Below are 115,343 nucleotides of genomic sequence, written 5' to 3'. Positions count from 1 at the left end.
GACGCCGAGTAAATCCAGTGGTTCATTCATTTTTTCTTATCTCTTTGACGGAAATCGCTGAGATAAGCTTAGGTGAATTTTTGCAAGAAGGAGGAGAAAGCAGGCGTTTGTCGGGGGTTCTTCCTGCCAGATTCTGTGGCAGGAAGCGAAAACCAGCTGGCTTGTTAACGTCTTATTCCAGCACGAAAGTGTCTCCGGTCGCGGGTGACATCACCTCCGGTAGCCACAGGCGTCCCCAGGTTCCGGTGCAATGGCACCCCATTAATTTCTCTGGTTTTTGCTGATAAAGAAAATGTCTTACCCGCCATAGCGTGCGCGGCGACGCGCAGCGCAGATGAAAACCGCCGATCAAAGCGTGGATCCGATCGATCCCAGTGATTTTCTGGCAGTGACGCACGATGTGAATGATCCCGCGATGCCCGCAACCGGTAATAATCACCAGCCCGCGATCGGATTTATAAATCAGCACGCCTTCGTCGATGACATAGTCCACTCCTGCATTTTCCCCGACAATCACGCCATAGGCGCGCGGTGCGGGTACTGCGATTTCGCCTGACCACATAAAACGATCGCTGATAGACAGTGGTTTGCGGCTGTACTCCATGCGGTGGCGTGAGTAATCGATATCCAAAGAGAGCTTTTTGATTTTGCGGGTGTGGCCCAGTACCTTCAGCGCCGCATAGCGTTCGTCGCCGATCTGCGGATGGCAGATAATGCGGCTGCCGTCAGGCAGCCAGGTGACGCCGCCGCAGTGGTCATAGTGGCCATGAGAGAGCACGGTTGCGGTTATTGTGGAGAGATCTACGCCCATCAGCCGCGCATTGTGCAGGAAACTGCCGTCAGGGCCGGTATCAAATAAAACGCTGGCAGTTTCATCCTGAAGCAGCAGGCTTAAGCCTGCCTTGGCCAGCAGTGACGGATTGGCGCTGGCGGCGCGGCGGTTTTCCAGCAGCACCTTGAAGGTTAATGCCATCTTTGCTCGTTCCTGAGAAGGATCCCTGACCCACCAGTATATCTAGGGAGTTATGACGGCTCTGTGAGCCAAGGCGCAGAGCGGGGCAAAGAAAAACGGCCAGAACAAAGGTTTGTCCTGGCCGTGAATAGGTCGCTTGTTACGTTACCGCCGCTTATTTACCGATGCAGAAGCTGGAGAAAATGCGTCCCAGCAGGTCATCTGAGGTAAATTCGCCGGTGATTTCACTCAGCGCTTGCTGCGCCAGTCGCAATTCTTCGGCCAGCAGCTCCCCCGCGTAAGCGCTCACTAACTGTTCTTTGCCCTCGACCAGATGCTGGGCTGCTTGCTCAAGCGCCTGCAGGTGGCGGCGACGTGCCAGGAAACCGCCTTCCATATTGCTGGTGAAGCCCATACTCTGCTTCAGGTGGTCCCGCAGCAGGTCGATACCTTCACCGGTGCGCGCCGACAGGCGAATAAGTGAGTGACCATTTACTTCTGTCATGCCCAAGGGTTCACCGGTGATGTCGGCTTTGTTACGTACTACGGTGATCGGCAGACGATGCGGCAGACGTGCCATAAACTCCGGCCAAATCTCTGCCGGTTCGGTTGCCGCGGTGGTGGTGCCATCGACCATAAACAGCACGCGGTCGGCCTGTTCGATCTCGTTCCACGCACGTTCGATACCGATACGCTCCACTTCGTCGCTGGCTTCGCGCAGGCCGGCGGTGTCGATGATGTGTAAAGGCATGCCGTCGATGTGAATATGCTCGCGCAGCACGTCGCGAGTGGTGCCGGCGATATCGGTGACGATAGCCGCTTCGCGACCGGCCAGTTCGTTCAACAGGCTGGATTTACCGGCGTTAGGACGCCCGGCGATCACCACTTTCATCCCTTCGCGCAGCAGGCTGCCCTGACGCGCTTCTGCGCGTACGTTGGAAAGAGAGGCCATGACTCCGTTGAGCTGCGCCTCGATTTTACCGTCAGACAGGAAGTCGATTTCCTCATCCGGGAAGTCTATCGCTGCTTCTACATAGATTCGCAGGTGAGTAAGTGCTTCCACAAGCTGGTTGATGCGGGTGGAGAACGCCCCCTGCAGCGAGTTCATGGCAGAACGTGCCGCCTGCTCGGAACTGGCGTCGATCAGGTCGGCAATCGCTTCGGCCTGCGCCAGATCCAGCTTGTCATTAAGGAAGGCACGCTCGGAAAATTCGCCGGGACGGGCGATACGCACGCCGGGCAGCGCCAGTACGCGTTTGAGCAGCAAATCGAGGATAACCGGCCCGCCGTGGCCTTGCAGTTCCAGCACGTCTTCGCCGGTAAACGAGTTCGGGCCAGGAAACCACAGCGCGATGCCCTGGTCCAGAGTGGCGCCTTCGGCATCACGGAACGGCAGGTAATCGGCGTAACGCGGCTTCGGCAGTTTGCCGAGCAGGGCCTGGGCTACGTCTTTGGCGCCACGGCCGGAAATACGCAAAATGCCGACGCCGCCGCGTCCCGGCGGGGTGGCTTGGGCTACGATGGTATCGGTGGTGCTCATAGTGATTCTCTCTGACGATTCAATATGCAAAAAGGCGGTCTTAATGACCGCCTCTTATCTTTTGCTGCAAGGGTTCAGCGCGCCGAACCCCTACAATACGCTTAGGTCTTTTTCTTGTCGCGGCTGTGCAGGCCACGTTTTTCCAGGCCGCGGTAAATCAGCTGCTGCTGGAGGATGGTCACCAGGTTACTGACGATGTAGTACAGCACCAGACCTGACGGGAACCACAGGAAGAACACTGTGAAGATCACCGGCATAAAGGTCATGATTTTCTGCTGCATCGGGTCAGTGACGGTGGTTGGCGACATCTTCTGGATGAAGAACATCGTCACGCCCATCAGGATTGGCAAGATGTAGTACGGGTCTTGCGCCGACAGGTCATGGATCCACAGGGCGAACGGCGCATGGCGCAGCTCAACCGAGCCCATCAACATGTAGTACAGCGCCAGGAAGATTGGCATCTGGATAACCAGCGGCAAACACCCACCCAACGGGTTCACTTTCTCAGACTTGTACAGCGCCATCATTTCCTGGCTCATGCGCTGTTTGTCATCACCGATACGCTCACGCATCGCCTGCAGTTTTGGCTGCAGCATGCGCATTTTGGCCATCGAGGTGTACTGCGCTTTGGTCAGCGGGTACATGATGCCACGCACGATGAAGGTGATGATGATAATTGAGAAGCCCCAGTTACCGATAAAGCCGTGGATAAACTTCAGCAATTTGAACAGCGGCTGAGAGATGAACCACAACCAACCGTAATCCACGGTCAGATCCAGGTGCGGCGCCAGTTGGGCCATCTGGTCTTGCAGTTCCGGACCCACCCACAGGGTGGCATTCAGCTGCTGCTGCGCACCAGGCTGCACCACTACCGGAGTAGATTTGAAGCCAATGGTGGACAGGTTATCGCCAGGCTTGGCGGTATAGAAGGTGTTGCTGCCTTGAGTTGCCGGCACCCATGCGGTGGCGAAGTACTGTTGCAGCATGGCAACCCAACCGCCCTGCGTGGTGACACTCAGGTTTTCGTCCTTATCGAACGCATACTTCTGGTATTTGTCTTCGCTGGAAGAGTACGCCGCGCCACGGAAGGTGTGCAGAGCGAAGTTGTTGCTGCCGGTGTCACGGTGCTTAGGCAGCTCGGTCGTCTGCTTCAGTTGGCCGAACAGGGTCAGTTCCAGCGGGGTGGTGCCTTTGTTGTCGACGTTGTAGTCAACAGCAACCGCGTAATGATTACGCTTGAGCACGAAAGTCTTGGTGTAGATAGCGCCGTCTTTACCGGTAAAGGTCAGCGGAATGCGCAGCTCTTCCTGGCCTTCCGGCAGGGTGTAGCTGTCCTGCGCCGCCTGGAACAGAGGACGTTCGCCGTTTGCCGGGTTATCCGGGCCGTTTCTGCCGGTCAGGCCGCTTTGCGCCTGATAAACAAATGACGGTGTGGTTTCCAGCAGTTGGAATGGCGTCGATGAACCCAGAGTGTCCGGGTAAGCCAACAGTTTAGCCTGCTCGATATCACCACCACGGGTGTTGATGGTCAGCGACAGCACGTCAGTATTAACGGTAATCAGTTTACCCTGACCACTGGCTGGAACTGCTGAGCTTGCGGCATCACCGGTAGCAGTGTTCGAAGTCTGTTGCGTGGTCTGGGCGACTGGTTGCGGAGCATTGTCCGTTTGCCAGGCTTGCCAGATCATGAAAGACACGAACAGCAGAGCGATGAGGAGAAGATTGCGTTGCGAATCCATCGTTAGTGTTCTCTGTTATCGTCGGGTTTCGGCGGCACGGGATCATCGCCACCTGGGTTCAAGGGGTGGCATTTTAATACGCGTTTCAATGCTAACCAACTGCCTTTTATCATGCCAAACCTGCTTAATGCCTCAATTGCGTAATGAGAGCATGTCGGCTGGAAGCGACAACGAGGCCCAAGCAGCGGACTGATGACGAGCTGGTAAGCCCGCACCAGCCCGATCAGGATGCGGGAGCCTGGCGACAGTGGCGACGCCATAATTTTTCCAAAGCTTCCGTCAGCGCGCGGTTATCCAAATCCGCTATCCCTTTTTTGGCCACCACGACAAAATCCATCGCCGGTAACTCGTGCTGACGTAAACGGAAGCTTTCGCGGGTTAGGCGTTTGATCCGATTGCGTTCATGCGCGCGTTTGACGTGTTTTTTGGCGACGGTAAGACCGATGCGGGGATGCCCCAGCTGGTTCAGGCGGCCGAGGATGGTGATTTGCGGCGTGCCAGCCCGTTGTGGCTGCTGGAAGACGAAAGTGAAATGAGTGGGAGTTAACAAACGTAACTCCCTGGGAAAAGCTAGCTTAACCACTCAGCGGGTTAGCTTTTATTACTTAGAAACAGTCAGACGAGAACGGCCTTTCGCACGACGGCGGGCCAGAACTTGACGACCATTTTTGGTGGCCATACGAGCACGGAAACCGTGGCTACGGTTGCGCTTCAATACGGACGGTTGGAAAGTGCGTTTCATGGCGATTTCTACCTAAACTTAAATAATTACTGATCAGTAAACGCGTTTGGCTATTCGGCGTGAAGACGACCGACGCCTCAATCGCAATATATAAAGAAGCGGGATTGTAATAATTGTACAGTCCTGAGTCAATTCACATCGCGCTAGCCTACCTGGTTGTCTGCCAATACGGAGTAAAATCCGGTCTTGGCCCGTGGTCACCGCAGAATCCTGTCTGGTTAATGACACACCATTAAGGAACCAGGTACACACGTAGGGCGAAGATTATACGGACTCGGGGGTAAATCGCAAGGATCCCGACGCGATCCTTGTGGTTAAAGCCAAGGATCCGACGTGGATAACAGGGTATAACCGGTTGACAATGTAAAAAATACCGTTCATCAGGCGGGATTTCGCCTGCAATTTGGCGTGGCTGGCGAAAAGATCGCCGCAGGCCGGGGCCTGTGGATAAAATGGATCTAATCTGTGATGAAGGGGAGGATCTCTTGCGCGGATTGCGCTATGATCCGTCATTCCGATCGCGATCTCTCAAGCGGGGATCGTGAGGGACATAAACCGTGAAAGGCGGTTCGCATCCCCCACAGGCAAACAGCCGATGCCGGGTATGTGTCAAAAATCATGAGTTATAAAAAATTAGCCTGATTCTTTTCTTTTATTGATCTTGTTCGAGTGGAGTCCGCCGTGTCACTTTCGCTTTGGCAGCAGTGTCTTGCCCGATTGCAGGATGAGTTACCTGCCACAGAATTTAGTATGTGGATACGCCCATTGCAGGCGGAACTGAGTGACAACACCCTGGCGCTTTATGCGCCCAATCGTTTTGTGCTGGATTGGGTTCGCGATAAGTACTTAAACAATATCAATGGCCTGTTGAATGATTTCTGCGGTACGGATGCCCCTTTGCTGCGTTTTGAAGTGGGCAGCAAACCGATCTCCCAAATCATCAGCCAGACCGTTACCGCCAGCGTGAGTGCAAGCGCACCCAGCGCACCGGTAGCGCGCGCCGTGGCGCCGTCCCGCCCCAGTTGGGACAACGCGGCTCCTCAGCCTGAACTTTCCTACCGCTCCAACGTTAACCCAAAGCATACCTTTGATAACTTTGTTGAGGGTAAATCCAACCAGTTGGCGCGCGCGGCGGCCCGCCAGGTGGCGGATAACCCGGGCGGCGCCTATAACCCGCTGTTCCTGTATGGCGGCACCGGCCTGGGTAAAACTCACCTGTTGCACGCGGTAGGCAACGGCATCATGGCCCGCAAGGCCAACGCCAAAGTGGTCTATATGCACTCTGAACGCTTCGTTCAGGACATGGTCAAAGCCTTGCAGAACAATGCCATTGAAGAATTTAAGCGTTATTACCGCTCGGTCGATGCGCTGCTGATCGATGACATCCAATTTTTTGCCAATAAAGAGCGTTCGCAGGAAGAGTTCTTCCATACCTTTAACGCCCTGTTGGAAGGCAATCAGCAGATTATCCTGACCTCAGACCGCTACCCGAAAGAGATTAACGGCGTGGAAGATCGCCTGAAGTCGCGCTTCGGTTGGGGGCTGACGGTGGCGATCGAGCCGCCTGAGCTGGAAACCCGCGTGGCGATCCTGATGAAAAAGGCCGACGAGAACGATATCCGTCTGCCGGGCGAAGTGGCGTTCTTTATCGCCAAGCGCCTGCGTTCCAACGTGCGTGAGCTCGAAGGGGCGCTGAACCGCGTGATTGCCAACGCAAACTTTACCGGCCGTGCCATTACCATTGATTTCGTGCGTGAAGCGCTGCGCGATCTGCTGGCTCTGCAGGAAAAGCTGGTCACCATCGATAATATTCAAAAGACGGTGGCGGAATACTATAAAATTAAAGTCGCGGATTTGTTGTCCAAGCGGCGTTCGCGTTCCGTTGCCCGCCCGCGCCAAATGGCGATGGCATTGGCAAAAGAACTCACCAACCACAGCCTGCCAGAAATCGGCGATGCGTTTGGTGGCCGCGACCATACCACGGTGTTGCACGCCTGCCGGAAGATTGAGCAGCTGCGTGAGGAAAGTCACGACATCAAAGAAGATTTCTCCAATTTAATCAGAACATTATCTTCCTAGCGCTATGAAATTTATCGTTGAACGTGAGCATCTGCTAAAACCGCTGCAACAGGTGAGCAGCCCGCTGGGCGGCCGCCCAACCTTGCCAATTCTGGGTAACCTGCTGTTGCAGGTGACGGAAGGCTCCCTGCTGCTGACCGGCACCGATCTGGAGATGGAGATGGTGGCGCGCGTTGCCCTGTCCCAGCCCCATGAAGCGGGCGCGACTACCGTCCCCGCGCGTAAATTCTTTGATATCTGCCGTGGTCTGCCTGAAGGGGCCGAGATCACCGTAACGCTTGAAAGCGAGCGCATGCTGGTGCGTTCCGGCCGCAGCCGCTTCTCACTTTCTACGTTGCCGGCGGCGGATTTCCCGAACCTGGACGACTGGCAGAGCGAAGTTGAATTTTCGCTGCCACAGGCAACGCTGAAGCGCCTGATTGAAGCTACGCAGTTCTCGATGGCTCATCAGGACGTGCGTTACTACTTAAACGGTATGCTGTTCGAAACCGAAGGGGAAGAGCTGCGTACCGTGGCGACCGACGGTCACCGCCTGGCGGTATGTTCGATGCCGATCGGCCAGGAATTGCCGTCGCATTCGGTGATTGTGCCGCGTAAAGGCGTGATGGAGCTGGTGCGTCTGCTGGACGGTGGCGAGACCTTGTTGCAACTGCAGATCGGCAGCAACAACATTCGCGCTCACGTTGGTGACTTTATCTTCACCTCCAAGCTGGTTGACGGCCGTTTCCCTGATTATCGCCGCGTATTGCCGAAGAACCCGGACAAAACGCTGGAAGCCGGCTGCGACTTGCTCAAGCAGGCGTTTGCCCGCGCGGCCATTTTGTCGAACGAAAAGTTCCGCGGCGTGCGCCTGTACGTTAGCCAGAACCAGCTCAAGATCACCGCCAACAATCCGGAACAGGAAGAAGCGGAAGAGATCCTCGATGTCAGCTACGACGGCACCGAGATGGAAATTGGTTTTAACGTCAGTTACGTGCTGGATGTTTTGAACGCGCTCAAGTGTGAAGATGTGCGTCTGCTGCTGACCGACTCGGTTTCCAGCGTGCAGATCGAAGACGGCGCCAGTAAGTCTGCTGCTTACGTCGTCATGCCAATGCGGCTGTAGAATTTATCGGGCTATCTTACTTGCCCCTTTGCGATTGGGCAGTGCTCGCAATCCTCACGTACTCTGTGTACGCTCCGGTTGCTGTGCGCTGGCCGCACGCAAAGGGTCTGCGACAATAACGCCCTGGGCTGTTCGATGATTAAGATAACTGCAGCATGGCATTAACGCGTTTACTGATTAAAGACTTCCGCAATATAGAAGCGGCGGATTTGGCGCTGGCGCCGGGATTCAACTTCCTGGTTGGCGCTAACGGCAGCGGGAAAACCAGCGTGCTTGAGGCGGTGTATACCCTTGGGCACGGGCGTGCGTTTCGCAGCCTGCAGGCCGGCCGGGTGATCCGCCACGACCAGCCGGAGTTCATTTTGCACGGCCGTATTGACGGTGCAGAACGTGAAATATCCGTAGGATTAAGCAAGAGCCGTCAGGGTGACAGCAAGGTACGCATCGATGGCAGCGACGGCCACAAAGTGGCTGAACTGGCGCAGTTATTGCCGATGCAACTGATCACCCCCGAAGGTTTTACCCTGCTAAACGGCGGGCCGAAATTCCGGCGCGCCTTCCTGGACTGGGGCTGTTTTCATAACGAACCCGGTTTTTTCACCGCCTGGAGCAACCTGAAACGGTTACTGAAGCAGCGCAATGCCGCGCTGCGCCAGGTCAGTCGCTATGCGCAAATCCGCGCCTGGGATCAGGAACTGATCCCGTTGGCAGAGCGCATCAGCGAGTGGCGGGCAGCTTACAGCGACGCGATTGCCGCGGATATTACCGCGACGTGCGCGCAGTTTTTGCCCGAATTTGCCCTGAGTTTCTCTTTCCAGCGCGGCTGGGACAAAGAGAGCGACTACGGAGAGCTGCTGGAGCGCCAGTTTGAGCGCGACAGGGCGTTAACCTATACCGCGGTGGGGCCGCATAAGGCGGACTTCCGCATTCGTGCCGACGGCACGCCGGTAGAGGATTTGTTATCGCGCGGTCAGCTTAAATTGCTGATGTGCGCATTGCGCTTAGCGCAGGGTGAGTTTCTCACCCGGCAGAGCGGGCGGCGTTGCCTGTATCTGATTGATGATTTTGCCTCCGAGCTGGACACCGGCCGTCGCCGGTTGCTGGCCGATCGCCTGAAAGCCACCCAGGCCCAGGTCTTTGTCAGTGCCGTGAGCGCTGAACAAGTGACCGATATGGCCGGTGAAAAGGGCAAGATGTTCCGCGTGGAACAAGGTAAAATAGAGGTTCAACCACAGGACTAAAATGAGCGAGAAACGTTGATGTCGAATTCTTATGACTCCTCAAGTATCAAGGTATTAAAAGGGCTGGACGCGGTGCGTAAGCGCCCGGGCATGTATATCGGCGACACCGATGATGGCACCGGTCTGCACCACATGGTATTCGAGGTTGTGGACAACGCTATCGACGAAGCACTCGCTGGCCACTGTAGTGACATTCAGGTGACCATCCATGCCGACAATTCCGTTTCGGTACAGGATGATGGCCGCGGTATCCCGACCGGTATTCACGAAGAGGAAGGGGTTTCCGCAGCACAGGTGATCATGACCGTGCTGCATGCCGGCGGCAAATTTGATGACAACTCCTACAAGGTCTCCGGCGGTCTGCACGGCGTGGGCGTCTCCGTTGTTAACGCCCTGTCTGAGAAGCTGGAACTGGTGATCCGTCGTGAAGGCAAGGTGCATGAGCAAACCTATGCCATGGGCGAGCCATTGTCGCCGCTGAAAGTGGTCGGTGAAACCGATCAGACCGGCACCACGGTCCGTTTCTGGCCGAGCTATGAAACCTTCACCAACAATACCGAATTTGAGTACGACATTCTGGCCAAGCGCCTGCGCGAACTCTCTTTCCTGAACTCCGGCGTGTCTATCCGCCTGAAAGACAAACGTACCGACAAAGAAGACCACTTCCACTACGAAGGCGGTATCAAGGCGTTTGTTGAATATCTGAACAAGAACAAAACCCCGATCCACCCGAACGTGTTCTACTTCTCGACCGTCAAAGACGACATCGGTGTGGAAGTGGCGCTGCAGTGGAACGACGGTTTCCAGGAAAACATCTACTGCTTCACCAACAACATCCCGCAGCGTGACGGCGGTACCCATCTGGTCGGTTTCCGTACCGCGATGACCCGTACCCTGAACAGCTACATGGATAAAGAAGGCTACAGCAAAAAGGCCAAAATCAGCGCCACCGGCGACGATGCGCGTGAAGGTCTGATTGCCGTGGTTTCGGTGAAGGTGCCTGATCCGAAGTTCTCTTCTCAGACCAAAGACAAGCTGGTGTCTTCCGAGGTGAAAACCGCGGTTGAAACGCTGATGAACGAGAAGCTGGTCGATTATCTGATGGAAAACCCGGGCGATGCGAAAATCGTCGTCGGTAAAATCATCGACGCAGCGCGTGCTCGTGAAGCGGCGCGTAAAGCGCGTGAAATGACCCGCCGTAAGGGCGCGCTGGATCTGGCCGGCCTGCCGGGCAAACTGGCGGACTGCCAGGAACGTGATCCTGCGCTGTCTGAACTGTACCTGGTGGAAGGGGACTCAGCGGGCGGCTCTGCCAAGCAGGGACGTAACCGTAAGAACCAGGCAATCCTGCCGTTGAAAGGTAAAATCCTCAACGTAGAGAAGGCGCGCTTCGACAAGATGCTGTCTTCGCAGGAAGTGGCGACGTTGATCACCGCGCTGGGCTGCGGCATTGGCCGTGACGAGTACAACCCGGACAAACTGCGCTATCACAGCATCATCATCATGACCGATGCCGACGTCGACGGCTCGCACATCCGTACGCTGCTGTTGACCTTCTTCTACCGTCAGATGCCGGAAATCATTGAGCGCGGCCACGTGTTCATTGCTCAGCCGCCTTTGTACAAGGTGAAAAAAGGCAAGCAGGAACAGTACATCAAAGATGACGAGGCGATGGATCAATACCAAATCGCCATCGCGATGGACGGCGCAACCCTGCACACCAACGCCAGCGCCCCGGCACTGGGCGGTGAGCAACTGGAAAAACTGGTTGCCGAACACTACAGCGTGCAGAAGCTGATCGGTCGTATGGAGCGTCGCTACCCGCGCGCGCTGCTGAACAACCTGATCTACCAGCCGACTCTGCAGGAAGAAGACCTGAGCGATCAGTCCAAGGTTAAGACCTGGATTGATTCTCTGGTGAAACTGCTGAACGACAAAGAGCAGCACGGCAGCAGCTATGACTCGGTGATCTTCGAGAACCGCGAGCGCCAGATGTTTGAGCCGGTGCTGCGCATTCGTACCCACGGTGTGGATACCGATTACGCGCTGGACTTCGACTTCATCCACGGTGGCGAGTACCGCAAAATCTGCGTGCTGGGCGAGAAACTGCGCGGCCTGATCGAAGAGGGTGCCTTCATCGAACGTGGTGAGCGCCGTCAGCCGATTGAAAGTTTCGAGCAGGCATTGGAGTGGCTGGTGAAAGAGTCACGTCGCGGCCTGGCGGTACAACGCTATAAAGGTCTGGGCGAGATGAACCCAGAGCAGCTGTGGGAAACCACCATGGATCCGGAAAGCCGCCGTATGCTGCGCGTGACCGTGAAGGACGCCATTGCTGCAGACCAATTGTTCACCACCCTGATGGGTGATGCGGTCGAACCTCGTCGTGCCTTTATCGAAGAAAATGCCCTGAAAGCGGCAAATATCGATATCTAACGCATTGATGACTGTGAAAATCCGCGCCGGGCAACCCGCGCGGATTTTTTTACGCCGTTTTTGACGCTGACACGGCGGGCTGAAACGCGTTAGCATGGAAAAAAACCACTGGGAGAGGATCGAATGGCTATTGAACTGATTGCGATTGATATGGACGGCACGCTGCTCAACCCGCAGCACCAAATTACGCCGGCGGTAAAGCAGGCAATCACCGAGGCGCGCCGCAAAGGGGTGCATGTGGTGCTGGCCACCGGGCGGCCTTACGTCGGCGTGCAAGACTATCTGCGTCAGTTGGACATTCAGGGACCTGGTGATTTTTGTATTACCTATAACGGTGCGCTGGTTTTGAAGGCGGTAGATGGTGCCTGCATCCTGCAGGAAACGCTGGGCTTTGAGGATTATCTCTACTTCGAGCAGATGGCGCGCGAACTCGGCGTTCACTATCAGGCGTTTGATTTCGATACGTTGTATACACCGAACAAAGATATCGGCAAATACACCGTGCACGAATCGGAGATGACCGGCATTCCGCTCAAGTACCGCAGCGTGGAAGAGATGGATCCGGCGATCCGTTTCCCTAAGTTGATGATGGTTGACGAGCCTGAGCTGTTGGATCGTGCCATCGCCCGCATCCCGGCTGAAACGCGGGAGCGTTATACCATCCTGAAAAGCGCGCCGTATTTCCTGGAGATCCTGCATAAGAATGTGGATAAAGGGACCGGCGTGAAAATGCTGGCCGATCATCTTGGTATTGCACAGCAAAACGTGATGACGTTGGGCGATCAAGCCAACGACACCGCAATGATCGAGTATGCCGGCGTTGGCGTGGCCATGGGCAATGCCATTGAGGAACTGAAGGCGGTGGCGCAGTTTGTGACCACCACCAATACCGAAGACGGCGTGGCACGCGCCATCGAGAAATTTGTGCTGAATGCCTAACGTTGTTTTGCATCAGGGGGCGCAGTTGCGCCCCTTAATCCCGTTATAACCGCGCTAAAATTCCCTTCACAATCTGCACATCCTGAATCGCCAAGCCGGTCAGATCGGCCAGGGTGATTTGCTCCGGATCGCTGCGCACCTTCTTTCCTTGCGCCAGAACGGTACCTAATTCGACGAGGGGTATCGAAGCCAACAATCCCTGCCGATAAGCCATGGCGATTTCGCCGTATTCTGTACATTGAGATACAGAGTCTGCCAGCAACACATCCGCCCTGGCCACCAGACCGCTCTCCAGTTCCTGCTTGCCATGGGAATCGGCGCCTACCGCGGTGATGTGGGTGCCGGGCCGAATATCCGTCGCCCGCAGAATCGGCTCTCGGCTGGGCGTGGTGGTGATAATCAACCGGCAGTGTGCCGCCAGTTCTGCCGCATCCTGGGTTGTATGCACCCGAAATCCTTCGGCCTCGGCACTGTGGCGGTAGGCTTGCAGCGCCGACTCGTTGCGGCCCCATACCCAGACTTCACGGCAGGCGGTCAGAGGTTTTAGCTGTTGCAACTGCAGCAGGGCCTGCATGCCGCAGCCGACGATACCTATGGCCGGGATCTCCGTCGGTGCGCACAGTTCGGCGACGATGCGCCCGGCCAGAGCGGTGCGTAATGCGGTTAACCAGCCTTCGTCCAGCAACAACGCCTGCGGTTCACCGGTTTGTGCTGAGAAAGCCATCATCAGCCCTTGATTGCTGGCCAACCCCTGCGCTGGATTACGGTAAAAACCGGAGGAAACCTTGAGGACAAACTGCTCGTCTCCTTCCAGCCACGCCGATTTAATACAGCAGTCGCCGGCTGCCTGCTCAAACAGAAAATGTTGTACCGGCGGTTGCTGTACCTGCCGTTTTGAATAGGCAATAAACCCTTCTTTTAGCAGTAACGTGGTGGCATCTGCGTCGAAAGCTTCAAGTATCTGCCTTTTGTTAAGGATTTTCATCGGCGATCGCCTTGAGGTATTTCTCCAGCACGATGTTTTTTCCGCACAGGACGACGGCCACTTTTTTCCCCTGAAATTCCGGTGCCAGCTTAATGGCGGCGGCTAAGGCTACCCCGGCCGCCCCTTCGATAATCCAGCGATCGCTGACGGCAATTTGGCGCATAGCCTGCTTGATTTCAGTTTCACTGACCAAGACTTTTCGGTCGATCAACTGCTGACACAGAGGGAAGGTAATAGCACCGGGCTCCACGCCCCCGGCAGTGCCGTCGGACAGGGTATCTTGCTCTTCCACCGGGAAAATGTGGCCGGCTTCCAATGCGCAGTACATGCTGGTGGCGTTTTCCGGCCAACAGGCAATTAGCTGCGTTTTAGGCGATAGTTGCTGCAAAACGCTGCCAATGCCCGAAATATAGCCGCCACCCCCCACCGCGACAAACACCGCATCCAAATCCGGCTGTTGTTCGACCAGCTCCATGCCGCAGGTCCCCTGACCGGCGATGACCTGCTCGTCATTATAGGGAGAGACATAAACCTTCCCTTGTTCCTGCGCCGCCTTTTCCCCCGCCTGCTCGGCATTTAGCGCATCGCCCGCCACCAGCTCTACCTGGGCGCCCAGAGCGCGAATGGTGTCGAGTTTTATCGCCGCTGCCGTCTCCGGGGCATAAACCTTGACCTCAACGCCCATCAACTTTCCCGCCAGCGCCATCGCCTGGCCATGATTGCCGCTGGAGGCGGCGATCACTCCGCGTTGGCGTTGCTCTTCACTCAGTAGCCGCAGTTTATTACTGGCGCCGCGAAACTTAAAAGAGCCGGTAGGCTGCAGGTGGTCGCATTTCAGGAACAGTTCGCAACCCAAGCGTTGCGACAACAGTACGCTGCGTTCCAGTGGGGTGACGCGAACCTGTGGGCGCAATTGTTGGTGGGCGGAAACAATTGCATCGAATAAGTGGCTCATGACGGCTCCAGTAAAGAAGATGATGTAGACTTTAAAATCCAGTTTGTACTTTTTAGTCTTTTATGTAAACCCCTATCTGTCTATGGGAGAGTATGTCGATGGGTGATGTGAAACGCGTCGGGTGATCCGGTAAGATGGCGGCTCAGTGCCAGCATGCGCAGGAGAGCCGCCATGAGCCATCGGGAAAAACAGCTGACTTTTGACCCACGTGGGCATCAGTTAACCAATATTAATGTCTGGACGCCGGACAGCCAGTGGCTGGCTTACGACGTACGCCCGAACGGTGCCTCCTTCACCGGTCTGAGCATCGAGCGGGTGAATGTCGATACCGGCGTAGTCGAAGTCGTGTATCGCGCCCAACAGGGCGCCCACGTTGGTGTAGTGACCGTCAGCCCGGATGAACCCGCCCGCTATGCTTTCATTCATGGGCCTGAACACCCGGACAGCGTCTGGCATTACGATTTTCACCATCGCCGCGGGGTGATCGTCAGCGAACCCGACCGTGAGCTGGCCATTACCCTTGATGCGATGGACATCACTCCCCCTTATACGCCGGGTGCACTGCGTGGCGGCACTCACGTACACGTGTTCAGCCCGGACGGCAGCCGCCTGAGCTTTACCTATAACGACCACGTCATGCACGAACTGGATCGGGCGCAGGACCTGCGTAACGTTGGCGTGGCCGTACCGTTACAGGGAGTGAACCCGCCGAAGCAGCATCCTCGTGAATATGACGGCAGCCATTACTGCGTGCTGGTGAGCGAGACTACGCCACAACCCCAACCCGGCAGCGATCAGATTAACCGCGCCTATGAAGAGGGCTGGGTCGGGCAAAGGGGCTATGTACGGCCCGATGGGCGTCAGCAGCGCTGGGCGCTGGCATTTATCGGCGACACTCTTTCTCATCACGGTGAAAAGTTGCCGGAAGTATTCATTGTGGATTTGCCGCAGGATGACGCGGATTACGCCAGGGCAGGTTCCCGGCCGCTGCAGGGGACCGCAAACAGCTTGCCTGCGCCACCGCGGGGCGTGCACCAACGGCGGTTGACCTTTACCGGCGAGCGTCGTTATCCAGGCGTGGTAACCGCCCCACGTCACTGGCTGCGCAGCTCGCCCGATGGCAGCATGATTGCCTGTTTAATGAAGGATGATGCGGGTGTGGTACAGCTGTGGACGGTTTCGCCAAACGGCGGTGAACCGCGGCAGGTCACTCGTGGTGAACAGGGGATCCAATCGGCGTTCAGTTGGCACCCACAGGGTGGGCGAATTGCGCTGGTGTGTGACAACAGCCTGATGCTGTGCGAGGTGGCCAGCGGCCGCATGCAGCGCCTGACTCAGCGGACGGCGCTACCCCCATCGGGCGATGCTATCGTATTTTCACCGGATGGAAACAAAGTGGCCTTTATGCGCGAGGTCGACGGATTCAGCCAGATTTTTGTGGTTGAAGCCTGATCGAGGGTGCGGGCGAGAAGCCCGCATCAGAATATTTTACTGGGGTGTGGTCGTAGCGGCATGGGCCGGATCGCCGCTGGCGGCCAGGTTCTGCTCTTCGCCGCGCAAAATACGCGCTTTAGGTGAGTCTGCGGTGCTGTCGCTGCCGGAGCGCATGTAGTCGTAAGGCAGTAATACGGTATCCATCACCGCCGAGAATGGCAGGTCCAACGCCACCAGCGGCATCATTGCCCAGCTGGTATTGTCGTCCTTCAGCATATCCACGCTGGCACGGGTGCCAGGATAGTAACCCTGATTAGGGCCGGTATGGCTCATTACGCTGGAGCAGCCGTTGGTCGCTAACAGCATGCAACTGGTTGCTATGACTCTTATCGTTTTCATTTTCCATCCTGCAGGGTGCTGTTCCCCAAAATCTGCTGATCTATAACATCCTCTGGATGTTTTAAAAGGAGCAAGGACCCGCTCTGTGGCGGTTGTCTCACTTTATTGTAAGGGATAAAAAAACTTTCGCCGAACTGATTGTCATTTTTTTGATCGTGGGCGGTTGAAATGGTGAAAGCGACCCCCATTTTCTTATCAAGGCCAAATTAAGAATTTGCCGTAAGGGAATTCTGGCTATTTAGTCTGTCCATGATGGAAGGCTTAATTATTCAACCTCGCTGAAGTGCCTTAGGAGGCTGTTTTATGCGTAACTTTGATCTTTCACCGCTTTACCGTTCCGCTATTGGGTTTGACCGTTTGTTTAACGCGTTGGAGGCAGGTCAGAGCCAAAGCAATGGCGGTTATCCACCCTATAACGTTGAGCTGGTCGATGAAAATCATTACCGCATTGCGATCGCGGTGGCCGGATTTGCCGAACAGGAGCTGGAAATCACTACCCAGGACAATCTGCTGATAATCCGAGGCGCTCATAATAACGATCCAGCGGAAAGAACCTACTTATATCAAGGTATTGCCGAGCGAAACTTTGAACGTAAATTCCAGTTGGCCGAGCATATCCAAATTAAAGGCGCCAAACTGGAAAACGGGTTGCTGTATATCGATATGGAACGCCTGGTACCGGAAACATTAAAACCGCGTCGTATAGAAATTAAATAATTCATATTTCATCGGCGAAACGTCTCGCTGGTGAAATGTTAATGCCTGCCGACAGGGGGCATACCTTAATTTACCCTATAAATTTCAAGCTACGGGTAAAATCTCGCTTCATAGAAGGAGTTTACATCATGCGTAATTACGATCTTTCACCTTTGCTTCGTCAGTGGATTGGTTTCGACAAATTGGCCAGTTCAATGGGCGGCCAGGAGCCACAGGGGTTCCCGCCTTACAACATAGAGAAAAGCGACGACAACCATTACCGCATTTCTCTGGCGTTAGCCGGGTTTAAACAAAGTGAACTGGATATTGAAGTAGAAGGCCCACGCCTGACCGTACGTGGCAAGCCGACACCGCCAGAAAAACAGGTGGAATATCTGCATCAGGGGCTGGTGTTCAAAGACTTCAACCTGACCTTCACGCTGGCTGAACACCTGCAGGTCTCTGAGGCCAAGTTTGAAAACGGTCTGCTGCATATCGATCTGGTGCGTCATGTCCCAGAAGCTCTGCAGCCACAGCGTATCGCCATCGGTACCACACCGGGGTTGGAATCAAAATAACGCTTTGAAAAATTGATAGTTTTACCTATGCATTTCAGGCCGCAGAGGTTCGTACGGCGGCCTGAAAGAGGAAAGGTATCGACGGGGGAAGTCCAAACGGGCTTCCCCCGTTGCATTATGTGGCTTAACCCACAGTCGCGTTTTCCTACCTATGCCAAAATCCCTGTTAATTGTGTGACTTTGACCGCAAACCGGTTGTTAAACTTCTGGCAAGGATGTGACCTATGAGCGAAATCGCCCTGACCGTCAGTATGTTGGCGTTGGTGGCCGTTCTCGGGCTGTGGATGGGTAACTGGAAGCTGTATGGGGTTGGGTTGGGGATTGGCGGGGTGTTGTTTGGCGGCATTATCGTCGGGCATTTCGCCCAGAGTTGGCAGCTCAGTCTGAATGGCGACATGCTGCACTTCATTCAGGAGTTTGGCCTAATCCTGTTCGTTTACACCATAGGTATTCAGGTCGGGCCCGGTTTCTTCTCTTCTTTGCGGGTGTCCGGGTTGCGGCTCAACGGCTTCGCCATTTTGCTGGTGCTGGTGGGCGGGGTGGTCGCGGCGGTGGTTCACAAGCTGTTTGACGTCCCGCTGCCGATCATTCTTGGCGTGTTCTCCGGTGCCGTCACCAATACTCCCGCACTCGGCGCCGGGCAGCAAATTCTTACCGATTTGGGCTCAGATCCGGCCATGGTCGATCGTATGGGGATGGGCTATGCCATGGCCTATCCGTTCGGTATCTGCGGCATTCTGCTGGTGATGTGGCTGATACGCCTGTTTTTCCGCATCAATATCGAACGGGAGGCTCAGGCTTTTGAAAGCAGCCTGGGCAACCAGCGCGAGCTGCTGCAAACCATGAATATCGCGGTGCGTAACCCGAACCTGCAAGGGATGGCGATCAAGAATGTGCCGCTGCTGAACGGTGAGGATATTATCTGTTCACGCCTGAAACGCGGTGAGTTGCTGATGGTACCGGCGCCGCTCGAGAGGCTGGAGCTGGGCGATTATCTGCATCTGGTGGGCAAACGCGAAAGTCTGGAAAATGCGCGGTTGGTGATTGGTGAAGAGGTCGACGTCTCGCTGTCAACGCGGGGCACGGAACTGCAGGTGGTGAGGGCGGTGGTGACCAATGAGAAAGTTTTGGGCAGCAAAATCCGCGATCTGAACCTGAAGCAAAAGTACGACGTGGTGATCTCGCGCCTCAACCGCGCGGGGGTTGAACTGGTGGCAGGCAGCAATGTAACGCTGCAATTCGGCGACATCCTCAATCTGGTTGGCCGCCCGGAGTCCATCGAGGCGGTGGCGGCCATTGTCGGCAATGCCCAACAGAAGCTGCAGCAGGTGCAAATGCTGCCGGTGTTTATCGGTATCGGTTTGGGGGTACTGTTGGGATCTGTGCCGCTGTTTATTCCGGGTTTTCCCGCTGCGTTGCGCTTGGGCCTGGCCGGTGGGCCGCTGGTTGCGGCCTTGATACTCGGGCGTATCGGTAGCATTGGCAAGCTGTATTGGTTTATGCCGCCCAGCGCTAACCTGGCGTTGCGTGAACTGGGTATCGTGCTATTTCTGGCGGTGGTGGGGCTGAAGTCGGGCGGCAACTTTGTCGATACCCTGATTAATGGCGAAGGGTTGGCGTGGATTGGTTACGGTGCACTGATCACCGCAATTCCGTTGCTCAGCGTTGGCGTATTGGCGCGGATGGTGGGTAAGATGAATTATTTGACGCTGTCCGGCATGCTGGCAGGTTCAATGACCGATCCGCCTGCGCTGGCCTTTGCTAACGGTCTGCACCCGACCAGCGGCGCTGCCGCGCTGTCTTACGCCACGGTATATCCGTTGGCGATGTTCCTGCGCATCATGTCGCCGCAGCTGCTGGCGGTGCTGTTCTGGGCAATGTAAGGCTTTGGGGCGCTGTCTGAGCGCCCCTTATTCAAATCAGCCCGCTTCCTGGTGAGCACGCTCGATCTCTTCCGCCAGTATCGCCACGCCACGTTCAATTTTCTCCGGATCCGGCACGTAGTTCATCCGCATGCACTGATGAGTATGCGGCCATTCATGCTCCAGCCCCGGGAAGAAGTAGTGGCCTGGCACCATCAGCACGCCGCGCTTTTTCAGGCGCTGATACAGCAGCTCGGTGGTGATCGGCAGATCCTTGAACCATAACCACAGGAAAATCGCCCCTTCCGGTTTATGGATCAGGCAGCGTTCCGGCGACAGATAGCGGCGGATAATGCCGATAGTCTGCTCGACGCGCTGCTTGTAGAACGGACGGATCACCTCGTTTGACAGTCGCAACAGGTCGCCACGTTCGATCATTTCCGTTGCCATGGCCGGCCCCATGCTGCCTGGCGACAAGCTGATAATGCCGTTCATGTTGGTCAGGGCGCCGATGGTTTTCTCATCGGCGATCACGATGCCGCAGCGCGAGCCGGGCAGGCCAAGCTTCGACAGGCTCATGCACAGGATAATGTTCGGGTTCCACAGCGGCGTAGCGTCGCTGAAGATAATGCCGGGGAAGGGCACGCCGTAAGCGTTATCGATCACCAGCGGGATATTGCGCTGCTGCGCCAGCCGATCGAGTTTCATCAGCTCTTCGTCGGTGATCACGTTACCGGTCGGGTTGGTTGGGCGCGACACGCAGATCATGCCGATATCGTCGCCAATATTCAGATGTTCGAAGTCAACGTGATACTTGAACTGACCTTCCGGCAGCAGCTCAATGTTGGGCTTGGCCGAAACAAACAGCCCCTCGTCCAACCCGGCATCGGCATAGCCGATATATTCCGGCGCCAACGGAAACAGCACGCGGCGACGGCTGCCGTCGGCATAGCGCCCGGCAAACAGGTTAAACAAGTAGAAAAATGCGCTCTGGCTGCCATTTGTCAGTGCAATGTTCTGTGGCGAGATCTGCCAGCCCAGCTCATCGCGCAGCAAATTAGCCAGCGCTTTCAGCAGGGCGTCTTTGCCCTGCGGGCCGTCATAGTTACACAGCGCCTCGGTCAGTTTGCCCTGATCGAGCATGTCCTGGCACAGTTGTTTGAAGTAGCTTTCCATCTCTGGAATTTGCGCCGGATTACCGCCGCCGAGCATGATGGCACCGGGGGTGCGCAGGCCTTCGTTCAGGTCATCCATTAAACGGGTAATGCCCGCGTAACGGGTAAATTTGTCGCCGAAAAGTGAAAAAGTCATAGGTGCAACTGTATTGTTTTTAGCAGGTAATACCCCACCATACCGCCAGACAATTTCCGGTGCAATGCGGTTCATAAAACAACCACCGGGAGTAAACTTCACCCGATGGTTTTTTAGCAGCATATCTCTCTGAATTATTGTGACCGATCGCCGACCCAGGCCACCATCACTTTATCGTCGCCGAGCCGACGGCTGAAAGCATAGTAGTGTGCCGTTTGCTGCGACTGCTGTGTGCCGGCACCGATCGCCGGGTGACGAGCGCGGAATTGACCCAGCCGCTGCCAGTGTGCCAACAGAGGAGCTTTGCTACCCTGCAACTCGGCCCAGTTCATATCGGAACGGGTACCCTGCAACGGATCTGAGCCGGTAGGGCCTAGATCACGGCCACTTTCATCGCCGTAGTAAATCTGCACCGCACCGGGTGCCAACAGCAACAGATCGGCAGCGCGCTGCTGCTGCGTTAGCGACCCTTTAGCATCGCTGGCAAAGAACAGCCGGGTATCGTGCGAGGAGATGTAGCTCAACACGTTGAAATCCTGCAGCTTGTCGGCCATCTGTCGGTAGGTGGCATCGATGTTGGAGAAGCAAGCCAAGGCCTGGGAAGCCTGATCCTGGAAGTCAAAATTGATCATCGCGTCGAAGCCGTTCTGGTAATAGTCGCTTTTCATCACGCCATGGCCCCAGGCTTCGCCGGTCATCCAGAAAGGAGCATCATCCAGCGCCTGTTGTGGATGGGCGGCTTTCCACTCTGCCAGAGCTGCGGTGGCGCGCTGTTTCAATAGCGCCAGCGTTGGTTTTTCTACGTGCTTGGCGGTGTCGACGCGAAAACCGTCAATGCCATAGTCACGTACCCACTGGCTAAGCCAGGTGGTCAGGTAGTCGCGTGTGGTGGCGCCGGGAATCTCCCGCGCGGCGGTATCGGGTTTATGGCGGTAAAACAGGGGCAGGCCACTGGCACCGGGCGCTTCAGTTTTGATGTCCGGAAGGAAAGCCAGCGACATGGTGAGATCGTTATAGCCGGGTGGATCGTAGTCACCGATATCGGTACGGATCCAGTTTTTGCCCCACCATGAACTCCAGCCCGCTTTATCGCTGAAGTTGATGTAATCGTTGAAGCTGTGCCAGTTTTGACCTGGGCCTGGTCGCCAGTCGCCCCAATGTTTACCCAACGTTTTTTCGATTTCTTCCTCCTTCAGATATAGCGAGCCGAATTGGAAGGTCTGCATATCTGCCAGCGTGGCGTAGCCGACGTGATTCACTACCACGTCAAACAGAATGCGGATACCGCGTTGGTGCGCCTGATCGACCAGCGTGCGCAGGTCTTGCTCGCTGCCCATATTGGCATCGAGTCGGGTCCAGTCCAGCGCGTAATAGCCGTGGTAAGCGTAATGCGGGAAGTCTCCTTTGGTGCCGCCGCCGACCCAACCGTGGATTTGCTCCAGCGGCGAACTGATCCACAGCGCATTGACGCCAAGCTGTTGCAAATAATCCAGTTTGTTCGTCAGGCCAGCCAGATCGCCGCCGTGGAAGGTGCCGATCTCCTGCATGCCGTCGCTGCGGCGTCCGTAGCTGTGGTCGTTGGCCGGGTTGCCGTTCTCAAAGCGATCGGTAAGGGCAAAATACACCGTGGCGTTGTGCCAATTGAAGGGCGCCGGTTTTTCGCTATCGGCAGATTCCAACAACAGCAATCCACCGCTACCGACGGCGGGTTGCAGGGTGATTTTGCCCTGGCTGACCTTTGCCGTTTGGCCTGAATAGAAATCGCGTACCAATTCGCCTTCGTCAAAGGTTGCCGCGACGTCAAGGGTGATCGGTTTACCGTCCCAGCGTTGGCAGGTGCGCGTGGCGGCGGCAGTGGCGATTTCCGCTGCGGTTTTCAGACTGAGTTGTAACGTCGGCGTGCCGCTGCGCGTGTCGATGCGCACCTGATATTCCCCGGTGCGGAACAGCCGCCAGTTAACCGGCGGGTTATCGCCGCAGGGTTGCAGTGACAACGTCTGGTTCAGTTTGACCGGCGCAGTTGGCTGCCAGCATTGCTGGTCTTGGTAAATTTTCAGCGGCAGTTCGCCTTTGGGCAGCGTGGCGTGGCTGGTGAACAAGCCGTCGGCGGAAGTACCGTCAAAGGCTGGGAAGCTTTGCAGCGTCCAGTTTGCCATTGCCGCAGGCGACAGCAGCATCAGCAGGGGAAGGTTCAGGCGTTTCATGGCTCTCCTTACGCGTGGCAGGAAGCGTTTTTATCGTAGGGTAACGCCCAGTGTGACGAACGATGAAAAAATAGCCTCATCCCGGCGCGAGATTTTCAGGGAGGAGAAGGCAGGGGGAGGTGAGGCTGTTATCCGGTGATTTTTTAATCTATATTACAATGTATACATTGTAGTGTGAGGTGATCTATGAGCGTGATGTCCGTTCGACTATCGGAAGATCTCAGTGAGCAGCTCGAAGCTTTGGCCAAAGCGACCGGCAGGACTAAATCGTTTTTGGCCGGGCAGGCCATCCGAGATTTTATTAACCGTGAAGCCTGGCAAATTGCTGAAACTCAGCAGGCAATTATTGAGGCGGATCAGGGAGATTTTGTTTCTGACGATGAAATGGAAGCCCGCTTCAAGAAGATGGGGGTGATTGTTAACGATGAAAATTAAATGGCTAAGGAAAGCCGCAAGCAATTTTGATGACGAATATGATTGGTTTTATCAAGAGAGTCCTCAGGTTGCGACAGAGTTTGCCAGGGAGGTTTTTCGCTTAGTGAATTTGCTGGTTTCAAACCCGGCCCTCGGCAGGGCAGGCAGGGTGATGGGCACCCGGGAAATTGTGATGAAAACCTTCCCGTACCTGATCCCGTACAGAATTAAAAACAATGAAATACATATCCTGAGAATATTTCATATGCGCAGGCGTCCGCCCAAAAGGTGTTGGTGATTTTGCATGGATGCCAGTTTCTTGCTTACTGGCACCCATGAAAGTTACTACTTCAGTAGCTGCGGGTTAACGCAGTTTTTTGTGACCTTGCCGGTCAGCGCGGCGATCAGGTTGTCCACGGCGCAGGCGGCCATGCCATAACGGGTCTCATGGGTCGCAGAACCGATATGCGGCAGCGCTACTACGTTTGGCAACGTCAACAGCGGTGAAGATACCGGCAGCGGTTCCTGTTCGAACACGTCCAGCCCGGCGGCATGAATAGTGCCGTTTTTCAGCGCCTCAACCAGTGCCGCTTCATCCACCACCGGACCACGGCCAGCGTTGATCAGAATACCGCTCTTTTTCATCTTCGCCAGTTGGTCACGGCTGATCATATGGAAAGTTTCGTCGGTCAGCGGCAGCGTAATGCAGATGAAATCGGATTCGGCCAACAGGGTATCCAGGTCACAGCGGCGGGCATTAAAACGCTGCTCTGCTTCTTCATGAGTGCGGCGGGCGTTATACAGCACCGGCATGCCGAAGCCGAAATGAGCGCGTTGCGCCAGCGCCAGACCAATACGACCCATGCCGAGGATGCCGATAGTTTTGTGGTGCACGTCAACGCCAAACCAGTCTGCCCCGATGCTGCCTTGCCATTCGCCGGCCTTCACTCGTTCGGCTACTTCTACCACTCGACGAGCTGTCGCCAAAACCAGGCTCATGATGGTGTCGGCGACGGTTTCAGTCAGCACGGTTGGGGTGTGCATCAGCAGCACGTTATGGGCATTAAGCGCGTCAACGTCGAAATTATCGTAACCGACGGAAATGGTTGAAGCCGCGCGCAGTTTGGGGGCATGCTGCAAGAAAGCCTCATCAATTTTGCCGCCGGAACCGATGATCCCTTCTGCCTGTTGCAGCGCCTGGCGTAACTCATCGCGGTTTTCCGGGTTTAGCCCGTTGAAGGCATGCACGGTGAAGTGCTGTTCCAGTCGTTCACGCAGATCGGTGGGAATGCTTTTGTATAACACGATAGAAGGCTTCATCACTTACTCCAGCAATACCCTTCGTTTTTCAGACTGCAGCGTTGTTAACTGCTCGAACTTCCCCCAGTGACTTACTTAAGTCAGCGCCTGGGGGAAGTTCGTTTGTCGCCTGGCTGCAGCCTGAAATCCATTGGGTATATTCAACAGAAAATAAATTATAACGAGACTAAGCCAGTTGTGGGTGAGCCTCGTTGCGAGCGGGCTTGACGATCAGCGTCACCACCACGGCCACCAGCAGCGCAATGGCCATAAACATATACGAAGCTGCCGGGCTGCCGGTTGCGCCGTTGAGGTAACCGACGAACCAGGAACCGAAGAAGGAACCCAGCGCACCCATGCTGTTGATCAATGCCATGGCACCGCCGGCGACGTTTTTCGGCAGCATCTCGGGAATGATGGCGAAGAACGGCCCGTAAGGGGCGTACATTGCCGCACCGGCAATCACCAGCAGGGCATAAGAGATCCAGAAATGGTTGGCGCCTACGGCATAAGAACCAAAGAACGCCAGCGCGCCAATCAGCAGCAGTGGCCAGACGAACAGCTTACGGTTTTGCATTTTGTCCGAAGCCCAGGACACCAGGATCATGGCGATGGTCGCCGCCAGGTAAGGCACCGCCGACAGCCAGCCGGCCTCCACCATGCCCATTTCCATGCCGCTGCGCAGGATAGAAGGCAACCACAGCACGAAGCCATACACGCCAATGCTCCAGGCGAAGTACTGGACGCAAAGCAGGATCACGTTGCGTGAGCGGAAGGCTTCGCTGTAGTTACGCACCGCCTTGATGCCTTTCTGCTCTTCTTCCAACTGCTGCTGCAGGGCCAGCTTTTCGTCATCGCTTAACCATTTGGCCTGCGCCGGTTTGTCTTTGACCAGCACCCACCAACAGAAGGCCCAGATCACCGCCGGAATGCCTTCAAAGATGAACATTTCACGCCAGCCGTAGGCATGGATCAGGTAGCCGGAAACCACCGACATCCACAGCACGGTGACGGGGTTACCGAGGATCAGGAAGGTATTGGCACGCGAACGTTCGGACTTGGTGAACCAGTTGCTGATGTAAATCAGCATTGCCGGCATCACCGCGGCTTCCACCACGCCGAGGATAAAACGGATGGCCGCCAGCATCGGGATATTGCTGACCATGCCGGTCAGCGAGGCGCAGGCGCCCCACAGGATCAGGCACCAGAAAATCAGTTTTTTAACGCTGCGGCGTTCGGCATAGATCGCCCCCGGGATTTGGAAAAAGAAATAGCCGAGGAAAAACAGCGCGCCCAGCAGCGATGACATGCCTTTGGTGATGCCCAGATCGTCATTGATGCCAGCCGCCGAGGCAAAGCTGAAGTTGGCTCGGTCGAGATAGGCCAGGCTGTAGGTGATAAACACGATGGGCATGATGTACCACCAGCGTTTAGCCGCGATAGTCGCTTTGGTCATGTTCAGATTCCTTCAGTGGTGTCGTGGTGCTCTCCCGGCGGATCTGGTTGTAGGGCCAGAGACATCAGCCGTTCGGAGAAGGCTATTAACTGATATTGTTTTGTTATATTTATTCAGCCAGTGCCGCGCGGGTCGGCAACCCTTCGCTGTCACCGATGGCCTGAATGGCCAGCGAGCCGATTTTATTGCCGCGTTGCACCGCCTGTTTCAGCGTTTTGCCTTCCAGCAGGGCGCTGATGGTCCCAACGGCAAAGCCGTCTCCTGCACCTACGGTATCCACCACATTGCTGACTTTGATTGCGGCTACCGCCGCCTGATCGCCCGCTGCGGTTTTAAACCAGGCGCCGTCCGGGCCGGTTTTAATGATCACCGCCTGTACGCCGCGCTCCAGATAAAAATCGGCAATCCCTTCCGGTGTCGACTGGCCGGTAAGAATTTGCCCTTCTTTCAGCCCCGGCAGCACCCAATCGGCGGCAAACGCCAGCTTGTTCAACTGCTCGATCATCACCTGCTGGCTGGACCACAACACCGGGCGCAGATTGGGGTCAAATGAAATGGTTTTGCCCATCGCCCGCATCTCGCGCGCCGCGTGGTTGCACAGCGCCAGCGATTGACCGGACAGCGCTGCCGCCACGCCGCTCAGGTGCAGGTGGCGTGCGGAACCAAAGTAATCGCGGTTGAAGTCGTCGACCGACAGGTGGCTGGCCGCCGAGCCTTTGCGGAAATACTCCACACTGGGATCGGTACCATCGGAGGTTTTAGATTTGATCTGAAAACCGGTCGGATAATTAGCATCCACCGTCACTTGCTGGGCATTGATGCCTTCTTTTTTCAACTGCTGCAGGGTGAAGCGGCCGAAAGTGTCGTTGCCGACGCGGCTGACCCAGCCGACGTTCAGCCCCAGGCGAGCCAGGCCGATTGCGACGTTCAGCTCGGCGCCGGCAATGCGTTTGGTGAAGTTGTCCACTTCCGCCAGATCGCCGGTTTGGGTTGCCACGAACATCGCCATGGCTTCACCCAGAGTGACGACGTCCAGTTGCGCGCGATGCGCGGTAGTCAGCGTTGTCATGATGTTTACTCCGCGCGCAAAAGGTTAACGTAGTAGCGGGTCACGTCTTCCAGACTGTCACCTTGCAGTGGGAATTCAATGCCGCGTGGTGCGTCCAGCGGCAGGCAAGCCAGCAGATCGCGCCATTTACCGTCGCTGTCATCCAGCGCCACGGCACGCCAGCCTTTCAGGCTATGCGTTGCGGCTTTAACGTGAACGTAGCTGACGTGGCGGGCCAGGCGATCGGCGGCGGCGAAGGCGTCTTGCCCCACCCAGTGCCAGTTGGCCATGTCGAACGTCATGCTGACCGGCAGACGGTTATCTTCTGCGGCGTGGAAAAAGGCGTTGAGCAGCGACAAAATCCCGCAGTCAGGCGTTTGATCGTTCTCGACCACCAGGCTGACCGGATGTTGCTCCAGTGCCACTTTCAGTTCGGTAAAGTCGAAGCCCGGCTGGTAATGCCCAAGCGAGAGTTTCAACTGACGCGCGTTCAGCGTTTGGGCTTCCGCCAGCAGTGCCGGCAGGTTCGGGTTGAGCGTATGTTGTGGAGTGAACAGAGCCTCAGGCGCAGAGTAAACGGCAAACAGCTGCTGTTGTTCGATGGCCTGAGCCAGTGCCGGCAGGTTTTCCAGCTCCTGGGCAGAAAACAGTTCGCGGCGGATCTCTACACCGTCGGCGCCGGCATCGGCAATGATCGGCAATAATGCGGTCTGGCCGCCGAGCTGTTGGACGGTATCGGTGCCGTAGGCACCGGTCACCACGATAATTTCTCTTGTCATTTTTTGCTCCTGAGGTGGCGTTATCCCACCGCTGCTGTTAACCACACGTTAAATGGTACCGGTTCCAGGCGAAAGCGACAGAGTGTAAAAATATGATCGCAATCACGAACATGAGCAAAAAATAGTCTGAGGAGGATGTGGCTGGGGCGCCGTATGTCGCGCCCTGAGCGGGAAAGAAGGGGGGATTATCGGGTGGTGGAACCGCGCACGATCAGTTCACCGGGGAACATCTGCTCGCTGATGGGGGTATCCAGACCCTGAATGCGTTGCACCAGTTGTTCTAGCGCGGCGTGGCCCATCTGATAGGTCGGCTGTTTCAGCGTGGTGATGCCTACGCCGGCCAGTTCGGCCCATTCCAGTTCGTCAAAGCCCAGCAGGCCGATATCGCTGCCCCATTGGATACCCAGTCGACGCATGGCGCGCGCTACCTGCAGGGTCAGGGCACCGTTGGCGGAAATCACCGCTTTGCGCATGCCGCGATGGCGAGTATTGAAGTCGCCGAGCACCCCTTCCAGCAGCTTGACGTCGTTCAGCGGAACTTCGGCCTGTTCTGCCAACAGACCGGCATGTTGCGCCATGGTTTGGTTAAACGCGTGCAGCCGCTCCAGGCGGGTATTGACCGTGCCAATGGGCTCGCTGAGAAACAAAATGGCTTCGAAACCCTGTTGCAGCAGGTGTTCCGTGGCGGTCGTCGCGGCCTCGTGGTTGTTGAGGCCCACCACATCGCAGGCGAAATCATGAATTTTTCGGTCGATCAGTACCATCGGCAGCATGGATTGTTGCAGCGTCGATAACGCCTCTTCGCGCATACCGACGGCGTTGACCACAATGCCCTCTACCCGGTAGCTGCTGAGCAGTTGCAGGTAGTGCTGTTCCTGATTGACTTCGTTGTTGGTGTTACACACCAGCAGGGTAAAGCCGTGCTGACGGCAGGCGGCTTCGATGCCGCGCATCACGTCCACCGAATAGGGGTTGGTTATATCGGCGATGATCAGGCCAATCAGCCGCGTCTGTCCCCCTTTCAGGCTCCGCGCCATCTGGCTTGGACGGTAGTCGAGCTGGAGGATAGCCTGCTCGATGCGCTGTTTGAGATCGTCAGAAAGCAGGTGCTGCTCACCATTCAAGTAGCGCGATACGCTGGTTTTACCGGTCTTGGCGGTTTTCGCCACATCGCTGATGGTGGCCCGCCCCGAGGCGCGTATTGCCTTAACACTGCTCACAACCGATCTCCCCTGAGGTTAATTGCCAAGGAGACTATCACACAGAATGTATAGCCGGGAATGTTGAATGGGATACGGGAAGAGGATCGACAGGATAAAAATGGCGGGGCATTGTGCCCCGCTCGGGATTATTGCAGCGGGCTGAGGGTGATCTCGACGCGACGGTTTTGCGCCTTGCCTTCTGCCGTGCTGTTGGAGGCGATCGGATTATCCGGGCCTGCCCCGCTGGTGCGAATGCGGTTAGCCGCCACGCCCTGGGTGATTAACGCGCTGCCCACGCCGTCGGCACGTTGCTGCGACAGGGTCATGTTCAGTGAACGGGAGCCGGTGCTGTCGGTGTAGCCGACCACGTTAACCGCCGTTTTCGGGTATTCCTTCAGTACCATGGCAACGCCGGTCAGGGTGTTGGCACCCGCCGGTTTCAGGGTGGCGCTGCTGCTGTCAAAGGTGACATTGTTCGGCATGTTCAGCACGATATTGTCGCCCTGACGGGTAACGCTGACGCCGGTGCCTTTCATTTTGTCGCGCAGCTTGGCTTCCTGCACGTCCATGTAATAGCCGGCACCACCGCCCAATGCTGCACCTGCCGCTGCGCCGATCAGTGCGCCTTTGCCGCGGTCTTTTTTCGACGAGGACAGCACGCCAACGCCGGCACCCAGCGCGGCGCCCAGGCCTGCGCCAATACCGGATTTACCGGCTTCGGATTCCCCGGTGTACGGGTTGGTGGTACAGGCTGACAGCGTGAGCGCCACGCTCACCGCGCCGGCAATAATCGCAATGCGTTTTTTCATCTTTTTTCCTTTGTGGCATCAGAATCTGGGTGCGCCAATCCAATTTGGGGGCGCTAAAAAACCGTTGTCGGCATGCCAAGACGTGCCGAGGCGCTACTATGACGCGGATACTTTCCGGCAGTTCCGGAAAAAAACGTGACAAAATATAAGCGGATAACGGGCTTGAGCCTGTTATCCGGCAAAAAGCGAGGGAATACCATGCAGCGGATTCTGAATTGAACGCATCCCGGTGCGGGATGCGCCTTTTTTAGCCGGAAGTGACAAGATTTAAACTGCGGACGGCCAGTTCATGATTAAGGTATAGGCCTGAGTTTCTTCGTTAAACAGACGCTGCGTCACCTGAAACCCCAGCTTGTGGTAGAACGCGCAGGCGCGCAGGTTTTGCTCATACACCTCCAGGCTTAGCTGGGGATAGCGCTGTTGTACGTGCGCCATCAGCGCCTGTCCTATGCCATGGCCGTGAAAGGCCTGTTCAACGAACAGTGCGCCAATAAAGCGTTGATCCAACACGCTGATAAACCCGACGATTTCCCCTTGATGCCAATAGGCCCAGCTTTGCGCTCGCGGCAGATAGTTTTCCCGCACCAGCGTCGCGCTTTCTTGCCAGTAGCTTTCCTTGACGAACGGGTGCGCAGCAATGGTGCTCGGCAACCACAAGGCCATTAACCGCTCCATATCTGCCGGGTGGCAGGGGCGGATCACTGCGGCTTTGGGTAGCAGAGGCATCCTGTGAGATGATCGTTCACCAACCCGCTGGCTTGCATAAAGGCGTAGCAGGTGGTGGAGCCGATAAATTTGAAGCCGCGTTTTTTCAGTGCCTTGGACATCGCGTCCGAGCGTTCGGTTTTCGCCGGCACCTGGTTCAGTTGCTGCCAACTGTTGAGCTGCGGTTCGCCGTCGACAAATGACCAGATGAAAGTGACAAAATCTTCCCCGGCCGCTTCCATGGCCAGATAGGCTTTGGCATTGGCGATGATGGCTTCAATTTTGCCCCGGTGGCGGATAATGCCGCTGTCTTGCAACAGCGCGGCTATCTCTTGTTCATCGATAGCGGCCACGCGCTGCGGATCAAAATTGTGGAAGGCGCGCCGGTAATTCTCACGCTTTTTCAGCACGGTGATCCAGGACAGCCCGGCCTGCTGGCCTTCAAGGCATAGCATTTCAAACAGCTCGCGCGCATCGGTGGTTGGTGCGCCCCATTCCTTGTCGTGATACTCGAGATATAACGGATCCGCCGTCACCCAACCGCAACGTTCATTGGCCATACTGACTGTCCTTGTGCTGTGTTTATTTACAGTAATCATTACCTGAAGTGGTGAACTTGGCAAGCCCCTGATTGTTTTATCATCAGTCGGCTTGACGTGGGGGAAAAGCCAGCAATATTTACTAGATGGCCGGCAGGTAAAAAGGCCAATGATAAAAACGTATTTTCCTTCATTTGCTGGCTCTCAGGAGTCTATTCATGCCTCTTAAAATAACCTGTCTGCCCCGCCCGGCGGTGCTTGCAGTGGCGATATTATGCAGTATGACGACCCCGGTGCTGGCTTATGACCAACTCTACGTCTTCGGCGACAGTCTGAGCGATACCGGTAACAATGGCCGCTTTACCTACGACAGCAATAAACATCTGCTATACGACGAAGTACTGGCGCAACGCATCGGCGCGGCGTTAGTGGCTTCGGACGATGGCGGCAATAACTACGCCGCCGGCGGGGGCGTGGCGGTGCCGGCGCTCAACCCGGCGGACAATACGCAGGATCAGGTGCAGAGCTACCTCGGTCAGGTCAATGGACGGGCTGACGGCGATGGCCTGTATATACACTGGATTGGCGGCAACGACCTGGCGGCGGCGGCATTAAACCCGACGACCGCGCCGGGCGTAGCCTACAACAGCGCAGCGGCGGCGGCCGCGCAGGTTCATTCATTGCTGAATGCCGGTGCCGGTATGGTGATCGTGCCGACGGTGCCGAATATTGGTTCCACGCCGCAGTTGATGGAGCTGATCATCGAGCAGGCGTTGACGCCGGTGCAAAACGCAGCGGTTCAGGCGGCCTACGCCACCCTGAATTCGCTGGCCACGCCGGATAACGCTTCACGTACCGAGGCTATCCACCGGGCCCTGACGGCGGCAGCGGCGCAGGGCAGCGCGATCCCCCAGGTGCAGCAGGCGATTGCCGCACAGCTGATAGCCGCTTATGACAGCCTCAGCGCGCAGGCGGCACAACTGACCGATTTCTATAACCAAAGCGAAGACCACCTGCTGGCGCAGGGGGGCGGGAACATCGTCCGGGTTGACGTGAACAAACTGTTTGGCGAGGCGATTGCCAACCCGGCGCAGTTTGGCTTCACCAATACCGCAGGCATGGCCTGTCCGCCGGGCGTCTCCTCTGCGGTGTGCCGTTCTACCATGCCGGGTTTTGATAGCAGCCAGGCCTACCTGTTCGCCGACCATTTCCACCCCAGCCCGCAGGCGCATCTGTTGATTGCCGATTACATTCAGGCGGTGCTCGACGGTCCTGCGCAGGTGGTGGCGCTGAATCAGGCGACGGCGGCCATGGCGCGTGACAGCCGTGCTACCCTCGACAGCCGTTTGCAACAGCTGCGCAGTGGCGAAAACCCGCAAGGATCGCTGGGCGTGTTCGGAGGCTATGCCGGGCAACACTATGATTATTCTTCCAATCTGGCGGCGGGCGACGGCAATGCCACTACTCATAATCTGACGGTAGGGGTGGATTACCAGTTGACCGACGGCTGGCTGATCGGCGCGCTGATTTCCGGCTCCAATGACGATCAACAGCCCTCCAGCCGCTACGACTACAAAGCGCGTGGCCTGTTATTTTCCGCCTTTACCGCCCTTGATCTGTTTGAAAACGGTTGGGTGAATGCCGATTTGCACTATGCGACGATGAATTACGATGATATTCGCCGCAGCATGCAGCTTGGGGCGTTAACCCGTACCGAAACCGGCAGCACCGACGGCAAGCAATGGGGAGCGCGGATCACCGCCGGTTACGACTTCCCCGTCACCTCTTACCTGACCACCGGACCGATGGCACAGTTTGCCTGGGATTACAGCAACGTTTCCGGTTACAGCGAAGACGGCAATGACAGCACCGCCATGCGCTTTAACGATCAGACCTACCATTCGCAGATCGGTGCGTTAGGTTGGCGGTTGGACAGCAAGTTCGGCCTGTTTAATCCCTATGCCGAGGTGAGCTATCAGCATCAGTTTGGTGATGACGTTTACCGTGCCGGCGGTGGCCTGAAGTCCACGCAGACTTCGTTCACTCGCGACAGCGCCAGCCAGGATAAAAACTGGGTGGATGTGACGCTGGGGGCGAATATGCCGTTGACCGATCAGGTGGCGGCGTTCGCCACCGTTTCTCAGACCGGCGGCCTGAGCAGTGGCGAACAGTTTATGTATAACGTCGGGGTCAGCGCCCGTTTTTGAGTGTCGATGCCCGATCGCTTAGGGGGCCGTTTGCTGCATACCTGGGCGGTTGGGCAGCGTGATATCTGCCATAATCTTTTTTTCCGGTTGTAGTAGCGTCATGCACAGCATGCTGCAGAAAGACACCACGGCGGTGGCGAAGAACATGGCGCCATAGCCGTGATGCTGTGCCAGCCAACCACTCAGCATCGGCGCGGTGATCGAGGCAATATTGGCGATCGCCAGCGTCATGCCGCTGTAAGCCCCCACCGAAGCTTTCGGCGTGACGTCTATCACCACCGACCAATACACGTTATTGACCAGTGCATTCAGCGCATTGCCCAGCGTCATCAACAAAATGATTTCGGTCGGCGTGCTCATAAAGGGGATCAAGACGAAGCAGGTGGCGGTCAGCAACAAGGTGACTGCCGCAAACAGGTTGCGCGCCAGCCGCAGGTTGCCAAAGCGTTTCAACAGCGCATCGGCGATGCGGCCGCCGAGCAGCACGGTGAAGCAGGCACCGCTCCACGGGATCATCGCCACGTACCACAGCGAATGCAGATCGTAGTTAAAAGTATCCTGCAGGTATTTGGGGCCCCAGGTCACCAATACAAAGGTGACGTAAAGGAATGAGAAGTAACCCAGCGCGTTAAATACCAGCGTGCGGTTGGTGAAAAACGCCCACCATGGCAGAGGTGCTTGTGCGTTATCGGCTTCCTGATCGGCGCTGATGATGGCCAATTCGGCGGCGTTGACTTCAGGATGCTCCTGCGGCGTGTCGGTGAAGAAACGGGCAAACAGCAAAATGGCGATCAGCGAAAACAGGCCCAGCAGCATGAACATGCTGCGCCAGTCATCGGTCAATAGCAGTAACCCCACGGCCAGCGGCGCGGTCAGCAGCGAACCCACCTGGGTGCTCAGCAACCCGATACCCAGCGAAAAGCCACGCTCTTTGCGCGGCGCCCAGTTGGCGATGGTTTTATTCATCAGCGCGTAGGCCGGACCTTCGGCAAAGCCGAACATGATCCGCAGTGCGGCAAACCCCATAATGGCGGAACCGCCGAACAGCGCCACGCCCAGTTCGCCAGCCCAGGCGGTCGCAATTTCCAGCAGCGACCACAGCGCCCCGGCGATCAGCCAGACTTTTTTGGTGCCGATACGGTCGGCCAGAAAACCGCCGCACAGCGAACCGAACAAATAGCCAAAGCCAAAATAGCCCAGCACGGCGCCCAGCTGCGCCTTGTTGAAGTTGAATTCATGGGAGATATCGTTGGCGGCGAAGGACAGTGCGCCGCGATCGACGTAGTTGATCAGTGCAATGAAGAACACCATGGCGAAAATGCGGTAACGATAGCGGCTGTCGGTTAAGGCGGTTGTCATCAGCGAATCTCCTGAAAGGGGGATATCAGGACGCTAGCAAGGTTGGTGCCAGCCTGAGTGACGCCTTCTGGCCGGGGAATTGGGGGGATTATGGCGCTGAGACGGCGCTACAGAGGGGCATTTGCCCCGTTTTAGTGCGCGAAAAGACCGCGCTTCTTTGATGATTCACACTTGTTGCGGGATTCTGGCTGTATATCTTACGGTCAACGGGTATACTGGCCCATCCCATTTAAATCCACTTGTATCGCGTGCGAATTCAACATGCAAAAGTTTGATACCAAGACCTTTCAGGGCCTGATCCTGACACTGCAGGACTATTGGGCGCGCCAAGGCTGCACCATCGTTCAACCACTGGACATGGAAGTCGGCGCGGGAACCTCTCACCCGATGACGTGCCTGCGCGCGCTGGGGCCGGAGCCAATGGCTACCGCCTACGTGCAGCCGTCCCGCCGTCCGACTGACGGCCGCTACGGTGAAAACCCGAACCGTTTGCAACACTACTATCAGTTCCAGGTGGTGATTAAGCCATCGCCGGACAACATTCAGGAACTGTACCTGGGCTCGCTGAAAGAGCTGGGTCTGGATCCGACCATTCACGACATCCGCTTCGTGGAAGATAACTGGGAAAACCCGACGCTCGGCGCCTGGGGCCTGGGCTGGGAAGTTTGGCTCAACGGCATGGAAGTGACGCAGTTCACTTACTTCCAGCAGGTTGGCGGCCTGGAGTGCAAACCGGTCACCGGCGAGATCACCTACGGTCTGGAACGTCTGGCGATGTATATCCAGGGCGTGGACAGCGTATACGATCTGGTGTGGAGCAACGGCCCGCTGGGTGTGACCACCTATGGCGACGTGTTCCACCAGAACGAAGTGGAGCAGTCCACTTATAACTTCGAATACGCCGACGTGGACTTCCTGTTCTCCTGCTTTGAGCAGTACGAGAAAGAAGCCCAATCGCTGCTGGCGCTGGAGAAACCGCTGCCGCTGCCGGCTTACGAACGTATTCTGAAGGCCGGCCACACCTTCAACCTGCTGGATGCGCGCAAGGCGATCTCGGTGACCGAGCGTCAGCGTTATATTCTGCGTATCCGCACGCTGACCAAAGCCGTTGCCGAGGCCTACTATGCTTCCCGCGAAGCGCTGGGCTTCCCAATGTGCAAAAAGAACGAGAACTAAGAGGCAGCCATGACTCAACAGACTTTCCTGGTGGAAATCGGCACGGAAGAGCTGCCGCCGAAGGCTCTTCGTTCACTGGCAGAATCCTTTGCCGCGAATTTTACCGCCGAGCTCGACAGTGCCAATCTCGAACATGGCGAAGTGAGCTGGTTTGCCGCACCGCGCCGTCTGGCGCTGAAAGTGGCCGACTTGCGCGCTGCGCAGGCCGATCGCGAAGTCGAAAAGCGCGGCCCGGCCATTGCCCAGGCGTTTGACGCCGAAGGCAAGCCAAGCAAAGCGGCCGAAGGTTGGGCACGCGGTTGTGGCATCACCGTCGATCAGGCCGAACGCCTGGTGACCGATAAAGGTGAATGGCTGCTGTATCGCGCCCATGTTAAAGGCCAGCCTGCGCAAGCGCTGCTGGCGGGCATGGTCAGCAATTCGTTGGCCAAGCTGCCGATCCCGAAACTGATGCGTTGGGGCAATTCTGACGTGCAGTTCGTGCGTCCGGTACACACTGTGACCCTGTTGCTGGGTGAAGAACTGATCCCGGGCACCGTGTTGGGCATCGATTCTGGCCGCACTATTCGCGGTCACCGCTTTATGGGTGAAGCCGAACTCACCCTCGACAACGCTGACCAATATCCGCAGATCCTGCTGGAACGCGGTAAAGTGGTGGCCGATTATGAAACCCGCAAGGCGCTGATCAAGCGCGATGCGGAGCTGGCAGCGCAGCAGCTTGGCGGCAAGGCCGATCTGAGCGAAAGCCTGTTGGAAGAAGTGGCCTCGCTGGTGGAATGGCCGGTGGTGCTGACGGCCAAATTCGAAGAGAAATTCCTGGCGGTGCCGGCGGAAGCGCTGGTCTACACCATGAAGGGCGATCAGAAGTATTTCCCGGTGTATGACGCCGCGGGCAACCTGATGCCGAACTTTATCTTCGTGGCCAATATCGAATCCAAAGATCCGCAGCAAATCATCTCCGGTAACGAGAAGGTGGTGCGCCCGCGTCTGGCCGATGCCGAGTTCTTCTTCAATACCGACCGTAAAAAACGCCTGGAAGACAATCTGCCGCGTCTGGAAACCGTGCTGTTCCAACAGCAACTGGGAACCTTGCGCGACAAGACCGATCGCATCCAGGCGCTGGCGGGCTGGGTTGCCGGCCAAATTGGTGCCGACGTTAACCACGCCACCCGCGCGGGCCTGCTGTCGAAGTGCGATCTGATGACCAATATGGTCTTCGAATTCACCGACACTCAGGGCGTGATGGGCATGCACTATGCGCGTCATGACGGCGAAGCGGAAGACGTTGCCGTTGCGCTGAACGAGCAGTATCAGCCGCGTTTTGCCGGCGATGCGCTGCCGGAATCGCTGGTGGCCTGTTCGCTGGCGATCGCCGACAAGATGGACACCCTGGCCGGTATCTTCGGCATTGGGCAACATCCGAAAGGTGATAAAGACCCGTTTGCACTGCGCCGTGCCGCGCTGGGCGTGCTGCGCATCATCGTTGAGAAAAACCTGCCGCTGGATCTGCAGACCCTGACCGAAGAGGCCGTGCGCCTGTACGGCAGCAAGCTGACCAACGCCAAGGTCGTCGACGAAGTTGTCGAATTCATGCTGGGCCGTTTCCGCGCCTGGTATCAGGAAGAAGGTCACGCCGTCGACACCATTCAAGCGGTGCTGGCACGTCGTCCGACCAAGCCTGCGGACTTCGACGCACGCGTTAAGGCGGTCACTCACTTCCGTACGCTGGAAGCGGCTACGACGCTGGCGGCGGCCAACAAGCGCGTCTCCAACATCCTGGCCAAATCTACCGATACGCTGAACGATCGCGTTCACGCTTCGGTGTTGAAAGAGGCGGCTGAGATCCAACTGGCGACCCACCTGGTGGTGCTGCGCGATAAGCTGGAGCCTTTCTTTGCTGAAGGCCGCTACCAGGATGCGCTGGTGGAATTGGCGGAGCTGCGTGAGCCGGTCGATGCGTTCTTCGACAACGTGATGGTGATGGCCGATGACGAAGCGGTGCGTGTAAACCGTCTGACGTTGCTGAGCAAGCTGCGTGAGCTGTTCCTGCAGGTCGCGGATATCTCCGTACTGCAATAAGCGGTTCTGTCGTGAAAAGGCGCCTTAGGGCGCCTTTTTTATTGCCGTCGGTGCAGCGAAACACCTTGAGCGGTTAGTCGGTATTTTTGCAGGCGACTGTTGGGTTTTTCGGGCAGGGTCATTTCAATTAGCCGCGCGTTTAGCGCAGGACGTAAATAACGCTCACTGAAAGATTTTCGATCCTGCAGTTGCAGCGCATGCTGAATTTCCTCGCGTGACATCTCGCCTTTAAGTATCGCCAATAGTTCGGCGACTTGGGGGGTGACTTGGGGGGTGACTTGGGGGGTGACTTGGGGGGTAAGGCTATGTTCTAACGCTCGCAAGATCATGCCCAGCATAAATTCGACAAAGGGAGCGCAGTCACTCTGTTGGTTACTGGTGTTCAGCGCCTGGTAATAACCGGACTGATTGTCATGTACCAGGCTTTCAACCGGCACGTTGGCAAACAAGGGCTCCCAACGTGACAGGATCAGCGTTTGCCACAGTCTGCCCATTCGTCCGTTACCATCGGCGAAAGGGTGGATAAACTCAAATTCGTAATGAAATACACAGCTTGCGATCAGCGGCGGTAGGTCGGTCTCTTTTAACCAGAGCAGCAGTTGCCGAATTAACGGGCAAACCCTTTCCGCAGGTGGCGCCATATGAATGACGGTTTCACCGTTCATCACCCCGACACCGCCGTGGCGATAATGTCCGGCATCTGGCAATAGGCCAGCCATTAGCAGCCGGTGTGCAGCGAGTAAATCCTCCTCCTGCATGGGACGCCAGTTGTTCAAGTTTCCATAGCAACGAATGGCATTGAGCGCCTCCTGAATATCGCGAGGTGGCGCAATGATACGTTTACCTTCGATGATGGCGTTGATCTGCTCTTCACTTAAAGTATTGCCTTCGATAGCCAAAGAGCCCTGAATGGTACGGATTCGGTTGATGCGGCGTAGCCGTAAGGCATGTTCTTGCTCAGCCTGCATTTTTAAACGCGCAAGCCGATCGCCAACATCGGTTACCAGATGCAGCATGCGTGAGCTGATGGTCAACGGTGGCTGATAGGATGACATGCGCAGCTTGGCCCGGTGATAAATGATACAAAAGTGTATCATGCCCCTGAGTCGGTACAGTAGCCCCTTGCCAGCGCGTATAGCGTCTTGCATGTTGGCCTTTCGCCCAAGAATAACCACCAAAAGGTGAATCGCGTATCGGATCGCATTCAGTTGATCTATTCTTATAGGCGCAAGGAGTGCAGCAAAAGGGACGGAGTCCGATGAAAAAGCAGGTTTATAACAGGAGTTATGTCACATGGCGGTAGGGATCAAGAGCAGAGTTTTCGCGCGTTGGTTGGCCCCGGTATTGGCATTGTTGGTGGTCATGCAATTGACTGCCTGCGGCGATAAAGAGCCGGAACAACGCAAGGCGTTTATTGATTACATCCAGAACACGGTGATGCGCAGCGGCGCGAAAATCCCGACGCTGAGCGAAGATCAGAAACAGAAGTTCGGCAACTATGCCGGTGATTACGCCATCCTGGTCGGTTTTTCTCAGCAACTGTCCAAATCACTGGATGCCAGCCTGACGCCGGCGTTGGATCAGATTAACCAGATCCGCACCGCACAGGACTACATGAGCAAGCGCGATACGCTGCAACAGTCCGTTGGGGCGCTGAACCTGCTGGGGCAGCAAATCCAGTCAGCCAAGTCGCAGGCGGATACTGCCCGGACAGCGCTGAAGCAACCTGACGATCTGAAAGCCGTGTATAACCAGGCGTACGACAAGATTGTTACCGGGCCGGCCAATGCGCTGATGCCGGTGATTCCGACCACGGCCAGCTTCGTTCAGGATCTGGTTCAGGTGGGGGATTTCCTGCGTGCCCAGGGCAATCAGGTGGCCTTTAATAATAACGGCGTGCAGTTCCGTACTTCCCAGCAGGCAACGCAGTACAACACCATGATGTCGAATCTGGTGGCCAAGCAGCAGGATTTACTTAACGCACAGAAAATCGTCTCCAGCGTTACTCAGTAATCTCCAAACGCAGAAGCCGACAGTCCGGCTTCTGCCATTCCCTTCTGACTTTCCAACGGCTTGCTCACTTCTTGCACCACGCATCTGTACTACACTTCAATTAATCATCTATTTCCGACATGTAGTTTTCTTTCATTCATCGCACCGCTATTTCCCGACGGGATGAATGCTCACAGGGAAGACCTTCTTCAAGCCAGGATTCGGTAGCCACTGAAAAATAGATTGTGATCACCATCACAATTTAAAAATAAACGCGCATCAATTAAATGTGACTCAAATCACATTTAATTGGGTTTTAGGCGAATTTTGTTCTCGTTGTGGCTTTTTTACACTGAGTAACTGTGATCATGATCACTATAAGTGCCCCGATAATGGGGGTGTTAGTGTGATGTTTGTCACAAAAATTCCGTGAAGTTCGCACGGTAAAAACTGCGTGATAGAGTCCATTTCGCATACAGCAACAACACGGCTGGATCGTAACAACAATAATCACGCGCTCTTATTGTCAGCGCGTAACAATAGGGGTGTGTTTTATGTTTTCACCAGACATCAAAGTCAAAGTTCAAAACTTTGGCCGCTTCTTAAGCAACATGGTGATGCCTAACATTGGCGCCTTTATCGCCTGGGGTATCATCACCGCATTATTCATTCCTACCGGTTGGCTGCCGAACGAAACCTTAGCCAAACTGGTTGGCCCAATGATCACTTACCTGCTGCCGCTGCTGATCGGTTTTACCGGTGGCCGTCTGGTGGGAGGCGATCGCGGTGGGGTGGTGGGCGCTATCACCACCATGGGCGTGATTGTCGGGGCAGATATGCCGATGTTCCTCGGCGCCATGATTGCCGGTCCGCTGGGCGGCTGGGCCATCAAGCATTTTGACCGCTGGGTAGACGGCAAAATCAAAAGCGGCTTTGAGATGTTGGTGAACAACTTCTCCGCCGGCATTATCGGCATGCTGCTGGCTATTCTGGCATTTTTGGCCATTGGCCCGCTGGTTGAAGGGTTGTCACATATCCTGGCGACCGGCGTGAACATCATGGTGACCAACAACCTGCTGCCGCTGGCGTCAATCTTCGTGGAGCCGGCGAAAATCCTGTTCCTGAACAACGCCATCAACCACGGTATCTTCTCGCCGTTGGGCATTCAGCAGGCGACCGAAACCGGTAAATCCATCTTCTTCCTGATTGAAGCCAACCCAGGCCCGGGTATGGGCGTACTGATGGCCTACATGTTCTTTGGCCGCGGCAGTGCCAAGCAGTCTGCCGGCGGTGCCGCGATCATCCACTTCTTCGGTGGTATCCACGAAATTTACTTCCCGTACGTGCTGATGAATCCACGCCTGCTGCTGGCGGTGATCCTGGGCGGTATGACCGGCGTGTTCACACTGACCCTGCTGAACGGCGGTCTGGTGTCTCCGGCTTCTCCGGGTTCGATTCTGGCGGTATTGGCGATGACCCCTAAGGGCGCTTACTTCGCCAACCTGGCGGCGATCGCCGCAGCGTTCGTGGTGTCCTTTGTGGTTGCCGGGTTCCTGCTGAAAACTTCGAAAGCCAAAGAAGAGGATGACCTGGAAGAGGCCACTCGCCGCGTACAGGCGATGAAATCCCAGTCTAAAGGCGGTGCTGCGGCTCATGCAGCGGTGGATGGTGACCTGACCACGGTGCGTAAAATCATCGTTGCCTGCGATGCGGGCATGGGTTCCAGCGCCATGGGGGCCGGGGTACTGCGCAAAAAAGTGGCGGACGCCGGGCTGAAAAATATCTCCGTGACCAACAGTGCCATCAACAACCTGCCGGATGATGTGGATCTGGTGATCACTCACCGTGACCTGACTGAGCGCGCGATGCGTCATGCGCCGCAGGCACAGCACATCTCGCTGACCAATTTCCTCGACAGCAAGCTGTACAACGATCTGACCGAGCGCCTGGTGGCGGCCAATAAAACCACCGATAACCAGCAGAAAGTCATCAGCACGCTGGACGACAGCTTTGAGGCCACCGAGCAAAACCTGTTCAAACTGAGCGAAAGCAACGTGTTCCTTAACCTGCAGGCCAGCGACAAGGAGCAGGCGATTCGCTTCGCCGGCGAGCAGTTGGTCAAAGGGGGCTACGTTGAGCCGGAATACGTCGCGGCGATGCTGGAGCGTGAAAAACTCACCTCAACCTACCTGGGCGAGTCAATCGCCGTGCCGCACGGCACCATCGAAGCCAAGGACCGGGTGTTGCGCACCGGCGTGGTGTTCTGCCAGTACCCGCAAGGCGTGCGCTTTGGCGATGAAGAGGACGAGGTGGCACGACTGGTTATCGGTATCGCCGCACGCAACAACGAACATATCCAGGTGATCACCAGCCTGACCAATGCCCTGGACGACGACGGCGTCATCGAGCGGCTGGCGAATACCACCAGCGTACAGGAAGTGCTGGACCTGCTTAGCGGCAAGAAAGCCGGATAACAGAATCATTTTAAGGGGTGCAGCTTGCTGCACCCTTCGACATTAGAAAGGTAGGAATATGAAAGCATTACATTTCGGTGCGGGAAATATTGGGCGTGGTTTTATCGGCAAGCTGCTGGCGGACGCGCAGGCCGAACTGACTTTTGCCGATGTTAACCAAACGGTGTTGGATCTGTTGAACAGCCGTAAAAGCTACCAGGTTCACGTGGTCGGCGAGCAGGAGCGGGTCGAGCCGGTCAACAACGTCAGTGCAGTGAACAGCGGCAGTGAAGAGGCGGTAGCGCTGATCGCCGAAGCGGATATCGTGACGACCGCCGTGGGCCCGCAGATCCTGGGTAAAATTGCCGGTACTATTGCCAAAGGGCTGATCAAGCGTCATCAACAGGGCAACAACCAACCGCTGAACATCATTGCCTGCGAAAACATGGTGCGCGGCACCAGCCAGTTAAAACAACATGTGTTCGATGCGTTGCCGCAGGACGAGCAGGCGTGGGTCGAGCAGCATGTCGGCTTTGTTGACTCGGCGGTTGACCGCATTGTGCCGCCGGCGGAAGCGGGCAGCAGCGATCCGCTGGAAGTGACGGTGGAAACCTTCAGCGAGTGGATTGTCGACCAGACCCAGTTCAAGGGCCAGCCACCGGCGATCGCCGGCATGGAGCTGACCGATAACCTGATGGCGTTTGTCGAACGCAAACTGTTCACGCTCAATACCGGTCATGCCATCACCGCTTATCTTGGCCAGCAGGCCGGTCTGCAGACCATTCGCGATGCCATTCTGGACCCGGCGATCCGCCGCGTGGTGAAAGGGGCGATGGAAGAGAGCGGAGCGGTATTGATCAAACGTTATGGCTTTGACGCCGCCAAGCATGCCGCTTATATCGACAAAATCCTCAGTCGCTTTGAGAACCCGTATCTGCACGACGACGTTGAGCGTGTGGGGCGCCAACCGCTGCGCAAGCTGAGCGCGGGCGATCGTCTGATCAAACCCCTGTTGGGCACTTTGGAATACGGCCTGCCGCACGCGAACCTGATTCAGGGCATCGCCGCCGCCATGAGCTACCGCAGCGAGCAGGATCCGCAGGCCAAAGAGCTGGTGGAACTGCTGACTGAACTGGGGCCAAAAGCGGCGCTGGCGCAAATTTCCGGGCTGCCGGCGGAAAGCGAGGTTGTAGAACAGGCCATTGCTGTGTATAACGCCATGCAGCGCCAATAGGCTATTTTACTTGCCATTTTACGGTTGGGCAGTGCTCGAATTCCTCACGTACTACGTGTACGCTCCGGATTCTGCGCGCTGTCCGCCCGCAAACTGGCTGCGACAATAACGCCTATGGTATTAAATTAGTGGCCGATACAGCATACCCCTCCCACGCCATTCGAAAAGCGACGATGGAAGAAGCACAGGCATTTGAAAATAAGGTTCTGGAAAGGCTGAACGCAGGCAAGACGGTGCGCAGTTTCCTGATAGCGGCGGTAGAGCTGCTGGCGGAAGCGCTCAACGTACTGGTGGTGCAGGTGTTTCGCAAGGACGATTATGCGGTGAAGTATGCCGTCGAACCGCTATTGTCCGGTGCCGGTCCGCTGGGGGAGTTGTCGGTGCGCCTGAAGCTGATGTACGGGCTGGGAGTGATCTCCCGCCACGAATACGAAGATGCCGAGTTGCTGATGGCGATGCGCGAAGAGTTGAATCACGACGGGACAGAATACCGCTTTGTCGATGATGAAATCCTCGGGCCGTTCGGCGAGTTGCACTGCGTGACCGCGTTGCCGCCGGTGCCGACTTTCCTGCAGCCCGGCGAAGCGGAAGAGTCGCTGATCGCCATGCAGCGCCAGCGCTATCAACAGGTGTTGCGTTCCACTATGGTGCTTTCCGTCACCGATCTGATAGCCGGTATCGGCGCCAAACAACCGTCCCGGCTCTCTCCTCTCGGCCGCAGTTAGGCAAAGGCGGCGCGCCACTCGTCGAACAGCAGCCACAGTGCCGTGGCTGCCATCAATCCCGCCATCACGCCGTTAAACAACCGCAGTTTCCAGGTCACTCGCAGCGCATCACGCAGGCGATCGCCCAACACCGCCCAGACCAAGACGCAGGGAATGTTCAGCGCGGTAAAGGCAGCGATAATCATCAACGTATGACCGAGGCTGGCGCCTTCCCGCGGGGTGAACAGAATGGCGACGTTAATGGCCATCAGCCAGGCTTTGGGATTGACCGCCTGGAACAACGCCCCGTTGATTAAGCGCATTGGCTGCGCCTGCTGTTTGCCGTCCGGCGATGCCGCTTTGAACAGCTTCCAGGATAGCCATAGCAGATAGGTGCAACCGATCACCGCCAGTGGAAAACGGATCATCCCGGCCCAGCTCAAAATCAACGCCAGCAGGGTGGTGGTCAGGGCCAGCTGCACTGCGCAGCCGACGCTGATGCCAAAAACCATCGGCAGAGTGCGGCGCAGGCCAAAATTTACGCCGGACGACGCCAGCAGCAGGTTGTTGGGGCCTGGGGTGATCGACATGACGGTGACATAACTGATAAAGGCGGAGTCCAGCATAATGGGTTCCTCACAGGGCTGGGGGAGCAAGGGAACCAGCATAAAACCTGCCGATGGATGGTGACAGAACCAAAAACCAGTTATTGTTATGGATACAGTTATACCAATATTAAACTGTACCCATTGCCTGGAGACAAACTGTGACCCTGCTCGATGAAATGCCGGAAACGCGCTACCAACAGCTGGCGGATACGCTGGCGGAAGCCATTCGCCGCGGTACGCTGCTGCCCGGCAGCCGTTTACCCTCGGTGCGTCGCTGCGCGCAAACCCACAGCGTCAGCATCAATACCGTGGTCGCGGCTTACCGCACGCTGGAAGATCGCGGTTTGATAGAGGCGCGGCCACAGTCGGGGTTTTATGTGTGCAACACTCTGCCGGCGTTGAAGGCCGCTTTGCCGACCAGCAGCCGAATAGAGCCACCGGCGGACGATGTGCTGGCCTTGATCGACACCGTGTTTGCCGCCCAGCAGAACCCGGCATTCACCAACCTTTCGCTGGCCTGCCCGCAGACCTCGGATTTTTACCCCGGCGGGAAATTGGGGCGGATGCTTTCATCGCAGCTGCGTCGCCAGCCGAACCTGATCGGTCAGTACGCGCTGCCGCCCGGTAGCCTGCGGCTGCGTCAGCAGATCACGCGTCGTTCGATGACGCTGGGTATGCTGCTGGAACCGGGCGATATCACGCTGACGCACGGCTGCATGGAGGCATTGCAACTGGCGCTGCGGGTAACCACCAAACCGGGCGACTGTATCGGGCTGGAATCGCCGACCTATTTTTACCTGCTGCCGCTGCTGGCCAGTCTGGGGCTGAAAGCGCTGGAAATCCCCACCGATCCGCAACACGGGCTGTCATTGGACGCGTTGGAACTGTTGCTGAACGAGAAACGACTGAACGCGGTGATCGCCATGCCGACGGTGCAAAATCCGTTGGGTTGTACCATGCCGCTGGCGGCGAAAAAACGCCTGGCTCGGCTGATGAACGATCATCAGGTGCCGCTAATTGAGGACGGGCTGTACGCGGAGATCCAGTTCGGTGGCGCACTCTCCCCGGCGGTGAAATCATTCGACCGCGACGGTTGGGTGCTGTTTTGCTCCAGCTTTACCAAGACGCTGGCGCCGGATTTTCGCATCGGTTGGATCAGCGGCGGACGTTTCAACGATGCGTTGCGCAAGCTGAAGGCGGTGTCGTCAATGTCCGAGTCACAGTTGCTGTCGGAAACTCTGGCGATGTTTCTGGAAACCGGTGGCTACGATCACCATCTGCGCAACCTGCGCAAGCGCTATGCCGCCCAGGTGGATGAGGCGCGAGGGTTGATTGCGCGTCACTTTCCACGCGGCACGCGAGCCACGCAACCGGCGGGGGGATTTGTGTTCTGGGTGGAATTTCCGGACGGGGTCGACAGCGTAGCGCTGTTCCACCAGCTGTTGGAGGAGCAGATCTGCCTGACGCCTGGCACGCTGTATTCTCCCAGCGGCCGCTATCGTAATGCGTTGCGGCTCTCCTGTTGTTATCCGTTTAATGCGCGCTACAGCCAGGCGCTGGCACGCGTGGGGGCTAAAGCCTGCGAGATGAGTGGCTTGCCGCCGGGCATTGCGCAAGACGGGTAACGACGCGCGCATTTTGCTACAATGTGGGCATCATTGATTAGCGTGCCGACAGGCACAACAGGCCAGAAACCATGAAAGAGATAGAAAAGGCAGAGATTAAGCGCCTTAGCGACCTGCTGGACGCACTGAACCACAAAGACACCCTGGTGATCCAACAGGGCAATCCCGATCTGATTGCCCAGCACACCAAAGAAAAAGAGAAGCTGGCGGCAGAAATCGAGCGCCTGAAAGGCGTACGTGTTGAAAAGCTGAGCGCAGAAGCGCAAAAGCTGAGCCAACTGCCGTTCAGCCGTGAAATCACCAAGAAAGAACAGGCGGATATGGGCTCGTTGAAGAAAAACGTGCGCGGCCTGATCGTAGTGCACCCAATGACCGCTCTGGGCCGTGAAATGGGCCTGAAAGTGGTTACCGGCTACGCCAGAAAAGCTTTCTGATCGCCAGGGGCGCCGTCGATGGCGCCCCGTTTTCATAGCTTGGTGGTGAAATACGCCTTGGTCTGATAGGGCACGGTCAGGTTTTCTTTGCCCTGCAATTCCTCTTCTTCTGCCACCAGTTGGCGGATCTCATCGATCACTTCTTCCTGCTGCTGGGGCGGCAAGGCAGCGATAAAGCTGGTGGAACGCACCCGGTTATAAATCACATCTTCTGCCGCACCCTGGTGGGCGAGCATAAATACCTGCTCCTGTAGCGCATCCAGCCCTTTGAACGGGAAAAGTTTACGCCATTCTCCGGTGTAAAAACGCGGGGCGTCGCCTTCGTGACGGTCGACAATCTGGTTCAGCTTACGCACCCAACTTACGCGCGCATCGCGCATATTCCATACCAGGCCAAGCTTGCCGCCGGGTTTGAGAATGCGCTTTATCTCGGCCAACGCCTGCGGCGTGGCGAACCAGTGGAAGGACTGTGCGCAGACCACGGCGTCCACTGATTCATCCGGCAGCGGGATCGACTCCGCGGTGCCCGCCAATGTTTTCACCTGCGGCAGCGCAATCGACAGCTTTTCCAACATCTGCGCCACCGGTTCAACGGCGATCACCTGAGCGCCGGTTTCCAGCAGGCGGGGCGTGAATTTGCCGGTGCCGGCCCCGAGATCGATCACCGTCATACCGGCATGCAGGCCGAGGGTGTCGCGCAGCCAAACGGCAATTTCCGGTGGGTAATCCGGTCGCCCTTTAACGTAGCGATCGGAATTGGCCTGATAGCCAGCGGCTGCGGCATGGTGGATCGAATGAGATGGGGAGGTCATAACTTTGCTCCTGCCTGAAAGAGGTTGCCGGTTGGGTTGCATCACAGTATAGGTCGGTAAAAAGGCTTAACGCAGTATTCTGCGCCACGTTTTTCCTTCCCGGCTGCTGTTTCTCAGCGGCCCAGCAAGCGGCGATTAAAGTCTTCAATACGGTGTTCACTGATACGCGTCAGCATGGTTTTACTCCAGCTGGCGGACAACCCGGCCACCGCCAGCAGGCGGCGATATTGCTCTTCATCAAACGGCATATGCCAGGCGATGCCAATCGCCTCGGCGACCGAGATATCGCTGCTGCGTGTTACCAGTTCCAACGGGCGCTCGCCGCTGACTTTACCGGCGGAGATCACGCGGTACAGCCAGCCGCAGCGGCCGCTTTGTTGCATCAGCACCGAGATGTCGTCGATATCAAAATGGTAGTTGAGCTTGAAGCAGGGAGAGCGCGGTTGGGTGACCTGAATCAGCGCGTCGCCCCAACGGAAGATGTCGCCCATAAACACGTTGTGTTCGGTCAGCCCCAGAGTTGAAAGGTTTTCGCCAAAGGCCGGCGCGCTGAACTGTTCCGCCTGCGTCGGGAACTGTTCGCGCCAGTGTTGGTAATGTTCTCGGGGATAGTGACACAGCGCGCGGTCCGGCCCGCCGTGATAGCTTTTCTCCGCCTGCTCATCGCCTTCCAGGCCGAGGGACGTCAGCTTGATGGCACCGTCCACCAGGCGCTTGGCGATACCGCTCGGCCGCCCGCCCTCGTAGGGTTGAACGGTACCGATATAAACCTCAGGGTGATGCATATGCGCCTCCATGTCTCGCTTCGAAGGTTCAGCATAGCCTGAGTTGGCCGGAGGGAACAATAACCGCCCGAAAGGTTCGGGCGGGTAAACGTTAGAAGGTGGTCCAGTTATCTTCCGCTTCGGTGCTGGCTGCGGGCTTTTTCATCGCCGGTGCCTTGACCACCGTCCCTTTCACGGCGGCCGGTGCAGAAAGTTCCGCCAAACGGAATACCGAGACGCTTTGCAGTAGCATTTCCGCCTGTTCTTCCAGCGAGTCGGCTGCGGCGGCAGATTCTTCCACCAACGCGGCGTTCTGCTGAGTGGTGTGATCCATTTCCACAATCGCCTGGCCAATTTGGGCAATACCGCGGGTCTGCTCGTCGGAGGCGGCGGCGATCTCCGCCATGATGTCGCGCACATGGGTGACCGACAGGACGATCTGCTCCATGGTATTGCCGGTGTTTTCCACCAAAGTGGTGCCGGTCTGTACCCGGCTGACCGACTCGGTAATCAACCCTTCGATCTCCTTTGCCGCCTGGGCGCTACGCTGCGCCAGGTTGCGTACTTCGCTGGCCACCACCGAGAAGCCTCGGCCCTGTTCACCGGCACGCGCTGCTTCCACTGCCGCGTTGAGCGCCAAGATATTAGTCTGGAAGGCAATACCGTTGATCAGGGTGGTAATTTCGGCGATTCGCTGTGAACTGCTGGAAATGTCGCGCATGGTGCTGACGACGCTTTCCACCAGTTTGCCCCCCTGCTGGGCGGTTTGTGAGGCGTCCGTGGCCAGCTGATTGGCGTGATGGGCGTTTTCGGCGTTCTGTTTCACCGTGGCGGTGAGCTGTTCCATGCTGGCGGCGGTTTCTTCCACCGCGGCGGCCTGTTGCTCGGTACGGGAGGACAAATCGGTATTGCCTGCGGCAATCTCCGCAGCGGCGGTGGACACCTGGCTGACGCCCATCTGGATTTTCTCAATCATGTCGCGCAGGTTCTGGCTCATCGCCGCCACGGCATTCAGCAATTGCCCCAGTTCATCGCGACGGGTGCTGGTCTGCGCCTGCCGCAGATCGCCACTGGCAATGCGTTCCGCCAGCGCCAGCGTACTTTGCAGCGGTCGGGTGATTTGCAGCGTGATGCGCCAGGCGATCAGCAGCCCGGCAATGATGGCAACCAGCGTGGTGATGCCCATTTGCAGCTGCGCGGCGTTGATATCGTTATGGGTTTGCGTCAGTTCGTCCTGCATAAAGGCGTTGACCAGCGTACCGACTTCCTGCGCGCTGTTGCCCAACTGCTGGCTGATGTTTTGCTCCTGTTGATAAGCCGGCAGGTAGGCCTGGATACGGTTCTTGTAATCATCAAGCGCGGTCAGCAGCGGTTGCAGCAGAGGACGCTGAGCGTCGTTGAGCCGCCGGCTGAGCGCGTTGGCCGCGCTACGGGCATCATCTATCGCCGCGACCAGCGGGGCTTCGGACTCGCTGCTCAGGCTCAACAGCAGGCCGCGCGCGCCGTAGCGCACCAGAGTCAGTTTTTGGTTCAACTGAATGAAGGCCAGCTGCAGGTCGCCATTGGTAAGCTGACGCTCTACCTGATTCAGGCTGTCTTGCACTTCCGACATGTTCCAGCTTTGGCGCACGGCATCCTTTGCCGCTACCGCCTTCTCGAAAGCGTTTTGCTGCTGCTGGTAGTGGCCGATCAGCTCCATCAAACGCTGCAGGTCTTTGCGGCTTTGGGGATCCCAGTCCAGGTCCTGACCCTGGTTAATCATCTTCACCGCGTTCTCGATGCTGGTGCGGTTATTTTTCAGGTATTCAGGCTTATAGGTTTGGCCGAACAGCGCGCGGTTGTATTTGGCTTGATTGATCTCGTCATTCAGCTTGTTGCTGAAGTCGATGCGATCGGCGCGGGACTCGATGGTATGCAGATACTGTGCGCCGGTTCCGGCGATAATGGCCGTCAGTAACAGCATCAGGCCAAAACCGAGACCGAGCTTTTTACCCACGGTGAGATGAACGAACTTTCCTGCCAGTGTTTGCAATGCCGCCATAATGATTTTCCTTTCCGGGCGAACGTCAATTGAACAAATCATCGGCAAAGGGCGGTTAAACTTTAGCGGATTTTAGGCAAAAAAATGCCCGCATTACGCGGGCATCTTCAGTACCGGGGGCGAATTACTTCTTCGCAGCGAAGCGTGCTGCCGCTTCATCCCAGTTAACCACGTTCCAGAATGCCTTGATGTAATCTGGACGTTTGTTTTGATATTTCAGGTAGTAAGCGTGTTCCCACACGTCCAGGCCCACGATTGGGAAACCTGAAGCGCCGGCAACGGCTTCGCCCATCAGCGGGCTGTCTTGGTTAGCGGTAGATACCACGGCCAGTTTGTCGCCTTTCAGCACCAGCCAGGCCCAACCAGAACCGAAGCGGGTCGCTGCGGCTTTCTCGAACTCTTCCTGGAATTTCTCTACGCTGCCGAAATCACGCTCGATAGCGGCTTTCAGATCCCCACCCAGCGTGGTGCCGGTTTTCAGGCCTTTCCAGAACAGGCTGTGGTTAGCGTGACCGCCGGCGTTGTTACGCATGAAGGTGCGCTTGTCAGCAGGCACTTTATCCAGATCCTGGATCAGTTCTTCAACGCTGTATTGCGCCAGCTCTGGGTAGGCTTCCAGTACGGTGTTGGCGTTGTTAACGTAGGTCTGGTGATGTTTGGTGTGATGGATTTCCATCGTCTGCTTGTCGAAATGCGGTTCCAGTGCGTCGTAGGCGTACGGCAGGGATGGCAGTGAATAACTCATAATCATCATCTCCAGTGGTGTATGGGCGGCGCAATGTTGTGAGCACCGCGTAAGCAGTCGGATCATTATAGTTATTTAAATGATATTGAAAATGATTATCAATGCCCTACTTACAGTGTGGGTTTAATCTGATCAACCAGGCGCTGCGGGTGGGTAAACACCGTGGCGCGGCCGGGTTTGCTGAAGCCGACCAGCGTCAGATTACTGCGCTCGGCGATTTCAACGGCCAGCGAGGTTGCCGCAGACACCACGAACAAAATCTCCACGCCACACATCGCGGCCTTCTGCACCATTTCATAACTGGCACGGCTGGAGGTTAATACCGCTCCCTGAGACCAGCCCTGTTTGGCGCGTACGCCAAGCAGCTTGTCCAGGGCGACATGTCGGCCCACGTCTTCGCATCCGCCAAGTACTTCACCCTGTGGGGATAACCAGGCGGCGGCATGGGTGCAACCGGTCAGTTGCCCAACTTCCTGTACTTCTCGCAGCTGTTTCAATGCGGAGTCGAGATTATCCAGGGAAAAAGTCTGGGTGAATGGCAGTGCAGGCAGCGGACGGAAAATGTCTGCCAGCTGTTCAATACCGCATACGCCGCAGCCGGTGCGGCCTGCCATGGCACGACGGCGCTCCTTCAAACCGGCAAACCGACGGCTGGAGAGCTCTATTTGCACCTCCAGTCCGTTACAGGTTTGGTTAATCTCTATACTGTAGATATCGCGTGGCGATTCGATGATGCCTTCCGACAGGGAAAAGCCCAGGGCGAACGCCTCAAGATCTTTGGGCGTGCACATCATCACCACGTGAGAGATGCCGTTATAGACCAGCGCGACCGGAACCTCTTCCGCCAGCCAATCCGGCTGTGCGGTGGCGAGTTGCCCGCGTTGATAAACCTGAGCCTGGGTCACCCCTGTGAGCGAGGTCTCATTTATGTGTTGGTCTGAGTTTATATTGTTCACTTAACTGGCACCTGTTTGTAACAACCACATACACGCTGTGGTAATATTGCCACCGCAAAAACAACAGTAATTTTAGCGCTTCCCGCTTCAAGGGGGAAAGCGCCATTTGAAACAATGTGACAATCGAGAGTGAAAGGAGACCCCCATGCAGGTCAGCAGAAGGCAGTTCTTTAAGATCTGCGCTGGCGGTATGGCAGGAACGACGGTAGCTGCGCTGGGCTTTGCCCCGGAAGTGGCGTTGGCGGAAACCCGGCAGTACAAACTGCTGCGCGCGCGCGAAACCCGTAATACCTGTACGTATTGTTCCGTCGGCTGTGGGCTGTTGATGTACAGCCTTGGTGATGGCGCCAAAAACGCCAAAGAAAGCATTTTCCACATTGAAGGGGATCCGGATCACCCGGTCAACCGCGGTGCGCTTTGCCCGAAAGGCGCCGGCCTGGTCGACTTCATCCACAGCGAAAGTCGCCTCAAGTACCCGGAATACCGGGCGCCAGGTTCGGACAAATGGCAACGCATCAGCTGGGACGACGCCTTCACCCGCATCGCCAAGCTGATGAAAGAAGACCGTGACGCCAATTTCATCAAAACCAACGAACAGGGCGTTACCGTCAACCGTTGGCTGAGCACCGGCATGCTGTGCGCCTCTGCCGCCAGCAACGAAACCGGTTATTTGTCGCAAAAATTTAGTCGCGCTCTCGGCATGCTTGCCGTAGACAACCAGGCGCGTGTCTGACACGGACCAACGGTAGCAAGTCTTGCTCCAACATTTGGTCGCGGTGCGATGACCAACCACTGGGTTGATATCAAGAACGCGAATCTGATTATCGTCATGGGCGGTAATGCGGCGGAAGCGCATCCGGTGGGGTTCCGCTGGGCGATGGAAGCCAAAATTCACAATAAAGCCAAGCTGATCGTTATCGATCCGCGCTTTACCCGTACTGCATCGGTAGCGGATTTCTATACGCCAATCCGTTCCGGGACCGACATTGCTTTCCTGTCGGGCGTGTTGCTGTACCTGATGACCAACAACAAAATTAACCGCGAATACGTTGAGGCCTACACCAACGCCAGCCTGCTGGTGCGGGAAGACTTTGCCTTCGACGACGGCCTGTTCAGCGGCTATGACGCGGAAAACCGCAAATACGACAAAACCACCTGGAACTACCAGTTCGACGAGAACGGCTTCGCCAAGCGCGACGTCACGCTGCAAGATCCACGCTGCGTATGGAACCTGCTCAAGGAACACGTCAGCCGTTATACGCCAGAGGTGGTGACCAACATCTGCGGCACGCCGAAGGAAGACTTCCTCCAGGTGTGTGAATACATCGCCGAAACCTGCGTGGCGGATAAAACCGCATCGTTCCTGTACGCCCTGGGCTGGACTCAGCACTCGGTCGGCGCACAGAACATTCGTACCATGGCGATGATCCAGCTGCTGCTCGGCAACATGGGCATGGCGGGCGGCGGCGTTAACGCGCTGCGCGGCCACTCCAATATTCAGGGCCTGACCGATCTGGGTCTGCTGTCGCAGAGCCTGCCGGGCTACATGACGTTGCCGTCGGATAAGCAACCGGATCTCGAGACTTACCTGAAAGCCAACACGCCGAAGGCGCTGCTGCCGGGCCAGGTGAACTACTGGGGCAACTACCCGAAATTCTTCGTCAGCCTGATGAAGAGCTTCTACGGTGACAAGGCGCAGAAGGACAACAGCTGGGGCTTTGACTGGTTGCCGAAGTGGGACAAAGGCTACGACGTGCTGCAGTACTTCGAAATGATGTCGCAAGGTAAGGTCAACGGCTACTTCTGCCAGGGCTTCAACCCGGTGGCGTCGTTCCCGAACAAGAACAAGGTCGTGGCTTCCCTGTCCAAACTGAAGTTCCTGGTGACCATAGATCCGCTTAACACCGAGACCTCGAACTTCTGGCAGAACCACGGCGAGTTCAACGACGTCGATTCGTCGAAGATTCAGACCGAAGTGTTCCGCCTGCCGTCCACCTGCTTTGCCGAAGAAAACGGCTCTATCGTCAACTCCGGCCGCTGGCTGCAGTGGCACTGGAAGGGCGCCGATGCCCCTGGCGAAGCGCTGAACGACGGCGAAATCCTGGCGGGCATCTTTACCCGTCTGCGTGAGATGTATGCGCGTGACGGCGGTGCGGTGCCGGAACAGGTGTTGAACATGACCTGGGACTACCTGACGCCGGATAATCCTGCGGCCGAAGAAGTGGCGATGGAGAGCAACGGTAAGGCACTGGCGGACATTCTCGACGCCGACGGCAAAGTGTTGGCGAAAAAGGGTGAGCAGCTCAGCACCTTTGCTCACCTGCGCGACGACGGCACCACCGCCAGCGGTTGCTGGATCTTCGCCGGTAGCTGGACGCCGGCCGGCAACCAGATGGCGCGGCGCGATAACGCCGATCCGTCCGGCCTCGGCAATACGTTGGGTTGGGCCTGGGCATGGCCGCTTAACCGCCGCATCCTGTACAACCGTGCTTCGGCGGATCCGCAAGGCAAGCCTTGGGATCCAAAACGTCAGTTGCTGGAGTGGGACGGTGCCAAGTGGGGCGGGGTGGATATCCCGGACTACAGCGCCGCCGCACCCGGCAGTGACGTCGGGCCGTTCATCATGCAGCCGGAAGGCATGGGGCGCCTGTTCGCCACCGATAAAATGGCCGAAGGGCCGTTCCCGGAACACTACGAGCCGTTCGAAACGCCGCTCGGCACCAACCCGTTGCACCCGAACGTGGTGTCCAACCCGGCGGCGCGCGTGTTCAAGGACGACCTGGCAGCGATGGGCAAATCCGACAAGTTCCCTTACGTCGGCACCACCTATCGTCTGACCGAGCACTTCCACTACTGGACCAAGCACGCGTTGCTCAATGCGATCGCGCAGCCGGAGCAGTTCGTGGAAATCGGCGAAAAACTGGCGGAGAAAAAGGGCATCCAGCATGGCGATACCGTCAAGGTCAGCTCCAACCGAGGCTATATCAAGGCCAAGGCGGTGGTGACCAAGCGTATCCGTACCCTGCAGGTGCACGGCCAAGAGGTCGACACTATCGGCATCCCGATCCACTGGGGTTACGAAGGGGTGGCCAAGAAAGGCTTTATCGCCAACACGCTGACGCCGTTTGTCGGCGACGCCAACACGCAAACGCCAGAGTTCAAGGCGTTCCTGGTTAACGTGGAAAAGGTGTAACGGAGACGAATTATGGCAATGCAATCTCAGGACATCATTCGTAAATCCGCCACCAATGGTTTCACGCCGGCGCCGCGCGCCCGTGACCACCAGGAAGAAGTGGCCAAGCTGATCGATGTCACCACCTGTATCGGCTGCAAAGCCTGTCAGGTGGCCTGTTCCGAATGGAACGACATTCGCGACGAAGTCGGGCACAACGTCGGGGTGTATGATAACCCCGCCGATCTGACCGCCAAGTCGTGGACGGTGATGCGCTTCTCCGAAGTGGAGGAAAACGGCAAGCTGGAGTGGCTGATCCGCAAGGACGGCTGCATGCACTGCGCCGACCCGGGCTGCCTGAAGGCCTGCCCATCGGAAGGTGCGATCATCCAGTACGCCAACGGTATCGTCGACTTCCAGTCTGAGCACTGTATCGGCTGCGGTTACTGCATCGCCGGGTGCCCGTTCGACGTGCCGCGCATGAACAAGGACGACAACCGGGTGTACAAATGTACCCTGTGCGTCGACCGCGTTGATGTTGGCCAGGAACCGGCCTGCGTGAAAACCTGCCCGACCGGCGCCATTCACTTCGGTACCAAGGAAGCGATGAAGCAGGTCGCCGCCGATCGCGTCAGCGAGCTGAACACCCGTGGCTATCAGAACGCCGGTCTGTACGATCCGGCGGGCGTGGGCGGCACGCACGTCATGTACGTGTTGCACCATGCGGACAAACCGCAGCTGTATCACGGTCTGCCGGATAACCCGAGCATCAGCCCGGCGGTCACGTTCTGGAAAGGCGTGTGGAAACCCCTGGCGGCCATCGGCTTTGCCGCCACCTTTGCAGCGAGCGTGTTCCACTACGTCGGCGTCGGACCAAACCGCGTCGAAGAGGAAGATAACGACGAGCTGCATGATGAGGAGACGCGCAAATGAAAAAGGAAAAGCGTATTCAGCGCTACAGCGCGCCGGAGCGGATTAACCACTGGATTGTGGCGTTCTGCTTTGTGTTCGCCGCCATCAGCGGGCTGGGGTTCTTTTTCCCCTCCTTCAACTGGTTGATGAACATTTTCGGTACGCCGCAACTGGCGCGCATTCTGCACCCCTTTGTCGGCGTGATTATGTTTGCGGCTTTCCTGCTGATGTTCCTGCGTTATTGGAAGCATAATCTGATCAATCGCGAGGACATCGTCTGGGCCAAAAACATCCATAAAATCGCCATGAACGAGGAAGTGGGTGACACCGGGCGTTATAATTTCGGTCAGAAGTGCGTATTCTGGGCGGCAATCATTAGCCTGGTGTTGCTGTTGGCCAGCGGTGTGGTGATTTGGCGGCCTTACTTTGCGCCGTCGTTCCCGATACCGCTGATCCGCATTGCGCTGCTGGTGCATTCGCTGGCTGCGGTCGGTCTGATTATCGTGATTATGGTGCACATTTACGCCGCGCTGTGGGTAAAAGGCACCATTACCGCGATGGTGGAAGGCTGGGTGCCGGCGGCCTGGGCTAAAAAACATCACCCGCGCTGGTACCGAGAGGTCCGCGAGAAACAACAGGAAGACAAACCCTGATGAGCATCCGCATCGTTCCTAAAGAGCAGTTAGGGGCACAGCGCGAGAAGTCCACAACGGCGGAGACCATCCCGCCGTTACTTTTCGCTAATCTGAAAAGCCTGTACAGCCGCCGCGCTGAACGCCTGCGTAAGCTGGCGACCGACAACCCGCTGGGCGACTACCTGAATTTTGCTGCCCAACTGGCCGAAGCGCAGCACCATGCGTTGCACGACAACCCGCTGACGCTTGATCTTACCGAAGTCCTGCAACAGGGTGCCGACAGTGGCAAGCCGCCGCTGGATCTGAGCGTTTTTCCGCGTAGCCAACACTGGCACCGGTTGCTGACATCGCTGATTGCCGAGCTGCGCCCGCAGGCGCCGGAGCACATTCTGGCGGTGCTGGATAACCTGGAAAAAGCCTCGGCGCACGAGCTGGAATTGTTGGCTGATGCGTTGCTTAACCAGGATTTCGCCAAGATCGGCAGCGAAAAAGCGCCGTTCATCTGGGCCGCGCTGTCGCTCTATTGGGCGCAGATGGCCAGCCTTATCCCCGGCAAGGCGCGCGCCGAATACGGCGAACACCGTCAATTCTGCCCGGTGTGCGGCAGCATCCCGGTTTCCAGCGTGGTGCATATCGGCACCGTCAGCGGCCTGCGCTATTTGCACTGCAACCTGTGCGAAAGCGAGTGGCACGTGGTACGGATCAAATGCAGCAACTGTGAGCAGACCCGCGATCTCAACTATTGGTCGCTGGACACCGAGCTGGCATCGGTTAAAGCGGAGAGCTGCGGTGACTGCGGTACCTACCTGAAGATTTTGTATCAGGAAAAAGACCCGCAGGTTGAGGCCGTCGCTGATGATTTGGCCACGCTGGTGCTCGACGCCAAAATGGAAGACGAAGGCTTTGCCCGCAGCAGCATCAATCCATTCCTGTTCCCGGGGGAATGATGATCGGCTACCGGGCTGCGACATTTTAACCTTGGGCAGTGCTCGGCCTCCTCACGTACTGCGTGTACGCTCCGGGGCCTGCGCGCTGTCCGCACTCAAACTGTCCTTGCCCGCTACGCCTTTAAGGCCGTAAATACCATTAATTTCGGACGGGGATTCTGGCATTCGCCCGGGCGAGTTGCTACGTTTACGCAATGACGCGCGAAGCGAAAGGAAAAGGGACAGACGATGTTGAAGACCATTGCGAAATTCACTGCGGTTGCTGTTTTAGCGGCAGGGCTGGCAGCCTGTGACAACAAGGACGATACCAAGCCGGAGATACCGAAGCCGGATCCCAAACCGACCGTCACGCAGCCTGCACCGCCACCGCCGGCGGTCGAAACTCCGCCAGCGACGCCCCCGGGGCTGAAAGTCTCGATGCAAAAGGGCAAGATCACCTTTGAATTGCCGCCGGGCTTTAGCGATCAGACTGAGAACAGCGGCATCGTCAACGACAGCCAGTCCACCATTCAGCGCTTCCTCGACGGGAAATCACGCCAGAGCACCGTCTCTTCCGAAGTGATCCCGCCTGATGGCATGAAGCTCAACGGCAGCGATAAAATGCTCAAGGACCTGACGCAGAGCATGCTCACCGAACTGGCCGATCGCTATCAAAATATTCGGACCACCAAAGAGGAGAATTTCACCGTCGGCAAGCAGAAGTTCCATCGGCTGGATACCGAGCAGAGCGTCAGCGGGCAGAAGGTAGTGTCTACCATCATGTTGACGGTGTTCAACAAGCGGGTGGTGACGTTGCAAATGCTGTCGCCGGCCAAAACGCCGGAGGCGCACCAGGCGCTGGTCCAGAAGATTATCGACACGCTGGCGGTGCAATAACAACGTTGTGGTTTGCAAGCGAGGGGAAGACTGATGAAGCTTATTGGCAGTTACACCAGCCCTTTTGTCCGCAAGATTTCCGTGATGCTGCTGGAAAAGGGGATGGCGTTCGAATTCGTTAACGATCCGCCGTATGAACCGGGCAGCCGGGTGGTTGAGCTGAACCCCTTGGCCAAAGTGCCGGTGCTGGTGGCCGATGATGGCGCCGTATTTTACGACTCGCGGGTGATTGCCGAATACCTCGAAATGTTGTCCGTGGCCCCGGCGTTTTTGCCTGTCGAACGCGCCGCCGCGTTGCGCATACGCCAGGTGGAAGCCTTGGCCGATGGCGTGACGGAGGCTGCCGCCACGTTGTTTCGCGAGAGCAAACGGGCGTCGGAAAAACAGGACGAAAACTGGATCTTGCGCCAGCGAGACAAGCTGACGCACGGGCTGGATGCGCTGGAAAAACTGGCGCAGGAAAAAACGTTGCTCAATGCCGAAGCGCTGACGCTGGCGGATATTGCTACCGGTTGTGCGCTGGGCTACCTGAATTTCCGCCGCATCATGCCCAACTGGTGCGTCGAGCGACCGGCGCTGATCAAACTGGCCGAGCGGCTGTTTGCCCGTGAAAGCTTTGCCCGCACCTTGCCCCCCTGATTTCCCTCACCCCGCTGCGGCGGGGTTTTATTTGATGCGAGACCTCTACACTGAAACCGAGCGACCATGAGCACTGAATCCCAGCTTCTTTACAGCCAGTTACCCGCCATCGATCGCCTGTTGCGCGATCCCGCTATCGAACCGCTGGTTACGCAGCACGGACAAACGCTGATTGGCGAGTTACTGCGTCAATTGCAACTGCAGGCGCGTGAAACCATTAAACACCACCAAAGGTTACCCGACTGGTGCGGTGACTGGGCACAGGCGCTCAGCGCGGGGCTGGAGCAATGGCAGCGTCCGGCTTTGGCCCCGGTATTCAACCTCAGCGGCACCGTGCTGCACACCAACCTTGGCCGGGCTCTGCTGGCGCAGCCGGTGATAGAGGCGGTGACGAGTTCCATGGGCGCGGCGGTAACGCTGGAATACGATCTGGACGGTGCCGGTCGTGGTCACCGCGATCGTGCGGTGGCGGATTTATTATGCCAATTGACCGGCGCGGAAGACGCCTGCATCGTCAACAACAATGCGGCTGCGGTGCTGCTGATGCTGGCGGCGATCGCCCCCGGCAAGCAGGTGGTGGTATCGCGTGGCGAACTGGTGGAAATTGGCGGTGCGTTCCGCATCCCTGACGTGATGCGCCAGGCCGGTTGCCAACTGGTCGAGGTCGGCACGACCAACCGCACCCACCTGAAAGATTACCGCAGCGCGATTAACGAACAGACCGGGCTGCTGATGAAGGTGCATACCAGCAATTACAGCATCCAGGGCTTTACCGCCGCGGTGGAAGAAGCCGAACTGGCGCAGCTCGGCGCAGAGCATGGCCTGCCGACCGCCACCGATCTGGGCAGCGGCTCATTGATTGATATGGCGCAATACGGTCTGCCGGCGGAACCCATGCCGCAGCGGTTGCTCGCCGCCGGAGTCGATTTGGTGACGTTCTCCGGCGACAAGCTGCTCGGCGGCCCGCAGGCCGGCATCATCGTCGGCAAAAAGGCGCTGATCGCCAAGCTGCAGCAACACCCTCTGAAGCGTGCGCTACGCGTTGGCAAACTGACGCTGGCGGCGCTGGAAGCGACTTTACGACTCTATCAACAGCCCGAACTGTTGGCACAACAGCTGCCGACGCTACGGCTATTGACCCGTCCGCAGCGGGCGATGCAGGGTTCTGCCGAACGTCTGTTGCAGGTGCTGGCGCCGCAGTTTGCCGGGTATTTCCAACTGCGTGCCGAACCCTGCTGGTCGCAGATTGGCAGCGGTTCGTTGCCGGTCGATCGGCTGCCCAGCTATGCGCTGACCTTTGCGCCGCGCGATGGCCGTGGCGCAACGTTGGAAGCGTTGGCAGAACGCTGGCGTCGGCTGCCGCAGCCGGTGATCGGCCGAATTAACGACGGCAGGCTGTGGCTCGATCTGCGCTGTCTGGAGCAGGAAGACGCGCTGATTGAGGCCCTGAGAGAATGATTATTGCTACCGCCGGCCATGTCGATCATGGCAAAACCACCCTGCTGCAAGCGATCTCCGGGATCAATGCGGATCGCCTGCCGGAAGAAAAACGCCGTGGCATGACCATAGATCTGGGTTATGCCTACTGGCCGCAGCCCGATGGCCGGGTGTTGGGCTTTATCGACGTGCCGGGACACGAGAAATTCCTCGCCAATATGCTGGCGGGCGTTGGTGGCATCGACCATGCCTTGCTGGTGGTGGCCTGCGATGATGGCGTGATGGCGCAAACGCGCGAGCACCTGGCGATACTGCGATTGAGCGGGCGTCCGGCGCTGACGGTGGCCTTGACCAAAGCCGATCGGGTGGATGAAGCGCGTGTCGAAGAGGTTCGACAGCAGCTTGACGAGGAGCTGACGCGCCAGGGGTGGCAACAGGCACCGGTGTTTGTCACCGCCGCGCCGCAGTCGCAGGGAATCGACGCACTGCGCGCGCATTTGCTGGCGTTGCGGCCTGACGAACATGCGGTAACGCGCCGCTTCCGCCTGGCGGTGGATCGCGCGTTCAGCGTGAAAGGCGCTGGTTTGGTAGTGACCGGTACCGCACTGGGTGGCCAGGTGGCGGTAGGCGACACGCTGTGGCTGACCGGCGCCGACGCGCCGGTGCGGATTCGCGGTTTGCACGCGCAAAACCAACCGGCTGAGCAGGCGCAGGCTGGACAGCGTATTGCGTTGAATATTAGCGGTGACGTCAGCAAAGATCAGGTCGCACGCGGCGATTGGTTGCTGGCGCAAAAGCCTCCGATCGCCGCCGAACGAATTCTGGTGGCGTTAGATAAGGATTTGCCGATAAAGCACTGGCAGCCGCTGCATTTACATCATGCCGCCAGCCATATTACCGGACGAGTTTCGTTGCTCAGTGATGGGCTGGCGGAACTGATCCTTGACCGTCCGCTATGGCTGGCCGAAAACGATCGGCTGGTGCTGCGCGATATTGGCGCACGCCAAACCCTGGGCGGCGCAAGGGTGCTGAGCTTGACGACGCCCAAACGGGGTAAGCGCCAACCCGAGTATTTGGCCTGGCTGGCGGCGCTGGCACAGGCCGACGATGACTGTCAGGTGCTGGCGCTGCATTTGCCCAAGGGCGCGCTGGATCTGGCGGCCTTTGCCTGGGCACGACAACTGACCGAGAAACCGCTGGCGAAGTTGTTGGCGAGTCATGAATTGCTGATTGCCGGTGATAGGGCGTTGGCGCAGGATAATGCACAGCTGGATCAGCAGCGTCTGCTGCAGGTGTTGGCCGAGTATCACCAGCAGCATGCCGATCAGCTCGGCCTGGGGCGTGCTCGCCTGCGGCGCATGGCCGTGCCGCAACTGTCTGAGGCGCTGGCATTTATGATGATCGATCGGCTGCTGGCTGCCGGTTTGCTTAGCAATACGCGTGGGTGGCTGCACCTGCCGGAGCACGGTTTGGCGTTCAGCGCCGAAGAGCAAATCCTGTGGGCCCGTATTGAACCGCTGTTCGGCGACGAAGCCTGGTGGGTGCGCGATCTGGCTGCCGAATTGGGCGAGGACGAGGCATGGGTGCGGACCACGCTGCGTAAAGCCGCTCAGTTGGGCCATGTCACGGCAGTGGTGGTGGATCGTTACTATCTAAGCCAACGGATAGAACAATTCGCCGCGTTGATCCGTGAACTGGATGAAACGCAGGGCAGTGCCAACGCCGCCGATTTTCGTGACCGGCTCGGCGTGGGGCGTAAACTGGCCATTCAGGTGCTGGAATTTTTCGACCGCAGCGGATTTACCCGCCGCAAGGGTAACCAACACCTGCTGCGCGACAGCGGACTCTATACCCGTCATACCTGAAGCTGCCTCTGCGTTGGCTGCCAGCACTCACCCCAGTCACTTACTTGAGTAAGCTCCTGGGGACTCATGCTCCTGCCGCGTTACTCGACAAAACCTCGCCCCGTTGGGGCCAGCGCAAGCGCTGTTCAACAAAGCCGTGGCTTTGTTGTGATGCAACTCCAATTATTTTGGGTATAGCCGCGTATTCTGATTAAGTCGCGAGGTCATCAGGATGAATACTGAAGGTTTATCACCACTGCCCATAAGAAAGATGATGAAAAGTATGCCGGGTTTGTGCGAGAGAAAGAACAGAGGTGCTTGACGCTAGAGGCACTTAGTGACGTTGAACAGATGAATTTTATCAGCCATGAGGCGGTACTGGCATGGGCTATAAGTTTGAGAACTGATTCATCTGACTGATAGAGTTAAATCCAGTGTAAATCTTGAAACACGGAAAGAGATATCCTCTCTTCCCGTGTCGTTAGCTCGGCGCTTGTTATAACGCAGCGTTAGGCGTCGGCGTTGCATCGCCGCTGCGGCGCTTGCTGAGGAACAGCGCCACCAGTGCCAGCCAGCACAGGCCACTGAGCAGGTTGAACAGATTGAACAGCCCGCTGCCGCCCCACACGTAAGCCACTTTTGCCAGCTCGATACCGACGGTGAACACCATCATGCTCAACATGCCCATGGTGGCGGAGACCGTGCCTTTGCTGACGTTGCTTGAGAACAGCGTCAAACGATACAGCCCGGCGTTGGCCAGCCCGATGCCGAAAGCGTACAGGCTGAGACCCGCAGTCATCCACAGATAGGCATGGCTGGAGAATATCGTCGCCAGCGCCGCGATCAGCAAACCCAGCATCATCGGCCCGGCACCCAGCTTGATCAGGCGCGGTACGCTGTTCTTGCCGGTGAGACGTGCCAGCGTCAGGTTGCCGAGGATCAGCGCACCGAACACCGGAATTTGCAGCAGACCGTAATCCAGCGTCGACAGCGACTCGCCGCTGATCAGGATCACCGGTGATTGGGCAATCCAGGCCAGCAGCGGCAGGCTGGCGAAACCGATGGCCAGCGTGCCGCAGATAAAGCGGCGGTTGGACAATACCTGACGATAGTCGCGCCACAGGTTGGCGGCCGAGAATTTCTCACCCTGCAGCGAAGCCGTCTCAGGCATGGCTTTCCACAGGCCGTAAAAGGCAAACGCAGCCAGTGCGGCGAACAGTACGAACATGCTCTGCCACGGCGCGACGTGGATCAGCGCGGCACCGGCCAACGGCCCCAGCAGCGGGGCAATCAGCGCCACGTTGGCCATCAGCGCGGTGATTTTGATGCACACCGACTCTTCAAACGACTCCTGGATGGTGGCGTAACCCACTGCGCCGATAAAGCACAGGCCAATCCCCTGCAGGAAACGCATAAAGATAAACTGTTCGATGCTGGTCACCAGCAAAATAGCCAGACAGGCGACGATAAAAAACGCCACGCCGGCCAGCATGACCGGGCGACGCCCGCGCCGATCCGACAACGGCCCCAGCAGCCATTGCAGGAAAATACCGCCGGCCAGATAGGCGGTCATTGAGGTTGGCACCCACTCTTCACCAGCGTTGAAATCGGCCACTACCGCCAACATGCCAGGTTGGATCATATCGTTGCCGATATAGGTGGCAAATTCGAACAGCACCAGACAAAGCGGGAATAAAAGCGCCTGTCGACCCAAGCGAGCCGCAGGTGGTAAAGTAGTTTTCATATTTATCGTACTGAAAGTAAAGAAGAAATAAGGAACTGCCAGGGCGGGAAGCGCAATCTGAGCGAGTTGTGGCGGCTATTTTGCCGCCAATTGTTCACCTTAGCAACGATAAGGTGTTGTTTCAGCACATTCTGATATTCGCCGTCAGGGTTGCCACCCACACTTTCGCTCTATAACCTTATTTTAACAAATCAAGATGACAATATTGCGGGCGATGTTTTGAGCAATAAAATTGGCTGGATAGATAACTTGCGCGCCGTAGCGTGCATGATGGTGGTGATGATCCACGCCACCACCTACTACGTCACCAGCGGGGTGGCGGTGGGCGAACATAACTGGGACATCGCTAACGTACTGAACTCACTGTCGCGCGTTTCAGTACCCCTGTTTTTCATGATTTCCGGCTACCTGTTTTTCGGCGAGAAAAGCGCCGGTAAAAAGCATTTCATCCGCATTGGCTGCTGTATTGCGTTTTACAGCGCGGTCGCGCTGATTTATATCGCGGCGTTTACCAAAATCGGTTTCTGGCCGTCGCTGCGCGGCATATTGTTAAAGCCGGTGTTCTACCATCTGTGGTTCTTCTATGCGATCGCGGTGATTTATCTGCTGTCGCCGCTGATCAACGTCAAGCCGGTATCACGCCGCTATCTGGCCAGCGTGTTGGTGATCCTGGCGGTGGTCGCCAATCCCAATACCAGCTCGCTGACCCTAGGTAACGCTCACCTGCTGCCGGTCAATCTGTATATCTATGGGGACACCTTTTACTACCTGCTGTACGCGTTGGCCGGCCGGGCGATTGGCATGATGGACACCCAGGGGCGAGGTATCAGTTGGCTGGCGATATTGGGGTTTGTGGCTAGCGTGGCGTTGATCGTTCAGGGCACCAAAAGCCAGATGTTCATCAACGGTAACTTTGCCGATACTTATTACATCTACTGTGGGCCGTTGGTGTTTATCGCGGCGGTATCCCTGGTGGTATGGTTTAAAAATTGTCTGTCCGAGCCTATTGGCTGGTTGGGCGTTTTTTCCCGACATTCGCTGGCAATCTACGGTTTTCACGCCATTATCGTCAATTTTATGCGCAGCCGTCACCTGACGCTGACCGCCCATCCGTTACTGGATATCTTCTGGGTATTCGGCGTGGCGTTGGCGCTCAGCCTGTTGTTGTCGATGGGATTGCAGAAAATAGACTCTCGGCGGCTGGTGTCATAACGCGGTCGAGCCGCGCTGCTGGGCACGCCGCAGTTGACGACCGGAGGAAAACCCCGCCGCCAGCGCCGCCTTTTCCAGCCCATAGCCCTGTTGCAGCCGCTGCTGCGCCACCGCCAGCCGCAGCTGTTCATGGTATTCGCGCACGCTGATGCCGACATGGCTACGGAACAGCCTGGCCAGATGGCGGCTGCTGACATGGGCCTTTTCCGCCACCTGCGGCACCGACCATTCGGCCTCGGGTTCGGCGGCCATCACGTCTTGGGCACGGTGCACCGCCGGGTGCAGATGGTTGCGGTAACGCAGCCAGGGGGAGAGCTGCGGATCATCGCCGGAACGGCGAAAATACACCACCATTTCGCGGGCAATCTCCATTGCCCGTATTGCACCGCATTGGCGGTTAATCAAATGCAGCGCCAGATCGATACCGGCGGTAATGCCGGCGCTGGTGTACAGGTTGCGGTCTTCAACAAAGATACGGTTCTCTTTCACCTGCGCGGCCGGGGCCTGCTGACGCATGCGTTCGATCACATCATGGTGGGTGGTGCACTGATAGCCGTCGAGTAGCCCGGCCTGCGCCGCCAGCAGGGCGCCGGAGCAGATACAGACCAGCGTGATGCGCTGCTGCTGCAAATCGGGTTGCAGCGCCGCCAGCCAGTGGCGGGCCTGTTCGGCCGCCTGATGGTCAAAATCGCTGCGTGAATCGCGTGCGCCGGGCACCACCACAATAGCGCCGTCTTCCAGTCGGGTGGGCAGCGGCTGCAGCTGGCTCAACGTCATGCCAATCGAGCAGGTGATCTGCGGCAGTGGGCTGATGTAGCGCAGGCTGAATGCCCCGGCCAAACGCAGGGTTTCGGCCGGGCCGCTGACGTCCAGCGACAGCGCGTTGGGCAACATCAAAAAATAGACGGCCTGCGGCATGATTACTCCTGTGAGAGTTGCGCCAGCACTTCATCCACGCTGGCGAGCTGGGCGAAGCGGTCGACCAGCACCGTCTCAGTATGCCGCTTGAGCTGTTCGGTGGTAAAGACTTCTCCACTGGGATGCTGCATCGGGAAAGTCATCGTGGCCTCGGTGACGAAAGTCACCCGATAACCGAGATCGGACGCCACCCGGGTGGTGGTTTCGCAGCACTGTTCGGTGCGGATGCCGGAGATAATCAAGTGATCGATATCCCGTTGGCGCAGCCAGGCGTCCAGACCGGATTCGGTCAGTGCATTGTGCACCTGTTTATGAACGGTGACGTCTGCCTGATGGTTGAGGAACGGCAGCGGTTTTACCCAGCCGGATGCCAGCGAAAACGGCCCCTCCGGTGATACGTGGAAAACATCAACCAGGGCTACGCCCTGCCGGTGACAGCCTTCGATCAGCCATGTCAGTGCCTGCTGGAAAGCGGGCAGATCTTCTTCCTGCCAGAATGGGCGATGCTGGAATGATTGTTGAACATCGATGATCAATAACGCGCTCTGTGACATTTTCGGCCCTCCGCCAATGGGTATGACGCCATACTGCGCCGTTACTTTGTCTGGCAGAAGGCCAAAAACGGCCATCATGGTGACATCAACGGACCAGCATCAGACTTTGCCGACCTGGCCAGCGACCAGCCGCCCCTGATGGAAAGTGGCCGTGCGCGCCGGCAGGCGTGCCACCGCCTCGGCGGAGCAACTGGCGTTGACCAGTACAAACTCTGCGTTGTCCCCGGCCTGCGGCCAGACGCGTTGGCCTTTGTCGTTAAGCGGCAGCACGCCACCGGTCGAGATTGCCATCGCACGGGAGAGGTGGAATTCGTCGGAGCCGCGGTAAAGTTGGGCGTAAAGGTTGGCTTTTTCCAGAATGTCTCCGCTGCCGAACGGTGACCAATGATCTATCACGCTGTCGGTTCCGGTCATCACAAATACCCCTTTTTCACTGAGCTGCGGCAGCGGCATCATCAGCCCGCCAATCGGCACCGTAGAGGCGATGGTGATTTGCTGCGCCGCCAGCCGGCTAGCGGTTTCCTCCAGTTCACTCGGGTTCAGCACGGTTAGGGCAAACGCATGGCTGATGGTGACTTTACCGCGCAGCGCCGGGTTCTTTTCTACGGTGGCGATCATGTAGTTGATTGCCGCTACGCCGGCGGGGCTGGTTTCATGCAGGTGGATATCGACGCCTTTGCCGGTGTCGAGTGCAATCTGGAACATCGCATCCAGCGACTTCTCCATGGCGCCGTCAACGTTGGTCGGATCCAGTCCGCCGACGTATTGCACCCCCATCTGCATGGCCTCGCGCATCAAGCCGTCGACTTTGGAATGCAGCAGGCCATGCTGCGGGAAGGCGACGATTTCACAGCTGAAGTCCGCCCGGTGGTTTTCCAGCGCACGTTGCAGGTGTTCCAGGCTTTTCAGCCCGCTGACCGGATCGATATTGCAGTGGCTGCGTGCCACGGTGCTGCCTTTCGATTGCAGCAAGGCGATCAGGTTTTCCGCACGCTGCTGCGAGGTGGGCAACAGCTTGGGGATCAAGGTCTGTTCGAGCGCGATCATGTCCATGATGGTTTTGCCCTGACGTGGGCGCGGTGCCTGCCATGGGCCGCTGTAGAAGGTTTTATCCAGATGGATATGCATGTCGCGAAACGCCGGCAACAGCAGTTGGCCCTGCGCCTGATAGCGCGCTACGCCGGCGGGAGGCGTTGCCTCTTTCGGGTGAACTGCGGCAATTTTTCCGTCTTTGATTTCAAGCTGATACAGCGCGGTGCGGGTGCCGATCACCGTCTCGCCATCGTACTCAAAACCGTCTTCCAGTCGAACGTCGCTCAGCCAGTAGTGGCTGTCGGTCAGGGTCATAGGTGTGCTCTCTGGTATACATGCGCTGCTCGCTGGCGCGGCGGCTTGCGCCACGCCCCCCGTCAGGCCAATGACTGCGCAGGCAGTGGTGATTTTGCCGGTTTGGCTGAGGAAAGCTCTGCGGCTTTGTTGTTGGTTTTTTTCCACGTTCAATTCCTTAATCCAGAGGTGAGGTGCGTCAAAAGACAGCCACCAATTTAGGAGAGGAGCGCGTGGGTTGGCAGTGACATTTGCCACTGGCGACTATTCGATTTGGCAATAATAAGGGGGCGCTGTTTGGCCCCCTTTCGGTTTTATATCAACGGTAACAGACGGGAATAGAGCTCGCGGAAGGTGCTGCGCAGCGCGGTGTACTGCTGGTGGCGCTCGGCATCCGGTGTATGTACCTGTTCCAGCGGCAATTCAGGCAACAATTCAACCAGTGGGCGCTGCGGGTTCAGGGCAATCTGAGCCAAGCGAGCCGCCCCCAGCGCCGGGCCAACATCGCCGCCGGTGCGGTATTCCAGCCGCTGACCGCTGATATCCGCCAGCATTTGTCGCCAGAAGGGGCTGCGCGCGCCGCCGCCAATCAGGGTGATACTGGACGGCTGCAGACCGCTGGCGTGCAGTACGTCCATGCCATCAGCCAGGGCGAAACCAACCCCTTCCAGCACGGCGCGCGCCAGGTCGGTTGGCCCATGCTGGTGAGTCAGGCCCCAGAATGCGCCTTTGGCGTTAGGATTGTTGTGCGGCGTACGCTCGCCTGAAAGATAGGGCAGGAACCACAGCGGCGCTGCCGCCGGCGGTGCCTGTTCGACATTGCGCAGTAGGGTAGCGACGTCCTCGACGTTGGTCAGTTTGCATACCCAGTCCAGGCAGGATGCGGCACTGAGCGTGACCGACATCAGGTGCCAGGTGTCGGGCAACGCATGGCAGAAACTGTGTACCGCGCTGGTCGGGTTACTGAGAAAACCGTCGCTGACGGCAAAATAAACGCCGGAGGTGCCGAGTGACAACATCGCCTGCCCCGGCTGATACAGGCCTACGCCGATCGCCCCGGCGGCATTATCACCGCCGCCGGCCACCACCGGCACTGGCGACATGCCCCAACGTTTGGCCAGTTCGATATGGGTCTGGCCGGTGATCTGATTGCCTTCGAACAGCTGTGGCATCTGGCGGCGAGTCAGGCTGCATGCCGCCAGCATCTCCTCGCTCCAGTCGCGCCGCGCCACGTTCAGCCAGCCGGTTCCTGCGGCGTCCGACATGTCGCTGGCGAATTCGCCGGTGAGGCACCAGCGCAGGTAATCCTTGGGCAGCAGGACTTTATCTATACGTTTGAACAGCTCGGGCTCATGCTGGCGTACCCACAGCAGTTTGGGGGCGGTAAAGCCCGGCATCATCAGGTTGCCAGTGATTTGCCGCGACTGCGGCACCGCCTGTTCCAGCGCCAGACACTGTGCGGCGCTTCTGCCGTCGTTCCACAAAATCGCCGGGCGCAGCACCTGCTGACGTGCATCCAACAGCGTGGCACCGTGCATCTGACCGCTGAGCCCAATGGCTTTTACCTGCTGCAGGCTGTGTTGTTTGCCCAGCGCCAGCATCGCGCGGTCGGTGGCGTGCCACCAGTCCTGCGGGGCCTGCTCTGACCATAGGGGATGAGGACGGGAAATGGGCAGCGATTCACCGTGGCTGGCGAGCAATTGGCCCTGCTCGCTGAGCAAAATAACTTTTACGCCGGAAGTGCCGAGATCGATGCCGATATACATGGTTGAGGATCCTTAAAGGCGCGGCGTGTGCCGCGCGATCGGTTAGCCGAACAGATAGCGGTTCATCAGGTTTTCGAGCTGTTCCTGACGGCCGCTGACGTGCTGCGGCGCCAGTGCATGGCCTTCAGCGTACTGCGCCAAGGCTTCGAGCGACAGTTTGCCCTGCAAAATTTGCTGGCCCAATTCACCATTCCAGCCGGCATAGCGTTTCGCTACCTGCTGATGCAACTGGCCGTCAGTCACCATTTTTGCCGCGACCTTCAGTGCCAGTGCCATAGTATCCATGGCGCCAATATGGCCATAGAACAGATCGTACTTGTCGGTGCTTTGACGGCGGACTTTGGCATCGAAGTTCAGCCCACCGGTGGTGAATCCCCCGGCGTTGAGAATTTCGAACATCACCAGCGCGTTCTCTTCTACGCTGATCGGGAATTGGTCGGTATCCCAGCCCAGCTGTGGGTCACCCCGGTTGGCATCGACAGAGCCGAAAATGCCCAGCGCAATGGCGGTGGCGATTTCATGGTGGAACGAATGGCCTGCCAGCGTGGCGTGGTTGGCTTCGATATTCACCTTGATCTCTTTTTCCAGGCCGAACTGCTTAAGGAAACCATAGACGGTGGCGACGTCGTAGTCGTACTGATGTTTGGTCGGTTCCTGCGGTTTGGGCTCAATCAGCAGGGTGCCCTGGAAACCGGTTTTGTGTTTATGCTCCACCACCATCTGCATAAAGCGGCCAATTTGCTCACGTTCCTGGCGCAAATCGGTATTGAGCAAGGTCTCATAGCCTTCACGCCCGCCCCACAGCACGTAGTTTTCACCGCCCAGGCGCTGGGTGGCGTTCATGGCGGTGAATACCTGGGTGGCTGCCCAACTGAAGATTTCCGGATCCGGGTTGGTGGCGGCCCCGGCGCCATAACGCGGATGGGTAAAACAGTTGGCGGTGCCCCACAGCAGTTTCACGCCGCTGCTGTGCTGCTTTTCTTCCAGCACGTCGGTCATTACCGCAAAGTTGTGCAGATACTCTTTCAGCGAGGCACCTTCCGGTGAGACGTCTACGTCATGGAAGCAGTAGTAAGGTACGTTCAGCTTGTGGAAGAACTCGAACGCCACGTCGGCTTTGCGTTTGGCCAGCGCCAGCGCGTCGCCCGGCTGCTGCCAGGGACGATCGAAGGCACCGACGCCGAACATGTCCGCGCCGTTCCAACAGAAGGTATGCCAGTAACAGGCGGCGAAACGCAGATGTTCCGCCATGCGCTTGCCAAGCACCAGTTCATCCGGATTGTAGTGATGAAAGGCCAGGGGGTTATTGCTGGTTGGGCCTTCGTAGCGCACTTGCTCAAGCTGATCAAAATAAGGTTGCATTATCGACTCCTGGGTAGCAATGCCCGAGTTACGGGATGGCTTTATCTTCGGAGTTTGCGGCAGACGGCTCAATTACGTTATTTCACACTTAAATTCACAGAATTATTAAATGTGCGGCAGATCCCATAATAAGGGTTTAACCGTGCTTTATTTAAGGCTTCTTTCATTTTTATTTGTCGATGAGCTGTTTTACAGCGTGAAAGCATGACCGCCATCATAAAAATAACATTAAACCAAAAATCGTAATTGGCCGGTAAAAATCAGTAATTGCCGAAGTATAAATAAGCGACAACAATCTGCTCGAAGCTGTGTAATCGGCCTATTTCAATTACCTTCCTTATGCTTTAAATAACAAAGGTATATAAGATGAAATTTAAACCTGTGTTCCTTTCTGTCTGCGCGCTGCTGGCGCTGGCCAGCCAACCGGCGCTCAGCAAAGAAGTCAAAATCGGCATGGCGATCGATGACCTGCGCCTGGAGCGCTGGCAAAAAGACCGCGATATCTTCGTCAGCAAAGCCAAGTCGCTGGGGGCAGACGTGTTTGTCCAATCCGCTAACGGCAATGAAGAAACCCAAATGGCGCAGATCGAAAATATGATCAACCGCGGCGTCGACGTGCTGGTGATTATTCCTTATAACGGCCAGGTGCTGAGCAACGTCATCAGCGAAGCCAAACGGGAAGGTATTAAGGTCCTGGCTTACGACCGCATGATCAATAACGCGGACATCGATTTCTACATCTCCTTTGATAATGAAAAGGTCGGCGAATTGCAGGCGCAAAGCCTGGTGCAGCGGGTACCGCAGGGCAATTATTTCCTGATGGGCGGCTCGCCGGTGGATAACAACGCCAAGCTGTTCCGCCAGGGACAGATGAAGGTGCTGCAACCGCTGATCGACGGCGGGAAAATCAAGGTTGTGGGCGATCAGTGGGTTGATGGATGGCTGCCGGAAAACGCATTGAAAATCATGGAAAATGCGCTGACCGCCAACAATAACAAGATTGACGCGGTGGTGGCTTCTAACGATGCCACCGCCGGTGGCGCAATTCAGGCGCTTGCCGCACAGGGCCTGGCGGGCAAAGTGGCCATTTCCGGCCAGGACGCCGATCTGGCGGCGGTGAAGCGTATCGTCGCTGGCACCCAGACCATGACGGTCTATAAGCCAATCAGCAAACTGGCCGATGAGGCTGCGGGCATTGCCGTGCAGCTGGGCAAGGGCGAACAGCCGAAAACCAACGCCAGCTTAAATAACGGCAGCAAAGAAGTGCCCTCCTGGTTATTAACGCCGATCCCGGTGGATAAAGCGAATATCGACAGCACTATTATTGCCGACGGTTTCCACAAAAAAGCCGACATTCAATAATTCCGAAAGCCGGTAATGTGGAGGGAATAATGCCCAACCTATTAGAAATGAAAAATATCACCATGCAGTTCGGTGCGGTTAAGGCGGTGGATAATGTCAGCCTGAAACTGGAAGCTGGCCAGGTATTATCGCTGTGTGGTGAGAACGGTTCGGGAAAATCCACCCTGATGAAAGTGCTGTGCGGAATATATCCACACGGCAGTTATCAGGGAGATATTTATTTCTCTGACGATTTATTGACGGCGAAAAATATTCGCGACACCGAGCAGAAAGGTATTGCCATCATTCACCAGGAGCTGGCGCTGGTAAAGCAGATGACGGTGCTGGAAAACATGTTTCTCGGCAATGAATGGCGCCGCTACGGGGTGATGGATTATGACGCCATGTACCTGCGCTGCCGACGTATGCTGGCGCAGGTCAAACTGGAGGTGGATCCCAATACGCCGATTGGCGAACTCGGGTTGGGGCAGCAGCAACTGGTGGAGATCGCCAAGGCGCTGAACAAACAGGTTCGGCTACTGGTATTGGATGAACCTACGGCTTCGCTGACGGAAAGTGAAACCGCCACGCTACTGGCGATCATCGGGGATCTGCGCGATCACGGTATTGCCTGTATCTACATTTCGCACAAGTTGAACGAGGTGAAGGCGATCTCGGATCTGATCTGCGTGATCCGCGATGGCAAGCACATCGGCACCGGTCCGGCGGCGGAAATGAGTGAGGACGACATTATCGCCATGATGGTGGGGCGAGAGCTGACCGAGCTGTATCCGCAACAACAGCATGAGATAGGCGAGGTGATCCTGCAGGTGGATAACCTGACCGCCTGGCATTCGGTTAACCGTCAGGTTCGCCGAGTGGACGATGTCTCTTTCAGCCTGCGGCGCGGCGAAATACTCGGCGTTGCCGGGCTGGTCGGCTCAGGGCGTACCGAAACCATGCAGTGCCTGTTCGGCGTCTACCCTGGTCGTTGGCAGGGCAGTATTACCCTCAATGGTCAGCCGGCCACCATCAACAACTGCCGTCAGGCGATGCGCTACGGCATAGCCATGGTACCGGAAGACCGCAAGCGTGATGGCATCGTCCCCGTGATGGGCGTCGGGGCCAATATGACGCTGGCGGCGCTGAGTGATTTCAGCGGCATGCTGACGGTGATCGACGACGCCCATGAACAGGCAACCATCCGCCAGTCGCTGGCGCAGCTGAGGGTGAAAACCTCCTCGCCAGAACTGGCCATCGCCCGCTTGAGCGGGGGTAATCAACAGAAGGCGATTCTGGCCAAGTGTCTGCTGTTGAAGCCGAAAATCCTGATTCTGGATGAGCCGACGCGCGGCATCGACATTGGTGCAAAACAAGAAATCTATAAATTAATCAATCAACTGGTACAGCAGGGGATTGCGGTGATCGTGGTTTCTTCCGAGTTGCCGGAAGTGCTGGGATTAAGCGATCGGGTGTTGGTGATGCACCAGGGGCGCATCAAGGCTTCGTTGATCAACCGCGGTTTGACCCAGGAACAGGTGATGGAAGCCGCTTTGAGGAGTGAAACAGATGTCGAAAAACACGCAGTCTGAAGCGTTGGTAGCGGCAAGGGTGGAGAAAAAAACGACGGTGAAGCTGAAATCCATCAATTTGCAGGTGTTTGTAATGTTGGCGGCGATAGTCGTCATTATGCTGTTCTTTACCTTTACCACCGAAGGGGCCTATCTCAGCGCGCGTAATATCTCCAACCTGCTGCGCCAGACGGCGATCACCGGCATTTTGGCAGTCGGAATGGTGTTCGTGATCGTTTCCGCGGAAATCGATCTGTCGGTCGGTTCGATGATGGGGCTGCTGGGCGGCGCGGCGGCGATTTTTGACGTCTGGTTCGGTTGGCCGTTGCCGCTGACCATCGTGGTGACGCTGGTGGCCGGTCTGCTGTTGGGGGCCTGGAACGGCTGGTGGGTTGCCTATCGCAAAGTCCCTTCGTTTATCGTCACTCTGGCGGGGATGTTGGCCTTTCGCGGCATCCTGATCGGTATCACCAATGGCACCACGGTGGCACCGACCAGCGGCGCCATGTCGCAAATCGGTCAGAGCTATTTACCGGGTGGGCTGGGTTTCGGTATCGGCGCGGTGGGGCTGATGCTGTTTGTGGCCTGGCAATGGCGGCGGCGCAGCCGACGCGTACAGCTGGGGTTGCCGGTAGCCACGCCGACCGGTGACGTAACCCGGCAGAGCATTTTGGCGCTGCTGGTACTCGGCGCAATCTATTTGCTCAACGACTATCGCGGGGTGCCTACGCCGGTGCTGATCCTGACCGCGCTGATGCTGGCGGGGATATTTATGGCCACCCGCACCGCCTTTGGCCGTCGGATTTACGCCATCGGCGGCAATATTGACGCTGCGCGCCTGTCGGGCGTCAACGTCGAGCGCACCAAACTGGCGGTGTTTGCCATCAACGGTCTGATGGTGGCGATTGCCGGTCTGATCCTCAGTTCGCGGCTGGGCGCCGGTTCGCCTTCTGCGGGCAATATTGCCGAGCTGGACGCCATCGCTGCCTGCGTGATTGGCGGCACCAGCCTGGCCGGAGGCATAGGCAGCGTGGCCGGGGCGGTGATGGGGGCGTTTATCATGGCCTCGCTGGATAACGGCATGAGCATGTTGGACGTGCCGACTTTCTGGCAGTACATCGTCAAGGGGGCCATTTTGCTGCTGGCGGTGTGGATGGATTCCGCCACCAAGCGCCGGGCATAAGAATATATCCTTCATACTTGAAGCTGCATCTGTGTTGGCTACACTCACTCACCCGAATCACTTACTTTAGTAAGTTCATCGGAATGAGTCCCTTTGCCGCCTTGATACGACTCCAATTATTTTGGATATAGCGCCCGCGGTCACAGTTATGAGGTGATGCTTGCTGCTCTCGCAGAGAATACCCTGTAGCTTTCAAGTTGCAGCCAGGCCACTCACTCGCCATCCCCAGACAGGGTAGGGGCGCTGCATGCTGCGCCCGCCTTAATCGGGGCGAATTTATTCGCCCCCTACCTTCACTGGGGGTTACTGGGGATACCGCATGTTCGAAAAGCGCTTTCGCATTACGTTGCTGTTCAACGCCAATAAAGTGTATGACCGCCAGGTGGTTGAGGGCGTTGGTGAGTATTTACAGGCTTCACAGTGCGATTGGGACATCTTTATCGAAGAGGATTTTCGTTGCCGCATCGACAACATCAAGGACTGGCTGGGCGATGGGGTGATTGCCGATTTCGACGACCGTGAAATCGAACATTTGCTGCATAACGTCAGGGTGCCGATCGTCGGTGTGGGCGGCTCTTATCATCGTGATGAGGATTACCCGCCGGTGCATTACATCGCCACGGATAATCAGGCGTTGGTTGAGGCGGCGTTCAGCCACCTGAAGGACAAGGGCATTAATCGCTTTGCCTTCTACGGCTTGCCGAGCGAAGGCGGTAAACGTTGGGCGCAAGAGCGTGAACATGCTTTCCGTCAGCGGGTGGCGCTGGAGCAGTATCAGGGCGTGGTCTATCAGGGCATGGCCACTGCGCCGGAGAATTGGCAATACGCCCAGAACCGGCTGGCGGACTGGGTACAGACGCTGCCGCAGCAGACCGGCATCATCGCCGTGACTGATGCCCGGGCACGCCATCTGCTGCAGGTTTGCGAACATCTGGATATTGCGGTGCCCGAAAAGCTGTGCGTCATCGGCATCGACAATGAAGAGCTGACGCGCTACCTGTCGCGGGTGGCGCTGTCTTCCGTGGCGCAGGGCACCCGCCAGATGGGCTACCGTGCCGCCAAGCTGCTGCATCAGTTGCTCGATCGTCGTGAGCTGCCGCTGCAACGTATTCTGGTGCCGCCGGTGAAGGTGATCGAGCGCCGTTCCACCGACTTTCGTTCGCTGCGTGATCCGGCGGTGATCCAGGCCATGCATTATATTCGCCATCACGCCTGTAAGGGTATCAAGGTCGAACAGGTGCTCGATGCGGTAGGGCTGTCGCGTTCCAATCTCGAAAAACGCTTCAGAGATGAAACCGGCGAAACCATCCACCATGTAATCCATCAGGAAAAGCTGGATCGGGCCTGTAACCTGTTAAAGGCAACTTCATTGACCATCAACGAGATTTCGCAGATGTGCGGCTACCCCTCACTGCAGTATTTTTACTCGGTATTCAAGAAGGGTTACGACATGACGCCGAAAGATTACCGCGAGCGTTACGGTGAGGTCGGGTATTAGTGCTTGCTTGTTTGATGTAGCTTTGTTGGCTACATTTGTAGCTAATAAGGCTACATAGAGAAGCACCATGTACGACTCTTTGCTCGATCTTTTATTCAGTGAATATCGACGAAAAGTGCTAAATCTGCTGCTAATGCAGCCGGAGCAGGCATTTCATGTCCGCGAAATTGCGCGTCGGACCGCAACTCAGGCCGGTACTCTACATAAAGAGTTGAGCAAGTTGGCGCTGGGCGGCATTCTGCTAAGACAGCCCCAAGGGAAGCAGATTTATTATCGCGCTAACCCCGACTGCCTGATTTTTGCAGAGTTGGTAGCGATTTTCCGCAAAACCTCTGGGGTGGCCGCACGTTTGCGGCAGGTATTATCCGAGCTTAATGCTGAGCTTGAGCTGGCGTTTATTTTTGGTTCGATCGCCAGTGGTAAAGCGACGGCAGACAGTGACATAGACGTCCTGATCGTCGGTCACTTGTCTTTTTCTGAGGTGATCAACGCGTTTTACCCGTTACAGCAGGAACTGGGTCGAGAAATTAACCCCAAGCTGTACTCGCCGGCAGAGTGGCAAATGGCTTTGGCGGAAAACTCAGCCTTTATTCAGGATATTATGAGTAAGCCCCAGCTAAGGATTTTGGGAGGCAAGGATGACGTTAGACAACCTGATAGGTCTTGGCCTGGAGGCGATACAACCTGACGCGGGCGCCATCAGAAAATTACTCTCCGCCGCTGCGCGTAACCAGCATGATGCCAGCATCACTTTGCTTAGCAATGAAACACGTTTTGATGCGGCCTATAAAGCGGTTATGCAAATTGCCAATGCTGCTCTGCAGGCGGAAGGTTTTCGGACTTCGACAAATAAACCTGGTCATCATCAGCTAATGATTCAATCGTTGCCGCTTACCCTGGGTATCTCGCGTGAAGCAATGATCTGTCTGGATGCTTTGCGAAAACAACGCAATATCGCTGATTACTCAGGTGATTTAGTGACGGATGCAGCAGTGTACACCTGCCTGGAACAAGCCGAGGCACTGTGGTTGGCGATTAATGATTGGTTGTCACTCAAACATCCGCATCTTTTGGAATAGCCTGTTCACACCAATCCGCAAAACGCCTTCAGCCGTTCAGCCAGTGCCGGGGTGGCGGCGGGGGCACCGTCGCGGTAATACAGCGCCAGTTCGATGCTGTCGATCGGCGGTAACCCTTCGGCGATGCCGAGCACCCGGTGGCTGGGCAAGCGACAGCTCGCTGGCAACAGCGTGACGCCCAACCCGGCGGCGGATGCGGCGGTGAGAGCCGCCAGACTGGCACTGCTGTAGCCGATGCGCCAGCGCTTGCCAAGGTTATCCAACGCCTGGCACAGGTCATCGCGGTACAGGCCATTTAGCGGGAACACCGCCAGCGGTACCGGGGATTGTTCGATGGCCGGAAAGGCCAGGCTATCCAGCCACAGTAGCGGCTCCGGCCTGGCGGCGCGCGGAGGTTGACTACGACGCTGTTTCACCAGGATCAGGTCCAGTTCTTCACGGGCATAGGCGCTGTGCAGATCGGCGCTCAGGCCGCTGGTGACGTCCAGCCGCAGGTGCGGGTGCGCCCGGCTGAATTCCGCCAGCAGTTCCGTAGTCGGTGCCGCGAAATCCTCCGGCATCCCCAACCGCAGTACGCCGTCGCGCCAGATACCGGTCAGGGCGTCGTGTGCCTCTTCATTCAGCGCGATGATCCGCCGCGCATAGCTCAACAGTTTGACGCCTTCCTCGGTCAGCAATACCTGATGAGAGGAGCGCTCAAATAGCGGTTTACCGAGCATCTCCTCCAACCGACGCACCTGCTGGCTGACGGTGGACTGCGATAAAAATACCCGGTCCGCGGCGCGGGTGAAGCTACCGCTGTCGCACACGGCGACAAAGCTGAGCAATAACTGCGGATTGAACATCGGGTAGCGATTCATTTTCCCACTGCTGGCTATTTTATTATTTAATTTCCCAATACTAGCGGCGTTGCCTAGAGTAATGCAACGCTGCGGCGTACAGGTTGTGACGTCGCACTCTTCACCCCGGAAGTTCAGGAATAGACCGTGTTAAATCATTTTATTGCTCCCCCTTTCTTACGCCGCTGGTTCAATCCCCTGCTGTGGGTACTGGTGCTGATTGGCTTGAATATGCGGCCGTTGCTGACGTCTATTGGCCCGTTGTTGCCGACGCTGCGCCAGGCTACCGGGCTGAGTTTTGGCGGCGCGGCCCTGCTGACCACCTTGCCGGTGTTGATGATGGGGCTGATGGCGTTGGCTGGCGGTGCCATCAACCGTTTGTTCAGTGAACGCACCAGCGTTGTCCTGAGTTTGCTGGCCATTGGCCTGGGTGCTGCCTGGCGCGAGCTGGCACCGGGCAGCACGCAGTTGATGTTGAGCGCGGTGCTGGGCGGGCTGGGAATTGGCGTTATCCAGGCGGTGATGCCCGGTATTATCAAGCATCATTTTCTCAAGCAGATGGCGTTGGTGGCCGGGCTGTGGTCGGCGGCGCTGATGGGCGGCGGTGGGCTGGGGGCGGCGATTACTCCTTGGCTGATGAGTGTTGGCCATGACTGGCATAGCGCGCTGGCCTGGTGGGCAGCGCCGGCGCTGGTGGCGTTGATCGCCTGGTGGCCCGTCAGCCGAGGTTTGGCACGCCTGACGCCATCCGGTACTGCTCGCGGACCGAGCTTATGGTGCAGCCGTCGCGCCTGGTTGCTCGGTGCCTATTTCGGTTTGATTAATGGCGGCTACACCAGCCTGATCGCCTGGCTCCCCCCTTATTACATGCAGCTCGGCTGGCAGCCGCAGGCCAGCGGATCGCTATTGGCGCTGATGACCTTCGGCCAGGTCGTGGGGGCGCTGCTGTTGCCCGCCTTGGCGCGCGCTACGGACCGCCGTCCGCTGTTGTTGCTGGCGCTGATCATGCAGTTGGCAGGTTTCATCGGCCTTATCTACCTGCCGCAAACGCTGCCTTGGCTGTGGGTACTGCTATCCGGCCTGGGGCTGGGCGGTGCATTCCCGCTGTGCCTGGTGCTGGCGCTCGACCATATTCCGCACCCGGCGGCGGCGGGGCGACTGGTGGCATTTATGCAGGGTATCGGCTTCCTGCTGGCGGGTACGACGCCGTACATTTCCGGCCTGTTGCGTGATTACAGCGGTGGTTTTGTGCTCGATTGGCAAATTCACGCACTGCTGGTGGTGGTGCTTATCGCCATCACCTGGTGCTTCCACCCGCGCAGCTACCGGCGAGCGTTCGCCGAATAATATTTCTGTCATTGCGGCTCCCTATAGTGACGTTGCTTTTACTTCTGGGCGATAACAACAAAAAGGGAACCATGACATGCACATCACCAAAACTCGTCTGGCGCTGTTGGCTGGCTGTATGGCGCTGAGCGGTAACCTGTGGGCTGACGCCCAACCGGTGTCTGCGACGCTGGCCGGGCATGCGATACTGGCGGTAAAATCCAGTATTGCGGCGCCACAGGATGCTCCCACCGATTTGCAACAAAGCGGTAAGTACACCAGCGGCAAACGCGTGACGGAACTGGGCAGCGTGGCGGGAAAATCCGCCGATCGCATGACCGGTATCGGCCTGCCGATCGCGGGCCAACCCCTTCAGGGCCATTCCGGTATCAAGCACATGCCCGACGGCACCTACTGGGTGTTGACCGACAACGGCTTCGGCAGCAAAGCCAACTCACCGGATGCGATGCTGTACCTCAATCACTACAAAATCGACTTTGACAACGGCACGGTGACGCCGCTGAAAACGCTATTCCTGCACGATCCTGACCAGAAAGTGCCGTTCCATATCGTCAATGAGAGCACCGACCAGCGTTACCTGACCGGTAGCGACTTCGACCCGGAAAGCTTCCAGTTCGCCGACAATGCCCTGTGGATCGGCGATGAATTCGGCCCTTACCTGATCAAGGCCGATCTGGACGGTAAGGTGTTGGCGGTGTTCGACACCAAGGTGGACGGTAAGGTAGTCAAATCGCCGGATAACCCGACGCTGACCCTACCGGGTGCACCGGATGGCAAACAGAACTTCCAGGTGGCGCGTTCCAAGGGTTTTGAGGGCATGGCGGCATCACCGGACGGCAGCAAGCTGTACCCGTTGCTTGAGGGCGCGCTGTGGGATGGCGAAAAGTTTGAAAACCGCGATGGAAAACGTTACCTGCGGGTGCTGGAATTTGACGTGAAACAGCAGGCCTGGACTGGCCGCAGCTGGCAGTACGTGCTGGAAGACAACCAGAACGCCATCGGCGATTTCAATATGATCGACGCTACCCATGGTCTGGTGATTGAGCGTGATAATGGCGAAGGTACGCCGGACAAAGCTTGCGCGGCGGGTGCGCCAACCGACAACTGCTTCAGCCAGGTGGCGAAGTTCAAGCGGGTATATAAAATCGCTTTTTCTGATGCCAACGTCGGCAAACCGGTCGATAAACTGGCTTATATCGACCTGTTGAACATTCAGGACCCGAACAAGTTGGCGCGCAAACCGCTGAACAACGGTGTGCTGACCTTCCCGTTCTTCACCATTGAAAACGTCGACGTGGTGGACGGCAGTCATATTATTGTCGGTAACGACAATAACTTCCCGTTCTCCTCCAGCCGCCAGCCGAATGTGGCGGATGACAATGAATTTATCCTGCTGGACGTCAAAGATCTGTTGAAGCCGTAATTCTGCCGGCCTCCGGCATTGTTCCCGGGGGCCGCCGCTATTTCCCTCTTAGCGCTAAGGATAAACTGCGCTATAATCAGGCTCTTGCTTCTGACTCCCGAAGGAAGATCCTCGTCCCCGGTGGGGCGGCCGGACTTCAAATCCGGTTGGGGCCGCCAGCGGTCCTGGGCAGGTTCGACTCCTGTGATCTTCCGCCAAAGTTTCTCCGCCACCATCCGAAAACGTCTAAAAATCCTTTATTTTCAACGCAATTATTAAATCACTCATCCGTAACCGTCCGACAAATTCTCCCTGAATCCATGAAAAATATGTATAGTGATGTGTATAGATTTTTTATACATATTTTTGACTTATACACATGGCACTAACAGACATACAAATTAAACGAGCAAAGCCCCAAGACAAGCCATACACATTGAACGATGGGCAAGGCCTGTCATTGCTTATCAATCCCGACGGCTCGAAGGGCTGGCGCTTCCGCTTTCGTTTTGCCGGTAAAGCGCGGCTAATGTCATTTGGCAGCTACAACCTTGTGAGCCTCGCAGAAGCACGTGAGAAACGCGATACGGCCCGTAAGCAGGTCGCAAATGGCATTGATCCAGTCGAAGAACGTAAAGCCCAAAAGCTGGCACAGCAACTCTCAACAGAGAACTCATTCGAAGCCATATGTCGAGAATGGCACGCCAACAAAGCTGACCGCTGGACAGTGGCCTATCGCGAAGAAATCATTAAGACATTCGAGCAAGATGTGTTCCCGTTCATTGGTAAACGTCCTATCAGTGAAATCAAACCGTTAGAACTACTTGAAGTATTGCGACGAATAGAAAAGCGTGGAGCACTAGAGAAGACCAGAAAAGTGCGCCAAAGATGCGGCGAGGTCTATCGCTATGCGATCATAACTGGCCGCGCTGAATACAATCCTGCACCTGATTTAGCTATCGCGCTGGCAGTTCCTAAGCAAAAACATCATCCATTTTTATCTGCCGAAGAATTGCCTCATTTTATTCGGGATCTCGAAGCCTACACCGGCAGTATCATCACTAAAAATGCTACAAAGATAGTCATTCTTACTGGTGTAAGAACTCAGGAGATGCGCTTTGCTTCGTGGGAAGAAGTAGACCTTGAAAAGGGGATATGGGAAATCCCTGCAGAAAGGATGAAAATGCGCAGACCTCACATAGTGCCGCTTACTACTCAGGTAATCGATCTCTTCAAGCAACTCAAGCCTATTACTGGCCACTACCCTTATATTTTTATTGGCAGAAATAACCGTAGTAAGCCGATCTCAAAGGAAAGTGTTTCACAGGTGATTGAGCTACTGGGTTATAAAGGCCGCGCTACAGGTCACGGTTTCAGACACACAATGTCGACAATCCTACATGAACAAGGGTTTGATAGTGCATGGATTGAGATGCAGTTAGCGCATGTAGATAAAAACAGCATCCGTGGCACTTACAACCATGCTCAATATTTAGAAAATAGGAGAGTGATGCTTCAGTTTTATGCAGATAATATTTACCCCTAAGAAGTAACTAGCCCTTAGTTATATTTTATTAACTAAGGGCTTTTAGCTAAATACTCGAAACCAAATAAGGGAGAAGTTTATCTTTTAATTCACTTTTGTGAGTATAAAACAAAATCCTTTGCGTTTTCATATCAAAGGGCACTTGAGATAAATCCGAAGAAATTAGTATTGTTTTTTTACCTAACGCATGAGCAATACCTAATTCATAGAATACATTTGCATTTCGCCCATCAATATTTGCAATTATTATTTTTGATTCAAGTAGCAATTGAACAATATGCGACAAAATGTTCCCTGTTTTAATTTCCTCATCACCTCTTGTACACGGAATTCCTGTAGAAGACACAATACTTTTGACATCCTCATAAATATCATCAAAAACCTCATTGAAGGGCGTTAAGACAAAAACTTGCCTTTTTTCAACAATTTCGTTTTTGTTAATGCCTAAGTTTTTGAAAAAATCGTCATCAGAGTCTTTACGAGAAGCGTTTTTATATTGCGATTCTACTAAAAGATGATTGATATCCTCCCATCGCTTCTCATTACTCATCATTTGTTTGTTCAATGAATATATTTGCTTTTCGTATGACTCTCTCATCATTTCTATATAAGCTTGTTTTCTGTATTCATCGTAACTATCATTTTTACTCTTTGAGATGATTTTTATTAATAGAGAAAATACAAGAGCTAAAGTAGAAACCAAAGCCATAGCAATTGTAACAATCAATAGTGTATTTTGTGACATTTTATACTCCTGCGACCATCACAATTGAAAATATAGCATAACTAACTGCTAGAGCATAATTTCCAATGGAACAAAGCCCCAATGCAAACCAGCATTCTTTGTTGAAGAGAATGCAACAACCACGCCATATTGCAATGACTATCAAAGTAATAAATAACGCTAAAGCAAAAAAGGCTATACCATCAGAATGTTGTTTGCCATTTACCCCTACTGTTATGGAATAGCTAATAAACATGGCTACGCTTAATAACGAAATAGAAACAGGGAGTTCAATTAATGCCTTAAGGTAATCCGGAGCTTTAGGTACATTTACCACCCATAACTTCAAGAGAAAAGTCAAACCCAACATTGTTACTGGCATTATTATTTTTAAATTAGAGCCTACGATTTCCATATTTGAAATTATTAACATTCGTTTAAAGGGGGTTAAAATATAACTCAAGTATGTCTTTTAGTCTATGACGGAAGCTATAGGCACTTCACATAATTTTTATCCACCACAACCTGCTTTAAGCCTTCGACACAGGAATGCTGGCCGGAAGTTTACCCCACCTCAATCGTTCTTAGATGACTAACACTAAGAGAACATTTTCAGCGAAACCTGATATTCAGGTTCTAATACAGAAAATTAAATGGAACACGCCGCGCGCGCAATGCTCTCCCCGCCACGCCTGCCCGCTTAAGAGGTCGCTTTTAATGCAGGTGCATTAACGGCCTCAGGGCTCGCCAGTGCTGGCTTTGGCGGGACATTATGTGTCGGCAAAACGAATGCAAAACCATGCACCTTAGGATGCATGGCTTTTTTACAGAAAAATGGCAGGATTTTCGGGAATTATTGAGCGGCCTACTGTGCAGCCAGTTCTGCGCGCTGGCGAGTGAAATTCAGGTTCTGTGCGGGCGTGAATTTTTCACGATTATCATCGCGTGAAGCCCCGTCAGGCCTGAATCCGATGGCTGTTAAAATGTCATTATCCTGCGCAGAATAATTAATTTTTTCACCGGCGACCAGCCAGACATTTAGTGCCTCGCGCAGATAGTCGACCGAGTGCTGCATGGCGCAGTTTCTGACGGCGGGATGCTGACTGCTATAGCCCATTAATTCAGGCGCGAGCGCTGCGGCCAGCTCCGCCCCGTGCACCTGCATAAAATCATTCAGCCGGTTACGGATGCTGATACGCTGCACCTCCTCATGCGACCGGATGTAGCGCCCGGCAGCCTGATTAATTTCCCATTTTTTCACGTCGATAATTTCACGCAGCATTTGCAGGCTCCGGCCGCTGAGACTGTTACCGTCAAGCTGTTCGCGGTAGGCCTGTTCAGCCTGCGTCAGTTCTTCCCTGCGTTGCAGCCAGGCGGATTTGTTTGCATGACAGGCTTCAAAGGCTTTCTGTAGCGTCAGTGTGGTCACGTAAGTTTCTCCTGTTGACTGGTCATGCTTAAGCGCCAGCACGGTTAACGTTGGCCGCCGGTTCGGATGCAGGGATGACCGGCTCTGTCGGCGGTGAACAGATAATCCCGTCAACGGATTCAAGCGTGCGGAAAGTTGCCGAGCATTCGATATTCACGCACTGGTGATAGCGTTGCTTGACGTTCTCAGACAGATAACGACTGGTGCGGGCGTGCGCACTGGTTTTGCAGAACGGACAGTGAAACATACTTATGCCCCCGCTTTAGTTCCGTCATGTTCAGCCAGCTTTTTGGCGAGCATGTTTCGCTTGAGTGGACTGCGTAACAGCTCCATATCCACGCCGGTAATTTGCGGCCGCTGCATACCCGTCACGGATAAGACTGGCTCCAGTTTCATATCGAAGTGATAAAAACTGCCCTGACGATTGAGGGCATCACGCAGTTCACCGATGGCCACAGATTGCGGTGCGCGCTCCCCATTCATTTCCAGGGCACGAATGCGCAGCAGGAAAGCGCGGATGAGCGCGACGGGAACAGCATTGATGGCCTTAACCCATTCCGCCCCGGCGTAAGCGGTAAAAGCTTCGCCATGTGCAGAGCGAAATTTATTGCCGGTGGTGCAGGCATTCAGCATGGCACGACTCCGGTCAGTCTCCAGCTCCGCAATCAGGCCGGTGAATTCGTCGGCCAGCTCCCGACTGGCGATACGCTTGCTGTGTTCCGCTTTCATTTCAGGAGTGAGATTACCGCGCAGGGTACGGAAGCGACTACGCCAGTCCTGTTCCGCCTCTGCGCTCTCATTGAGAGCGGTCTGTCGCTCCTGCTTACAGCGTTCAATTGATGTATCAATCTCTTTCAGCTTTTCCATGCTGGCTGCATGGGTGTCTCTGGCCGCAGTGAATACGGTCAGTTTAGCGGTGATGTGCTTCTCGCTGATACGCCTGCCTGACCAGGAGAAATGGAGCGGGGATGGCGCGGGACTTAAGGCCATCACCGGCGGCGATGCCGTGTCGGTCGACCCGAAATACCGCGACGCCTATTCGGCTTATATCCCGGCGGTAATTCTGGCCGTGAACAATAACCCGATGCGCTTCACCGACCGCAGCGGCGGCGTATCCCGTCGCCGTGTCATTATTCATTTCCCGGAGCAAATCGCCCCGGAGGAGCGCGACCCGCAACTTAAGGACAAAATCGCCCGTGAGCTGGCCGTCATTGTGCGCCAGCTTATGCAGCAGTTCAGCGACCCGATGACCGCTCGCACGCTGCTACAGTCACAGCAGAACTCTGACGAGGCACTCAGCATCAAGCGCGACGCTGATCCGACGTTCGATTTTTGCGGCTATCTGGAAGCGCTGCCGCAAACGAACGGGATGTTTATGGGGAACGCTAATATTATCCCGCGACAGCCGCGTAACTACCTCTATCATGCCTATCTGGTGTATATGGAGGCCAACGGCTACAAGCATGTGCTGAGCCTGAAAATGTTCGGGCTGGGGCTACCGATGATGCTCAAAGAGTACGGGCTGAATTATGAGAAGCGGCACACCAAGCAGGGGACACAGACCAACCTGACGCTCAGGGAGGACAGCAACGGCGACTGGCTGCCGAAGTGCGATGAATCCATAGCGACATAACCTACCTCAGACCGGCAACCGCCGGTCTTTTTATACCTGACTGTCCCGCGAGGTGAACAATCGACTGTTCACCCTTCACCATCTGTTAACCACTTAACACCATGAAATTACTGTATAAAAATGGAAGGTGAACAGAGTGAACAGTAAAACCCAAAAAAACTTTATACCTCCCCTCTTTGCCTGACCCGGCGCAAGCTGAGCGCGCAAAAATCACAAAGGTGAGCAGAGTGAATAGTTAACGTGGGAAAAGTTCTCTTAAGACCATAAAATCAATTCAAGTACATATAACAATTAATTATCAGTTAGTTAACATACAATAAAATCAAAGTAGAGATATTTGGTGTTCAAACTTTTTCTACTCCAGCGCCTGGAGAAAAGAAAATCACTTCACATCAATGGCTTTCCTCTTGAATCCTCTTGACATTTATGAGAGCGTTACAGAGCCAAACCTAGCATTTTATGGGTTAATAGCCCATCGGGCCATGAGTCATGGTTTCGCCTAGTATTTTAGCTATGCCCGTCGTTCAGTTCGCTGAGCGGCGGCTGGGGGCCACCGATCAGCGAACTGATCGACGTGCTCAAGTAGGTTTGGTTTTTCTAGCCCTCTACCATCTAGGTGCATAAGGATATTCTCGATGCTGACTCAGCTAAAAAAAAATGGTACTGAGGTATCCAGAGCAACTACGTTATTTTCATCATTCGTTGACAAGAACAAAGTAAAATGTCCTGGTAATGTAAAAAAATTCATCTTTCTGTGTGGTGCTAACAAAAACAATGGAGAGCCATCAGCAAGACGACTGGAATTAATAAATTTTTCTGAACGGTATTTGAATAATTGCCATTTTTTTCTTGCTGAACTAGTTTTCAAAGAATTAAGCACAGATGAGGAATCATTATCTGATAATTTATTAGATATCGAAGCTGACTTATCAAAATTAGCCGACCATATTATCATTGTTTTAGAAAGCTATTCTTCCTTTACGGAACTTGGTGCATTTGCATACAGCAAGCAATTACGCAAGAAATTAATAATAGTTAACAATACAAAATTTATAAATGAGAAATCTTTTATAAATATGGGGCCAATAAAAGCTATTACTCAGCAATCACAACAATCTGGTCATTTCTTGCATTATAAAATGAAAGAAGGGATTGAAAGCATAGAGCGCTCTGATGGGATTGGCGAAATATTCGATCCACTATATGATATTCTTTCTAAGAACGATAGAGCAATTTCAAGAACTTTAAAAAAAGAAGAGTTAGATCCTTCCAGTAACTTCAATAAAGACTCAGTACGATTTATTCATGACGTAATTTTTGTATGCGGTCCTTTGCAACTTAATGAACTCATCGAAATAATCACAAAAATATTTGGTACAGAAAGCCATTACAAAAAAAATCTTCTAAAGCACCTTGGCATTCTAATGGCTATTAGAATAATATCATGCACAAATGGGATTTATTATTCTTTGTATAAAGAATATTATTTTAAATATGATTTTGACATTGACAACATATCATCAATGTTTAAAGTTTTTTTCCTCAAGAACAAGCCAGAAAGGATGAGGGTATATGAGAATATATAGCCTAATTGACTCTCAGACATTGATGACTAAGGGATTTGCTTCTGAAGTAATGCGATCACCTGAGCCACCAAAAAAATGGGATATAGCTAAGAAAAAAGGAGGTATGAGAACAATTTATCACCCGTCATCAAAAGTTAAATTAATTCAATATTGGTTAATGAATAATGTTTTCTCAAAGCTCCCAATGCATAATGCTGCATATGCATTTGTTAAAAACCGTTCAATAAAAAGCAATGCTTTATTACATGCCGAATCAAAGAATAGATATTATGTGAAAATAGATCTCAAAGATTTTTTCCCTTCAATAAAATTTTCTGATTTTGAGTATGCATTCACTCGTTATAGAGATCGCATTGAATTTACAACAGAATATGATAAAGAGTTACTACAACTTATAAAAACAATCTGCTTTATATCAGATAGCACTCTCCCTATCGGGTTTCCTACATCCCCATTAATTGCAAACTTTGTGGCAAGAGAACTTGATGAAAAACTGTCGCAAAAACTAAATGCAATTGATAAACTTAATGCCACTTATACACGATATGCTGATGATATTATTGTCTCTACAAATATTAAAGGGGCTAGCAAATTAATTCTGGATTGTTTTAAAAGAACAATGAAAGAGATTGGTCCAGACTTTAAAATTAACATTAAAAAATTCAAGATCTGTAGTGCCTCTGGAGGAAGCATAGTAGTTACCGGGTTGAAAGTTTGCCATGATTTTCATATTACATTACATAGATCAATGAAAGATAAAATAAGATTACACCTTTCTCTTTTATCAAAAGGTATATTAAAAGATGAAGATCATAATAAACTTTCGGGTTATATTGCTTATGCAAAAGATATAGACCCTCATTTTTATACAAAACTGAACAGAAAATATTTTCAAGAAATAAAATGGATTCAGAATCTCCACAACAAAGTTGAATAAACCTAATATTTTGGATGCAACCCAGCAAGATCATTGATTAAAATGGGAAAAATATAGGATTTTTAGGATGATCTAAACTCTAGAGAATGTGTATACAAAAGTGTATAAGTTATTTTAAATCCTACATAAAATACATCAAAATCAATCAATTGGCGTCATTTTATCACTCCTGTGATGCCACTCTCCAGCGTAAACCCCTTCGGAGCAGCCAATGACCTTCTGCCGCGATGGCTTTATCCCCACGGTAACCGACTTCTCATTGCAGGATGCGTTCACGCCTGTGCTGACAGCGTTGGTCGCAGGCTTGCCGAGCCATTTCCCCGACTTGATCCACTGTATTTATCTCTATGGCAGTGTGGCACGCGGACAAGCGACACCGGGGGAGTCTGATTTGGATATCACCTTGTTGCTGAGTCGGCGGGCTACTGACGCTGAATTGGCGCTTATTGAGCAATGGCGTGAGGATTTCCAGCAACATCAGACGATAGTCAGCAAGGTGGATTTTGATATTGGCACCCTCGATGAAGCGCTAAATCCCGCCAATCGCTATAGCTGGGGCTATTGGTTGAAACACCATTGCCGCTGTCTTTGGGGAAATGACGTAAGCAACGCATTGCCACTGTTCCGGCCAGATCGTCGTATTGCGCGGGCGGTAAATGCCGATCTGCGCACCGTGCTGGAAGATTATGGTGTGAAAATCTCGGGCGGGTCTCGGGTTGCTGAGCTGCAACGACTCAAACGCGAAGCGGCCAGAAAGCTGATCAGAGCAACTAATATGCTGCGTGATCCTGATAGCCTGTTTTGGCCGATAGCGCTTGATGATTATGCCGAGCAATTATTAGCGCGGCATCCTGATAAGGCTTCAGAAATAAATCATCTGCTGGCACATGCTATCAATAACGCTAATGACGCTGAGTTTACCGAGCGAATGATGGACTTTCTTTGTTGGCTTGAACATCAGCAATAAAGCCGCCCCGAAGCGGCGGCTTATAACTTAAGGCTTAGGCGTACTGGGTTAACTTCCAGGTAGCCGCCTTATTATTGTAGGGCGGCATGGTATTACCTTTCGCGATGGGGGCGGTGGTTGATGGTGTGCCCACTACCTTCCAAACGCCGCTTTCCGGGCATTTTTGCCCTGTTGAAGCAGTAGTACCAAGGGGGGATCTGGTCATCATGATCTTTCCTTAATCAGTGCGGCGCTACCCTAGCACCGCTAATAAAGATATTTACAGGTTCCTGTAGATATTCAATCCCATAAGTGAAATACAAGACATTAGTTTGATATTAGTGAATGCTGGAGTTGATTTTTTAAATTTAAAGATATTTAGCCATTGTTTGTTTCGATATATAAATAATTTATATCATTTCCATTGCACTATTTTATTTATATATATGTTGATGAGTAGTCTTAATTGATTATTATTAAATCGTTGGGGTGTTTATAAAATAGTCCAATATATAATAAATTAAAATAGCGCAGTGGACTCTCTGAACGCGGCCGTTACCTTTGTCCGTCGTCGTTACCTATCCCGATGCAGAGAGCCAATTGAAACGGGAGCATGGCATTACCCCGCGAAAGGGCAGCTCTCCGCCAACTGAGTCAACCCCTCACGTTCTTGCCGGAACGAAACCTTGCCCTGATCCAGCGTGACCACAAAAATGCTGTCGAAGTCGCTGCCTGGCCATTCGGGCACCAAATTGGCGTCGCCGCCGCGCGCGGCAACGATGTTCTTCACTGCCTTATCGAGATTCTTGTGCTCCCAGGCGATGAAGATGCGCGAGTTTTGGTACTTATCGCTGAGCAGCTCCTGCTGCAGCCCGGCGATGTCATCGGCGTGGAATTGAATGCCGATCGGCAGTCCGACACGTACCGCGGTGGGCATAATGGTCGACAGCGCTCGCAGCGAACTGCCGGTCTTATTCTCTTTGGGCCCGGCGGCAAAGATAAAATCAGGTTTGCCATAGCGGTCCAGTAGCACGTCCGGCAGTGCCAGCGCGCGATTGAGCCCTTTGCAGGTTAACTGCCCGCTGTCGTTGGCGGGTTTCTCCCCGTGCCGCACGAAGATCAGCGTTTCCTGTGCCAGTGCGCTTTGGCTGAGCAGCAGCAACGCCGCTAAACCGCCCAGGATTTTGTTGCCGATTTTGTTAAACATCCTCAACCCTTATGTAATGGCCTGCTGATTTCTGAGCGCTTTTCGTCACGTTACTCGCTATCATAACTGGCGTGACAACAAGGCATGCCGCGCTGATGCGGTGCCTCTGGGATAATTAAATACTGACCTAAGGAAGGATTTACAATGAAAAACATTTTCTTTTTTGATGCGATGCTGACGCCGAAAATCATCACCGGCGTGTACTGGCTGTGCCTGCTGGGCATCATTGTTGGCGGGATTGGGTCGATGTTCTACGGTGAGTTCTTCCGCGGCCTGTTTGCGATCATTATCGGCGGCGTGTTCACCCGCGTTTGCTTCGAAATGATCATCATTGCGTTTAAAAATAATGAGTACCTGCGCAAGATTGCCGAAAAGCCTTAATTAAGTAGTAAACGCCGGGCCATGCCCGGCGTTTTGTTATTCCCCCAGCGTTATCGCCAGCCGTTCCCTCATTAATTCAATAAAATTCTCCGGCACGGTTCTCGCCGTTGGCGAGCGTAGCGCCTGGCTCCAGACCGGCTCCGGGAAATGTGAGTCGTCGAAGTAGCGCGGGATGATATGCCAATGCAAATGGGGCAGTGCGGTGCCCAGGCTGGCGATATTGATCTTCGCCGGCGTCAGCAATTGCCGTAGTTGCGCTTCAACCTGAGCGACCACGGTCATGATGCTGTTGCGCTGATCGTCACGCAAATCGCTCAGTTCGGCGATATGCTCATGCCAGACCACCCGACACCAGCCGGGGAAAGGGCTGTCGGCAATGAAAATGGCCCGGCACAGCGGGTTTTGCCACAGCAGGATTTCATTGGTTGGATGGCAGTAAACGCAGGATTCATTGTTCATTTTTATTCTCCCGCCGCGGTTTTGGGCGCAGCGAAGCTCCCGCCGCGCATTAGCGCAGCATGGATTCAGTATGGAAGAGAGCGGAGCCGTAGCCCCGCAGGAGGTTACGTGTTAATGACCGACTGTCGGCGCACCAGGCTAGGCGCGAATAAAAATTCCTCCACCGGCAATTCAGGGTTTTCCAGCCGACCAATCAGCCGATCGACGATTTTCACCGCCATCTCGCGCAGCGGCGGTGCCACTGAGCTAAGCGCCGGATTAAACAGCTCGGACAGAAACATGTTATCGATGCCGACAACCGAAATATCTTCCGGTACCCGTACGCCAAGCCGCTGGAAGGAGGAAATCATGCCGATGGCCAACATGTCGTTCAGCGCTACAATGCCGTCCGGCCGGGGGTCACTCTGGCAAATTTGTTCGGCCAGCGTCTTGCCCAACTCGGCCATTTCAGCATCGCCGTAGGCGAACTGCGCCTTGCCTTCGATCACCCAGGCCGGCAGCCCTGCGTTTTCCAGTGCCTGCCGGTAACCGGCAATTTTGTTGGCGCGGCTGCTGGTCATGCCGGAAGCGGTAGCGAAGGCGATACGGCGGCAGCCTTGGGCGATCAGATGCTGTGCCGCCATGCTGCCGGCGGCGCAATTATCCATCGACACGCTGTCGATCGGCAGCACCGACTCGCCAGTGGCGGCCAGGGTGCGCTCGTCGTAGTTAATCATCACCAGGCCGCGTTTCAGGGCATCGCGAAAATGGGGGCGATCGTAAAACGTGGAGGCCACCACCACGCCGCGAATGCCTAACGCCAGCAGATCGTCGAGAAAACGGATCTCTTCTTCCTGTTGGCGATGGGTATCGCCCAGCAACACCTGATAGCCATAGTTTTGCTTGGCCGCCAGCTCAATTTCGCGCACCAGCGCAGCGAAGCTGGGGTTGACGATGGACGGTACCAGCAGGCCCAGCATTTTGACCTGCCCGGTTTTAAGCTGCTGCGCGGCGCGGTTTGGCTGGTATTGCAGCGCCGCCATCGCCTGTTCAATACGGGCCAGCGTATCCTTGCGCATCTGATCGACTCGGCCGTTCAGCACGTTGGATACCGTACTGACCGACACCCCGGCATGACGTGCCACATCACGTATATTCGCCATCACATTCCCGTTTTGCATTAACCCATTACCCCGACTTTATCACGCGGCCGAAAGTGAGTCACAGACCCTTAGGGCGCGAGTTGACCGCCGTTGACGTCGATAATTTGCCCGGTGATATATCCGCTACAGTTATGCGAGGCCAGGAACAGGTAGGTGGGCGCCACCTCTTCGCTGCGGCCAAAGCGGCCCATCGGAATGGAAGCGCGCATTTTACCCAGCACTTCGTCGCTCTTGCCGTGATGGAAAGCGGTATCGATGCTGCCTGGCGACACGATATTGAAACGGATATTGTCCTGGGTGAACTCCTTCACCCAGTTGCGGTGGATATTGTGCAACCAGGCTTTGGCGCTGGCATACAGCCCGGCGCCGATCCCGCCGCCTTCGCGTGCAGCAATGGAGCCGGTGCTGATGACGCTGGCGGTCGTCCCGTTCTCGCGAGCCGAAGCGCGCAGGTGAGGGATAGCGAATTTGGTCACCATCAGCGCCGAGCGGCAGTTCAAATCCATCACTCGATCAAAAAACTCGTCGTCTATCGCTTCCAGCCCGTTGCGACCGCCCAATCCACCGGCGTTGTTGATCAAAATATCGATGCCGCCAAAGCGGGCGACAAAGGCTTCCACCAATGCCTCGCAGCCGGCGGATCGAGACAGATCGGCCGAGAAGAATGCGCATTCACCGGGGAAGGTGGCGATCTCTGCCGGTGGCTCACTGCGCAGGCCGTTAATGCCGACCTTGGCGCCGTGCCGGGCGAACAGGGCGGCGGTCGCCAGCCCGATACCGGCAGTGGAACCGGTGATCAATACGCGTTTGTCGGTTAAATCAGAGAACATGGTGTGACTCCTTGCTTGAGAAAATCAGTAGCCCAGCCGCATCGGCAACCAGGTGGAGAGCGCCGGGAATAGCGCGATAACGATGATGCCGAACAGCACGATCAGCAGGTATTTGGCCATAGGTTTAATCACGTCCTGCATCGGGACGCCGCAGATGGCGCAGGTGGTGTACAACCCCAGGCCGATCGGCGGGGAAAACAGGCCGAAACCCATCGCCAGAATCATCACAATGGCGTAGTGCAGCGGGTTGAAGCCGAGCTGGGTGGCGATGGGCACCAGGATCGGCGCAAAGATAATCAGCGCCGGAGCGCCCTCCAGCACTGCGCCGAAAATAATCAGGATGACAATCGACAGCAGCAGGAACAGCCACGGACCGTAGTCTGCGCCGATGGCGACCAGCAGCTGTGCGCACTGCTGCGGGATCATTTCGATGGTCAGAGCGAAGGACAAACTGGTGGCGCAGGCGACGATAAACAGCAGCATGCCGGACAGCGCGGCGGTGTCGACAAACAGCTTCAGGGTAGCTTTCAGCGTCAGCTCACCAAAGGCCAACCGTCCGACCACGATGGCGTAGACTACTGCGAAGGCGGAGATCTCCGTGGAGGTGGCGATGCCGGCCACCACCCCCTTGCCGATCATCAAAATCATGACCAGACCGACGGCGGCGCCGATCAACAGTTGGCGCGTCGGCATCCGTACCGGGTAGGCGTCATCGACGTTGATGCGTTTGCCGAATATCACGGCGGCAATCAGCAGCAATACCAGCAGGCACAGGGCGGGGATCAGCCCGGCGATAAACAGCGCGCCAATCGAAATGTTGGCGATAAAGCCCATTACGATCAGGTTTACACAGGGGGGAATGGTCTCCGCCATAATGGCTGAAGCGGCGAATACCCCGGCAGACTCTTCGGCAGGTTGGCGAGCCCGACGTACCGCCGGCATCAGTACGCCGCCGACCGTGGCGACGTCCGCCAGCTTGGAACCGGAAATGCCGGAGAAAAACGCCATCGACAAAATCGTCGTCATGTTCAGGCCGCCGCGATAGCGCCCCATGCCGCGCACGATCAGCTCAACCAGCCGTGACGACATGCCGTTGACTTCCATCACCGCGCCGGCCAACAGAAAGAACGGGATCGCCAGCAGCACGAAATGGTCGACGCCGGCGGTGACCTGTTGGGCAAAGAAGACGAACGGCAGCGACGGATCGCTGAGGAAAAACACCATCGCCGACATCCCGAGGGTAAAGGCGATCGGCACGCCGGAGATAATGCCAAGAATAAAGCAGGCCAGCATCAATGCGGCGGGCAGCGAGCTGAGCCCGGTGGCAGTATGCAAGCTAAGGTAGCCCGCGGCACCCAACAGCGCGACAACGGCGGCGCTGGTTAACACCACTTTCAGCGGCGCCTGGCAGGCGTGGTCGAGCGCGCTGACCAACATCACCGCGGCACCGATAAATACCGGCACCACGAAAATTGCCTGCGGCAGGCCGTGCTCGGTGGTCTGCGGCAGCGAAATGCCGACCAGGCTGAAGCTGGATACCGTCAGCCCCAATGCCACCAACACCAAAACCCAGCGGCTGGCATGCACCACATACGGCCGGGTGGCTTCCGGTAGCCAGCGCAGAAACAGATCGACACCAATGTGTCTGCCGCGCCCGGTGGAGGTGGCGACGCCGAAGAACACCAGCGTCACCATCAGCGCTCGCGCCACCTCTTCAGCCCATTCGATCGGGCTGTGCAGCGCGTAGCGCCAGACGACTGAAGCGAATACCACCACTACGTTCACCAGCAGTGCCAGTGCGCCGCCCCAGGCGGTAAAGCGGGTCAGGCCGCGGCTTAACTGCGTCAGAATAGCCACTTTTTTCACGCTCATTTCAAGGGTTACAGGAAGGGTCATAGCAAATCCTCCGCCGGGGCGCGTTACGGCTGCGCTGCGGCATGAATGGCGTCCAGCACCGCTTTGGCCTGTGGATACTTAGCGGTAAATGCCGCCTGCAGCGGCAGGGTTTGCTGGCGGAAATAGTCGCGGTCGGTTTCGCTGAAAATCACGCCGGCGGCTTTCAGTTTTTCCATGGCCTGAATTTCTTTTTCCGCCGCAATTTTGCGTTCATAAAGGGTGGCTTCGTTGGCCGCGGCCAGCACCTCGTCACGCAGGTCTTGCGGAATGCGCTGGAAAGCCGCCTGGCTGATGGTGGCTACTATCGGGTTATAGATATGACGGGTCAGCGTGGCGTTTTTGGCGATCTCGTAATACTTGCTGGTGTACACCGTGGCGGCATCGTGTTCTACGCCGTCGATCACTCCCATCTGCAGTGCGGAGTAAACCTCACCGCCGGGCATTGGGATTGCCGTAGCGCCCATGCTTTTCAGCGTGGCGATGAAATTGGGGGCCGGCAGCACCCGCACCTTCATCCGATTAAGATCCTGCGGCGACTGCAGCGGTTTTTTACTGTAAATGTTGCGCGCCCCCAGGCTGAAACCGTAACCCAGCACCTTGATATTGCTCTGTTTGGCCAACATGGCGCTCAGCAGTTGGCCTGCCTGGCCGTCGAGCGCCCGGCCCAGTTGTTGGTTGTCATTAAACAGATAACCCAGATCCAACACGCCGATCTCCGGCACCAGCGTGGCCCAGATGGAAGTCCCGGAGATCATCATGTCGATCGCGCCGATGCGCACCTGCTGCACCGCATCGGCTTCTTTTCCGAGCATGCCGTTCGGGAAATAGTTGAGGGCAATTTTACCCGGCAGACGCTGCTCCAAATTCTGTTTGAAACGGTTGAACCAGATAGCGTGTGCGGAGTAGCCATCGTCGGGTAACGATGAATAAACCCGCAGGTTGACTTCGGCGGCGTTGGCGCGCAGCGGCAGGGTAAACAGCATAAATAACAACGTGATAAACAGGCGCAGCGTTAAGCGGCATGTCATTGATTTCATGAGCCTGGCTCCCGATCGCAGACAGCCTGCGATGCTGGTGGTGAAGATGATTCCCCTGCTGGGCAATGCGGTAGGGACAGGGGGAACGGGACGATACTTTGTGTCTTAATCTTTAACTGTAACGTTTTAGTGTATCGTTACAGAAAACCTACAAACATTCGGTTGGCAGATCAATTTTTATCCGTGAAAAAGGCCGGGAAATGCGCGTTCTGTGAGCAGGCTCTAAAAATAGGCGGGTAGAAGTTGGCGGTCAGTGAGCTGCCCCTGCGGGCGTTTAGCTTCTATAATCGCTGCTGGATAACCGTGAATTCAGGAGTGAGCATGCCTTCCAGGGCGATAATTAAATGGACCAAACGACTGACGATAGTGGGCGTCACCGTCTTGCTCACGCTGTTTGCGGTGCGGGTTTACGATACTCAGCGCGGCCCTGCGTTGGAGCCTTGGCATACTTTTGTGCCGCACGAGTTGTCGGCCGCCGAGCTGGATAAAACCAACTGGCAAGGTTATCTGGCCGCAGAGAGCCGGGTGTTTGACGAGGTGAAAGTTAACGTCACGGACAAACTCTCCGCCAGCGAACGCATTCCGCTCAACCGCTATTTTGACGGCAGCCCGGTCTACCCGGAACATTTTGCCCACGACTGGAACCGCTCCTACGAATTGCTGCCGCAGGGCGAACCCCGTGGTGCGGTGGTGCTGCTGCACGGCCTGACAGATTCGCCTTATAGCCTGCGGCATATCGCCGAAAACTACCGGCAGCAGGGGTATGTGGCGGTAGGTATTCGCCTGCCGGCGCACGGTACGGTGCCGGGGGCACTGACCGATATTGAATGGCGCGACTGGCTGGCGGCAACGCGTTTAGCCGTGCGCGAGGCGCGCAGCAAGGCCGGAGGCGACAAGCCGCTGCATATCGTGGGCTTTTCCAACGGTGGTGCGCTGGCGATGAAGTATGCGTTGGATGCGCTGGACGATCCGCAGTTGGCGGCGCCGCAGCGGTTGGTGTTGATCTCACCGATGATTGGCGTGACCAGTTTTGCCCGTTTCGCCGGTATTGCCGGCTGGCCGGCGGTGTTTCCGGCGTTTGCCAAAGCGGCCTGGCTCGGCGTCCTGCCGGAGTTTAACCCCTTCAAATACAATTCATTTCCGGTGAACGGCGCGCGTCAGTCTTACCTGCTCAGCAACGGTCTGCAACAGCAAATCGCTCGGGCGGCGCGTGACGGCAAGCTGGACAAGTTGGCGCCGGTGCTGACCTTCCAGTCGGTAATGGATTCGACCGTCAGTACGCGGGCGGTGATCCGCGCGTTATATAATGAATTGCCGGCTAACGGCAGCGAACTGGTGCTGTTTGACGTCAATCGTACGATAAATTTTGGGCCCTTGCTGCGACCCAATGCGGCGGCGGCGGTCAGCCAACTGTTGCCTGCGCCGCCGCGCCGTTATCAAACCACGGTGATTGCCAACGCCTCGCCCGAGAGTAGCGAAGCCATTGCCAGTGTGACAGCGGCCGGAGAAACGACGCAAAGCGTACAGCCACTGGGTATGACCTATCCGGCGGACATCTATTCGCTGTCGCACGTGGCGCTGCCATTCCCGGTGAGCGATTCGCTTTATGGCCGCTTCCCGGCTCAGCGCGGCGAGTTCGGTATCAGCCTGGGTACGCTGGCAGCGCGTGGCGAACGTTCGGTGCTGGTGGTCGATCTGGATTCGCTGATGCGCATTGCCTCTAACCCGTTTTTCCCTTACCTGCTGCAGCGCATCGATAGCAAGCTTTAGTCGAAACCGAGGATGCTGAAGGCATCGTCCTGCGGGTAGTAGCCGAGCAGGCGGGTGGTTTCCTCCAGCGACAGGCGCTTATAGCGGTTGTTGGAAACGCCGTGCACCACCGCATGGTGCACGCCTTCAATGCGCAGGCAGCGTTCGAGCAGATCGGCGGCGTCGCGATGGCTGAGGAAGGCGCTCATATCACGGGCGCTGAGTTGTTCACCGCGTGCCAACGTGGTGAAGTTGGCGATGCGTACCGACAGCGAAGACAGCCCCTCCTGATGGGCAAAGTAGGCGGCGATGCCCTCGCCAAACGCTTTGCTGACCCCGTACAGATTTTTCGGCTTGGGCGCGTCCTGCGGTCGAATTTGGTAATCCAACGGATAGCCCTCCACCGCCTGCGCGCTGCTGGCGAACACCACGCGTTTGCAACCGGCGTCCTTCGCCGCACGGAAGATATTGAAGGTGCCGAGGATATTGTTGTCCATCAGTGAATTGCAAAAATCGGCATCGGGGGAAGGATCGGCCGCCAGGTGCAGTACGGTATCGATATTGGCGCAGGCCGCCCGGCAAGCTTCGATATCGGCGATATCAAAACTGATGATCTCGTCGTCCGGCTGCAGATTGTGCAACAGGCTGACGTCTCTTTCCGCCAGCCGCAGCTGATAGCGATTGCCAACGGACTGACGTAATGCCGTAGCGACCCGGCCGCCCGCGCCGGTAATCAGAATTCGTCCAAACTCAGTACGCAAAGTCATGATCTCAGCTGTCCCTAAAGTGAATTACGCGGTGATCAGTAATAATCCCCTGCGTGACTTTTGTCCAGTATCAATTAGCCTTGCTGATGTTTTATGTCGCCAATGGGCATTTTTTTTCGATGGTATCCGCCAGAAAAGTCATCACTGCGCGTACGGCAACGGACCGCGCCAGATCGGGATAAGTGACCAGCCACAGCTCGCGAGTTGGCGCGGCGATGGGGGTGGGTAAAACCACCAGATCTGGGTCGCTATCGGCGACAAACGTCGGCAATACCACGGCACCTAGCCCAGAACGCGCGGCTTCTTGCAGCGAGAACAGATCGCTGGCCTCAAAAACCACCGGGCGGCCCTGCAACAGCTGCTGCAGCCACTGCTGGTGGGGCTGGTGTTGGTAGTGGTGGTCATAAGCGATAAAGGCCCGTGCGGCTTCCGGCAGGGCTGCGTGCTGCGGCGTGGCGTACAGCGCGTAGCGCATCATGCCGATGCGCTGAACCAGCAGATCCGGTTGTTGCGGACGTACCATCCGCACCGCCACTTCGGCATCGCCACGGTCCAGTTCGGCGATGGCCGACTCGCCGGAGAGTATCAACGTAATATGCGGAAAAGCCTGATGAAATCTCGCAATCTCCGGTGCGATAACCCGTGCGGCTATCGACGGCGGTGCACTGATGCGCACCTGGGTTTGCGGTGTTTCGCCGGCGCTGCGCGCATGACGGACAATGGCGTGGCTTTGGTTTTCAATCTCGGCAGCCAGCCCGGCAATCATTTTGCCATCCTGTGTCAGCGGTGTGCTGCGCGGCAGGCGGAGGATCAGCCGCAGACCGAGCGCTTTCTCCAGTGCCGCGACTCGGCGGCCCACGGTGGCGTGATCACAGCCCATTTCTCGCGCCGCTGCCGACAATGAACCGGTACGCGCCAGCACCACAAAGTGTTTTAAATCCTGCCAATCGAACATCAGTGAATTCCTGCACAGTATTGTTGCAAATTTATGGAATATTCACACAGAGCGGGGTGTGATTCAATGCCGTTATGTTTGAAACCAGATTGAATTATTAAATAAGGTAATCTTATGAATTTGCAACTGCAGGATCGCGTCGCGTTGGTGACCGGCGCCAGTGAAGGAATCGGTGCGGGTATGGTCAGGGTATTTGCAGCGCAGGGCGTTACCGTGGTGGCGACCGCCCGTCGTGAAGATCGCCTGCTGGCCCTGGCAGATGAGATCGCGAAAAGCGGTGGCATACGGCCTTACGTGATTGCGGCGGATATCACCGATGCAGGAGCACTCGACAGCCTGCTTGCTCAGGTGCAGCAACGCTTCGGCACGATAGACATTGTGATTAATGCCGTCGGCGGGGCTCGTCCAACCGCACTGAACGAAGGCGACGCGGGTTGGGAAGAGGCTTTTGCCCTGAATTTCACGCCGGCGCGTCGGGTCACCCACGCACTGCTGCCCGGCATGCAGGCGCAGGGATGGGGCCGGATCATCAATATCAGTGGCTCGATGGAGCCGCGTAGTTTAAACGCCGCCACTGCCGCTAAAGGCGCATTGCATCTGTGGGCCAAGGGGCTGGCGGGAGAGGTGGCGGCGCAGGGCATTACCGTCAATACGCTGCAGCCCGGGCGGATTAATAGCGAACAGGTGCGTGAAAAACTGCACCCGACCGACGCCGCGCGCCTGGCATTTATCGAACAGAATATCCCGATCGGCTATTTTGGCGAGCCGGAAGACATGGCTTATCTGGCCGCGTTTCTTTGTTCCCCGCTCGCGCGATATATCACCGGTGCGGTGATCCCGGTAGACGGCGGCATGCACTATTTCGCTCACTGACGCCGTTTTGTACGGCGGATCACAGTTCGGTAATTTGCCGTCGCAAGCTCTTGCCTCGGCAAAAAGTCGGGTGGTAACGTCATAACTCAGCCGATTTAGGGTTGTCACTGCTCAGGCAGGCAAAACCTAAACCTCGTGCTTCTGTTCCCTTTGTGGGTGCAGAGGCCATGAGGTTTAGGTTTTTTTTTGCGCTGAATTCTGTGGCAGCGATTGGCCACCGCTGAGTGGGATTTGGCAGAACGCAGGATTGAAGGATATTGCGATGAAATATGAAGCATTAGCCAGTGAGATTTTGGCCGGCGTCGGTGGCCGCGACAACGTAAAAAGCCTGGTGCACTGCGCCACTCGCCTGCGCTTCAAGCTGCGCGACAGCCGCCGTGCCGACGCCGCCGCCCTGAAAAAAAATCCGGGTGTGATCATGGTGGTGGAAAGCGGCGGGCAGTTTCAGGTGGTGGTAGGCAACCATGTGGCCGACGTCTACAACGCGGTCAATCAGGTGGGCGGCCTGAGCGAGCGTGAGGCGGTGGCGGAAGATGGTGACAAAAAAGACAATCTTTTCAGCCGCTTTATCGACGTGGTCTCCGGCATTTTTACTCCGCTGTTGGGGGTGATGGCCGCTTCGGGGATCTTGAAAGGCTTCCTGGCATTGAGCTTGGCCTGCGGCTGGCTGCTGGAGAGCAGCGGCACCTTTAAAATGCTGTTTGCTGCCAGTGATGCGCTGTTTTACTTTTTGCCCATCATGCTCGGTTACACCGCTGGGAAAAAATTTGGCGGTAACCCCTTCATCAGCATGGCGATCGGCGGTGCTTTGACCCACCCCCTGATGATGGCGGCGTTTGAAGCCGCCCAGCAGCCCGATGCGGTGCGGGAGTATTTCTTCGGTATCCCACTGACCTTTATCAACTACAGCTCGTCGGTCATTCCGATCATATTTGCCGCCTGGATTTCGTGCTGCCTGGAGCCGCTGTTTAACCGGGTGATCCACAGCGCGGTCCGCAACTTTATTACGCCGCTGTTGTGCCTGGTGATCACCGTCCCGCTGACTTTCCTGCTGATCGGCCCGGCGGCCACCTGGCTCAGCCATCTGCTGGCCAATGGCTATCAGAGTATTTACGCCTTTAACCCGATTATTGCCGGGGCGTTTATGGGCGCGATGTGGCAAGTGTGCGTGATCTTTGGCCTGCACTGGGGACTGGTTCCCTTGATGATCAACAACCTGAGCGTGTTTGGCCGCGACACCATGGTGCCGCTGCTGCTGCCGGCCGTGATGGGGCAGGTGGGGGCTACGCTGGGCGTGATGTTGCGTACCCGTGACGCCAAACTTCGGGCGCTGGCAGGTTCTGCTATCGGCGCAGGGATTTTTGGTATCACCGAGCCCGCCGTTTATGGCGTGACCCTGCCGAACAAGCGGCCGTTTATTTTCGGCTGTATCGGGGGGGCGCTGGGCGGAGCGGTGATCGGTTATTTCCACACTGCCACCTATTCCTTTGGTCTGGTGAACGTTTTCACCTTTGCGCAGATTATTCCCGCCGGTGGCTTTGACGCCACGGTGTGGGGTGCGATTGCCGGTACCTTGCTGTCGTTCTGCTTTGCGGCGGTGGCCAGCTATCTGTTCGGCGTGGTGCCCGTTGAAGCGGTCGCCGAGCAGGCGCCTGCAGCCCCGCTTAACCGCAAACAGTCCGTCGTCAGCCCGATTGCCGGTGACGTATTGCCGCTGGAGCAGGTGAACGACGCGACTTTCGCCAGCGGTTTATTGGGCAAGGGGGTAGCGATTGTCCCATTGCAGGGCCGAGTGGTGTCACCGGTCGCGGGGCACGTGGCCTCATTGTTTAAAACCCGGCATGCCATCGGCATTGAATCGGACGACGGTGCGGAGATCTTGATTCACGTCGGTATAGATACCGTCAAGCTCGACGGGCTGCATTTCAGCGCCCATGTGCGAGAGGGGGATCGGGTTAAGCCAGGCGATCTGCTGATTGAGTTTGACCAGGCAGCGATCCGCGCCGCCGGTTTTGACACCACTACGCCGATCATCATCAGTAACAGCGATGACTACGTCGAGGTGTTGGCCAGTGGCGAGAGCAGGGTGCGGGAGCAGGCGCCGCTGCTGACTTTATTACGTTAACCGAGGAGAAAACCATGAGCAGCAAATTTCCAGACCATTTTCTGTGGGGCGGTGCGGTAGCGGCCAATCAGGTGGAAGGAGCCTATCAGACCGACGGCAAAGGCCTATCGACCTCTGATTTGCAGCCGCAGGGCATTTTCGGCGCGATTGTCCCACGGGTTGACGGCGACAGCGGCATCAAGGACGTGGCGATCGATTTTTATCATCGTTACCCGCAGGACATCGCGTTGTTCGCTGAAATGGGCTTCAAGTGCCTGCGAACCTCCATCGCCTGGACGCGGATTTTCCCGCAGGGCGATGAGGACACCCCGAACGAGGCGGGGTTGGCGTTCTATGACCGGTTGTTCGACGAAATGGCGAAGTACGGCATTCAACCGCTGATCACGCTGTCGCACTACGAGATGCCGTATGGGCTGGTGAAACGCTACGGCGGCTGGGGCAGCCGCAAGACCATCGGCTTTTTTGAACGCTACGCACGCACGGTGTTCGAGCGCTATAAGCACAAGGTGAAGCACTGGCTGACCTTTAACGAGATCAATATGTCGCTGCATGCGCCCTTTACCGGCGTTGGCCTGGCAGAGGACAGCAGCAAGAGCGAGATTTACCAGGCCATTCATCATCAACTGGTGGCCAGCGCCAGGGCGGTCAAAGCCTGCCACGAAATCGTGCCGGACGGCAAAATCGGCAATATGCTGCTGGGCGGTATTGTTTACCCGCTGAGCTGCCGACCGGAGGACGTGCTGGAGACTCAGCGCCAGAATCGCGACTGGCTGTTCTTTGGTGACGTGCAGGCCCGCGGTGACTATCCGGCCTATATGCAGCGCTACTTCCGCGAAAACGGCATTCAGATTGAGATCACCGCCGAAGACCGGCTGGCGCTGCGCGAGACCATCGATTTTATCTCCTTCAGCTATTACATGAGCGGCTGCGTCACCACCGACGAACAGCAGAACAACGCCGCCCGCGCCAACATTCTCAATATGGTGCCTAACCCGCATTTGGCCAGTTCGGAGTGGGGCTGGCAGATCGACCCCGTTGGCCTGCGTTATTTGCTGAACGTCTTGTACGATCGCTATCAGAAGCCGTTGTTTATCGTGGAGAACGGGTTGGGGGCCAAGGACCGTATCGAAGCCGACGGCAGTATCAACGACGACTACCGCATCGATTATCTCAACGATCATCTGGTGCAGGTGGCGGAAGCGATCGACGACGGCGTGGAAGTGATGGGCTACACCAGTTGGGGGCCAATCGATCTGGTCAGCGCTTCTAAAGCCGAAATGTCCAAACGCTACGGCTTTATTTATGTCGACCGCGACGATGCCGGTAACGGTAGCCTGGAGCGCCATCGCAAAAAGAGTTTTTACTGGTATCGCGACGTGATTCAAAGCAACGGTAACTCACTGAAAGAAAAAGCCTAGGTTTTACCCATTAACCCGGTGGCAATCACCGGGTCATGACCTTTATCTACTGCTGCCAATGTTTGGGGAATTCTCGCCCAGGGAATGCTGTTGCCCGCAGTCAGCGTAATATGCGGAGAAATATAATAATGAAATACCCATTACCTCACTCAATAACCTGCGCAGGATTACTGTGGGTCAGCGTTGGCGCACAGGCGGAAACTTTGCAAACCGCCAAAGACGTGGAGGCGCCAACGGCCCAGTGGCAAGGCGTCGCGCTCGGGTTCGAACCGCCACAACCTGGGTTGTTGGGCGACATGCTGGGGATCAGACCGATCCTGGAAGATCATGGCTTTCACTATAATCTGGGTTATCTCAGCCAGCTTTCCTATAACGCCGGCGGTGGATATAACCACGACAGGCAGGCGTCCTATATCGATCAGTTCTCGCTGACCTTCAGCCAGGACCTGCAGGCGCTGACCGGCATTCCGGATGCGGCGCTTGAAGGCAATATCGTTAACCGCAACCATGATAACAACCTGACGCGTGACCGCCTGCAGGATCCGCGCGTTAATCCGACCGATTTGTCCCAGGAAAGTTACGGCGGCCAGTCGATCACCCGGCTGGGCTGGCTGACCTTTAGCCGCAGTTTTCTGGAGCGTCGGCTGCAATGGCGTATCGGCATGATGAACAAGGTGCAGGATTTCGATCAGATCATTCCCTGTGACTTCCAGACGCTGACGCTGTGCGGCGGCAAGTCCGCCAACTCATTGACCTGGTATAACTGGAACGTCCACTACTGGGGTACCACGCTGCAATACAAACTGACCGACGGGCTGACCTTCAAAACCGGCCTGATGGAGCAGAACCCAAGCGCCCCAAGCCGCAGCCATGCCTGGAGCTGGTCGACCAAAGGCAGTAAAGGCCTGTTGCTGCCGATGGAGCTGGAACTGAAAACCCATGCGGTCAATCAGTTGCCGGGGGTTTATAACCTGGGAGTGTTGTTCACCAATGCCAGGCAACAAGATTTGTATGAGGGGGTCTCCGGCGGCCCGGGAGCGAGCGATCCAAACGGCTATCGCAGCCATGACCGCACCTGGTTCCTGTACAGTGGTTTTAACCAACAGCTAACGCGTCATCCGGATGATGCCAATCGGGGTTTGAGCCTGTTCTACAGCCTGGGATTGGCAGATCCGCGTTCCAACTATATGCATTACTCCACCTCCACCGGTATTCGCTACCGCGGATTGTTTGACGCGCGGCCGGACGATTGGCTGGGCCTGGGCGTTTCAATGGTCAAGTTGAGCGACCATTACCGGGATAATCAGCGTTACCTGAATCAACTCAACAACGCCACCGCGTATAACGATCCCAATTTCCGCCCGGTGCCAGGACATTCCGTGACGGCAGAACTCTACTATCGCTTCAACGTCACCCCCTGGCTGCAACTGCAGCCGGGCCTACAATACTGGCATCATCCGGGGGGCGTAAGTGAAACGCAGGATGCCTGGGTGACGGCGTTGAAAACCGTAGTGACCTTCTGAGGGTTACGCCGCATCGCTTTCCCGGTAACGCTGGCGTGCATGTTCGAACCAGCTTGCCGGGACGTTATGCGGCGGCAACAGCAGCTTTTCCAGACCCTGCTCGACGATATGGTTGGCCTGGCGCCACAGCGTCGGGTCGCCTTCGGTCAGCACTTCCAGCAGACGCTGTTTTTCTATCAAATAAGTGCGCGCAAAATGGCTGTCGAATTCCAGCAGTGAACGGGTGTTGTCGATCAGATCGGCCAGTTTGATGGTTTTGGCCTGCGGTGAAGCGTTGGCGCTGTGCCGTCGATCACGGTTTTTACGTTCGAAGCGGTTACCGCCGCCGGTGCCGCTGACGTTGGTCAGCATTGCCACCAGTTCTGCCACCTTTGGCCCAAAATGGCTCTCGATATCGCCGAGGGTGGTGGGCGTGTCTTCCACTGTGTCGTGCAGCCAGGCGGCAGCCAGCATTTCCTCGCTGTGCGGCACGCTGCTGACGATTTCCATTACCGCCTGCGGATGAACGATGTAGGGGTCATTGGTGTATTTGCGGCGCTGATCGATAGCCGCATGCGCCTTGGTGGCGTAGCGGCGTGCGCGTTCTACCAGTGTGGTTGTCATATCCTTTTCCTCCGGCACAGCACCCTGCTGTGGCATCCCCTGCATTAAAAAAGGTAGCATACCGATTAAAAAATAGCTTGCGATTACATCGTGCGCTATCTATATTCAAAACATGAAAAGTAAAAACCCCGAACACCCCGTAGCGAAAAACCTGCTGCTGCTCGATCAGCAGATGTGTTTTGCCCTGTACTCCGCCAATCTGGCGTTGCACAAGGTGTATCGCAAACTGCTGAGCCAGCTTGATCTCACCTATCCGCAATATTTGGTGATGCTGGTGCTATGGGAGCGTGACGAAATCACGGTTTCGGACATCGGCGAGCGGCTGTTTCTTGATTCCGCCACGCTGACGCCGCTGTTGAAGCGGCTCGAGACGGCAGGGCTGTTGTTGCGTTACCGCGCCACGACCGACGAGCGACAGGTGATTATCGCGTTAACCGACGCCGGGCGCGCGCTGCGTGAAAAAGCGCAGGCGGTGCCGGAAGCCGTGATGTGCGCTACCGATTGCAGCCTCGATGAAATCGTTAATATCAAGCAGCAGCTCGAAAAGCTGCGCGGCAAGCTGATAGATCAGATTTGAAGAACGGCTGCCAGACGCAGGATCGGCGATCCTGCGCTACACTGAAATAAGTGGGTAATTTAAGTAGTGCACGATTTAATCGTGAAAGATAGACCTGTGATCGGGTTCAGCCAACTGGATCCGATATGATGCCTCCAACCAAAAGAAGGAATGATTTATGTCGATTGAAAAAGTTGTTTACCGCGCTCATGCCACAGCAACCGGTGGCCGCGATGGCCGTGCGACCTCATCCGACGGCGTGTTGGATGTCAAACTGGGCGTGCCGAAAGAAATGGGTGGTGCGGGCGGTGAAGTCACTAACCCAGAACAGCTGTTTGCTGCCGGTTACTCGGCCTGTTTCCTCGGCGCGCTGAAGTTTGTTGCGGCGAAAGAAAAGGTGAAAATTCCTGCCGAAGCCAAAATTGATGGCACCGTCGGCATCGGTGAAATCCCCAACGGTTTCGGTATCGAAGTGCAACTGGATATCAGCCTGCCGGGTATCGAGCGCAGCGTGGCGGAAGACCTGGTGAAAAAAGCCCACGTGGTCTGCCCTTATTCCAATGCTACCCGCGGCAATATTGATGTAACGCTTAACGTTAAGTAAGACTTTCGCCAACGTCACGGAAAAAGGGGAGGGTTATTATCCCTCCCTTTCTCGTTCTGCCCCGCCTGTACACTTCACACAAAAATAAAAAAAATATCCGTTTCTTGAGAATTCTCTTGATTATTACCCCCGAAATAGCGCTTATTGCCGATCGGCTGAACCTGAAGCCGCATTGAATGTCTGACTGATTCAGAACCGTTACCGTCCGGAGCCACCGCGTTACATGAACAAAGTTAAATCGCTTTCACAGCAGAATTTATCGTTATTGTTAGCGATTTATATCGGCATCTTTTTAAACCTTTCCGTTTTCTATCGTCGCTTTGATTCGTTTTCGCACGGCATCCAGGGGATTAAGGTTATTTCTGCGGTAACCGAGGTTATCGCTATCGTGCTGTTTACCTTCTTTATCATGCGGCTGGTCTCGCTTGGTGGCCGGCTGTTTTACCGTATCGTTGCTTCACTACTGGTGCTGATTTCCGTTGCCGCCAGCTATTACATGACGTTCTTCAACGTGGTGATTGGCTACGGCATTGTGGTCTCGGTCATGACCACGGATATCGACCTGTCAAAAGAAGTGGTCGGCTTGCACTTTGTATTGTGGATGCTGGTGCTCAGCGCCTTACCGCTGTTGTGCATTTGGAAAAACAACCTGCGCTACACGCTGATCGAACAGCTGAAAACTCCAGGGCACCGGGTGAAACCGCTGGTGGTGTTGGTGGCGGTGGTGGCGCTGGTGTGGTTGCCGCTGCGTATGTTGGACAGCGAACAGAGCGCGCAGGAAAAAATCACCAATGTGGATTTGCCGAGCTACGGTGGCGTAGTGGCGCACTCCTATTTGCCATCCAACTGGCTGTCTGCGCTGGGGCTGTTTGCTTATACCCGGTATGACGAAAGCCAGGATCAGGCCAATTTGTTCGACCCGGCCAAGAACTTTACCTATGTGCCGCCGGCCGATATCGATGATACCTACGTGGTGTTTATTATCGGTGAAACCACGCGCTGGGATCACATGGGGATACTGGGTTACGACCGTGACACCACGCCACGCCTGTCCAAAGAGAAAAACCTGGTGGCGTTCCGCGGTGAATCCTGCGATACCTCGACCAAACTTTCTCTGCGCTGCATGTTCGTGCGCGAAGGCGGTACCTCGGACAACCCGCAGCGTACGTTGAAAGAGCAGAACGTGTTTGCAGTGCTGAAGGATCTGGGCTTCACCTCGGAGCTGTTCGCCATGCAGAGCGAGGTCTGGTTCTATAACAATACCGAAGTGAACAACTATTCGTTCCGCGAAATGATCGCCTCCGAGAAACGCAATGACGGTAAATCGGTTGACGACATGCTGTTGGTGGACGAAATGAAAGAGTCGCTGGCCCGCTATCCACAGGGCAAGCACATGGTGATCCTGCACACTAAAGGTTCGCATTACCTCTATTCACAGCGTTATCCACGCAGCTACGCGCGCTACCAACCGGAGTGTACCGGCGTCGACAATTTCTGTTCTAAAGAGCAGCTGGTTAACGCCTTCGATAACTCAGTGTTGTATACCGACAGCTTTATCGCCAACGTGATTGATCAGGTGCGTGAGAAGAAGGCAATTGTGTTCTATTCGTCCGATCACGGCGAATCTATCGGCGAGAATTCGCACCTGCACGGTACGCCGCGTGAAATGGCACCGCCGGAGCAGTTCCGCGTACCGATGATGGTATGGGCATCCGATAAATTCCTGGAAGATCCTCAGCATCGCTGGGCGTTTGAACAACTTCAGGCCCAACAGCGCGTGGGTAAAACCCACCGTCATGTAGAGCTGTTCGATACCATTCTCGGCTGCCTCGGATATACCTCGCCGAACGGCGGCATCGTGGCGAAAAACAACTGGTGCAATGTTCCGCAGGAAAAAACGCCGGCGGCACAGTTGTAACCTCTGCATACCGGGCGCACTGCGCCCGGTAAAATCTGTTAATACCTTCCCTTCATCAATTAATCCGGCTCAGGCTTGCGGTATATACCCGTCATCTTTCAACTTGCAGCGTTGTTACCTGCTTACAAGACCCGTCCGTGGGTCTTGCCCCTTCGGGGCTGCTGCAAGCAGCGTTCAAATCTGTTCCCGACAGATTTGTTGTTCACCCCAGTTACTGTAGGGGCGAATAAATTCGCCCCGATTAATGCGGGCGCAGCATGCGGCGCCCCTACAATACCTGGAGATGAACGAGCTGGGCACCTAGCTGCAACTTGAAAGCTATAGGGTATACTTGGGCACTTTCCCCCTCGAACCGGAGATTTCCATGACCTTGCGCGTGGCGTTTATTGACGATCATGACATTGTGCGATCGGGCTTTGTGCAACTGCTGTCGCTTGAGGCGGATATTCAGGTGGTGGGGGAATTCAGCAGTGCTGCTCAGGCGCGCGCTGGGCTACCAGGCCTGGAGGCGGAAATCTGCATCTGCGATATTTCGATGCCGGATGGCAGCGGGTTGGATTTGCTGGCGGACATCCCTTCCGGTATTCGGGTGGTGATGTTGTCGATGCATGACAACCCGGCGCTGGTGGAAATGGCGCTTGAGCGTGGTGCCTGTGGCTTCTTGTCCAAACGCTGCAAGCCTGAAGATTTGATCACCGCGGTGCGCACCGTCGCCAGCGGCGGCGTGTACCTGATGCCTGAAATCGCCCAACAGCTGGCACGGGTGAAGGTGGATCCCCTCACGCGTCGCGAACGCGAAATCGCGCTGTTACTCGCCCAGGGGCAGGAGGTACGGGAGATTGCCGTCGCCCTGGGGCTATCGCCGAAAACGGTCCACGTGCATCGCGCCAATCTGTTCGCCAAGCTGGGCATTAACAATAACGTCGAACTGGCGAAGCGGATGCTGAATCTGTGATGCAACGCCTGATCACCCAACTGGCGCTGTTTTTCATTTATGCCACCAGTGCGTTTTGCCTGTGGGGCATCGGCACCGCGCTGATCGACCCGCCCTGGCAGGCGCTGCTGCTGTTCCCGTTTGGCCTGCGCCTGGGCATTCTGCTGCAAAGCCCTTATCGCTTCTGGCCGGGGATCTTGCTGGCCGATCTGCTGCTGATGGTATTGCTGGCGGATCAGTTCGGTTACGGGCCGGCGCTGTGGGCTTCGGTGGTGGTGCTGGTGTTGACGGTGCTGCTTAGCCTGGTCGCTTCCCCGTGGCTGCTGCGCCATCAACAAAACGACAGCGAATGGCAATGGCCGCTGATGCAGGGCGCGGTGGTGGCGGTCGCCGCACTGCTGCAGGCGCTGGTGTGGCAGGTGGTGAAGGGCGAGGGCGCACGTGCGCTGTTGCTTGGGCTGGCGGGTGGCTTCACCATCGCCCCGACCTGCCTGCTGCTATGGCACTATCTGGCGCGGCAAATCTGGGTACCGCTCGAACCGGGCCTGATCCATAAACCGGTGACGCTGCGTTTACGGCATCTGGCTACCTATCTGCTGCTGTTTGCGCTCAGTATCTGGCTGCAACAGCAGGTGAATGCCGCCGAGCTGCGCCGCTTTGCGCCGTTTTGTCTGGCTATCCCGATCGTCTTCATGTCGTACCGTTACGGTTGGCAGGGGGCGCTGTTGGCGACGCTGCTCAACGGCGTGGTATTGGTCGCCAACGAGCCACCGCAGCCCGAGTCGCATCGCGACCTGCTGTTGTCGCTGCTGGCCCAGAGCCTGACCGGGCTGCTGCTTGGGGCCGGCATTCAACGCCAGCGTGAGTTGAACCAGCAGCTACGGCTGCGATTGACGGAAAACCGCCAGCTGGCGCGCGCGCTGGTGACGGCCGAAGAGCAAACCCGGCGGGAGGTCGCGCGTGAGCTGCACGACGAAGTCGGCCAGACCATCACCGTTATCCGTACCCAGGCCAGCATTATCAAGCGTCTGGCACCACAGCCTCCGGTGATCGGCTGTGCAGAAGCGATAGATACGCTGGCGCTGCGGGTGTATGACGGCGTTCACGACGTGCTGACTCAGCTGTGGCCCGCCGCCCTGAATAACCTGCCGCTGTCGGCGGCGGTGGCGGCGATGTTGCGTGAGTCGCTACCGCAGGATACGTCGCTGGTGAGCACGATGCAGTGGCAGGTACCGGATGAACTGCTGGATGAAACGCTGAAAATTACCCTGTACCGGGTCTGTCAGGAAGGGGTGACCAACGTCTGTCGCCACGCTGCTGCCAGCCGCATTGAGCTGGACGCGCGTCTTCGTCACCGTAAGGGGCGACCGCCGCAAATCCTGCTGACCATTCGCGATAATGGCATCGGTATCGATTTGGCCGACCATGAGCCGGGTTACGGCCTGCGCGGCATGCAAGAGCGCATTAGCGCACTGGGGGGCCAACTGCGGCTGACGTCGGAGCATGGCACCTGTTTGAATGTGATCTTACCCACAGTTTCAACGGCAGAAGCGTAAAACTAGGAAATACTCCTAACTGCGTCGGGAATCCGGCGTAAGCCATTCGCGCGCGCGCGCAGCATGATAGCGGCACTTTTCCTATTCTCTGAGGTTTCACATGTGGTCTTTCCTTAAAAGCCGCCAGGATGTGCCGCCGGTTACCGATCAAAAACAGATCGATGCCAGCTATAAATACTGGCGTATCCAGCTGATGTGGACGATGTACATCGGCTATGCCGCGTTTTACTTTACGCGCAAAAGCTTCAACTTCATCATGCCGGCTATGCTGAGCGATCTTGGCCTGACGATGTCCGATGTTGGCATCCTGGGGACGCTGTTCTACATCACCTACGGCTGCTCGAAATTTATCTCAGGCATGATCAGCGATCGTTCCAACCCGCGCTATTTTATGGGCCTGGGTCTGATCATGACCGGCGTGCTCAATATCTTCTTCGGGCTTAGCTCTTCGTTGCTGATGCTGGGTACGCTGTGGATCCTCAACGCCTTCTTCCAGGGCTGGGGCTGGCCACCTTGTTCAAAAATCCTCACCAGTTGGTATTCCCGCTCCGAACGCGGCAGTTGGTGGGCTATCTGGAACACTTCGCACAACTTCGGTGGTGCGCTGATCCCGCTGCTGGTCGGTTTTATCTCGCTGCACTTCAGCTGGCGCTACGGCATGATCATTCCGGGCATTATCGGTGTGTTATTGGGCCTGCTGATGTGTTGGCGTCTGCGTGACAAGCCATCATCCATGGGGTTGCCTAGCGTCGGTAAATGGCGCAACGACGCCATGGAACTGGTGCAGGAATCGGAAGGCCAGGGCCTGACCAATCGGGAAATCATCAAGCGTTACGTGCTGACCAACAAGTACATCTGGCTGCTGGCAGTGTCTTACGTGCTGGTATACATCGTACGAACGGCGATCAACGACTGGGGCAACCTGTACCTGACGCAGGAAAAAGGCTATTCGCTGATGACCGCCAACTCGGCGATTTCCCTGTTCGAAGTGGGTGGCTTTATCGGCTCGCTGGTGGCCGGTTGGGGCTCCGACAAGCTGTTCCGCGGTAACCGTGGGCCAATGAACCTGATCTTCGCCATCGGTATCTTCCTGTCGGTGGCGGCGCTGTGGCTCATGCCGGGTGTGACCTTCCTGCTGCAGGCTGCCTGCTTCTTTGCCATCGGCTTCTTTATCTTTGGCCCGCAGATGCTGATCGGCATGGCGGCGGCGGAATGTTCGCACAAGGATGCTGCCGGAGCGGCGACCGGTTTCGTCGGTCTGTTTGCCTACCTCGGGGCGGCACTGTCCGGCTACCCGATTGCCCGCATCATGGAAATCTGGCACTGGAACGGTTTCTTCGTGGTGATCTCTATCGCCGCCTGCCTGTCCGCGCTGTTCCTGCTGCCGTTCTTGCGTGCGCAATCACCGGCGCTGAAAACCGCCAAGGCATGATGCAAAAGCGCGGTACAGGGCATTGTACCGCGCTTTATGACGCTTTTATCGCCACTTGGCGGACTGGGTTGAAAAAGTGATTGACGCGTATTATCCCCAGCAGTAAGATGCGCCCCGCATCGGCGAGTAGCGCAGCTTGGTAGCGCAACTGGTTTGGGACCAGTGGGTCGGAGGTTCGAATCCTCTCTCGCCGACCACATTCGAAAAACCTGCTTTATAAGCAGGTTTTTTTTCGCCTGTTATTTATAGGATGAGAACCTCCGAAGGAGGTTTGAGCCGAGCGCAGCGAGACCACGTTGCTTTAGCAACGGCCCGCAGGGCAAGCATCAAAGATGCGCG

At 56.1% G+C, this 115,343-nt stretch carries 102 protein-coding genes, 2 tRNA genes, 1 other RNA gene and 1 pseudogene (1 of these 106 running past the window's edge); 57 read left to right on the top strand and 49 right to left on the bottom strand.

All coding sequences use genetic code 11. From position 1 onward, the window contains the following. From M2407_RS23545 to rpmH, 7 genes are all read right to left on the bottom strand, one after another. Positions 1 to 30: the 5' end (the start) of a lysine N(6)-hydroxylase/L-ornithine N(5)-oxygenase family protein gene (locus tag M2407_RS23545; RefSeq protein ID WP_259220037.1), read on the bottom strand. Its footprint begins 1,284 nt before the window's first position; only the first 30 of its 1,314 coding nucleotides appear in the window; the start codon lies at positions 28 to 30; the stop codon falls past the left edge of the window. 142 nt (positions 31 to 172) lie between these two features. Then, positions 173 to 973 (bottom strand): MBL fold metallo-hydrolase, encoded by an 801-nt coding sequence (locus tag M2407_RS23540; protein ID WP_128864786.1) that lies wholly within the window; start codon positions 971 to 973, stop codon positions 173 to 175. A gap of 154 nt (positions 974 to 1,127) precedes the next feature. Beyond that, complete coding sequence (gene mnmE / locus M2407_RS23535; RefSeq protein ID WP_115060915.1) at positions 1,128 to 2,492, bottom strand: tRNA uridine-5-carboxymethylaminomethyl(34) synthesis GTPase MnmE; 1,365 nt, start codon at positions 2,490 to 2,492, stop codon at positions 1,128 to 1,130. A gap of 101 nt (positions 2,493 to 2,593) precedes the next feature. Continuing rightward, positions 2,594 to 4,231 (bottom strand): membrane protein insertase YidC, encoded by a 1,638-nt coding sequence (yidC, locus tag M2407_RS23530; protein WP_020837770.1) that lies wholly within the window; start codon positions 4,229 to 4,231, stop codon positions 2,594 to 2,596. 2 nt (positions 4,232 to 4,233) lie between these two features. Then, entirely contained in the window at positions 4,234 to 4,491 is a 258-nt protein-coding gene (yidD, locus tag M2407_RS23525) for a membrane protein insertion efficiency factor YidD (protein ID WP_012004505.1), read from the bottom strand. Then, positions 4,455 to 4,814, bottom strand: coding sequence for a ribonuclease P protein component (gene rnpA, locus M2407_RS23520; RefSeq protein ID WP_004950547.1), 360 nt, complete (start codon positions 4,812 to 4,814; stop codon positions 4,455 to 4,457). The genes yidD and rnpA overlap by 37 nt, the downstream gene beginning before the upstream one ends. Positions 4,815 to 4,832: 18 nt before the next feature. Continuing rightward, positions 4,833 to 4,973, bottom strand: coding sequence for a 50S ribosomal protein L34 (rpmH, locus tag M2407_RS23515; RefSeq protein WP_003849659.1), 141 nt, complete (start codon positions 4,971 to 4,973; stop codon positions 4,833 to 4,835). A 681-nt stretch (positions 4,974 to 5,654) separates the two neighbouring features. On the opposite strand from rpmH, the gene dnaA reads away from it, so the two are divergent. From dnaA to yidA, 5 genes are all read left to right on the top strand, one after another. Further along, positions 5,655 to 7,052 carry a chromosomal replication initiator protein DnaA gene (gene dnaA / locus M2407_RS23510; protein ID WP_041414068.1) on the top strand — a complete coding sequence of 466 codons (1,398 nt, stop codon included), beginning with the start codon at positions 5,655 to 5,657 and terminating at the stop codon, positions 7,050 to 7,052. A gap of 4 nt (positions 7,053 to 7,056) precedes the next feature. Beyond that, positions 7,057 to 8,157 (top strand): DNA polymerase III subunit beta, encoded by a 1,101-nt coding sequence (gene dnaN / locus M2407_RS23505; RefSeq protein ID WP_020824632.1) that lies wholly within the window; start codon positions 7,057 to 7,059, stop codon positions 8,155 to 8,157. Positions 8,158 to 8,312: 155 nt separating this feature from the next. Further along, positions 8,313 to 9,398, top strand: coding sequence for a DNA replication/repair protein RecF (recF, locus tag M2407_RS23500; RefSeq protein ID WP_012004508.1), 1,086 nt, complete (start codon positions 8,313 to 8,315; stop codon positions 9,396 to 9,398). A gap of 18 nt (positions 9,399 to 9,416) precedes the next feature. Further along, positions 9,417 to 11,831: a DNA topoisomerase (ATP-hydrolyzing) subunit B gene (gyrB, locus tag M2407_RS23495; protein WP_020824633.1), complete on the top strand. Its 2,415-nt coding sequence runs from the start codon at positions 9,417 to 9,419 to the stop codon at positions 11,829 to 11,831. A 123-nt stretch (positions 11,832 to 11,954) separates the two neighbouring features. Next, a complete protein-coding gene (gene yidA / locus M2407_RS23490; RefSeq protein WP_115057903.1) occupies positions 11,955 to 12,770 on the top strand; it encodes a sugar-phosphatase in 816 nt (271 codons plus the stop codon). Between the two features lie 43 nt (positions 12,771 to 12,813). On the opposite strand, the gene M2407_RS23485 is transcribed toward yidA, so the two are convergent. Next, positions 12,814 to 13,755, bottom strand: coding sequence for an ornithine cyclodeaminase family protein (locus M2407_RS23485; RefSeq protein ID WP_122080497.1), 942 nt, complete (start codon positions 13,753 to 13,755; stop codon positions 12,814 to 12,816). Then, positions 13,742 to 14,710 (bottom strand): threonine/serine dehydratase, encoded by a 969-nt coding sequence (locus tag M2407_RS23480; RefSeq protein WP_259220036.1) that lies wholly within the window; start codon positions 14,708 to 14,710, stop codon positions 13,742 to 13,744. Before M2407_RS23480 ends, M2407_RS23485 begins: the two co-directional genes overlap by 14 nt. Positions 14,711 to 14,881: 171 nt before the next feature. Between M2407_RS23480 and M2407_RS23475 the strand changes: the two genes are divergently transcribed. Then, on the top strand, positions 14,882 to 16,162 hold the full coding sequence (locus tag M2407_RS23475; protein WP_187962083.1) for a DUF3748 domain-containing protein: 1,281 nt from the start codon (positions 14,882 to 14,884) through the stop codon (positions 16,160 to 16,162). Between the two features lie 36 nt (positions 16,163 to 16,198). Here the strand turns inward: M2407_RS23475 and M2407_RS23470 are convergent, their stop codons facing one another. Continuing rightward, positions 16,199 to 16,543 carry a YceK/YidQ family lipoprotein gene (locus M2407_RS23470; protein ID WP_041414075.1) on the bottom strand — a complete coding sequence of 115 codons (345 nt, stop codon included), beginning with the start codon at positions 16,541 to 16,543 and terminating at the stop codon, positions 16,199 to 16,201. Between the two features lie 303 nt (positions 16,544 to 16,846). Between M2407_RS23470 and ibpA the strand changes: the two genes are divergently transcribed. From ibpA to M2407_RS23455, 3 genes are all read left to right on the top strand, one after another. Continuing rightward, positions 16,847 to 17,260: a small heat shock chaperone IbpA gene (gene ibpA / locus M2407_RS23465; protein WP_020824646.1), complete on the top strand. Its 414-nt coding sequence runs from the start codon at positions 16,847 to 16,849 to the stop codon at positions 17,258 to 17,260. A gap of 128 nt (positions 17,261 to 17,388) precedes the next feature. Further along, positions 17,389 to 17,817, top strand: coding sequence for a small heat shock chaperone IbpB (ibpB, locus tag M2407_RS23460; RefSeq protein ID WP_020824647.1), 429 nt, complete (start codon positions 17,389 to 17,391; stop codon positions 17,815 to 17,817). 224 nt (positions 17,818 to 18,041) lie between these two features. Continuing rightward, on the top strand, positions 18,042 to 19,700 hold the full coding sequence (locus tag M2407_RS23455; RefSeq protein ID WP_020824648.1) for a putative transporter: 1,659 nt from the start codon (positions 18,042 to 18,044) through the stop codon (positions 19,698 to 19,700). Positions 19,701 to 19,736: 36 nt separating this feature from the next. Here M2407_RS23455 and M2407_RS23450 read toward each other — a convergent pair whose 3' ends face one another. Beyond that, complete coding sequence (locus M2407_RS23450) at positions 19,737 to 20,990, bottom strand: valine--pyruvate transaminase (protein ID WP_041415136.1); 1,254 nt, start codon at positions 20,988 to 20,990, stop codon at positions 19,737 to 19,739. A gap of 134 nt (positions 20,991 to 21,124) precedes the next feature. After that, the gene (locus M2407_RS23445; protein WP_259220035.1) at positions 21,125 to 23,194 is read right to left on the bottom strand and encodes an alpha-amylase; all 2,070 of its coding nucleotides are present in this window, start codon (positions 23,192 to 23,194) and stop codon (positions 21,125 to 21,127) included. Positions 23,195 to 23,380: 186 nt separating this feature from the next. On the opposite strand from M2407_RS23445, the gene M2407_RS23440 reads away from it, so the two are divergent. Continuing rightward, positions 23,381 to 23,629: a CopG family ribbon-helix-helix protein gene (locus M2407_RS23440; protein WP_012004528.1), complete on the top strand. Its 249-nt coding sequence runs from the start codon at positions 23,381 to 23,383 to the stop codon at positions 23,627 to 23,629. Further along, a complete protein-coding gene (locus M2407_RS23435; protein ID WP_020824652.1) occupies positions 23,619 to 23,906 on the top strand; it encodes a type II toxin-antitoxin system RelE/ParE family toxin in 288 nt (95 codons plus the stop codon). The genes M2407_RS23440 and M2407_RS23435 overlap by 11 nt, the downstream gene beginning before the upstream one ends. A 47-nt stretch (positions 23,907 to 23,953) precedes the next feature. On the opposite strand, the gene ghrB is transcribed toward M2407_RS23435, so the two are convergent. The 8 genes from ghrB to M2407_RS23395 form a co-directional block, all read right to left on the bottom strand. After that, entirely contained in the window at positions 23,954 to 24,928 is a 975-nt protein-coding gene (gene ghrB / locus M2407_RS23430) for a glyoxylate/hydroxypyruvate reductase GhrB (protein WP_259220034.1), read from the bottom strand. A gap of 166 nt (positions 24,929 to 25,094) precedes the next feature. Beyond that, a complete protein-coding gene (locus tag M2407_RS23425; protein WP_020824654.1) occupies positions 25,095 to 26,363 on the bottom strand; it encodes an MFS transporter in 1,269 nt (422 codons plus the stop codon). 109 nt (positions 26,364 to 26,472) lie between these two features. Next, positions 26,473 to 27,432: a sugar kinase gene (locus tag M2407_RS23420; RefSeq protein WP_046374822.1), complete on the bottom strand. Its 960-nt coding sequence runs from the start codon at positions 27,430 to 27,432 to the stop codon at positions 26,473 to 26,475. A 5-nt stretch (positions 27,433 to 27,437) separates the two neighbouring features. After that, a complete protein-coding gene (locus M2407_RS23415; RefSeq protein ID WP_259220033.1) occupies positions 27,438 to 28,190 on the bottom strand; it encodes a sugar phosphate isomerase/epimerase in 753 nt (250 codons plus the stop codon). Between the two features lie 185 nt (positions 28,191 to 28,375). Beyond that, complete coding sequence (locus M2407_RS23410; RefSeq protein ID WP_020824657.1) at positions 28,376 to 29,410, bottom strand: LacI family DNA-binding transcriptional regulator; 1,035 nt, start codon at positions 29,408 to 29,410, stop codon at positions 28,376 to 28,378. A gap of 128 nt (positions 29,411 to 29,538) precedes the next feature. Then, entirely contained in the window at positions 29,539 to 30,201 is a 663-nt protein-coding gene (locus M2407_RS23405) for an OmpA family lipoprotein (protein ID WP_048759370.1), read from the bottom strand. A 267-nt stretch (positions 30,202 to 30,468) separates the two neighbouring features. Beyond that, positions 30,469 to 30,903 (bottom strand): N-acetyltransferase, encoded by a 435-nt coding sequence (locus M2407_RS23400; protein WP_259220043.1) that lies wholly within the window; start codon positions 30,901 to 30,903, stop codon positions 30,469 to 30,471. Then, on the bottom strand, positions 30,900 to 31,466 hold the full coding sequence (locus M2407_RS23395) for a DNA-3-methyladenine glycosylase I (protein ID WP_046374820.1): 567 nt from the start codon (positions 31,464 to 31,466) through the stop codon (positions 30,900 to 30,902). The genes M2407_RS23400 and M2407_RS23395 overlap by 4 nt, the downstream gene beginning before the upstream one ends. A 197-nt stretch (positions 31,467 to 31,663) precedes the next feature. On the opposite strand from M2407_RS23395, the gene M2407_RS23390 reads away from it, so the two are divergent. Then, a complete protein-coding gene (locus tag M2407_RS23390; RefSeq protein WP_259220032.1) occupies positions 31,664 to 33,652 on the top strand; it encodes an autotransporter outer membrane beta-barrel domain-containing protein in 1,989 nt (662 codons plus the stop codon). 18 nt (positions 33,653 to 33,670) lie between these two features. On the opposite strand, the gene M2407_RS23385 is transcribed toward M2407_RS23390, so the two are convergent. Next, positions 33,671 to 35,011 (bottom strand): MFS transporter, encoded by a 1,341-nt coding sequence (locus tag M2407_RS23385; protein WP_116928090.1) that lies wholly within the window; start codon positions 35,009 to 35,011, stop codon positions 33,671 to 33,673. 261 nt (positions 35,012 to 35,272) lie between these two features. On the opposite strand from M2407_RS23385, the gene glyQ reads away from it, so the two are divergent. Next, on the top strand, positions 35,273 to 36,187 hold the full coding sequence (gene glyQ, locus M2407_RS23380; protein ID WP_020824663.1) for a glycine--tRNA ligase subunit alpha: 915 nt from the start codon (positions 35,273 to 35,275) through the stop codon (positions 36,185 to 36,187). A gap of 9 nt (positions 36,188 to 36,196) precedes the next feature. After that, entirely contained in the window at positions 36,197 to 38,266 is a 2,070-nt protein-coding gene (gene glyS, locus M2407_RS23375) for a glycine--tRNA ligase subunit beta (protein ID WP_020824664.1), read from the top strand. Positions 38,267 to 38,304: 38 nt separating this feature from the next. Here glyS and M2407_RS23370 read toward each other — a convergent pair whose 3' ends face one another. Then, entirely contained in the window at positions 38,305 to 39,282 is a 978-nt protein-coding gene (locus tag M2407_RS23370; RefSeq protein ID WP_259220031.1) for a Fic family protein, read from the bottom strand. A 277-nt stretch (positions 39,283 to 39,559) separates the two neighbouring features. Here M2407_RS23370 and M2407_RS23365 point away from each other — a divergent pair, with 277 nt between their 5' ends. From M2407_RS23365 to M2407_RS23350, 4 genes are all read left to right on the top strand, one after another. After that, positions 39,560 to 40,279 (top strand): DUF3053 domain-containing protein, encoded by a 720-nt coding sequence (locus M2407_RS23365; protein ID WP_020824666.1) that lies wholly within the window; start codon positions 39,560 to 39,562, stop codon positions 40,277 to 40,279. Between the two features lie 533 nt (positions 40,280 to 40,812). Further along, positions 40,813 to 42,732 carry a PTS mannitol transporter subunit IICBA gene (locus M2407_RS23360; RefSeq protein WP_046374816.1) on the top strand — a complete coding sequence of 640 codons (1,920 nt, stop codon included), beginning with the start codon at positions 40,813 to 40,815 and terminating at the stop codon, positions 42,730 to 42,732. 58 nt (positions 42,733 to 42,790) lie between these two features. After that, positions 42,791 to 43,945, top strand: a complete 1,155-nt coding sequence (locus M2407_RS23355) for a mannitol-1-phosphate 5-dehydrogenase (RefSeq protein ID WP_187962091.1) — start codon at positions 42,791 to 42,793, stop codon at positions 43,943 to 43,945. Between the two features lie 173 nt (positions 43,946 to 44,118). Then, on the top strand, positions 44,119 to 44,670 hold the full coding sequence (locus tag M2407_RS23350; protein WP_020824669.1) for an MltR family transcriptional regulator: 552 nt from the start codon (positions 44,119 to 44,121) through the stop codon (positions 44,668 to 44,670). Here M2407_RS23350 and M2407_RS23345 read toward each other — a convergent pair. Next, positions 44,667 to 45,275 (bottom strand): LysE family translocator, encoded by a 609-nt coding sequence (locus M2407_RS23345; RefSeq protein ID WP_044554326.1) that lies wholly within the window; start codon positions 45,273 to 45,275, stop codon positions 44,667 to 44,669. The two genes, M2407_RS23350 and M2407_RS23345, sit on opposite strands and share 4 nt — an antisense overlap. A gap of 140 nt (positions 45,276 to 45,415) precedes the next feature. Between M2407_RS23345 and M2407_RS23340 the strand changes: the two genes are divergently transcribed. Together M2407_RS23340 and M2407_RS23335 are read left to right on the top strand one after the other, a co-directional pair. After that, a complete protein-coding gene (locus M2407_RS23340) occupies positions 45,416 to 46,882 on the top strand; it encodes a PLP-dependent aminotransferase family protein (protein ID WP_020824671.1) in 1,467 nt (488 codons plus the stop codon). A 71-nt stretch (positions 46,883 to 46,953) separates the two neighbouring features. Beyond that, positions 46,954 to 47,316: a YibL family ribosome-associated protein gene (locus M2407_RS23335; RefSeq protein ID WP_020824672.1), complete on the top strand. Its 363-nt coding sequence runs from the start codon at positions 46,954 to 46,956 to the stop codon at positions 47,314 to 47,316. A gap of 32 nt (positions 47,317 to 47,348) precedes the next feature. Here M2407_RS23335 and M2407_RS23330 read toward each other — a convergent pair whose 3' ends face one another. The 5 genes from M2407_RS23330 to fdhD all read right to left on the bottom strand — a co-directional run bounded on the left by M2407_RS23330 (position 47,349) and on the right by fdhD (position 52,634). After that, entirely contained in the window at positions 47,349 to 48,128 is a 780-nt protein-coding gene (locus M2407_RS23330; RefSeq protein WP_122080511.1) for a methyltransferase domain-containing protein, read from the bottom strand. Between the two features lie 113 nt (positions 48,129 to 48,241). After that, positions 48,242 to 48,913: a 6-hydroxyaminopurine reductase gene (yiiM, locus tag M2407_RS23325; RefSeq protein ID WP_259220029.1), complete on the bottom strand. Its 672-nt coding sequence runs from the start codon at positions 48,911 to 48,913 to the stop codon at positions 48,242 to 48,244. Positions 48,914 to 49,004: 91 nt separating this feature from the next. Beyond that, positions 49,005 to 50,933 carry a methyl-accepting chemotaxis protein gene (locus tag M2407_RS23320; RefSeq protein WP_187962092.1) on the bottom strand — a complete coding sequence of 643 codons (1,929 nt, stop codon included), beginning with the start codon at positions 50,931 to 50,933 and terminating at the stop codon, positions 49,005 to 49,007. A 124-nt stretch (positions 50,934 to 51,057) separates the two neighbouring features. Beyond that, positions 51,058 to 51,678, bottom strand: coding sequence for a superoxide dismutase [Mn] (gene sodA / locus M2407_RS23315; protein WP_044554332.1), 621 nt, complete (start codon positions 51,676 to 51,678; stop codon positions 51,058 to 51,060). Positions 51,679 to 51,788: 110 nt separating this feature from the next. After that, positions 51,789 to 52,634, bottom strand: coding sequence for a formate dehydrogenase accessory sulfurtransferase FdhD (gene fdhD / locus M2407_RS23310; RefSeq protein WP_046374813.1), 846 nt, complete (start codon positions 52,632 to 52,634; stop codon positions 51,789 to 51,791). 145 nt (positions 52,635 to 52,779) lie between these two features. On the opposite strand from fdhD, the gene fdnG reads away from it, so the two are divergent. From fdnG to selB, 8 genes are all read left to right on the top strand, one after another. Next, on the top strand, positions 52,780 to 55,827 hold the full coding sequence (gene fdnG, locus M2407_RS23305; protein WP_104410929.1) for a formate dehydrogenase-N subunit alpha: 3,048 nt from the start codon (positions 52,780 to 52,782) through the stop codon (positions 55,825 to 55,827). Between the two features lie 12 nt (positions 55,828 to 55,839). Further along, positions 55,840 to 56,739, top strand: coding sequence for a formate dehydrogenase subunit beta (gene fdxH, locus M2407_RS23300; RefSeq protein WP_020824680.1), 900 nt, complete (start codon positions 55,840 to 55,842; stop codon positions 56,737 to 56,739). After that, positions 56,736 to 57,371, top strand: coding sequence for a formate dehydrogenase cytochrome b556 subunit (fdoI, locus tag M2407_RS23295; protein ID WP_013810963.1), 636 nt, complete (start codon positions 56,736 to 56,738; stop codon positions 57,369 to 57,371). Before fdxH ends, fdoI begins: the two co-directional genes overlap by 4 nt. Then, a complete protein-coding gene (gene fdhE, locus M2407_RS23290) occupies positions 57,371 to 58,300 on the top strand; it encodes a formate dehydrogenase accessory protein FdhE (protein WP_020824681.1) in 930 nt (309 codons plus the stop codon). The genes fdoI and fdhE overlap by 1 nt, the downstream gene beginning before the upstream one ends. Positions 58,301 to 58,528: 228 nt before the next feature. Continuing rightward, positions 58,529 to 59,176 (top strand): DcrB-related protein, encoded by a 648-nt coding sequence (locus tag M2407_RS23285; RefSeq protein WP_020824682.1) that lies wholly within the window; start codon positions 58,529 to 58,531, stop codon positions 59,174 to 59,176. 33 nt (positions 59,177 to 59,209) lie between these two features. Further along, positions 59,210 to 59,815, top strand: a complete 606-nt coding sequence (locus M2407_RS23280; RefSeq protein ID WP_116691495.1) for a glutathione S-transferase — start codon at positions 59,210 to 59,212, stop codon at positions 59,813 to 59,815. Positions 59,816 to 59,881: 66 nt separating this feature from the next. Then, complete coding sequence (gene selA / locus M2407_RS23275; RefSeq protein WP_259220028.1) at positions 59,882 to 61,273, top strand: L-seryl-tRNA(Sec) selenium transferase; 1,392 nt, start codon at positions 59,882 to 59,884, stop codon at positions 61,271 to 61,273. Continuing rightward, positions 61,270 to 63,117 (top strand): selenocysteine-specific translation elongation factor, encoded by a 1,848-nt coding sequence (gene selB, locus M2407_RS23270; RefSeq protein ID WP_259220027.1) that lies wholly within the window; start codon positions 61,270 to 61,272, stop codon positions 63,115 to 63,117. The genes selA and selB overlap by 4 nt, the downstream gene beginning before the upstream one ends. 475 nt (positions 63,118 to 63,592) lie before the next feature. On the opposite strand, the gene M2407_RS23265 is transcribed toward selB, so the two are convergent. Beyond that, the gene (locus M2407_RS23265; protein WP_259220026.1) at positions 63,593 to 64,840 is read right to left on the bottom strand and encodes an MFS transporter; all 1,248 of its coding nucleotides are present in this window, start codon (positions 64,838 to 64,840) and stop codon (positions 63,593 to 63,595) included. Between the two features lie 219 nt (positions 64,841 to 65,059). Here M2407_RS23265 and M2407_RS23260 point away from each other — a divergent pair, with 219 nt between their 5' ends. Then, positions 65,060 to 66,052: an acyltransferase gene (locus M2407_RS23260; protein WP_259220025.1), complete on the top strand. Its 993-nt coding sequence runs from the start codon at positions 65,060 to 65,062 to the stop codon at positions 66,050 to 66,052. Here M2407_RS23260 and M2407_RS23255 read toward each other — a convergent pair. From M2407_RS23255 to xylA, 5 genes are all read right to left on the bottom strand, one after another. Beyond that, positions 66,047 to 66,970: a GlxA family transcriptional regulator gene (locus M2407_RS23255; RefSeq protein ID WP_128864802.1), complete on the bottom strand. Its 924-nt coding sequence runs from the start codon at positions 66,968 to 66,970 to the stop codon at positions 66,047 to 66,049. The genes M2407_RS23260 and M2407_RS23255 overlap by 6 nt on opposite strands. A 2-nt stretch (positions 66,971 to 66,972) precedes the next feature. Then, complete coding sequence (locus M2407_RS23250; RefSeq protein ID WP_259220024.1) at positions 66,973 to 67,524, bottom strand: cysteine hydrolase family protein; 552 nt, start codon at positions 67,522 to 67,524, stop codon at positions 66,973 to 66,975. Positions 67,525 to 67,623: 99 nt separating this feature from the next. After that, complete coding sequence (locus tag M2407_RS23245; RefSeq protein WP_259220023.1) at positions 67,624 to 69,018, bottom strand: amidohydrolase family protein; 1,395 nt, start codon at positions 69,016 to 69,018, stop codon at positions 67,624 to 67,626. 146 nt (positions 69,019 to 69,164) lie between these two features. Beyond that, complete coding sequence (gene xylB / locus M2407_RS23240; RefSeq protein WP_259220022.1) at positions 69,165 to 70,616, bottom strand: xylulokinase; 1,452 nt, start codon at positions 70,614 to 70,616, stop codon at positions 69,165 to 69,167. A 42-nt stretch (positions 70,617 to 70,658) separates the two neighbouring features. Then, positions 70,659 to 71,978: a xylose isomerase gene (gene xylA / locus M2407_RS23235; protein WP_115057926.1), complete on the bottom strand. Its 1,320-nt coding sequence runs from the start codon at positions 71,976 to 71,978 to the stop codon at positions 70,659 to 70,661. Between the two features lie 366 nt (positions 71,979 to 72,344). On the opposite strand from xylA, the gene xylF reads away from it, so the two are divergent. From xylF to M2407_RS23205, 6 genes are all read left to right on the top strand, one after another. Then, the gene (xylF, locus tag M2407_RS23230; RefSeq protein WP_128864805.1) at positions 72,345 to 73,340 is read left to right on the top strand and encodes a D-xylose ABC transporter substrate-binding protein; all 996 of its coding nucleotides are present in this window, start codon (positions 72,345 to 72,347) and stop codon (positions 73,338 to 73,340) included. Positions 73,341 to 73,369: 29 nt separating this feature from the next. Further along, positions 73,370 to 74,911, top strand: a complete 1,542-nt coding sequence (locus tag M2407_RS23225) for a xylose ABC transporter ATP-binding protein (RefSeq protein ID WP_128864806.1) — start codon at positions 73,370 to 73,372, stop codon at positions 74,909 to 74,911. Continuing rightward, the gene (gene xylH / locus M2407_RS23220; RefSeq protein ID WP_020824694.1) at positions 74,889 to 76,073 is read left to right on the top strand and encodes a xylose ABC transporter permease XylH; all 1,185 of its coding nucleotides are present in this window, start codon (positions 74,889 to 74,891) and stop codon (positions 76,071 to 76,073) included. Before M2407_RS23225 ends, xylH begins: the two co-directional genes overlap by 23 nt. A 319-nt stretch (positions 76,074 to 76,392) precedes the next feature. Next, entirely contained in the window at positions 76,393 to 77,571 is a 1,179-nt protein-coding gene (gene xylR / locus M2407_RS23215) for a D-xylose utilization transcriptional activator XylR (RefSeq protein WP_115057929.1), read from the top strand. A gap of 67 nt (positions 77,572 to 77,638) precedes the next feature. Then, positions 77,639 to 78,259 carry a nucleotidyltransferase domain-containing protein gene (locus M2407_RS23210; RefSeq protein ID WP_020824696.1) on the top strand — a complete coding sequence of 207 codons (621 nt, stop codon included), beginning with the start codon at positions 77,639 to 77,641 and terminating at the stop codon, positions 78,257 to 78,259. Beyond that, positions 78,210 to 78,650, top strand: coding sequence for a hypothetical protein (locus tag M2407_RS23205; RefSeq protein WP_020824697.1), 441 nt, complete (start codon positions 78,210 to 78,212; stop codon positions 78,648 to 78,650). Before M2407_RS23210 ends, M2407_RS23205 begins: the two co-directional genes overlap by 50 nt. Positions 78,651 to 78,655: 5 nt before the next feature. Here the strand turns inward: M2407_RS23205 and M2407_RS23200 are convergent, their stop codons facing one another. Then, positions 78,656 to 79,510 (bottom strand): LysR family transcriptional regulator, encoded by an 855-nt coding sequence (locus tag M2407_RS23200; RefSeq protein ID WP_020824698.1) that lies wholly within the window; start codon positions 79,508 to 79,510, stop codon positions 78,656 to 78,658. Between the two features lie 126 nt (positions 79,511 to 79,636). On the opposite strand from M2407_RS23200, the gene M2407_RS23195 reads away from it, so the two are divergent. From M2407_RS23195 to M2407_RS23180, 4 genes are all read left to right on the top strand, one after another. Further along, the gene (locus M2407_RS23195) at positions 79,637 to 80,836 is read left to right on the top strand and encodes a cyanate transporter (protein ID WP_046374799.1); all 1,200 of its coding nucleotides are present in this window, start codon (positions 79,637 to 79,639) and stop codon (positions 80,834 to 80,836) included. 76 nt (positions 80,837 to 80,912) lie between these two features. Further along, positions 80,913 to 82,259, top strand: coding sequence for an esterase-like activity of phytase family protein (locus M2407_RS23190; RefSeq protein ID WP_259220021.1), 1,347 nt, complete (start codon positions 80,913 to 80,915; stop codon positions 82,257 to 82,259). A 102-nt stretch (positions 82,260 to 82,361) separates the two neighbouring features. Beyond that, positions 82,362 to 82,456 (top strand) — tRNA-Sec (locus tag M2407_RS23185). 161 nt (positions 82,457 to 82,617) lie between these two features. Next, entirely contained in the window at positions 82,618 to 83,784 is a 1,167-nt protein-coding gene (locus M2407_RS23180) for a phage integrase central domain-containing protein (RefSeq protein WP_259220020.1), read from the top strand. Positions 83,785 to 83,830: 46 nt separating this feature from the next. Here M2407_RS23180 and M2407_RS23175 read toward each other — a convergent pair whose 3' ends face one another. The 5 genes from M2407_RS23175 to M2407_RS23155 form a co-directional block, all read right to left on the bottom strand. Next, positions 83,831 to 84,529, bottom strand: a complete 699-nt coding sequence (locus M2407_RS23175; protein ID WP_126336174.1) for a hypothetical protein — start codon at positions 84,527 to 84,529, stop codon at positions 83,831 to 83,833. A gap of 1 nt (position 84,530) precedes the next feature. Beyond that, positions 84,531 to 84,923, bottom strand: a complete 393-nt coding sequence (locus tag M2407_RS23170) for a hypothetical protein (RefSeq protein ID WP_126336176.1) — start codon at positions 84,921 to 84,923, stop codon at positions 84,531 to 84,533. A 450-nt stretch (positions 84,924 to 85,373) separates the two neighbouring features. Continuing rightward, positions 85,374 to 85,937: a phage polarity suppression protein gene (locus M2407_RS23165; RefSeq protein WP_259220019.1), complete on the bottom strand. Its 564-nt coding sequence runs from the start codon at positions 85,935 to 85,937 to the stop codon at positions 85,374 to 85,376. A gap of 28 nt (positions 85,938 to 85,965) precedes the next feature. Then, positions 85,966 to 86,184 carry an ogr/Delta-like zinc finger family protein gene (locus M2407_RS23160; protein ID WP_259220018.1) on the bottom strand — a complete coding sequence of 73 codons (219 nt, stop codon included), beginning with the start codon at positions 86,182 to 86,184 and terminating at the stop codon, positions 85,966 to 85,968. A 2-nt stretch (positions 86,185 to 86,186) separates the two neighbouring features. Further along, on the bottom strand, positions 86,187 to 86,927 hold the full coding sequence (locus tag M2407_RS23155) for a capsid protein (protein ID WP_259220017.1): 741 nt from the start codon (positions 86,925 to 86,927) through the stop codon (positions 86,187 to 86,189). Between M2407_RS23155 and M2407_RS23150 the strand changes: the two are divergent. The 4 genes and pseudogenes from M2407_RS23150 to M2407_RS23135 form a co-directional block, all read left to right on the top strand. After that, positions 86,863 to 87,570, top strand: a pseudogene (locus tag M2407_RS23150) (primase-like DNA-binding domain-containing protein); the annotation flags it as partial. The gene M2407_RS23155 and the pseudogene M2407_RS23150 overlap by 65 nt on opposite strands. A 635-nt stretch (positions 87,571 to 88,205) precedes the next feature. Then, positions 88,206 to 89,156 carry a retron St85 family effector protein gene (locus M2407_RS23145; protein WP_259220016.1) on the top strand — a complete coding sequence of 317 codons (951 nt, stop codon included), beginning with the start codon at positions 88,206 to 88,208 and terminating at the stop codon, positions 89,154 to 89,156. Further along, positions 89,143 to 90,093: a retron St85 family RNA-directed DNA polymerase gene (locus tag M2407_RS23140; protein WP_259220015.1), complete on the top strand. Its 951-nt coding sequence runs from the start codon at positions 89,143 to 89,145 to the stop codon at positions 90,091 to 90,093. The genes M2407_RS23145 and M2407_RS23140 overlap by 14 nt, the downstream gene beginning before the upstream one ends. Positions 90,094 to 90,304: 211 nt before the next feature. Then, positions 90,305 to 91,060: a nucleotidyltransferase domain-containing protein gene (locus tag M2407_RS23135; RefSeq protein ID WP_259220014.1), complete on the top strand. Its 756-nt coding sequence runs from the start codon at positions 90,305 to 90,307 to the stop codon at positions 91,058 to 91,060. 598 nt (positions 91,061 to 91,658) lie between these two features. Here the strand turns inward: M2407_RS23135 and M2407_RS23130 are convergent. Then, complete coding sequence (locus tag M2407_RS23130) at positions 91,659 to 92,246, bottom strand: histidine phosphatase family protein (protein ID WP_130016579.1); 588 nt, start codon at positions 92,244 to 92,246, stop codon at positions 91,659 to 91,661. A gap of 144 nt (positions 92,247 to 92,390) precedes the next feature. Here M2407_RS23130 and M2407_RS23125 point away from each other — a divergent pair, with 144 nt between their 5' ends. After that, positions 92,391 to 92,627, top strand: coding sequence for a DUF4282 domain-containing protein (locus tag M2407_RS23125; protein ID WP_020824704.1), 237 nt, complete (start codon positions 92,391 to 92,393; stop codon positions 92,625 to 92,627). A 36-nt stretch (positions 92,628 to 92,663) separates the two neighbouring features. On the opposite strand, the gene M2407_RS23120 is transcribed toward M2407_RS23125, so the two are convergent. From M2407_RS23120 to M2407_RS23100, 5 genes are all read right to left on the bottom strand, one after another. Next, the gene (locus M2407_RS23120; protein WP_259220013.1) at positions 92,664 to 93,086 is read right to left on the bottom strand and encodes an HIT family protein; all 423 of its coding nucleotides are present in this window, start codon (positions 93,084 to 93,086) and stop codon (positions 92,664 to 92,666) included. Between the two features lie 104 nt (positions 93,087 to 93,190). Continuing rightward, positions 93,191 to 94,228 (bottom strand): LacI family DNA-binding transcriptional regulator, encoded by a 1,038-nt coding sequence (locus M2407_RS23115; RefSeq protein WP_259220012.1) that lies wholly within the window; start codon positions 94,226 to 94,228, stop codon positions 93,191 to 93,193. 68 nt (positions 94,229 to 94,296) lie between these two features. Continuing rightward, the gene (locus tag M2407_RS23110) at positions 94,297 to 95,058 is read right to left on the bottom strand and encodes an SDR family NAD(P)-dependent oxidoreductase (RefSeq protein ID WP_020824707.1); all 762 of its coding nucleotides are present in this window, start codon (positions 95,056 to 95,058) and stop codon (positions 94,297 to 94,299) included. A 24-nt stretch (positions 95,059 to 95,082) separates the two neighbouring features. Continuing rightward, positions 95,083 to 96,954, bottom strand: coding sequence for a TRAP transporter large permease subunit (locus M2407_RS23105; RefSeq protein ID WP_259220011.1), 1,872 nt, complete (start codon positions 96,952 to 96,954; stop codon positions 95,083 to 95,085). A gap of 23 nt (positions 96,955 to 96,977) precedes the next feature. After that, on the bottom strand, positions 96,978 to 97,991 hold the full coding sequence (locus M2407_RS23100; protein ID WP_259220010.1) for a TRAP transporter substrate-binding protein: 1,014 nt from the start codon (positions 97,989 to 97,991) through the stop codon (positions 96,978 to 96,980). Between the two features lie 321 nt (positions 97,992 to 98,312). Here M2407_RS23100 and M2407_RS23095 point away from each other — a divergent pair, with 321 nt between their 5' ends. Next, positions 98,313 to 99,761 (top strand): carboxylesterase, encoded by a 1,449-nt coding sequence (locus M2407_RS23095; RefSeq protein WP_116691480.1) that lies wholly within the window; start codon positions 98,313 to 98,315, stop codon positions 99,759 to 99,761. Here the strand turns inward: M2407_RS23095 and M2407_RS23090 are convergent. Together M2407_RS23090 and M2407_RS23085 are read right to left on the bottom strand one after the other, a co-directional pair. Then, the gene (locus M2407_RS23090) at positions 99,758 to 100,507 is read right to left on the bottom strand and encodes an NAD(P)-dependent oxidoreductase (protein ID WP_259220009.1); all 750 of its coding nucleotides are present in this window, start codon (positions 100,505 to 100,507) and stop codon (positions 99,758 to 99,760) included. The two genes, M2407_RS23095 and M2407_RS23090, sit on opposite strands and share 4 nt — an antisense overlap. Before the next feature lie 91 nt (positions 100,508 to 100,598). Further along, positions 100,599 to 101,462 (bottom strand): LysR family transcriptional regulator, encoded by an 864-nt coding sequence (locus M2407_RS23085; protein WP_128864812.1) that lies wholly within the window; start codon positions 101,460 to 101,462, stop codon positions 100,599 to 100,601. A gap of 114 nt (positions 101,463 to 101,576) precedes the next feature. Between M2407_RS23085 and M2407_RS23080 the strand changes: the two genes are divergently transcribed. From M2407_RS23080 to M2407_RS23065, 4 genes are all read left to right on the top strand, one after another. Beyond that, complete coding sequence (locus M2407_RS23080) at positions 101,577 to 102,335, top strand: SDR family NAD(P)-dependent oxidoreductase (RefSeq protein WP_046374774.1); 759 nt, start codon at positions 101,577 to 101,579, stop codon at positions 102,333 to 102,335. A 262-nt stretch (positions 102,336 to 102,597) separates the two neighbouring features. Then, positions 102,598 to 104,460 carry a PTS beta-glucoside transporter subunit IIABC gene (bglF, locus tag M2407_RS23075; protein WP_259220008.1) on the top strand — a complete coding sequence of 621 codons (1,863 nt, stop codon included), beginning with the start codon at positions 102,598 to 102,600 and terminating at the stop codon, positions 104,458 to 104,460. A gap of 14 nt (positions 104,461 to 104,474) precedes the next feature. After that, positions 104,475 to 105,878, top strand: a complete 1,404-nt coding sequence (locus tag M2407_RS23070) for a glycoside hydrolase family 1 protein (protein WP_115057938.1) — start codon at positions 104,475 to 104,477, stop codon at positions 105,876 to 105,878. Between the two features lie 128 nt (positions 105,879 to 106,006). Continuing rightward, a complete protein-coding gene (locus M2407_RS23065; RefSeq protein WP_198639905.1) occupies positions 106,007 to 107,401 on the top strand; it encodes a carbohydrate porin in 1,395 nt (464 codons plus the stop codon). A gap of 3 nt (positions 107,402 to 107,404) precedes the next feature. On the opposite strand, the gene M2407_RS23060 is transcribed toward M2407_RS23065, so the two are convergent. Then, entirely contained in the window at positions 107,405 to 108,004 is a 600-nt protein-coding gene (locus M2407_RS23060) for an HD domain-containing protein (protein WP_041415142.1), read from the bottom strand. A 112-nt stretch (positions 108,005 to 108,116) separates the two neighbouring features. Between M2407_RS23060 and M2407_RS23055 the strand changes: the two genes are divergently transcribed. From M2407_RS23055 to M2407_RS23020, 8 genes are all read left to right on the top strand, one after another. Beyond that, positions 108,117 to 108,581 carry a MarR family winged helix-turn-helix transcriptional regulator gene (locus M2407_RS23055; protein WP_020824719.1) on the top strand — a complete coding sequence of 155 codons (465 nt, stop codon included), beginning with the start codon at positions 108,117 to 108,119 and terminating at the stop codon, positions 108,579 to 108,581. A gap of 157 nt (positions 108,582 to 108,738) precedes the next feature. After that, on the top strand, positions 108,739 to 109,164 hold the full coding sequence (locus M2407_RS23050) for an organic hydroperoxide resistance protein (protein ID WP_004934114.1): 426 nt from the start codon (positions 108,739 to 108,741) through the stop codon (positions 109,162 to 109,164). 223 nt (positions 109,165 to 109,387) lie between these two features. Continuing rightward, positions 109,388 to 111,082: a kdo(2)-lipid A phosphoethanolamine 7''-transferase gene (eptB, locus tag M2407_RS23045; protein ID WP_259220007.1), complete on the top strand. Its 1,695-nt coding sequence runs from the start codon at positions 109,388 to 109,390 to the stop codon at positions 111,080 to 111,082. A gap of 364 nt (positions 111,083 to 111,446) precedes the next feature. Then, positions 111,447 to 112,037 (top strand): transcriptional regulator UhpA, encoded by a 591-nt coding sequence (gene uhpA / locus M2407_RS23040; protein WP_020824721.1) that lies wholly within the window; start codon positions 111,447 to 111,449, stop codon positions 112,035 to 112,037. Then, positions 112,037 to 113,572 carry a signal transduction histidine-protein kinase/phosphatase UhpB gene (gene uhpB / locus M2407_RS23035; RefSeq protein WP_259220006.1) on the top strand — a complete coding sequence of 512 codons (1,536 nt, stop codon included), beginning with the start codon at positions 112,037 to 112,039 and terminating at the stop codon, positions 113,570 to 113,572. Before uhpA ends, uhpB begins: the two co-directional genes overlap by 1 nt. A 100-nt stretch (positions 113,573 to 113,672) precedes the next feature. Beyond that, on the top strand, positions 113,673 to 115,004 hold the full coding sequence (locus tag M2407_RS23030) for an MFS transporter (protein ID WP_020824723.1): 1,332 nt from the start codon (positions 113,673 to 113,675) through the stop codon (positions 115,002 to 115,004). A gap of 120 nt (positions 115,005 to 115,124) precedes the next feature. Then, positions 115,125 to 115,201: transfer RNA gene (locus M2407_RS23025), tRNA-Pro, on the top strand. A gap of 32 nt (positions 115,202 to 115,233) precedes the next feature. Further along, positions 115,234 to 115,343: non-coding RNA, RtT sRNA (locus tag M2407_RS23020), on the top strand; the annotation flags it as partial.

Source organism: Serratia sp. BIGb0234, assembly GCF_024809915.1.
Lineage (GTDB): Bacteria > Pseudomonadota > Gammaproteobacteria > Enterobacterales > Enterobacteriaceae > Serratia > Serratia liquefaciens.
The sequence above is the reverse complement of the archived record's forward strand: the minus strand, read 5'-3'. Positions and strand labels throughout refer to the sequence as shown.

Bases quoted from the DNA above. Each gene is read 5' to 3' on its own strand.
- M2407_RS23390 (WP_259220032.1), top strand. From the start codon at position 31,664: ATGCCTCTTAAAATAACCTGTCTGCCCCGCCCGGCGGTGCTTGCAGTG.
- M2407_RS23120 (WP_259220013.1), bottom strand. From the start codon at position 93,086: ATGAACAATGAATCCTGCGTTTACTGCCATCCAACCAATGAAATCCTG.
- M2407_RS23160 (WP_259220018.1), bottom strand. From the start codon at position 86,184: ATGTTTCACTGTCCGTTCTGCAAAACCAGTGCGCACGCCCGCACCAGT.
- M2407_RS23205 (WP_020824697.1), top strand. From the start codon at position 78,210: ATGACGTTAGACAACCTGATAGGTCTTGGCCTGGAGGCGATACAACCT.
- uhpA (WP_020824721.1), top strand. From the start codon at position 111,447: ATGACCTTGCGCGTGGCGTTTATTGACGATCATGACATTGTGCGATCG.
- M2407_RS23170 (WP_126336176.1), bottom strand. From the start codon at position 84,923: ATGGAAATCGTAGGCTCTAATTTAAAAATAATAATGCCAGTAACAATG.
- mnmE (WP_115060915.1), bottom strand. From the start codon at position 2,492: ATGAGCACCACCGATACCATCGTAGCCCAAGCCACCCCGCCGGGACGC.
- M2407_RS23455 (WP_020824648.1), top strand. From the start codon at position 18,042: ATGAGCGAAATCGCCCTGACCGTCAGTATGTTGGCGTTGGTGGCCGTT.
- bglF (WP_259220008.1), top strand. From the start codon at position 102,598: ATGAAATATGAAGCATTAGCCAGTGAGATTTTGGCCGGCGTCGGTGGC.
- M2407_RS23425 (WP_020824654.1), bottom strand. From the start codon at position 26,363: ATGACCAAAGCGACTATCGCGGCTAAACGCTGGTGGTACATCATGCCC.
- M2407_RS23470 (WP_041414075.1), bottom strand. From the start codon at position 16,543: ATGAAAACGATAAGAGTCATAGCAACCAGTTGCATGCTGTTAGCGACC.
- xylH (WP_020824694.1), top strand. From the start codon at position 74,889: ATGTCGAAAAACACGCAGTCTGAAGCGTTGGTAGCGGCAAGGGTGGAG.
- ibpB (WP_020824647.1), top strand. From the start codon at position 17,389: ATGCGTAATTACGATCTTTCACCTTTGCTTCGTCAGTGGATTGGTTTC.
- M2407_RS23330 (WP_122080511.1), bottom strand. From the start codon at position 48,128: ATGACCTCCCCATCTCATTCGATCCACCATGCCGCAGCCGCTGGCTAT.
- glyS (WP_020824664.1), top strand. From the start codon at position 36,197: ATGACTCAACAGACTTTCCTGGTGGAAATCGGCACGGAAGAGCTGCCG.
- xylA (WP_115057926.1), bottom strand. From the start codon at position 71,978: ATGCAACCTTATTTTGATCAGCTTGAGCAAGTGCGCTACGAAGGCCCA.
- M2407_RS23480 (WP_259220036.1), bottom strand. From the start codon at position 14,710: ATGAGCCACTTATTCGATGCAATTGTTTCCGCCCACCAACAATTGCGC.
- M2407_RS23395 (WP_046374820.1), bottom strand. From the start codon at position 31,466: ATGGCCAATGAACGTTGCGGTTGGGTGACGGCGGATCCGTTATATCTC.
- M2407_RS23200 (WP_020824698.1), bottom strand. From the start codon at position 79,510: ATGAATCGCTACCCGATGTTCAATCCGCAGTTATTGCTCAGCTTTGTC.
- M2407_RS23090 (WP_259220009.1), bottom strand. From the start codon at position 100,507: ATGACTTTGCGTACTGAGTTTGGACGAATTCTGATTACCGGCGCGGGC.
- yiiM (WP_259220029.1), bottom strand. From the start codon at position 48,913: ATGCATCACCCTGAGGTTTATATCGGTACCGTTCAACCCTACGAGGGC.
- M2407_RS23440 (WP_012004528.1), top strand. From the start codon at position 23,381: ATGAGCGTGATGTCCGTTCGACTATCGGAAGATCTCAGTGAGCAGCTC.
- M2407_RS23365 (WP_020824666.1), top strand. From the start codon at position 39,560: ATGGCGGTAGGGATCAAGAGCAGAGTTTTCGCGCGTTGGTTGGCCCCG.
- M2407_RS23265 (WP_259220026.1), bottom strand. From the start codon at position 64,840: ATGAAAACTACTTTACCACCTGCGGCTCGCTTGGGTCGACAGGCGCTT.
- M2407_RS23360 (WP_046374816.1), top strand. From the start codon at position 40,813: ATGTTTTCACCAGACATCAAAGTCAAAGTTCAAAACTTTGGCCGCTTC.
- M2407_RS23095 (WP_116691480.1), top strand. From the start codon at position 98,313: ATGCCTTCCAGGGCGATAATTAAATGGACCAAACGACTGACGATAGTG.
- sodA (WP_044554332.1), bottom strand. From the start codon at position 51,678: ATGAGTTATTCACTGCCATCCCTGCCGTACGCCTACGACGCACTGGAA.
- M2407_RS23350 (WP_020824669.1), top strand. From the start codon at position 44,119: ATGGAAGAAGCACAGGCATTTGAAAATAAGGTTCTGGAAAGGCTGAAC.
- xylR (WP_115057929.1), top strand. From the start codon at position 76,393: ATGTTCGAAAAGCGCTTTCGCATTACGTTGCTGTTCAACGCCAATAAA.
- M2407_RS23085 (WP_128864812.1), bottom strand. From the start codon at position 101,462: ATGTTCGATTGGCAGGATTTAAAACACTTTGTGGTGCTGGCGCGTACC.
- M2407_RS23540 (WP_128864786.1), bottom strand. From the start codon at position 973: ATGGCATTAACCTTCAAGGTGCTGCTGGAAAACCGCCGCGCCGCCAGC.
- uhpB (WP_259220006.1), top strand. From the start codon at position 112,037: ATGCAACGCCTGATCACCCAACTGGCGCTGTTTTTCATTTATGCCACC.
- M2407_RS23415 (WP_259220033.1), bottom strand. From the start codon at position 28,190: ATGACAAGAGAAATTATCGTGGTGACCGGTGCCTACGGCACCGATACC.
- M2407_RS23370 (WP_259220031.1), bottom strand. From the start codon at position 39,282: ATGCTGCATCTGGTAACCGATGTTGGCGATCGGCTTGCGCGTTTAAAA.
- dnaN (WP_020824632.1), top strand. From the start codon at position 7,057: ATGAAATTTATCGTTGAACGTGAGCATCTGCTAAAACCGCTGCAACAG.
- M2407_RS23420 (WP_046374822.1), bottom strand. From the start codon at position 27,432: ATGACAACGCTGACTACCGCGCATCGCGCGCAACTGGACGTCGTCACT.
- M2407_RS23190 (WP_259220021.1), top strand. From the start codon at position 80,913: ATGCACATCACCAAAACTCGTCTGGCGCTGTTGGCTGGCTGTATGGCG.
- M2407_RS23080 (WP_046374774.1), top strand. From the start codon at position 101,577: ATGAATTTGCAACTGCAGGATCGCGTCGCGTTGGTGACCGGCGCCAGT.
- M2407_RS23225 (WP_128864806.1), top strand. From the start codon at position 73,370: ATGCCCAACCTATTAGAAATGAAAAATATCACCATGCAGTTCGGTGCG.
- M2407_RS23115 (WP_259220012.1), bottom strand. From the start codon at position 94,228: ATGGCGAATATACGTGATGTGGCACGTCATGCCGGGGTGTCGGTCAGT.
- M2407_RS23140 (WP_259220015.1), top strand. From the start codon at position 89,143: ATGAGAATATATAGCCTAATTGACTCTCAGACATTGATGACTAAGGGA.
- M2407_RS23030 (WP_020824723.1), top strand. From the start codon at position 113,673: ATGTGGTCTTTCCTTAAAAGCCGCCAGGATGTGCCGCCGGTTACCGAT.
- yidC (WP_020837770.1), bottom strand. From the start codon at position 4,231: ATGGATTCGCAACGCAATCTTCTCCTCATCGCTCTGCTGTTCGTGTCT.
- fdoI (WP_013810963.1), top strand. From the start codon at position 56,736: ATGAAAAAGGAAAAGCGTATTCAGCGCTACAGCGCGCCGGAGCGGATT.
- M2407_RS23255 (WP_128864802.1), bottom strand. From the start codon at position 66,970: ATGCCGCAGGCCGTCTATTTTTTGATGTTGCCCAACGCGCTGTCGCTG.
- M2407_RS23475 (WP_187962083.1), top strand. From the start codon at position 14,882: ATGAGCCATCGGGAAAAACAGCTGACTTTTGACCCACGTGGGCATCAG.
- M2407_RS23155 (WP_259220017.1), bottom strand. From the start codon at position 86,927: ATGGCCTTAAGTCCCGCGCCATCCCCGCTCCATTTCTCCTGGTCAGGC.
- glyQ (WP_020824663.1), top strand. From the start codon at position 35,273: ATGCAAAAGTTTGATACCAAGACCTTTCAGGGCCTGATCCTGACACTG.
- M2407_RS23405 (WP_048759370.1), bottom strand. From the start codon at position 30,201: ATGAAAAAACGCATTGCGATTATTGCCGGCGCGGTGAGCGTGGCGCTC.
- M2407_RS23445 (WP_259220035.1), bottom strand. From the start codon at position 23,194: ATGAAACGCCTGAACCTTCCCCTGCTGATGCTGCTGTCGCCTGCGGCA.
- M2407_RS23060 (WP_041415142.1), bottom strand. From the start codon at position 108,004: ATGACAACCACACTGGTAGAACGCGCACGCCGCTACGCCACCAAGGCG.
- eptB (WP_259220007.1), top strand. From the start codon at position 109,388: ATGAACAAAGTTAAATCGCTTTCACAGCAGAATTTATCGTTATTGTTA.
- M2407_RS23210 (WP_020824696.1), top strand. From the start codon at position 77,639: ATGTACGACTCTTTGCTCGATCTTTTATTCAGTGAATATCGACGAAAA.
- ghrB (WP_259220034.1), bottom strand. From the start codon at position 24,928: ATGAAGCCTTCTATCGTGTTATACAAAAGCATTCCCACCGATCTGCGT.
- M2407_RS23130 (WP_130016579.1), bottom strand. From the start codon at position 92,246: ATGTTTAACAAAATCGGCAACAAAATCCTGGGCGGTTTAGCGGCGTTG.
- M2407_RS23110 (WP_020824707.1), bottom strand. From the start codon at position 95,058: ATGTTCTCTGATTTAACCGACAAACGCGTATTGATCACCGGTTCCACT.
- M2407_RS23485 (WP_122080497.1), bottom strand. From the start codon at position 13,755: ATGAAAATCCTTAACAAAAGGCAGATACTTGAAGCTTTCGACGCAGAT.
- xylB (WP_259220022.1), bottom strand. From the start codon at position 70,616: ATGTATATCGGCATCGATCTCGGCACTTCCGGCGTAAAAGTTATTTTG.
- M2407_RS23180 (WP_259220020.1), top strand. From the start codon at position 82,618: ATGGCACTAACAGACATACAAATTAAACGAGCAAAGCCCCAAGACAAG.
- recF (WP_012004508.1), top strand. From the start codon at position 8,313: ATGGCATTAACGCGTTTACTGATTAAAGACTTCCGCAATATAGAAGCG.
- M2407_RS23050 (WP_004934114.1), top strand. From the start codon at position 108,739: ATGTCGATTGAAAAAGTTGTTTACCGCGCTCATGCCACAGCAACCGGT.
- M2407_RS23250 (WP_259220024.1), bottom strand. From the start codon at position 67,524: ATGTCACAGAGCGCGTTATTGATCATCGATGTTCAACAATCATTCCAG.
- M2407_RS23145 (WP_259220016.1), top strand. From the start codon at position 88,206: ATGCTGACTCAGCTAAAAAAAAATGGTACTGAGGTATCCAGAGCAACT.
- fdxH (WP_020824680.1), top strand. From the start codon at position 55,840: ATGGCAATGCAATCTCAGGACATCATTCGTAAATCCGCCACCAATGGT.
- M2407_RS23070 (WP_115057938.1), top strand. From the start codon at position 104,475: ATGAGCAGCAAATTTCCAGACCATTTTCTGTGGGGCGGTGCGGTAGCG.
- M2407_RS23385 (WP_116928090.1), bottom strand. From the start codon at position 35,011: ATGACAACCGCCTTAACCGACAGCCGCTATCGTTACCGCATTTTCGCC.
- ibpA (WP_020824646.1), top strand. From the start codon at position 16,847: ATGCGTAACTTTGATCTTTCACCGCTTTACCGTTCCGCTATTGGGTTT.
- M2407_RS23345 (WP_044554326.1), bottom strand. From the start codon at position 45,275: ATGCTGGACTCCGCCTTTATCAGTTATGTCACCGTCATGTCGATCACC.
- M2407_RS23065 (WP_198639905.1), top strand. From the start codon at position 106,007: ATGAAATACCCATTACCTCACTCAATAACCTGCGCAGGATTACTGTGG.
- M2407_RS23320 (WP_187962092.1), bottom strand. From the start codon at position 50,933: ATGGCGGCATTGCAAACACTGGCAGGAAAGTTCGTTCATCTCACCGTG.
- selA (WP_259220028.1), top strand. From the start codon at position 59,882: ATGAGCACTGAATCCCAGCTTCTTTACAGCCAGTTACCCGCCATCGAT.
- M2407_RS23335 (WP_020824672.1), top strand. From the start codon at position 46,954: ATGAAAGAGATAGAAAAGGCAGAGATTAAGCGCCTTAGCGACCTGCTG.
- M2407_RS23280 (WP_116691495.1), top strand. From the start codon at position 59,210: ATGAAGCTTATTGGCAGTTACACCAGCCCTTTTGTCCGCAAGATTTCC.
- M2407_RS23105 (WP_259220011.1), bottom strand. From the start codon at position 96,954: ATGACCCTTCCTGTAACCCTTGAAATGAGCGTGAAAAAAGTGGCTATT.
- M2407_RS23355 (WP_187962091.1), top strand. From the start codon at position 42,791: ATGAAAGCATTACATTTCGGTGCGGGAAATATTGGGCGTGGTTTTATC.
- fdhE (WP_020824681.1), top strand. From the start codon at position 57,371: ATGAGCATCCGCATCGTTCCTAAAGAGCAGTTAGGGGCACAGCGCGAG.
- M2407_RS23435 (WP_020824652.1), top strand. From the start codon at position 23,619: ATGAAAATTAAATGGCTAAGGAAAGCCGCAAGCAATTTTGATGACGAA.
- M2407_RS23285 (WP_020824682.1), top strand. From the start codon at position 58,529: ATGTTGAAGACCATTGCGAAATTCACTGCGGTTGCTGTTTTAGCGGCA.
- M2407_RS23135 (WP_259220014.1), top strand. From the start codon at position 90,305: ATGACCTTCTGCCGCGATGGCTTTATCCCCACGGTAACCGACTTCTCA.
- M2407_RS23175 (WP_126336174.1), bottom strand. From the start codon at position 84,529: ATGTCACAAAATACACTATTGATTGTTACAATTGCTATGGCTTTGGTT.
- yidD (WP_012004505.1), bottom strand. From the start codon at position 4,491: ATGGCGTCGCCACTGTCGCCAGGCTCCCGCATCCTGATCGGGCTGGTG.
- xylF (WP_128864805.1), top strand. From the start codon at position 72,345: ATGAAATTTAAACCTGTGTTCCTTTCTGTCTGCGCGCTGCTGGCGCTG.
- rpmH (WP_003849659.1), bottom strand. From the start codon at position 4,973: ATGAAACGCACTTTCCAACCGTCCGTATTGAAGCGCAACCGTAGCCAC.
- M2407_RS23450 (WP_041415136.1), bottom strand. From the start codon at position 20,990: ATGACTTTTTCACTTTTCGGCGACAAATTTACCCGTTACGCGGGCATT.
- yidA (WP_115057903.1), top strand. From the start codon at position 11,955: ATGGCTATTGAACTGATTGCGATTGATATGGACGGCACGCTGCTCAAC.
- selB (WP_259220027.1), top strand. From the start codon at position 61,270: ATGATTATTGCTACCGCCGGCCATGTCGATCATGGCAAAACCACCCTG.
- M2407_RS23055 (WP_020824719.1), top strand. From the start codon at position 108,117: ATGAAAAGTAAAAACCCCGAACACCCCGTAGCGAAAAACCTGCTGCTG.
- gyrB (WP_020824633.1), top strand. From the start codon at position 9,417: ATGTCGAATTCTTATGACTCCTCAAGTATCAAGGTATTAAAAGGGCTG.
- M2407_RS23125 (WP_020824704.1), top strand. From the start codon at position 92,391: ATGAAAAACATTTTCTTTTTTGATGCGATGCTGACGCCGAAAATCATC.
- M2407_RS23100 (WP_259220010.1), bottom strand. From the start codon at position 97,991: ATGAAATCAATGACATGCCGCTTAACGCTGCGCCTGTTTATCACGTTG.